Below are 88840 nucleotides of genomic sequence, written 5' to 3' on the forward strand. Positions count from 1 at the left end.
GAAACCATTCCAGATGTGCCTCGCCGAAAAGCTCGATATCTTCCCAACCTTGAGCTCCACCAATAGCAGCACAGACGGTGAGAAAAACCACATCGAAGAAGGGGTACGCGATTTTGGTTGTCTGACGAGGGTCTTCAAGTTCGGAGAAGAATTGGGTAAATGCCGCTTGATGGTTCATGACGAAACTCCCGTAAAAGAGAGTATAAGATCACACCCTGTTCGGTCGGTCAAATCCTCGTGCCCTGCTTAAAAAACGTTCGCGATCTTGCCCTGGGTCAACAGTAATGGCTGCACTGATCCCCAATATGCTCGAATTCTTCTATGTGCTGATCGGCGTCATCCTGTTCAGCAGCGCCTGGCGCGTCCTGCGTGATGCCAACCACCCGGCTCGAGTCGGCACCGCCCTGTTCTGGACCATCCTCGGGGTGCTGTTCGCCTTCGGCAGCTATATCCCCAACATGATCAACGGGATGCTGATCCTCGCCATGGGTGTCATCACCCTGCTCAAGCAGGTGAAGATCGGCAAGCTGGAGCAGGCGAGCGAGGAGGAGTCCCAGCGCCACGCCAACCGCATTGGCAACCGGATCTTCCTGCCCTGCGTGTTGCTGGCGCTGCTGGCGGTAGTGATCGCCCAGTTCACCCCTCTCGGCGGTCAAGTCGGTATCGGTCTGGCGGCGGTGATCGCCTTCGTCATCACGGTACTGCTGACCCGTGCCACCCCCTCCACCGTGGTGGGCGACTCGGACCGGATGATCCAGCAAGTGGGCATCACCGGCATCCTGCCCCAGTTGCTGGCCGCCCTCGGGGTGATCTTCAACACGTCCGGCGTCGGCGATGTCATCTCCCACGGGATCTCCACCGTGGTGCCGATGGGCAGCCCCTTCGTCGGGGTGGTGGCCTACTGCCTCGGCATGATGGTCTTCACCATGATCATGGGCAACGCCTACGCCGCCTTCACCGTCATCACTGCCGGGATCGGCATTCCCTTCGTGGTCACGCAAGGGGGTGATCCGGTGATCGCCGGTGCGCTGGCGATGACCGCCGGTTTCTGCGGCACCCTGATGACCCCTATGGCCGCCAACTTCAATGCCCTGCCCGCCGCCCTGCTGGAGATGAAGGATCTCAACAAGGTGATCAAGGTGCAGGTGCCGATGGCGCTGACGCTGGTGCTGATCCATATCGCCCTCATGTACTACTGGGCATTTTGAGAATTCGGGAGACCATGATGAAAGTTCTGATTACCGGTTTTGACCCCTTTGGCGGCGAGCCCATCAACCCGGCGTGGGAGGCGGTTAAACGCCTACCCGACACCATTCTGGATGCCACCGTGATCAAGGCGCAGATCCCCACCGTATTCGGCAAGTCGGCTACCCTGCTGGCGACGCTGATGCACCAGCACCAGCCGGATGTGGTGATCAACGTCGGTCAGGCGGGCGGTCGCTTCGCCATTACCCCGGAGCGGGTCGCCATCAACCTCGATGACGCCCGCATCCCCGACAACGAGCAGCAGCAGCCCATCGATGAAGTGATTCAGGCCGATGGCGCACCGGCCTACTTCTCCCGCCTGCCCATCAAGGGGATGGTGCAGCGCATCAAGGAGAACGGTATTCCGGCTGCGGTCTCCAACTCCGCGGGCACCTTCGTCTGCAACCACATCATGTATCAGCTGCACTACCTGATCGAAAAAGAGTTCCCGGCGGTGCGCGGCGGCTTTATCCACGTTCCCTACATCACCGAGCAGGTAGCGGACAAGGTGAACCAGCCCTGCCTCGCCATGAGCGACATCACCCGTGCGCTGGCGCTGGCCATCGAGGCAGTGGTACTGCAGCAGGATGGCGACCTCAAGGTCGTGGGCGGCGAGATCTCATGAGCCTCGGCCAGCCACGCCCGCTGTTCGTCTACGGCAGTCTGATGGACGGGTTGTTCAACTACCGCCGCTATCTGGCCGCTCATGTAAGCCAACCGCCACGGCGCGCCCGGGTGCGCGGCGCCCTCTATCACCTGCAGCACAAGGGCTATCCGGCCCTGCTACAGGGGGATGACTGGGTCTATGGCGAACTGTTTGTGCTGGACGACTTCCCCAACGCCATCGCGGCGCTGGACGAGATGGAGAATTTCCACGGCGAGGATGATCCCCAGAGCGAATATCTGCGCCAGCTGGTCGAGGTGGAGATCTTCGACCCGGCGCAGGGGTGCTATGTCGGCCAACAGCTGGCCTACCACTACCGCTACGTGGTGCAGCACGACCCCAGGTGGCAGCAGGGCAAGCACTACCTGCCCGACGGCAACTGGCGCGCCTTCCATCTGGCGCAGCTGGAGAGCGCCGCCTGACGGTCAGCGACAATAACAAAGGGCAGCCCGCGGGCTGCCCTTTCTGTTGCTGGAGTGGCGGGATGATCAGAGCCGGAAGCGGCCGATCTCCTGCTCCAGCCGCTCGGTCAGCGACTTGAGCTCGGCCGCCTGCGCCGCCTCGTTGCCCGCCTGCTCGGCCAGCTCTTGCGACACGTGACGGATATTCTCGGTATTACGGCTGATCTCGCCGGTCACCGAGGTCTGCTCCTCGGCCGCCGCCGCAATCTGGGTCGCCATGTCGCTGATAGAGCCGATCGCCTCGTTGATCCGGCCAAGGCTCAGGTTGGCGGCTTCCGCATCCTCCACGCTGGTGCCCGCCAGCTGACGGCTGGTCTCCATGCCACCCACCGCGCGACGGGTGGTCTGCTGCAGGGTTTCGATCATCTGCTGGATCTCGTCGGTGGAGTCGTGGGTACGGCGCGACAACACCCGCACCTCGTCCGCGACTACCGCAAAACCGCGGCCCTGCTCACCGGCCCGGGCCGCCTCGATGGCGGCGTTGAGCGCCAGCAGGTTGGTCTGCTCGGCGATACCGCTGATGGTGGCCAGGATGCCGCTGATCTTCTGGGCATGGCTGTCGAGCTCGTTGATGATCTGGCTGGCATCGGCCACTTCGTCCGCCAGACCGGTAATGCTGCGCTGACTCTGGCCAACCTGGGATTGACCGGCGACCGCCAGTGCAACCGCATCGGTGGCGGTGGTGGCAGCAAACTCGGCGTTGCCGGCGATCTCCTGGGTGGCGGAGGCCATCTCGGTCACCGCAGTCGCCACCATCACGATCTCGTCCTGCTGTTGACGCACCCGCTGACTGCGGGCCTGCGCCCCGGCCGCCTGGGTGCGGGACTGGGCCGCCAGCTCGACGGTCACATCCCGCAACCGGCTAACGATGCCATGCAGCCGCGCCACGAACTGGTTGAAGTTCTGGGCCAGCTGACCCACCTCATCCTTGCTGTGGGTGTTGATGTGAACGGTGAGATCCCCCTCACCGTGGGCGATGTCGTGCAGGGCGTGAGCCACCCGACCGAGATCGGCGAACAGGTATTTGAAGGTGGCAGTGAGCAGGGCGCTGAACACCAGCATCAGCACCAGCGTCAGCCCCACCAGCTCCCACAGCAGGCTGCTGAGCGGCGCTTCCAGCACATCGCGATACATCACCATGGCCAGCAGCCAGTCGGTGCCCGCTACCGGTTGTACCGCCAGCAGCACGTCGCGCCCGTCGAGGGTGGCGGCGTGCAGCTCGCTGTTTTCGCGGCCCCACTGCTGGAAGGTGGCGGCAGAGAGTCCCGGCGCCAGCTCGGCGATGGGCTTGAGCGCCAGATCCTTCTGCGGATGGCCGACGATGAGGCCACTGCTGTCGAGCAGCATGGCGTAACCCTCACCCTGCACCTTCATCGCCAGCACTTCGTCGATCAGCTTGTCGAGCGCCAGGTTGGCCCCCACTGCACCGACCAGCTCGCCCTGATGGCGCACCGGCTCGGAGAGGGTGACCACCAGCTTCTGCATGGTGACGCTGACATAGGGAGCAGTGACGATCAGCTGCCCCGCCTTCACCGCATCCTGATACCAGGGGCGCTCGCGCGGGTCATAGTTGCCGGTGTTGAGGGAAGGGTCCTGCCGGGTCATGACCCCCTGCGCGGAACCAAAATAGGTGAGGCCGAACCCACCGGAGGTGTAGGCCTGCTTCAGGTGCGGCACCAGCTCGGCCTGCGGGTTGTCGCTGATCAGGTTGACCAGCGCATGGACGGTATTCTTGCGATCCGCCATCCATTCGCCGATCGCGACCGAGTAGGCGTGACCATAGTTGACCGCCTCGCTCTGGATGGCGCTCATGGTGCGGGATTTGAGGGTGTGAAAGGCAACGATGCCGAGCAGTGATGCCATCAGCAGCACCACGCCAAGACTGGTGGCCAGCAGCTTGCCGCGCAGAGAGAGGGTCATGACGACGAATCCTTGTTGTTGTGTCAGGCAGGGAAAACCCTGATGTATCAAAGGCTATCGGCCGCAACATGAACAGACTTTAGTGAATCTGTATATTTTTACATCCATCAACAACAGGGATAGCTATCAGAAGTTGGTTGCTCGCTATTCCATGCTACCGAGCGGCAGAACAATCAGGAGGAGAAACAGAGGAGCGGGAGGAACAGAGGGCGAACGCCGGAAATGCGAAAGGCCAGCTCAATGAGCTGGCCTTTCTGAAAATGGCAGGGGCGGCAGGACTCGAACCCGCAACCATCGGTTTTGGAGACCGCTGTTCTACCAATTGGAACTACGCCCCTGCAACAAACGAGGCGTAGTATACAAAGTGGAGATCAAAGGTAAAGGCTTTTTTTACGCTTTTGATGCGATTGCACAAATCCCGAACAAGTCGCGGTCGTTTGTGCAGCAAAGCGGGATAACTTGCTGTATTTGCAGCCCTGCCGGGGTAGGAATGGGACATAAATGGGGGTAGGGTGAAATCAGGTACCGGGAGGCCACTTATGCTCAATTACCGATTGCTCCAACAACTGGCGCCCCTCAACTTCAGGGATGAACGCAAGACAGAGTCCCTGCCCGCCTATCTTGAACGGGTCGCGCCGCTGGTGCCCTTTATTCCTGAAAATGTGCTCTCCCAGTGGATTTACCGTCATTGGCGCGGTTTTGAGTCCAACTGGAGCTTTATCGATCTCGCCAGCCATCAGTTCACCTGTGAAAGCTGGCCCACCGCGCAACTGGTGGATCAGGTGGACTCCCGCCATATGGAGGTGATCGAGCGCTGGGGCGAGATGCTGCGCAGCAATCGCTATGTGCGTCGTTCCTGGCTCGGCGAGAAGATGCTGAGCGAAGGCACCTGGCCGGAACCTGTCATCGTGCTGGCGCCCGCCGAGGGGTGCAGTTACCCGAACGGGCAACCGTTGCCGCAACCCTACTGCCTGCTGGAAGGGCACCACAGACTCGGTTATTTGCGTGCCATGGCCCACGATGGGGAATCGCTGCAAGAGACGCACAGGGTGTGGATTTGTCGTCCTGTTCCCGCCACTTAAACGTTTTTCATGCTGAAATTGGCATCGGAAATAAAATTTTGACAATTAAAAAAGCGGCCCTATAATCTGTCCGGTTTTGAAAAAGGTCGGGACGAAACGATGCAGTTTTTGATTCAGAAAACAGCCTTGCAGACGGGTGGTGCGCACCAGAGCGGCCCCGTTGTTTTCGGTTCCCACCCCAATGATCCCCAGTTATTTTTAAAAAAAGCCCCTGTTTCAGGGGCTTTTTTTTGTGCCCGAAAAACCTCCAATGATGTCAAAGGGAATGCAGACGATGACCAATCCACTCTATAAGAAACATGTCATCTCCATTTCGGACCTGACCCGGTCAGAAATGGAACTGGTAGTCTCAACCGCACAACGGTTGAAGGCTGAACCTGACACCAGCCTGTTGAAAGACAAGCTGGTTGCCAGCTGCTTCTTCGAAGCCTCCACCCGCACCCGCCTCTCGTTCGAGACCGCGGTACAGCGCCTCGGCGGCAACATCATCGGCTTCGCCGACGGTGGCAACACCAGCGCCAAGAAGGGCGAGACGCTGGCTGACTCCATCAAGATCATCGGCTCCTACTCGGATGCGGTGGTGATGCGCCACCCGAAAGAGGGCGCGGCCCGTCTGGCTGCCGAGTTCTCCCGCGTGCCGGTCATCAACGGCGGCGACGGCTCCAACCAGCATCCGAGCCAGACCCTGCTCGACCTGTTCACCATCCATGAGACCCAGGGTCGTCTGGACAACCTCAACGTCGCCTTCGTCGGTGACCTGAAATATGGCCGCACCGTGCATTCGCTGGCCCAAGCCCTCAGCCTGTTCAACTGCCGCTTCTTCTTCATCTCCCCGGAAGCGCTGGCGATGCCGGACTACATCTGCGAAGAGCTGGAAGAGAAAGGCATCCCGTTCAGCGTCCACCAGACCATGGAAGAGGTGATGCCTGAGCTGGACATCCTCTACATGACCCGTGTCCAGAAAGAGCGCTTCGACGAGACCGAATACAAGCACATGGCTGCCAAGTTCGTGCTGGAGCTGGCGACCCTGGAAGGGGCCAAGCCCACCATGAAGATCCTGCATCCCCTGCCCCGCGTCGACGAAATCGATGTCGCGGTCGACAAGACCCCCCACGCTTGCTACTTCCAGCAGGCGGAGAACGGGGTCTATGCACGCCAGGCGCTGCTGGCACTGGTACTGAACGAAACTGTCTGAGCTTAGGGGAATATCATGTCTGACAAGAACCAACTGCAAGTCGAAGCCATCCGTCACGGCTCCGTCATCGATCACATCCCCGCTGGCCAGGGCATCAAGATCCTCAAGCTGTTCCAGCTGGTTGAAACCCAGGAGCGGATCACCGTCGGCTTCAACCTGAAATCCGGCGCGCTGGGCAAAAAGGATCTCATCAAGATTGAGAACACCCGCCTGACCGAACAGCAGGCCAACCAGCTGGCGCTGTTCGCCCCGAAAGCGACCGTCAACATCATCGAAGACTTCAATGTGGTGAAGAAGCACCAGCTGGAGCTGCCGGAGTTCATCGCCGGGGTGTTCCACTGCCCCAACTCCAACTGCATCTCCCACAACGAGCCGGTGGACAGCTACTTCCGGGTGCGCGAAGTGAAAGGCGTGGTACGGATGAAGTGCAAATATTGCGAGAAGTCCTTCACTCAGGACATCGTCAGCGAGCGTGACTAATATCTGATTGGGCCCTGCGGGGCCCATTTTTGAACCCTGTCACATCACCGAATTTCCAGTCAGCTATAATTTGCCATCCCAAGATGGTAATGCCCGTTCATTTCCTGCATATAGATGGATTATCAGTGTTTTTGCCTGATAACTGACAGCTATGGCAGATATCGCGCGTTTACCTCCGGTCATCGTCAAAGGAATTCGCCGTGGTCAAAACCCTCAGTCGTCCCGTTGCCCAAGAGCCCGATCTGGCCCAGCTGGATGCCTGTCGCCAGATCATCGGTCAGCACTGCTACAGCACCCAGGAAGAGATCCGCCGCGAGCTGTCAGAGCGCGGCTTTGCCGATATCAGCCAGTCCACCATTTCCCGCCTGCTGCGCCGCCTCGGCGTAGCCAAGGCGCAGAATGCCAACGGCAAGAAGGTCTACACCCTGGTAGACGATCAGCTGGAACCCGCTGGCAGCACCCGCTCGATCCACGACATGGTACGCGAAGTGGTACACAACCAGCAGATGGTGCTGATCCACACCACCCCGGGGGCCGCTACCGTGGTGGCCCGCCTGCTGGATCGCAACGCCAATCCGGAGATCATGGGCGCCGTCGCGGGCAATGACGTGGTGCTGGTCGCGCCGCGCCATATCAGCCGCACCCGTCAGGCCCACGCTGCCGTGGTGCGCACGCTGGCGCAGGCCCGCTAAGCTCTCTCCCCCAAATGCATTGAGGCGACCTGCGGGTCGCCTTTTTGTTGCCTGCTATTTTGTGCCCATCACTTCTTGTGCCCATAAAAAACGGGAGCCTGCAGGCTCCCGTTTCATCTTGCTTGTCATCCCTCAGGAGAGCACGGCGCCCAGGCTCAGGCAGACCACGATCAGCACGGTCAGGATACCGAGCAGCGGGGCCACCCACTTCAGCCAGCGCACATAAGGCACCTTGGCGATGGCCAGACCACCCATGACTACGGCGGAGGTCGGGGTCACCAGGTTCACCAGACCGGAGGCAGACTGGTAAGCAGTCACCACCAGATCGCGACCCACGTTGGCGAAGTCAGCCAGCGGCGCCATGATCGGCATGGTCAGTACGGCCAGACCGGAGGAGGACGGCACCAGGAAGGAGAGCACCACTTCCAGCACGAACATCACGTTGATAAAGACGATGGTGGAGAGGCCGGTCACGATCCCTTCTGCACTGTGCAAAATGGTGTGAGTGATCATGCCGTTATCCATCACTACCACGATACCGCGGGCGATACCGATGATCAGCGCCACACCCAGCAGGTCGCGGGCACCGTCGATAAAGTTGGAGGTCAGCTCCTCCTCGCTCATGCGGGAGATGATACCAACGATGATGGCGGCAGCCAGAAACACGCCGGAGATCTGCGCCATCCACCAGCCCAGCACGGCCACACCGTAGATCATCACGGCAAAGGCGGCGACGAAGATACCCAGCACGATTTTACGGGTCAGGGTGAACTCCAGCATCTGGTCGCTCTTGTTGCCAAGGAAGTGGGCACGGTTCTCTTCCCACTTGTCAGCCACCAGAGATTTGCTCGGATCGCTGCGCACCATCTTGGCGTAACGCATGACGTAGGCAACGCAGAGCAGCCAACCGGCGACCAGCATGGCGACGCGCAGCCAGATACCGTCGGTGAAGGAGATACCGGCGGCGTTGGCCGCGATAACGGTCGCAAACGGGTTGATGGTGGAACCGAGAGTACCGATACCGGCGCCCAGCAATACAGTTGCCGCCGCTACCACAGGGTCAAAGCGGGCAGCCATCATCACCGGCACCAGCAGGGTGTAGAACGGCAGCGACTCTTCGGCCATGCCGTAGATGGTGCCGCCTGCGGCGAACAGCGCCATCAGGATCGGGATCATCCACTCTTCCCGGCCGCGCAGGCGGTCGGTCACACGTTCAATACCGGCATCAATGGCACCGGTCTTGGTCACAATGCCAAGAAAACCACCGATGATCAGGATAAAGAGGGAGACGTCGATGGCGCCTGCCTGATAGGTGTCGTGGTTGTAGAGGCCATCGATAGGTGCCAGCAGCACATCGACGATCCCCTGAGGATTCCCCTCCACCAGTTTGTAGGTACCCGCCACCGGCACTTCTTTGCCGAGGGCTTCGTTCATGGTCATTTCATATTTGCCGGCCGGCACTATCCAGCTCAGGGCGGCCACCAGGGCGATCAGCACAAACAGTATCGTGTAGGCTGACGGGAACTTGAATTTGGTCATGGTCCAGCTTCCTTCTGTGGGTGTGGTATCCATGCAGGCTGCGGGTCGTAGGGTTAGAGGTATTATGCCGCTGTCACATGGTCGAAAAGCCGGGGGTCGCCCCCCGGCACCACTACTGCGACCTTAGTCGCCCAGCGTAGCAACCATCACTGCCTTGATGGTGTGCATCCGGTTTTCGGCCTCGTCGAACACGATGCTGTGCTCGGATTCGAACACGTCCTCGGTCACTTCCAGGCCTTTCATGCCATATTTGTCAGCCACTTCCTTGCCCATGGTGGTCTCGTCGTTGTGGAACGCTGGCAGGCAGTGCATGAACTTCACATCAGGATTCTTGGTGGCGTTGATGACATCCATGTTGACCTGATACGGGGTCATCAGTTTGACGCGCTGATCCCAGGCTTCTTTCGCTTCACCCATGGATACCCAGACGTCGGTGTAGAGGAAGTCGGTGCCCAGCACACCCTCTTTCACATCTTCGGTCAGGGTGATGCGCGCGCCGGTCTCTTCGGCGATCAGGCGGCACTTGGCAACCAGCTCCTCTTCCGGCCAGAACGCTTTCGGTGCAACCAGACGAATGTCCATGCCCATTTTGGCGGCGCCGACCATCAGGGAGTTACCCATGTTGTTGCGGGCATCACCCAGGTAGGCGAACTTGATTTGATCCAGACGCTTGCCCTTGCCGTGCTCCAGCATGGTCATGAAGTCGGCCAGGATCTGGGTCGGGTGGAATTCGTTGGTCAGGCCGTTCCAGACCGGAACACCGGCATAGGCGCCAAGCTCTTCCACGATCTCCTGACCGTAGCCACGGTATTCGATACCGTCATACATGCGGCCCAGTACACGGGCGGTGTCCTTCATGGACTCCTTGTGACCGATTTGGGAACCGCTCGGGCCAAGGTAGGAGACTTGCGCACCCTGGTCGAAGGCCGCGACTTCAAACGCACAGCGGGTACGGGTAGAGGTCTTCTCGAAGATCAGGGCAATGTTTTTGCCGGTCAGGTGTTTGCGCTCGTAGCCACCGTATTTGGCTTTTTTCAGGTCGATGGCCAGGTCAATCATGTATTGGATTTCGCGCGGGGTGAAGTCCAGCAGTTTCAGGAAGTTACGGTTACGCAGATTAAAAGCCATGATGAGTTCTCTCTATATTTGTTTCAGACCAATTCGGGCAGTAGTGTTGACTACGCATTCTCAGTACAAATTTCGGTAATTACGCATTCACGGTGCGGGTGGCGACGATATTGGTGCCGGCTTCACCCTTGAGGATGGCAAGACCATCTTCCAGCGAGCCGATCCCGACCATGCCGCCGGTCGCTTTGACAAATTCACAAGAGGCTTCGACTTTCGGTCCCATGGAGCCTGCATCGAACTTGACTCCGGCCAGCTCGTCCGGGCTGGTGACCCGCAGCGGGTGCTGGGTCGGCTTGCCCCAATCCAGATAGACGGCATCGGCGTCGGTCAGGATCAGCAGGGCGTCGGCCTTGATCTGCTTGGCCAGATAGGCGGCAGACATGTCTTTGTCGATCACCGCTTCGATACCGGTCAGGCTCTGGCCATCCCAGGTCACCGGAATGCCGCCACCACCGGTACAGATGATGAGGTGGCCCTGGGCAATCAGGGTTTCGATGGCGTCGCCTTCGACGATGCGCTGGGGCAGCGGGGACGGCACTACACGGCGGAAGAACTTGCCGTCAGCCTTGACCACCCAGTGCTTCTCTTCTGCCAGGGTGCGGGCTTCCGCTTCTTCATAGACGGGGCCGATAAATTTGGTCGGATTGGCAAACGCCGGATCCTTGGGATCAACCTGCACCTGAGTCAGCAGCGCAGTGACGTTGCGGCTCGGCATCAGGTTTTTCAGCTCCTGGATCAGCATATAGCCGATCATGCCTTGGGACTCGGCACCCAACACATCCAGCGGATAGGGGGATACCTTGGTGTAGGCGCTGTTTTGCAGAGCCAGCAGGCCGACTTGCGGGCCGTTGCCATGTACCAGCACCACGTTGTACTCCTGAGCGATCAGGGCGATGGTTTTGGCGGCAGTGGCGATGTTCTTGCGCTGGATATCCGCTTCCAGTGGCTCACCACGACGGAGCAGTGCATTGCCACCCAGAGCGACGACGACAGTTGGTTTTTTCATAGTGGTTAATCTCGATTTTGGGTCTGTGTGGCGCCAGCCTCTGCCGGCGCCACGCCGTCTCATCAGATGCTGTCGCGTTCCATCGGGCAGCTCATGCAGCGGGCGCCGCCGCGGCCACGGCCCAGTTCATCACCCGGAATGGAGAGAACTGTGATACCGGCCTTGTCATATTTCTCGTTGGTGTAGGTATTGCGCTCGTAACCCACCACCACGCCGGGACGTACGGTCAGCACGTTGTTGGCGTCGTTCCACTGCTCGCGTTCGGCTTCGAAGCTGTCACCGCCAGTGGTGATGATCTTCAGCTGATCCACGCCCAGCGCTTTCTCGATAGCGGTGACGAAGTAACCCTCTTCCTTGATGTTCATGCCGGTGGCGCCGCCCGGAGTCAGACTCCAGCACTGCACGTCCTTGCGGATCACTTCCGGATAAACGGAGAAGGTATCGACATCCATATGGGTCATGACGGTATCCAGGTGCATGCAGCTGCGGTGTTTCGGCAGTTCCATGGCGATGACCTGTTTGGCCTGACCGTGTTTGAACAGGCTGCGAGCCAGGTGCTCGACACCTTGCGGTGTGGTGCGCTCGGACATGCCGATCAGCACGGCGCCGCGGCCGATAACCAGTACGTCACCACCCTCGATGGTGGAGTTGTCGTAGTCACGCTCCTCGTCACCGAAGTACTTGATGAAGTCCTGACCGGCAAACATCGGGTGCCAGCGGTAGATAGCCTTCACGTGGTTGGTTTCGCGGCGACGAGCCTGTTTGGCCATCGGGTTGATGGAGACACCACCGTAAACCCAGCAGGAAGTGTCACGGGTGAAGAGGTGGTTGGGCAGCGGCTCGATGATGAAGTCGGTCGGTGCATGCATACCCACTACCATGTTGACGCCGTGATAAGGCATCTCGGAGTAGGTCAGGCCACCGGAAAGAATGCGGGCCAGTTCGCGGTGCGGCATGTCTGCCAGGAAGCAGCGCACGTCGTTGGCAAAAGAAGAACCGAGGCGGTAGTCGGAGACCTGATGTTGCAGCAGCCAGGTTTTGGCTTCCGGCACATCCAGAGTCTCGGCCAGCAGATTGGTCAGCAGGAAAACTTCGACATTCTGATCGCGCAGTACCTGAGCGAATTTGTCGTGCTCCTGACCGGCGCGTTCAACAGACAGGACGTCATCGAACAGCAGATCCTGGCAGTTGGAAGGAGTCAGACGCTTCAGACTGAGGTTGGGGCGGTGCAACATGACACGGCGCAATTGGCCAACTTCAGAACCTACATAAAATTTGCTCATGATTATATTCCGTCTAGCAGTGGTCCCTGCGAGTGATTGAATAGATTCCTTCTATTCATGCTCGTGGCTAAGGCGGGATATTCTTTATGTAGGGTACTCGGCTTATGTTCTATCCTGCCCTTGCCTTTCGATGCCGAGGTTAGACCTGCGAACCAATGCAAACTTAGACATTGATCACATTCACTCAGAACTGAATATATTCACCGCTCAATCTATGACCCCGGTAGCAAATTGCGTATTTCCCACACAGAGCGAACTGAATAGCCATGCACAACCACCCCACTATATTTCAGATTGATTCAGTTTTTATTCATGCAGGCTCACTAGCAAGATTAAATTCAAAAAACAAAACTCGTTAAAAATCATAATAATAAATGGTTTTAAAAATAAGTTTTGAATATTACTTCCTGTGTATTGAATACATCGGTGTGACAAGAGGAACTCGGGGGAAATAAATACTCAGATCGAGCACACTCACTGCATAAATCTTTTCTTGTCCCAGATCATGGCATTGATGCCAACCCCATCAGGCAAGGCCTCATCAGCCATCACCTCTTTATGCGGTTCAACTTAATATGCACAAAGTTCGCATCGAGGCTGGCAACCATCCTCGTCAGTCACCACAACGCCTTTTGATACTTTTTTCATTAATTGAATTTATTCGTCCCACCTTGCGCTGGCGCCAACCTCGACTTAACTCAGAAAGTGATCCAGATCACACTAAAATGGTACTACCAAGGAGTTGTTATGAAGATGAAACCCATGCTGTTGCTCGCGACTTTGCTGCTCTCTGCGCTCCCGACCTTCATTCAAGCTGAAGGAGCCCCTGCCATGCCCATGGTGGTATGCCATGTCGACCAGGCCCCCCAGATGCTGGTGCCTGACTATGTCTGCCGCTGGCATGGAGGCAGCGTTCATTACTAATCGACACAACGAGAGGAGCATCACTCCTCTCGCCTTGTGATGAGGCAGGCCCCTCCTATACTGAAATCAGCGGTTTTCTTATGGATAGGGGAACGTCATGATCTTGTTGGTCGGTGGAGAGAAGGGGGGGAGTGGCAAGAGCTGCCTGGCACAAAATCTGGCGGTCTACCTCAGATCCCAATTTCAGGGGGAGGTGTTACTGGTCGACTGCGACCCGCAGCGCACCACCTCTGACTGGATTCAGGAGCGCAATGACAACCCGGAGCTGCCACAAATCAACTGCGTTCAGCTCTATGGCAATATTCGCAACGACTTGCTCAGCCTGAAAAACCGCTACGACTACGTCATCGTCGATTGCGGCGGACAGGACAACCGGGCTCTGCGCTCCACCATGGCTGTCGCTACCCACGCCCTGATCCCCTTGCGCCCGAAACGCCGCGACCTCAAGACCCTGCCCCATATGGAAGATCTCATCACCACTTGCAAGATGGTCAATCCGACGCTCAATGCCGCTGTAGTGCTGACCCAGTGCCCCGCCCTGCCCAATCAGGTAAAACGCATTCTGGAGGCGAAAGAGGTCTGCGCCTCATTCGGTGTCGATGTGCTGAACGCCATCACCTATGGCCGTAACGTCTACGACGACAGCGAAGAGAAGGGGCTGTCGGTGATGGAGATCGAGCCGGATGGCAAATCCGCCGAAGAGATCCGGGCCATCGCCAAAGAGTTCCTGCAAGTGGGGGTGTGAGATGGGTCTGGCCGATCTGAAGAAAAAGCACCAGCTGCATCACCAGAAGAAGTTCACCGTCGACGAATTTATCGAAGATGCGGAGTTCTACGCCAAGGGCAAACCCAAGGTGGTCAGCCTTGAACTGAGCCTACATCGTGATGAAGCCCTGTCGGCGCTGGCCTTTATCGAGAGTGGCGAGCACCTGAGGCCCAGTTACAAGAAGGCCACCTTCTCCATGAGCACGGTGGCCATCGACGAACTTGGCAATCTGACCCAGCAAGATGGCATGAACAAATCCCTGTTGCTGCGCCTCTTTACCCACTACTTCTCTTCGCTCACCCCGGAAGAACGCCAGACCATCTATGAGCGACTCAACCAGCGCTCATAATTTCTCCATTCAGTCGCTCTTTTGGTGCCTCGCCAACCCATCCCGAATGACCATCATCAGACTGCAGAATCTGTTTCCAAAGTAACCAAAAAGCCGCGTAAGAGATCTGCCATTCCATATGTAAGCCAACAGCCGAAAAGATCCTCGAGATAATCGGAAGATAGGATCTTAAAATATGAAGGCAACACACTTAACATCATGTTTATAAATGAATAAGTCGAAACACACCGCTTTCGGAACAGCTTATGAAAAAAACGTTTTCCAATCTGACGTTGTAGCCGGTAAAAAAATCCTTATAGTTACTCATGCACGGACGCAATGAAGTCGGTCAGGAAGACTGGCTGCCAGGGTTGGGCAAATGGACTCACCACAGGATGTGGTAAAGGACACCTCCCAGGACGGAGAAAGTGCGACGGGACAGGATGACTCGTCAGGCCAAGATGGCTAAAGGACACCCCAAAGGATTGGGAAGGGGAAACCTAAAGGAAGAGGTAAACAGTCAGGGATTGCAGGGAGCAACTTCGTTCAAGGATATGAGCGATACGACTACCGGGGGCGACGCAAGTCGCCCCCATCTTTTTGTCTGCGTTTTACCGCCCGATTGCTTGCCCTATCGCGAGCCTTATTGCCAGAACCGTCCAGACCCGCGGCTTAAGCAAAAATAGATATGAAAGGGGCGCCACGATGGCGCCCCTTTCTGTTTTCTGATCGGCATACAAGCTTATATCACGCGAGAGAACTGCTGCTGACGCGCCTTGTTGCGTAGGTACACGTCGAAGCACATGCAGATATTGCGGATCAGCAGCTGCCCCGTGGAGGAGACCTCCAGGCCATCCTCAGTCATTCGCACCAGCCCATCGTTGATGAAGGTCTGCAGCAGCTTGATATCGTCGGCAAAATACTCTCTGAAATTGAGCCTGTGCGCCTGCTCGACAGCGGCAAAGTTCAGGCGAAAATCACAGATCAGCCGCTTGATCACCTCACGACGGATCAGATCATCCTGATTGAGCGAGCAGCCTTTCCACTGGGCATGACCCAGCTCTGCAACCTGTGCGTAATAGGCCTTGAGCTCTTTCTGATTCTGGGAATAGGCATCACCGATCATGCTGATGGAGGAGACCCCCAACCCCAGCAGATCGCAATCTCCCTGGGTGGTATAGCCCTGGAAGTTGCGGTGCAGTTTACCCTCGCGCTGCGCAACCGCCAGCTCGTCATCGGGTTTGGCAAAATGGTCCATGCCGATGAACTGGTAACCGCGACCGGTCAGGAAGGCTATAGTGTCCTGCAGCATGGCCAGTTTCTCCTGCGGAGCAGGCATATCCACCTCTTTCAACTTGCGCTGGGCGGCAAAGCGACTCGGCAGATGGGCATAGTTGAAGATGGAGAGGCGCGCCGGATCGGTCTTGAGCACCTCTTCCAGCGTATGGTGGAAGCTGGCACGATCCTGATGCGGCAGGCCATAGATAAGGTCGAGGTTAGTCGAGCGGAAGCCGAGTTCACGGGCCCGTTCCAACATGGCTTTAATAAAGTCGTTGTCCTGCTCGCGGTTGACCGCGACCTGCACATCCTTGTTGAAATCCTGCACCCCAAGGCTGATGCGGTTGAAGCCGACATCTCGCAGCACATCCAGCATGGTAATGGCAATCTCGCGCGGATCGACCTCGATGCTGAACTCTCCCTCCTCGGCAAAATGGAAGTGCTCACGCAGCATGGCCATCAGGCGGCGCGTTTGCGCTTCATCCAGATAGGTGGGTGTACCGCCACCCCAGTGAAGTTGGGTGACCAGACGATGTTTGAAGAGCGGGGCCTGCGCCTTGATCTCCTGCTCCAAATAGTCGAGGTACTCGTCAGCCTTGTGCTGATGGCGGGTAATGACCTTGTTGCAGCCGCAGTAATAGCAGAGCTTGTGACAGAAAGGGATATGCACGTAGAGCGACAGATTGCGCTCGGGATACTGGCCGGCAGCGCGGACAAAATCCGGATAACCGAAGCTCTCGTTGAACTCCAGCGCAGTGGGATAAGAGGTGTATCGCGGGCCACTGTAGTTATATTTTTCGATCAGGGCCTGATCCCACACAATCTGTTCTGCTTGCACGTTCGCTTCCTCTCTTGTTGTTATTGTTGGCTCACCGACCTAACTGAAAATCCTTCAGTTGGGCCACATCCTTGAGGATCTGAGCCTCCAGCTCGGCCTCGTAGCCGCTGCGTTCGAGATCCATCTTCATCACTTCATTGCGTTTAAGTGCGCGTCTGGCCTCATGAGTCGGCATATCTTTCACCTTCTCATACAGCCCGTACAGACCCGGGAACTCGGCAGCGAACGCCCGCCCACCCTTGATCTGCAATGCATCCAGCAGATTGGTCAGCCGAATGGCACCTTCGGAGTAATCGCACTGCCCCTCCTGCACTGCATGGGCAATGACCCGCACGCTCTCCAGAATTCGCTCATTGCGAGCAGTTATCGCCTGCCACTGCATCGCTTGCTGCCGTCTCAGTCTGGCCAGCAGCATGCCTGCATAGATTGCCAACCCTGACAAAATCAGGCCGCCCAACAGGGCGGCCAGCATCCATCCACTCATCACTTTTTCTTCGGCTCAGGCTTGGGTTCCGGCTTGAAATCGACCTGGTTGAAACGATCCCACAACTCCTCTTCGGAGGCCGGTTTTTGCTCGTCGAACTCGGCGTCATCGCCATCATCAAACGGCAGCTCGTCATCTTCATCATCGTCGTTATCGATGATGCCCAGCTCATCCATCAGCTCCTGATAACGGTCGACGCGCTGATCAACCCAAGCCTGCTCAGCAGCTTCCAGGGTTTCACCTGCATCAAGACGATCCAGCAGATCATTCAAGCGATCATCGTTTTCGATGGAGGCCAGCTCCTGCTCGGGCGTCATCACCAGCTGCTTCTCTTTCACTGCCTTGGGTGCTGCCGGCTTCTTCTGTTTGTCATCCACCACCAGTACCACCGGCTTGCGGGAACCGATACGCGGATCTTTGGACTGACTGTTGCCAGACTTGTTGTTCGATTGTTCAACTTGCTGACGAGAACCAGCCTTCAGGCCCTTGCGCTTGGCAGCCCGTTTACGCTCACGACCTTCCTGAGCACTGACATCAGATTCTTTGCGCTTGCCAGTAGGCTTGCGAGTGGGTTGTTTGGCAGACATGAATGGCTAACTCCGAAAAATAACTGGTTTGACCCGTACCCGGGATGATCTCACCCGGTGGGATACGATGCGAGGAACAGTAAGGCTGGAACAAGAGCAGGATCCGGCACCAATCCGGCCCAATCAGGCCACTGAACACCGCAGGATCGGTATCCTCTGGGCATGTTGCTGGTATTTTGACACAGAATGGCTAATCGGGTTAATGACCCAAAAGAAAAAAGGCAGCCGAAGCTGCCTTGATATGTTCATGCGGGCGCCATCCTGAATGGCAAAACAGTCTGTTTCGTCCTCTCCGTGACAACTTGTCGCCGCAGCATATCGTTGTGTGGTCATCCTGACCTTGTATTGGTCGTTCCTGAATGTGCGTGTGCCTGTTTGACCCGTCGCGACCGCATCCTGCCATCGTGCCGGGGAGTCTTGCATCCCGCAACCCCATCCCGCTCCGGAGATGGTCACCATCCTGATCCTTCAAATCCCTTGCCAGCTCATGCGAGCCCATGGCATCCCGCCACGCCAGCCATCCTCTGCTCACAACATCCTGCTGTGAAACCGCCACCCAATCCGTGGGTGAATCCATTGAGCCTACTGTATCAACTCTATAAAACGGCTCAATCCACCCAAAAGATTCTCAACATCTCGAAAAATATCAATATGCACATAATTAATTGATAAATAATGGATATTTAATATTTTATGCAATTTTATGAGCCTTGGCCTGCCTTGAGAATGGGAGATCTCTTACAGAACGGGGGGATTAAACCGAGAATTATCTGAAAACCATAAAAACAACGGGGAGCAAAGGCTCCCCGTTTCAACTCGAATCGACCGTATCTGACTATATCAGTGCAGACCCGCCACATATTTGGAGAGGGCTTCGATATCCTGATCAGTCAGTTTCTTGGCAACGTCCCGCATCATGCCATTCGGATCGTTGTCACGTGTCCCGGCACGGAATGCGGTGAGCTGAGCCTTGATATAGGCAGGATGCTGGCCGGACAGGCTTGGATACTTCGCCTGTTCGACACCCGAGCCACGGGGACCATGGCAAGCCGTACAGGCTGCCAGACCGCGACTCATGTCACCACCCATATAGAGTGCCTTGCCCGCTTCGACCACGTCGTCAGGGACAGCGATCGGGGTAACCTTCAGGCCGGAGAAGTAAGCCGCCAGGTCATCCATGTCCTGTTCCGACAAAGGTAACGCCATCGGCCCCATCACTGGCGCAACCCGGCCAATTTGACCAGAAGCGGCAGCCTTCAGTTCAACTAACTGCTTTTTGATATATGATGCGTGCTGACCAGCAATTTTGGGGTACATATCAACCAGGCTGTTTCCGTCCGGTCCATGACAAGCCGCACAAACGGCAGCCTTGGTCTGTCCCGCAGCGGCATCGCCCTTGGCTTGTGCCATCCCCGTTACGCCAACCATCAGAGCAAGAGTAATGACTAGGTTCTTCATGGCGTTCCAACTTTTCGTTATTAGGCTTCCAGATCCCATGCCGCTGAAGGCATGTTAAAATAAACGCGTTTAAGCGACGCTATTTTACACCATTTTACAAAAAAGTAACTCTATAACCCTCTATCTCCATGGGGAATTTACGTTGGATACACAAACTCTGAATTTCAATAAGGTGCATTTTGTGACCAGCGCACCCGACATCCGTCACCTGCCAAATGATGGGGGTGTCGAGATCGCGTTTGCCGGCCGTTCCAACGCCGGTAAGTCATCTGCATTGAACACCTTAACCAAACACAAGAACCTGGCGCGTACCAGTAAGACACCCGGTCGTACCCAGCTGATCAACCTGTTTGAGCTGGAACCGGGCAAGCGTCTGGTCGACTTGCCGGGTTATGGTTATGCGCAAGTTCCGCTGGAAATGAAGCTCAAGTGGCAAAAGTCACTGGCAGAGTATCTGCAGCGCCGTGAGTCATTGAAAGGTCTGGTGATCCTGATGGACATCCGCCACCCGCTCAAAGATACCGACATGAACATGCTGGAGTGGAGCTCACACCGTCAGTTGCCCGTCATGCTGCTGCTGACCAAGGCCGACAAACTGAGCCCGGGTCCGCGCAACAACCAGGTGATCAAGGTGCGCCAGGCCGTTGCCAACCTTGGTTCCCAGATCCAGGTTGAAGCCTTCTCCTCCCTCACCCATATCGGTGTGGAGAAGCTGGCGCAAACCCTGACCGAATGGTATGTCAGTGGTGACGATACCGACCTGCTGGACGCTGACGAACAGCAACCTGTCGAGGAGTAATCCACTCCTCGCTTTCCTTGCAATTGGCGGAGCACTCCTCCGCTGATTGAAAGGGTTTCAGATTGCCGCTTTCACCTGCCTCACGACTAATACCCCGCATTCGGCCCCCCAGTTATATCCATTATTGCTTACAGTTCATATAGATAGATCGTTAATTCATAGTGGGAATTAACTTAAGGATGCGTTGATAGCGTTTTCAAATCTGTTCTTTCAAAACGAACCAAAATTACAAAAAGAGACCAAAATGAAATTTAATTACAAGATCTAACCGAGAGGGATAAAAATGAGGCCGGACGACAGTGATGCCATCCAGCCTGAAATAATAAGTTCAAAAAATTGGGAAGAAGCTGAATCTTGAGTACCAGACGACAGGTATTCCTCAAGAAGCAGCCTCATTCTATCAAATACATCGCCAATTTAAAGCATTTACTCTAAATGCCGCGCATAAAAAAACACCCCGACGAGAACCTCATCGGGGCAGCTATTCAGCCACATTCAATTACGTGAAATAAAAGGTCTGAAAGATAGAACATCTTACCTCTGTACCCTACGCAGACAACTGTACAGCAAAGCAGCAGAAAGTGAAAGTAATTTATGTAATTTAGTTTCACGGCTTATTGCTTAAGAAAAAATCTTTTATTTTCATGCAGATAAAAAAATCCCCAGTACGAATACCGGGGAGTTATAAAGGTGACTAGCTAGCACTTCCTCAACTATCTAGTTAGTCAGCGCCATTTCAAAGTAGTTCCGCTACAAAACAAAAAAACTTTGAAAAATCAGAGATAGATAGCGCCATCCTCAGCAAACTCTTGTTCTTCAATGAGTTTTTCAGCCAGATCTTCAATATCAAAACGCACGCTTTCGAAGGCTCTGACGATGTCATCCTCCCTCGTCAGCACCAGACCGGTTATTTTCTCCAGTCGCCGCTGGCTGATGTAACAATCTATCAGTGCCCCCATCTGCTGGGCGGGAAAGCGAACCCGCTGTTCGCCAGCCTGCCACTCCATCAGATCGGGAAACAGAATACTCTGGTTCATATCACCCCCAAGTTACGCTTCAATTCTCTCAATACCTGTTTAGTCCCGGGACGAATTCCGCGCCACACGGTAAACGCTTCGGCGGCCTGTTCCACCAGCATGCCGAGTCCATCCATGGTTTGGCGGGCTCCCTGCTGTTTGGCCCAACTAATAAACGCCGTATCCGATGAGCCATACATCATGTCGTAGATGGCAATATCAGCGTGGATAAGGGCGGGTGCCAACGGCGGCAGCTCCCCTTGCAAACTAGCAGACGTAGAGTTGATGATGAGATCGAACGGCCCTGCCAACTGCTCATAGGTCTGGGCGGTCACGGGCCCCAGATCGTGGAATTCGGTAGCCAGCTGCTGCGCTTTTGTGTGCGTACGGTTGGCAATCACCAGATCGCTCGGCAGCTCTGCTAGCAGCGGCGCCAATGCACCGCGAGCCGCACCGCCAGCCCCCAGCAGCAAGATCCGGCTATCCGCCAGTGTCACACCATGGGACTTGAGATCGGCAACCAATCCGGCGCCATCGGTGTTATCCCCCAGCAACACGCCATCATCGGTCAGCTTGATGGTATTGACCGCGCCCGCCCGCTTGGCCCTCGGGCTCAACCGATCGACCAGAGTGAATGCCTGCTCCTTGAAGGGAACGGTGACATTGCACCCCTTGCCCCCTTGGGCAAAAAAGGCCCGCAGGGTTTGGGCAAACTCGTCGACGGCGGGTTCAGCCAGCCCATACTCCAGCTCTTGCTGGGTTTGTCTGGCAAACAGGGTATGAATGAAGGGGGACTTGCTGTGGCGCACCGGGTGGCCAAAAACCAGATAACGATCCATCAAAGAGTTCCATCAGAGGGCAATATTCCGATTTAACGGGTTTTCGCACTCGGGAACAAGCCGAATATCGGCCAGTAAAAAGGGGCCATCATGGCCCCTCGAGTCACAACCACTCTCGCGGCGTGAGGTAATCGGTGTAGAGCAAGGCTTCAGGAGTGCCCGCCTCCGGCAGCCAGTCATACTCCCAACGTGCCAGCGGTGGCATCGACATCAGGATCGACTCGGTACGTCCACCGGTCTGCAGCCCGAACAGGGTGCCTCGGTCATACACCAGATTGAACTCCACATAACGACCGCGACGATAGAGCTGGAACTCCCGCTCCCGCTCTCCATAGGGCAGTGCCTTGCGTCGTTCGATGATCGGCAGGTAGGCATCGAGATAACCCCGACCGACCGCCTGCATAAAGGCAAAGCAGTCAGCAAAAGGCCAGCGATTCAGATCGTCGAAGAAGAGACCGCCCACCCCCCTTGTCTCATTGCGATGCTTGAGGAAGAAGTAGCGATCGCACCAGGATTTGAACTCGGGGTAGATCTCATCACCAAAGGGCAGGCAGAGATCATGGGAGACCTGATGCCAGTGCTGCACATCCTCGGCAAACGGGTAGAAGGGCGTCAAATCGAAGCCACCACCAAACCACCAGATCGGCTCTTCACCTTCCTTCTCGGCGATGAAGAAACGGACATTGGCGTGACTGGTCGGCACATAGGGGTTGTGCGGATGGATCACCAACGACACGCCCATCGCCTCGAACTTGCGACCGGCCAACTCGGGCCGATGGGCTGTAGCAGAGGCAGGCATGGCATCGCCATAGACATGGGAGAAGTTGACGCCCCCCTGCTCGATCACCGCACCGTGGCGCAGCACGCGGGTGCGACCACCACCACCGCCTTCACGGCTCCAGGCATCTTCCACAAAGTGTCCGGCACCGTCGGCCTGCTCCAGACCACGGCAGATCTCATCCTGCAACTGCAACAGGAAGGCCTTGACCTGGGCCACATCCGGTTTGCTCATCTTGTCTCCAGTCAGGCAGGATCGTAAACGCCCTGTCCATTTTTATAGTTGAATCAATCCGGTGAGCTCACCGCCCAGCGGATTGATGGCAAATCATGATGCATCCGCCCACTCAGGAGGGGCGAATAATGGCGCCGGTACGGGCGTCCTTGATCTCGGATGGGTTGGCTTGCCCCCCCACCTCACCGGGCAGGATATAGGCCAACTTGCTGGCCAGCAGCTCACCGATATCGGCCACCCGACGGGCTGGCTCCTCACCGGTCAGGTTGGCACTGGTCGAGACCAGCGGCTTGCCAAAGGCGCGGCACAACGCCTGCACCTGAGGATGAGCCGTCACGCGTACCGCCAGGGTCTCGAACTGCCCGGTCAGCCAGGCCGGCGTCGTCTCACGGGCAGGCATGATCCAGGTAAAGGGGCCGGGCCAGCTGGCTTCAACCCGAGCCAACTGCTCATCGCTAAGCTGACTCAGATCGATGTAATCCTGCAATTGCGCCACGTCGGCGGCAATCAGGATCAGCCCCTTCTCTACCGGACGCTGTTTGATGGCCAGCAGTCGCTGCACCGCAACTTCGGAGTCGGGATCACAACCCAGACCAAACACGGCCTCGGTCGCATAAGCAATCACCCCTTCCTGTTGGAGGGCTGCAACCGCCTGTTCAAATTCATTTGGCATAGGAAAAATGCGGCAGCCTGGCTGCCGCCTCGTCACTTAGTAGCAAGTTGAATCAGTATGGCGGCGACCATGGCAACGTGACGTGTTGCTGTAGACAGAAAATACGACACATCCGGATCGCCACCCGTTCACTTACTTGAGTTGAGCCTGCAGGGCAGCATCCTTGGCCATCACCTCTTCAGCATTCTTCTGGCGTTCGGCCCGAACCTTGGCCGCCAGTTCATCATCGGCTACTGCCAGCATCTGGGCCGCCAGATAACCTGCGTTCTTGGCACCGGCCTTGCCGATCGCCACGGTCGCCACCGGTACACCACCCGGCATCTGCACGGTGGAGAGCAGTGCATCCAGCCCCTTGAGCGGGCCACCATCGATGGGCACCCCGATCACAGGACGAGTCGTGATGCCGGCTACGGCACCCGCCAGATGCGCCGCCAGACCGGCTGCACAGATAAAGACCTTGCAGCCACGGGCCTCGGCATCGGTCACATACTGATGGGTCGCAGCCGGCGTGCGGTGCGCGGAGGTGACTTTGACTTCCACTGCGATATCAAATGACTTGAGCACCTCAAGGGTGGTCTGCATCACGGGGAAATCAGAATCAGAGCCCATCAATACGGCAACAAAGGGTTTATTCATGGTGGGAATTTCCTTACTCCAAGTGGGGGGTTGAAGTTCGCCGAAAACGTTTCAATCCGGTTGCGGCGGCGGGATTATACCTGCTCACTTTGGTGGCCGCATTTCTTTTGCGGACAGACCCAGCGCAGCGTTCCCCTCACTTTTTTCTCGATCATGATGCCCCAGCCACACGCGGGACAAGGCATGGGGATCGGCTTGTCGTTCACCACATATTTACAATGGGGATAGCCATCACAGGAGTAAAACTGCTTGCCGTAGCGGGAGGTGCGGCCCACCAGATGGCCCTTGCCGCACTCGGGGCAGAGGATCTGGGTATCGTCGCTCTCCTGCAGGGATTCGATATGCTGACATGCCGGATAGTGGGTACAGCCGACAAACAGACCGTAACGCCCCTTCTTGATCGCCAGCGGCTGTCCGCAATCGGGACAGGCAGAGCCTTCGAGCACCTTTTCGATGTCGCGGCCAGATGGCGTCAAGGAACGAATGTAATCACAGGCAGGGTAAGCAGAGCAGCCGAGAAAGGGACCATGTTTGCCCTGGCGGATCACCAGCTCGGCCCCGCACTGCGGGCACAGCTCGCGCTCGAAGGCATGTTCGTGGGCTGAAAAGAGGTGATGATCGATTTTTGACATGGGCCGCGCCTTGAAATCCAGATGGTCTGAATTCTACCAGCGCGGCACCGGACTGTCAGTGGATGACGCCGTCTGACTCATCAAACACCAGCTCTTCCATCTGCTGGTAGGCATTTTCACTGCCCGGTACGTTAAACAGCACCATCATGACGACCCACTTCAGGTCATCCAGCTCGATATCCGGCTTGTCCAGCTCGAGCAGGCGCTCGATACAGATCTCGCGGGTTTCGGCATTCAGCACCTGGGCCTGTTCCAGAAAGAGCAGGAAGCCGCGGCACTCGGTGCTGAGGCGTGCCAGCTCTTGCGGGGCATAGATACGCATCGAGCCTTGCGCGCTGGCGGTGACATAGACCTCCCGCTCGCTATCGTGCAGATTGGCCAGTCGCTCCAGCCAGTCGAGCGCCTTGTCGATTTCGGCTTTATCGAAACCGGCCCGGCTCAGCTCGTCGGTGAGCTCATCCTGCTCGACCATCACATCTGCATCGCTGTGGATGTAGGTCTCGAAAAGGTACATCAATACATCAAACATGATTCGCCCTCCTCGCTCTGACGTATCCACCGGCTACCGCTATCACTGCACCGGCCAGCTCCAGCTCTACCAACCTGCCCAATACCACTTCGACAGGAAGCTGGGCCCGCTCGGCGACGGTATCCACGCTCGTGGTCTCATAATCTACGTTATCCAACAAATCGGCATAAGGCAATTCGCTATTATGCGGTTGCTCAGATGATGTAACCGACGGATGTGGCCGTGCGACCCACTCTGGCAGCTCTTCCACTATATCGGCCGCACTCAGCACAAGTTTGGCTCCCTGCTGAATTAATCTGTTGCACCCTATCGCCTGGGCATTTTGTGGAGCGCCAGGAACCGCAAACACGTCGCGCCCCTGCTCCAGCGCATAGCGGGCGGTGATCAGCGAACCGCTCTGCTCGGTCGCCTCCACCACCAGGGTTCCCAGCGACAGACCACTGATAATACGGTTGCGACGCGGAAAATGTTCAGCTAACGGCCCTTTGTCAGGCGCCAGCTCGGAGATAAGCAAACCACCATTCTCCAGAATCTGGCCAGCCAGCCCCTGATGACGTTTGGGATAGAGGCTATCAAGACCCGAGCCCAGCACTGCGAGGGTGATACCGCCAGCAGCCAGTGCCTGCTGATGGCAAATACCATCGATACCTAGCGCAAGGCCCGAGGTAATGGCCAACCCGCACCCAACCAACTCGCTACAGAGGCGGGACGCATTATCCTTGCCTGCGTAGGTGGGATGGCGCGTCCCCACCATCGCCAGCTGAGGCAAGGACAAGGCGGCGAGATCGCCGCGACAGTAGAGCAACAAGGGGGCTGCGGGGATCTCCCGCAGCAAAGAGGGGTAAACCGGGTGATCTTGCGGAATAAGGACGTTGCCAGGCAAAGCGGCCCAAGCCAGGCTCTGCTCAACAATCGGCGAGGGCCAACGCAGTTGCTTGATCTGCTCTGACGATAGCCCCATGCCATGCAGTTGCGCTTCATCGCACTGGAACAGGGCATCAATGCTTCCCCCAACCAGCTCCAGCAGGCGGGTTGCGGTCACCGGACCGATACCGGTAACCGCATCAAGGGTTAACCAGAGCGCCAGACGCTCGTCGGGGTAGCTCACGTCAGAAGTGAGTGACCTGATAACCCGAACTCACCATGTCGTTACTCTGCATGATGAGGCCGTAACTCACCTTGTCATACACCTTGAACAACATGACGCGGGCAATCGCTTCGGAAGGCAGTGGTGTCTTCTTGTTGCTGCTGTAAAACACCTTGTTGTAGACCGATGAGAGTTCCTTGTACTGCACATCGCCATTTTTGGTCACCAAGGCAGCACCGGGCCGCCTGACATCCAGCACATCCCCGGCGACCAGTTGATCACGACCACCCCGATTGATCAGCACCACATCAAACTTGCCACCGCCCCGGGTCTTGTTCGGCAAGTCGATGATATAACCCGGCGTGATAGCGGGTGCAGCCTTCGGCGTGAAGACGGCGGGCATGTTCTCCTGAGCGGGCAGCGGCATCACCTTGTCGCCCTGCAGCACCTCCCGCTGATTATGAGTCAGCGTCACTTCGGTCCGGTCACCATCAAGACGCGCCACAGCCCGTACCACACCGGCAAAGATGGCCTCCTGGCCAAGTTGTTCACCGGTTTCACGATCTTTGTAGACCACCCCCGGGTGATAGATGCCATACATCTGGCCAGGCGTCAGGGAGCCCTGAACATAGAGGGTGTCCCCCTCCAGCATGCCGATATGTTTCTGGTCCGAGCCCAGCAGATAAGGCAGGGTTTTCTGCTGCTGGCTGTCTGCCAGAATATGGTCGGTTTGCAAGAAGGGGCCGATCTCGCTGATGGGCAGGGTCGGAATGGGGTTGGCCTTGTTCTCGTAACGGGTTTTCGGACCGAGACGGATAACTTGCTTGCCCCCCTGCATCGCCTTGCCGAGCCGGGGTTCACCATTGACCCAGCTCAGGTGCAGCACATCACCGGGGTAGATCCAGTGAGGATTGGCAATCTGCGGATTGATGTTCCAGAGCCGGGGCCACAGCCAGGGCTCGGAGAGATACTTGCCGGAGATATCCCACAGGGTGTCGCCTTTTTGCACCACATAGCTTTCGGGATAGCCCGCTTTTAGCCTCAGCTGGTCGGCCAGAGCGGAGTGGCTCACGGTCACCAGCAGGCAGGCGAGGATGGTTTGCTTCAGATACATAACACTCCCTGTTACTTCTGCACGCAAAGTGTTGCTGTTTTTTGTCGGCGTAAATGACTAGAATTACGCCAATATTGACTGCATTTATACGAAACTAAAGAAAAAACTATGGCCATTCTAGATGTATTGCGTTTTCCCGATGAACGCCTGCGCACTGTCGCAGCCCCTGTCGAGACCTTTACACCCGAGTTACAACAGATTGTAGATGATATGTTCGAAACTATGTATGCGGAGGAAGGCATTGGCCTGGCCGCAACTCAGGTCGACGTTCATCAACGCATCATAGTGATCGATGTCTCTGAAAACCGTGAAGATCCTCTGGTATTGATCAATCCGGAGATCATCGAGCAGTGCGGCAGCACCGGCATCGAAGAGGGTTGCCTCTCCGTGCCCGGCAGTCGTGCTCTGGTGCCGCGCGCCGAACAGGTCAAAATCCGCGCGCTGGATCGCAACGGCAAGCCGTTCGAGCTGGAAGCCGACGATCTGCTCGCCATCTGCATCCAGCATGAGATGGATCATCTGGTCGGCAAGTTGTTCGTGGATTACCTGTCCCCGCTCAAGCGCCAGCGCATTCGCCAGAAGCTGGAAAAGATGGCCCGTGAAGATCGCAAAGTCCTCTGAGGATCTGCCCCATTGAATAAGCTGAAACTGATTTTTGCCGGTACTCCCGACTTCGCCGCCCGTCACCTGGCGGCGTTGTTGTCTTCCGACCACGAGGTCGTTGCCGTTTATACCCAGCCGGACAAGCCCGCCGGTCGTGGTCAGAAGCTCACTGCCAGCCCGGTCAAAGAGCTGGCCCTGACCCACAATCTGCCGGTTTACCAGCCCGCATCCCTGCGCAAAGAAGAGGCGCAAGCCGAACTGGCTGCTCTGGGTGCCGACCTGATGGTCGTCGTGGCCTATGGCCTGATCCTGCCCAAGGTGGTGCTCGATACCCCGCGTCTGGGCTGTATCAACGTCCATGGCTCCCTGCTGCCCCGCTGGCGCGGCGCGGCACCGATCCAGCGTGCCATCTGGGCGGGCGATAACGAAACCGGCGTCACCATCATGCAGATGGATGTGGGGCTGGATACCGGCGCCATGATCCGCAAGGTGAGCTGCCCCATAGCCGCCGATGACACCTCCGCCAGCCTCTATGACAAGCTGGCCGAGCTGGGCCCGCAGGCGCTGGTCGACACCATCAATGCCATGGCCGCCGGTGAAACCGCTGCCGAGGCGCAAGATGATGCGCAGGCAAACTACGCCGAAAAGCTCTCCAAGGAAGAGGCCCGCATCGACTGGTCGATGGAGGCTGTTGCCATCGAACGCTGCATCCGTTCGTTCAACCCCTGGCCAATCAGCTGGTTTGAAGTCGCCGGCCAAACGATCAAGGTGTGGCAAGCAGCAGTGCTGGACAGTGACCACGGCCAACCCGCCGGCACCCTGCTCAAGGCCGACAAACAGGGGATCGACATCGCCACCGGCAAAGGGGTACTGCGCCTGCTGACCCTGCAACCGCCCGGCAAGAAGGCCATGTCCGTTTCGGATCTGCTCAACTCTCGCCGCGACTGGTTTGAACCCGGCACGCAATTGAATTGAACTGGATTGAATTGACACAAGCGGGGCCCAGGCCCCGACTTGCGCATCTAAGGTAACTCTATGAAAACACGTGCACAGGCCGCTCTCGTTATTCAACAGGTGCTGGATCAGGGTCAATCCCTCTCTGCTGTTCTGCCTGCTGCCCAGGAGAAGGTCGCGCCTCGCGATCGCGCTCTCCTGCAAGAACTCTGCTACGGCACCCTGCGCTGGCTGCCCCGCCTCGATGCGGCAGTCAACGAGATGATGGACAAGCCGCTCAAGAACAAGAGCCGCATTTTCCACTACCTCATCCTGGTCGGTCTCTATCAGCTCATCTACACCCGCATTCCGGCTCACGCCGCGGTGGCGGAGACCGTCAACGCCGTCAAACTGCTCAAGGGCACCTCCCTGCGTGGCCTCATCAACGGCGTACTGCGCAACTTCCAGCGCAGCGCCGAAGTCATTCTGCTGCGCATCGACCGAGTCCCCAGCATTCGCCTCGGTCATCCGGAGTGGCTCACCAAACGGCTGCGTCAGGCCTATCACGATGAGTGGGAATTCATCATGGAGGCGAACAACCAGCGCCCCCCCATGTGGATCCGCAACAATAGCCAGCGCCAGAGCCGCGATGCCATGCTGGCCCGCATGGCCGACGTCGGCATCAATGCCGTGGCCGGTGAAGAGGGCGAGGATTGCATCCTGCTGGAGCGCCCTTGCGACGTGACCAAGCTGCCCGGCTTCGAGGTCGGTGACTGCTCGGTACAGGATGGTGCAGCACAACAGGCTGCGGCACTGCTCGACCCGCAACCGGGTGAGTGGGTGCTGGATGCCTGCGCAGCCCCTGGCGGTAAGACCGCCCATCTGCTGGAGCGTCAACCCAAGCTGGCTGGCGTGGTTGCCGTCGATGCCGACGAAAACCGCCTCAAGCGGGTGCAGGAGAACCTGGACCGCATCGGCCTGACCGCCAAGGTGATCCACGGCGATGCCGCGGCACCGGAACAGTGGTGGCCGGAGGGTCAGTTCGATCGCATTCTGCTGGATGCCCCCTGCTCCGCCACCGGCGTGATCCGCCGCCACCCCGACATCAAGTGGCTGCGCCGTGATCAGGACATTCGCGAGCTGGCCGAGCTGCAGCGCCGCATTCTCAATGCCCTCTGGGGCAAGCTGAAGAGCGGCGGCACCCTGCTCTACGCCACCTGCTCCGTATTGCCGGAAGAGAACCGCGAACAGATCCGCGCCTTCCTTGCGGCGACCAAAGATGCCAAATTGGTGCCGTTGCACGAACAGGACACCCCGGACTGCCCGGGTCGCCAGTTCCTGCCGGGTGAAGCCGAGATGGATGGCTTCTACTACGCCAAACTGTTCAAGCTGTGAGTCTGGCCAGCTTCTTCCGGGGTGGCCGCCATGCTGACGGCACGCCCCTTTACTGCATCAACGTGAGTAGACGTTCCCTATGAAAATCATCATTTTGGGAGCCGGCCAGGTCGGCGGCACCCTGGCTGAGAACCTGGCCGGGGAGAACAACGACATCACCATCGTCGATACCGACAGCGAACGGCTGCGCGAGCTTCAGGACAAGTTTGACCTGCGGGTGGTCAACGGTCACGGCGCCCACCCCAGAGTGCTGCGCGAAGCGGGGGCCCAGGATGCTGACATGCTGGTTGCCGTCACCAACAGTGACGAGACCAACATGATCGCCTGTCAGGTCGCCTACTCCCTGTTCAACACCCCGAACAAGGTGGCGCGGATCCGCTCGCCCGCCTATCTGACCGAGCGGGATCGTCTGTTCCTGCCGGAATCGGTGCCGGTGGATCACCTGATCGCGCCGGAACAGCTGGTGACCGATTATGTGCGTCGCCTGATCGAGTATCCGGGCGCCCTGCAGGTAGTTGATTTTGCAGGTGGTCGCGTCGGTCTGGTGGCGGTAAAGGCCTACTACGGTGGCCCGCTGGTGGGCAATGCCCTCTCCACCCTGCGCGAGCACATGCCCAACATCGAAACTCGGGTAGCGGCCATCTTCCGTCAGGGCCGCCCGATCCGTCCGCAAGGCACCACCATCATCGAAGCGGATGACGAGGTCTTCTTCGTTGCCGCCGCGGGCCATATCCGCGCCGTGATGTCTGAGCTGCAGCGCCTCGAGAGCCCCTACCGCCGCATCATGATCGTCGGGGGCGGCAACATCGGCGCTGGCCTCGCCCGCCAGCTGGAGAAGCGTTACAGCGTCAAGCTTATCGAGCGCAACCAGAAGCGGGCGGAGCAGCTCTCCGAACTGCTGGAGAACACCATCGTCTTCTGCGGCGATGCGGCGGATCAGGAGCTGCTGGCCGAGGAGCACATCGATCAGATCGACGTCTTCATCGCCGTGACCAACGAGGACGAGGCCAACATCATGTCGGCGCTGCTCGCCAAGAAGATGGGCGCCAAGAAGACCATGGTGCTGATCCAGCGCGGCGCCTACGTGGATCTGGTGCAGGGTGGCTCCATCGATATCGCCATCTCGCCGCAGCAGGCCACCATCTCGGCCCTGTTGACCCACGTGCGCCGGGCCGATATCGCCAACGTCTACAGCCTGCGCCGCGGTGCGGCCGAGGCGATCGAGGCGATCGCCCACGGCGACGAGAACACCTCCAAGGTGGTCGGCAAGACGGTGGGCGAACTCAAGCTGCCGCCGGGCACCACCATCGGTGCCGTGGTACGCGGGGATGAGGTGCTTATCGCCCACGATCGCACCAAGATCCAGCAGGATGACCACGTGGTCATGTTCCTGGTGGACAAGAAGTACATCCCGGAAGTGGAGCGGCTGTTCCAGCCAAGCCCCTTCTTCCTGTAACGTCTTCATGCGCACAGGCTGTCAAACCAGACCCGGCTCAGCTCCTCCAAGGGGATGGTCCGGGTCTTTTGTTAATCAACGACCAGGTTATCGAACATGATCAAGCTGCGTCCCATTATCTTCACCCTGGGGCTGGTGCTCTCCAAGCTGGCGCTCTTCATGTGGCTGCCCACCTTGCTGGCACTGCTCACCGGGTCAGAGGGATTTGTCGAGTTTCTCAAGTCCGTGCTGATCACCCACGGCGCCGCCCTGCTCTGCCTCCACTACGGCCGCAAGGCGGAGTTTCATCTGGGGGTGCGGGAGATGTTCCTGCTCACCACCTCGGTCTGGGTGGTGGCCTGTGCCTTCGGCGCGCTGCCCTTTGTCTTCATCACCCACATCAACTTTACCGACGCCTACTTCGAGACCATGTCGGGAGTGACCACCACGGGCTCCACCGTGCTCTCCGGCCTCGACAACATGGCTCACAGCATCCTGTTGTGGCGATCCATCCTGCAGTGGCTGGGCGGGGTCGGCTTTATCGTGATGGCGGTTGCCGTACTGCCCTACCTCAACGTCGGCGGTATGAAGCTGTTCCAGACCGAGAGCTCGGACTGGTCAGACAAAAGCGCGCCGCGGGCCAAGACGGTGGCCAACAACATCGTTGTGGTCTATCTGGTGCTCTCCATGCTCTGCTTCATGGCCTACTGGGCCAGCGGCATGAACATGTTCGAGGCGATCAACCACGCCATGACCACCCTCAGTACCGGCGGCTACTCCACCTCCGATCAATCCATGTCCCACTTCTCCAACTCGGCACACTGGATTGGCACCCTGTTCATGTTCCTCGGCGGCCTGCCCTTCCTGCTCTATGTGCAGAGCCTCAACCACAGGGACTACAGCCTGTTCAAGGATGCCCAGGTGCGCGGCTTCTTCTGGCTGGTGGTGTGGGTCACCGCCATCATGACCCTCTATCTGTGGCAGCGGGATCTGTTCAGCTTTATGGATGCCCTGCGCATCAGCTGCTTCAACATCGTCTCGGTACTCACCACCACCGGCTTCGGTCTCGGTGACTTCGGCACCTGGGGCCCGCTCGCCAGCATCGTCTTCATCGTGCTGCTGGCACTCGGTGCCTGCTCAGGCTCCACTGCGGGTGGTCTGAAGATCTTCCGGGTGCAGGTGGCGTTTGCCCTGTTCAGAAAGCAGATGCGCCAGCTGATGCACCCCTCCGCCGTATTCCCGCAGAAATACAACGGCCGGACGGTCAATGACGCCATCATCCGCTCGATGATCTCCTTCGTGCTGGCCTACTTTGCTATCATTCTGGTGATCGCCGCGCTGCTGGCCGCCATCGGACTCGACCCCCTCACCTCCATCTCCAGCTCCATCACCGCCGTCGCCAACGTCGGCCCTGGCATGGGCCCTGTGGTTGGCCCCAGCACCAACTTTGCCAGCCTGCCGGAATCAGCCAAGTGGCTGTTGTCGTTTGGCATGCTGCTGGGACGGCTGGAGATCCTGACGGTCGCCGTGCTCTTCTTCCCCTCCTTCTGGCGCCAGTAACCCCTTACGGCATGTCAGCAAAAAGCCGCAGCGTTCACCCGCTGCGGCTTTTTTATCTCAAACATCCCCACGACTTAGCTCACCGCTTATCAGCCCGCTCATCATCCATTGCTGATGACCTGAACGACCTCACCAGGATGACCAGAGCGGATCACACGCATAAAAAAACGGACCCAAACCAGAGGTTTGGGTCCGTTTATCAGTGAACCGTCAGCAGCCGCGAGGGCTGCCGAGACTCAGCTCATGGCATTAACCACGGCCGGAGCGCTTGCGGTCCATCTCGGTCAGCAATTTCTTGCGGATACGGATGTTCTTCGGAGTCACTTCTACCAGTTCGTCGTTGTCGATGAACTCGAGAGCCTGTTCCAGAGTCATGCGGATCGGCGGAGTCAGCACTTGGGCTTCGTCGGTACCGGAGGCACGCATGTTGGTCAGCTGTTTGCCCTTCAGGCAGTTAACAGTCAGGTCGTTGGAACGGGAGTGAATACCGATCACCTGGCCTTCGTACACTTCGGTCGCGTGACCGATGAACAGACGACCGCGGTCTTGCAGACCGAACAGGGCGTAAGTCAGAGCCTTACCGGTTGCGTTGGAGATCAGCACGCCGTTCTGACGCTCGCCGATGCTGCCACCCTTGTGCGGACCGTAATGGTCGAAGGTGTGGTACAGCAGACCGGTACCGGAGGTCATGGTCATGAACTCGGTCTGGAAGCCGATCAGACCACGGCTCGGGATCATGAAGTCAAGACGGACACGACCCTTGCCATCCGGCGTCATGTTGGTCATTTCGCCTTTACGCAGACCCAGTTGCTCCATCACGGAACCCTGGTGCGCTTCTTCAACGTCCACAGTTACCGTTTCGAACGGTTCTTGCAGAACGCCGTCAACGGTACGCAGGATTACTTCCGGACGAGACACAGCCAGTTCGTAACCTTCGCGACGCATGTTTTCGATCAGGATGGAGAGGTGCAGCTCACCACGACCGGATACGCGGAATTTGTCCGGATCATCAGTCTCTTCCACGCGCAGGGCCACGTTGTGGACCAGCTCCTGGTTCAGACGCTCCAGAATGTTACGGGAGGTCACGAACTTGCCTTCTTTACCGGCGAACGGTGAGGTGTTGACCTGGAAGGTCATGTTCACGGTCGGCTCGTCAACGGAGAGCGGCGGCAGGGCTTCAACAGCACCGTTGTCACAGATGGTGTCGGAGATTTTCAGCTCGCCCAGACCGGTGATGGCGATGATGTCACCCGCTTGCGCGTCGGTAACTTCAGTACGGGACAGGCCCAGGTAACCCAGCACCTGGCCGACTTTACCGTTACGGGTTTTGCCGTCAGCACCAACGATGGTGACTTGCTGGTTGGTCTTGACGCGACCACGGGTGATACGGCCGATACCGATAACGCCGACGTAGGAGTTGTAATCCAGCTGGGAAATCTGCATCTGGAAACCACCGTCGGCATCCGCCGCCGGGGCTTCTACGTTGTCAACGATAGCCTGGAACAGCGGCTCCATGTTCTCGGACTCGACGTCCTGATCCATGGTGGCCCAACCGTTCAGTGCAGAGGCGTAAACAACTTTGAAATCCAGCTGTTCGTCAGTCGCGCCCAGGTTGTCGAACAGGTCGAATACCTGATCCATTACCCAGTCAGGACGAGCACCCGGACGGTCAATCTTGTTGATGACCACGATCGGCTTCAGACCCTGAGCGAACGCTTTCTGGGTCACGAAACGGGTTTGCGGCATCGGGCCATCTACGGCGTCAACCAGCAGCAGCACGGAGTCAACCATGGACAGTACGCGCTCAACTTCACCACCGAAGTCGGCGTGACCCGGGGTATCAACGATGTTGATGCGGTAGTCGTTCCAGCGGATCGCAGTGTTCTTGGCGAGAATGGTGATGCCACGTTCCCGTTCCAGATCATTGGAGTCCATGATCCGTTCCTGACCTTCGCTGGTGCGATCCAGAGTACCGGATTGCTGCAGCAGCTTATCAACCAGAGTCGTTTTGCCGTGGTCAACGTGCGCAATAATCGCAATATTGCGTAAATTCTCTAACATTCTCGCCTCAAATCACCGGGTAAAATTGGGCGCTAATTGTACTCTCGCCTTTGTGATCTGCCTAGCAGAATTGCAGTTCATTCGCGCACAACAACGGATCTGGATCATAGACCTCCCTGACAAACCCTGCTTAGATGGGCGGTGGCCGTATTTTGCGCACCATTACAGCGCACCAAAACGATCCACCACTGCACTAAATTGATGCAACACGAGTCGAGAACGCCTGATTTTGGGGAGCCTCATCAGCGGGATTGCCCTGAAATCAAGCTATCACAAACTTGGCACGATACTGGCTTATGTGAATGTGACGACGCATTCACCCAGAGAGTTTTAACACCGGAGGTTACTTAGCATGTCAGCCCAGAACGTATTGGCCCTGATCCAGGAACACGAAGTCAAGTTTGTTGATCTGCGCTTTACCGACACCAAGGGTAAAGAGCAGCATGTATCCATCCCTGCTCACCAGGTTGATGAAGATTTCTTCGAAGACGGCAAGATGTTCGATGGCTCCTCCATCGGCGGCTGGAAAGGCATCAACGAATCCGACATGGTACTGATGCCGGACGCAGCCTCCGCCAAGCTGGACCCGTTCACCGAAGAGACCACGCTGAACATCGTTTGTGACGTGCTGGAACCGGCCACCATGCAGGGCTACGACCGCGATCCGCGCTCCATTGCCAAGCGTGCAGAAGATTTCCTGAAGTCCAGCGGCATCGCTGACACCGTGCTGTTCGGGCCGGAGCCGGAATTCTTCATGTTCGACAACATCACTTTCTCCAACACCATGGGCCACAGCTTCGTGAAAATCGAATCTGAAGAAGCCGCATGGAACTCCGGTACGGCCTATGAGCATGGCAACAAGGGTCACCGTCCGTTCGTGAAAGGCGGTTACTTCCCGGTTGCACCGGTCGACTCCTCCCAGGATATCCGCGCCGCCATGTGTCTGGTGCTGGAAGAGATGGGCCAGGTCGTTGAAGCTCACCACCACGAAGTAGCCACTGCCGGTCAGAACGAGATCGCCACCCGCTTTAACACGCTTACGCTGAAAGCTGACGAAGTGCAGGTACTGAAGTACGTGATCCACAACGTGGCCCACGCCTACAACAAGACCGTCACCTTCATGCCGAAACCCATGTTCGGTGACAACGGCTCCGGCATGCACTGCCACCAGTCTCTGGCCAAGAACGGCGTCAACCTGTTCGCTGGCGACCTGTACGGCGGCCTGTCCGAGATGGCTCTGCACTACATCGGCGGTATCATCAAGCACGCCAAGGCCATCAACGCCTTCGCCAACCCGACCACCAACTCCTACAAGCGTCTGGTTCCGGGTTATGAAGCACCGGTCATGCTGGCCTACTCTGCCCGCAACCGCTCTGCTTCCATCCGTATCCCGGTAGTACCGAGCCCGAAAGCCCGTCGTATCGAAGTGCGCTTCCCGGATCCGGCTGCCAACCCGTACCTGGCCTTTGCAGCTCAGCTGATGGCCGGTCTGGACGGTATCATCAACAAGATCCATCCGGGCGATGCCATGGATAAGAACTTGTATGACCTGCCGCCGGAAGAAGCCGCAGAAGTGCCGACCGTTGCCGGTTCTCTGGACGAAGCGCTGGCTGCTCTGGATAGCGATCGCGAGTTCCTGACCCGTGGTGGCGTGTTCAGCGATGACTTCATCAACTCCTACCTGGAACTGAAACAGCAGGATGTTGACCGTGTGCGCATGACCCCGCACCCGCTGGAGTTCGAACTGTACTACTCCGTCTAAGCCAGAACAGGCTGCCCATTTAAATCCGGCCAGCTTGCTTAATCGTGACAAAACCCGCCATCTGGCGGGTTTTTTCTCTGATAGGATTAAGAAAATGACCGTCAAGGAGAGATGGATGAACAACAAGCATGTTTTAGGGGTGCTCGCCCTGCTGTTACTGACCTCGTTCGGGGTGGATGCGGCCAAGGTCTACTCCTGGGTCGATGGCAATGGCATCACCCACTACACGGATGCACCACCGCCAAACAAGAGTGCCAAAGAGGTCGATCTGCGGGTTGCCCCGCTGCTGGGCAGCAGCACGCCCAAATCGGTGCAGGTGGACAACTTCAACAGCCTGACCGGCGCCGATGCCAAGAAGGAAAAAGAAGCAGCCAAGCTGGCCATCGAACTGCTCTCCCCGGAACAGGGCAGCACCCTGCGCGACAACACCGGCAACATCGTCTTTCAGGGCAATATCAGTCCGAAACCACCGACCCAGTATGATGTGCGCCTGATCCTGGATGGCAAGGCTGCCCCCATCGTCAACAACAGCCTGTCGATCCGCGTCGAGAACGTCGATCGCGGCGCCCACGAGGCTCAGCTCGAGCTGCTCGCCAAAGACGGTACGATCCTTGCTAAATCCAGTGCAGTCACCTTTTACCTGCATAGAGCGAGCGTGACGCCGGCTCCCAAACCCACCCCCAAAGCCGACTAGGGGTGATATAGCGCACCGATGCGGGTAAACTCTATGCACCATATCGGTGCATAACAGGTGTGTAGCACCGTTTTAGGGAGAAACCTGTGCCAACCCGCTCGGACAACGCCAAAACACTCTTGGATAATTTGCTGACCGCCGTGATCCTGATGGATGAGCGGCTCTGCATCCAGTTCGTCAACCCGGCGGCTGAACAGCTGCTCTCCCTCAGTGAACGACGGCTGATCGGCATTGAACTTCCCCATCTGCTGGAACATATCTCCCTCGATTTGCAGCGGCTCAAGCAGTGCCTCGTGTCAGGGCAAGGCTTTACCGACAGCGAAGTGACTCTGGTGGTAGAGGGAGAACCGCGACTGGTGGAGCTGAGCGCCACCCCGATGGCCGACCACGAACAGCGTCTGCTGGTGGTGGAGCTGCGCAAGATCGACCAGCAGAAGAAAATCAGTCAGGAGCAGCAGCAACATGCCCAGCAGCTGGCGGCCAAGGAGCTGGTGCGCGGGCTGGCCCACGAAATCAAGAATCCCCTCGGCGGCCTGCGCGGCGCGGCCCAGCTGCTGCAAAAAGAGCTGCCGGACCCGGCCCTGCGCGAATATACCGGCATCATCATCGAACAGGCCGATCGGCTGCGGGTACTGGTCGATCGGCTGCTCGGCCCCCAGCGCCCCGGCCGTCACCAGATGCACAATGTCCATTCGGTGCTGGAGCAGGTACGCCGACTGGTGGAGCTCGAACTCCCTCCCTCTGTTCGCATCGAACGGGATTACGATCCCAGCATCCCCGAATTCGAGATGGAGCCGGATCAGCTGCAGCAGGCGTTTCTCAACATAGTGCGCAATGCCGCCGAAGCACTGGGCGACCAGACCGGGCTTATCCGCATCAAGACCCGCACCGCGTTCCAGATCACCATCCACGGCCAGCGTTACCGGCTGGCAGCGGAGATCAAGATCATCGACAACGGCCCCGGCATTCCCGATGCAATTCGCGACACTCTGTTCTACCCGATGATCACCGGCAAGGAGGGGGGAACCGGGCTCGGCCTCTCCATCGCCCAGAACCTGATCGACCAGCACAAGGGACGGATTGACTGCATCAGCTGGCCAGGTCACACCGAATTCACCATTTTTCTACCGCTTCGCAAGTAAGGGAACCCCATGACCGCCAAAGTGTGGATCGTCGATGACGACAGTTCTATCCGCTGGGTGCTGGAGCGCACTCTCGGCAGCGAAGGCTTCAACTGCGAGAGCTTTGCCGATGGCGAAGCGCTGCTGCACGCCCTTGAGCTGCGCTCGCCCGATGTGATCCTCTCCGATATCCGGATGCCCGGCATCGACGGTCTGAGCCTGCTGGAACAGATCCACCGCCGTCAGGCCGATCTGCCCATCATCATCATGACCGCCCACTCGGATCTCGACAGCGCGGTCAACGCCTACCAGCGCGGCGCCTTCGAGTACCTGCCCAAGCCGTTCGACATCGATGAGGCGGTGACCCTGGTGCGCCGCGCCGAGAACCACCTCAAGGAGCAGCGCACCAAGCGCAAGTCTCGCCAGCAAGAGGCCACCGCCACTCCCGAAATCATCGGTGAGGCACCGGCAATGCAGGAGGTGTTCCGCGCCATCGGCCGCCTGTCGCGCTCCAGCATCTCGGTGCTGATCAACGGTCAGAGCGGTACCGGCAAGGAGCTGGTCGCCCATGCGCTGCACAAGCACAGCCCGCGCGCCCACAAGAACTTCATCGCCCTCAACATGGCGGCCATCCCGAAAGATCTCATCGAATCCGAGCTGTTCGGTCACGAGAAGGGGGCCTTCACCGGCGCCAACAACATCCGCCACGGCCGCTTCGAACAGGCCGACGGCGGCACCCTGTTTCTCGACGAGATCGGCGACATGCCGCTGGATGTGCAGACCCGGCTGCTGCGGGTGCTGGCCGACGGCCAGTTCTACCGGGTCGGCGGCCACCAGCCGGTGCAGGTGGATGTGCGGATCATCGCCGCGACCCACCAGAATCTGGAGAAAAGAGTGGCCGATGGCGAGTTTCGCGAGGATCTGTTCCACCGCCTCAACGTCATCCGCATCCACATCCCCGCCCTCAAGGAGCGCCGTGAGGATATCCCCCAGCTGGCCCGCCACTTCCTGCTGCGCGCCGCCAAGGAGCTGAACGTCGAGGCCAAAAGCCTGCACCCCGATACCCAGACCTATATCAGCCGCCTGCCCTGGCCGGGCAACGTGCGCCAGCTGGAGAACGTCTGCCGCTGGCTCACCGTGATGGCCTCGGGGCAGGAGGTGCTGGTCGGCGATCTACCTGCCGAGCTGCTCACCCCCATCACCAACAGTGCCGAACCCGGTCAACCGGCGATGCCCGGCTGCTGGCAGCAGCAGTTGCAGGAGTGGGTGGCCAGCAAGTTGGCGCTGGGCGAGATCGATATCCTGGCCGATGCCATGCCCCAGTTCGAGCGGATCATGCTGGAGACGGCGCTGGAGCACACCCACGGCCACAAACAGGAAGCGGCGCGCCTGCTTGGCTGGGGCCGCAACACCCTGACCCGAAAGCTGAAGGAACTCGATCTCTCCTGAGTCCCGGGGAAAAACGATTCCCATCACGCCCTGACAAATCACCGCCCGCCAGAACCCCGTTTAACCATAAACGGGGTATCTTTTTTGAAAGCCCCGCCTAGAATGGCAGGCTTTCAAACCTGACTCGACGAGGGCGCCAACCATGATTGACAGATCTCTCCCCCTGACCGACCTGCACCGCCATCTGGACGGCAACATCCGCCCGCAAACCATCCTCGAGCTGGGTCGCCAACACAATATCCAGCTGCCCGCCTTCGAGCTGGAAGCGCTGCGCCCCCACGTGCAGATCGTCGAGAACGAACCGAGTCTGGTCGCCTTCCTGAAGAAGCTGGATTGGGGGGTGGCCGTGCTGGCCGACTATGACGCCTGCCGCCGAGTTGCTTATGAAAACGTGGAAGATCTGCTGCGCGCCGGTATCGACTATGCCGAGCTGCGTTTCAGCCCGGCCTACATGGCGATGGCCCACAAGCTGCACCCGCAGGGCGTAGTGGAAGCCATCATCGACGGCGTGGCCGCTGGCAGCCGCGACTTCGGCATCAAGACCAATCTGATCGGCATCATGAGCCGCACCTTCGGCACCGAGCAGTGCAATCAGGAGCTGGCCGCCTGTCTGGCCCACCGCGACAAGCTGGTCGCCATCGATCTGGCCGGTGACGAGCTGGGCTTCCCGGGTACCCTCTTTACCGACCACTTCCGCAAGGTGCGCGATGCAGGCCTGCGCGTCACGGTGCACGCCGGTGAAGCCGCCGGCCCCGAGAGCATGTGGCAGGCCATTCGCGAACTGGGCGCCGAGCGTATCGGCCACGGCGTCAAAGCGATTCAGGATCCGGCTCTGATGGCCTATCTGGCCGAACACCGCATCGGCATCGAATCCTGCCTCACCTCCAACGTTCAGACCACCACGGTAGCGAGCCTGACCGAACACCCGATCCGCCAGTTCCTGGCCGCCGGCGTGCTGGCCTGCCTCAACACCGACGATCCGGCGGTGGAAGGGATCGACCTGCCCCACGAATATGAAGTGGCCGCTCCGGCCGCTGGCATGACCGCCAGCGAAATCCGCACCGCCCAGCAGAACGGCCTGATCCTGGCCTTCCTGAGCGATAGCGAGAAAGCCGAGCTGAGCGCCCGCGCTGCCAGCCGCTGATTAACACCGGCACTGCAAAAAAACAGCGGCCCACTACGGTGGGCCGTTTGCTTTGCGGATTTCTGATGATGGGTAAGCACTGGGCCAACTGACAGATAGCAAAAGGCCCAAACCGTGTTTGGGCCTTTTGCTGATGGCAGAGCAGGGGAAACTACTCCCGCTCCTTGTCGCGCTCCAGCGCGCGCTCCACCAGCGGTTCGGGCAGACTCTTGGTCACCTCCACCCCCAGCTCGCGGAAACGCTCGACCTGCGCAATCAGGTTGCCACGACCGTTGACCAGTCGCCCCATCGCCTTGTCGTAACTCTCCTGCGCCTTGTGCAGGCTGCCGCCCATCTGCTGCATCTCCTCCACAAACAGCCGCAACTTCTCGTAGAGACGACCGGCCCGCTCGGCAATCTGGCGGGCATTCTGGTTCTGCCGCTCGTAACGCCACAGGTTCTCGATGGTGCGCAGCGCCACCATCAGGTTGGTGGGGCTCACCAGCAGAATGTTGTTGTCGAGACCGTAACGCACCAGCGAGGGATCGGCCTCCATGGCGGTGAGGAAGGCAGGCTCTACCGCCACGAACATCAGCACATAATCGAGGGTGCGCACCCCGGGCAACTGCTGGTAATCCTTGCGACCCAGCTCGCGGATATGGTTGCGCACCGAGGCGACGTGCTCCTTCAGCGCCACCGCCTTCTCCAGCTCGTCATCGGCGTTGTACCAGCGCTCGTAGGCGGTCAGCGACACCTTGGCGTCGATGATGATGTCTTTCTCTTGTGGCAGATGGACGATCACGTCGGGCTGGTAGCGCTTGCCCTTCTCCACCTCGATATTGACCTGGGTGTGGTACTCGTGCCCCTCGCGCAGGCCACATTCGCTGAGGATCCGAGCCAGCACCACTTCACCCCAGTTGCCCTGCTGCTTGCTGTCACCCTTGAGGGCGCGGGTCAGGGCGGCCGCCTCTTCGGTCATGCGGGCGTTGAGCTCGGCGAGGCGCTCCAGCTCGAACTTGAGGCTGTGGCGCTGGGCCGTCTCCTGCGCGTGGGTCTCCCCCACCTGACGGCGGAAGCCCTCCAGCTGCTCCTTGAGCGGTGTGAGCAACAGATCGAGGCTGTTCTGGTTCAATTCGCGGAAGTTGCCGGAGTTTTGCTCGAAAATCCGGTTGGCGAGGTTCTCGAACTGCTGACTGAGGCGCTGCTCTGCCTCCTGTTGCAGTTGTAGCTTCTCGGCGGCGGCCAGCCGTTCGCTGCGCAGGGTCGCTTCCGCATCCTTGAGGCGGGCGGTGAGCTTGATCAGCAGGGTCTGCTGCTGATCCAGCTTCTGCTGGCCCTGCATCCGCTCATCCTGCAACTCGTCGAAGCGATCCTGCAACGCTTGATGGCGCTCCTGCGCCAGCATCAGCTCCTGAGCCTGCGCCGTGGCGGCCCGCCGCCCGATCAGCCAGCCAAGCCCGAGGGCCAGCACAGCGGCGGGCAGCAAGATCCCCCAGAGCCCGGGGTCGATCATTTACGGCTCCGCTGACGCAGGAACAGTTCGAGATAACGGTTAACCAGAATCCAGATCACCACGTAGATAAGATAGGCGGCCAGCACCACCCACTTGTGGGTGTTGACGCCAGTATCGAGCTCGGCGAACTCGATATCCTTGATGCGGCAGTAGGCCCACATCAGCAGGGGAAAGACATAGAGCAGGGACGCACGCCAGAGAAATAGCCACATATGTTTTCATTCAACCACGTAAAAAGACCCGCCTAGCTTACACAAGGGCAACTGCGCTTGCGATCCTGACGGCCGCTATTCTCTGGCCTGCTTGCCGAAACTTCGATAAAATTAACCCCTAATAGGTATCAGGGGCGAGCATGACTCACTATTTCCTCCGTTGGCTGACACAAGGTTGGCAAGCTTCCCGCAAGCCCGCCGTGGTTTGCCATGAAGCGCGCCCGCCGTGGGCCATCGAGGAGTCCCAGTACCTCTCCCTCTGCACCCGCTGTGGCGAGTGCTTCAAAGCCTGCCCGCGCGGTCTGCTCAAACCGGCCACGCAGGAGGAGTACGAGGGGAGCCCCATCGCCGGTACGCCGGTGCTCGATCTCGCCTGCGGCCAGTGCAGCTACTGCGGCAGCTGCGCAAGAGCCTGTCCCACCGGCGCCCTCGACCTGCAACTGGGTCGACAGGTGCAGACCCGGGTGCAGATTGAGGAGAGTTGTCAGGCACGACAGGGCTTCTACTGCCTGCTCTGTGAAGATGCCTGCCCACAACAGGCGATCAAGGCCACCGCCGACGGCATCAACGTCAATATGGATGCCTGCAATGGCTGCGGTGCCTGCGGCCTCGCCTGCCTGCACGGCGCCATCACCCTGATCCGCCAGCCGGGCAGTCGCTAAAAAAACCACCTGTGTACAAAAGCAAAAGGGGCCATCAGGCCCCTTTCACATCTTGTTCGTTATCCCGCGCCCCGTCAGGCCATGGTCACAATCGTCTCTTGCTCGATACCCAGCAGGTGGCAGAGACGGTTGGGATCGCGCACCGCATCGGCCAGGGTGTACTCGCCCAGCACTTCGAGGAAGGCGTTCATGGCGCGGCGCAGGATGCCCTGAATGCGGCAGCCACCGGAGAGACGGCAGTTCTCCCGCTTGCAATCGACCGGACAGAGCACATGCTCCATGTCCATCACCACATCCCGCAAATTGATGGAGACCGCCGAGCGACCGAGGCGGATGCCACCGTGCTTGCCACGTACCGTCTCGATGTACCCCTTGATACCAAGCTGGTGCACAATTTTGACCACGTGGTTGCGAGAGATGCCGAAGGTATCGGCCACTTCGGTAATGGTCGACAGACGATCCCCCGGCTGAACCGCCAGGAAGGTCAGGGTACGCAGGGCGTAGTCGGTAAATCGTGTCAGTTGCATGGTCGCACTTGCCTCTTACTACAAGCCAGGAATCAGGACGACAACATTGAGCTAAGAGGCAGGAGACAACCGGTTTGCCTCTGTTTGCCCATTGGTGCGCCAGAGGGGGGGCCTGTCTCTTAATCTGAGTTGCGGAGTGACAGGTTAAGAGCAGCACAACCGGGTGTCGATGAAGATGCACATAAATCGACACTTTCTTTGATTGATCGCAAACTTGCCGGGTTAGCCCGGCGTTTACCCGCTTTATGGCGGGTAAATCTCCCAAATAGTCCCCCTCACCAAGCCCCTTCGACCAGCAGTCATATGGCCCGCGCTCCGTCCCTTAATCGGCCAGCAGAGAGGTGGTTCAGTGAGGCTGTTTCAGCCAGTTTTTCAGCGCAACCGAGGGGATGGAGCTCTCGGAGGCGACGGCAAACGCGCCCCAGTCCACCGCGCATTGCAACGCATCCTTGATCGCCATGCCTCGTGCCAGACCGTGGATCAGGCCACCGGCGAAGGCATCCCCCGCCCCCGTGGTATCGACCACCGAGACAGGCCGGGCGGCGACCCGGATCTGCTCGTCGCCATGGATAGCGACCGCCCCCGCCTTGCCCTCGGTCAGCACCAGCCATTCGAGCTGCTCCCCCGCCAGCTGGCGGGCATGCTGCCAAGGGTCGCTCACCTCGCCGAGATCGGAGCGGGAGGCCACCAGCACATGGCAGGGGCGGCGCGCCTGCCCTCCTTTGGGATACTGGGCTACCACGAAGCTCTTGCCGATCATCTGGCGCATGTAGCTGATGATGGCAGTGCCGGGATAGTTCACATAGAGGCAATCCACCCCCTCCAGCGGCAGATCGCCGGGCAGATCGGGACGCCGCGGGCGGCGCAGTATGGTGCGCTCGCCGGTGGAGTCCACCAGGATCAGCAGCTCGCCGGTCTCGCCGCCGAAGCGCTCCACATGGCTGCAATCCAGCCCGTAACCTGCCGCCTGCTCCAGCAGCCAGTCGCCGGTCTCATCCAGCCCGATGCGGGAGGCGATGGTCACCTCGTGGCCCGCCCATACCAGCCCGATGCCGGTGTTGGCCGCGCCACCGCCCAGCCTGCGCCCCTGATCCACATATTGCAGCCGGGCCCCCGCCACCAGCGGTTCAGAGAGGGAGAGCACATGATCACAGTTGAGATTGGCAAGCAGCAGAATGCGGGACATAGAGACCTCGAACGATGGAGATAGCCCAAAAGAGACAGGCTGAACCCCGAGTAGAGCCCAGCCTGACAGAAGAGACAACCGGCAGCGATCGGGAATCCGATCGGGATCAATAGATGGGCAGTTCCACCCCGGCCAGCAGTTCGTCGATACGCGCCTGACTCGGCTGCTGCATCACGCTCTGGATCACCTCCTTGGTGAGGTGGGGCGAGAAGGAGCTGATGAAGTCATACATGTAGTTCTGCAGCAGGATGCTCTTGCTGAAACAGATCTGCGCCGGACAGGGCTTGAACAGGTGCTCCAGATTGATGGAGACCAGCCCGGGGGCATCGGTGTCGTTGGCGACCAGCGAAGAGATGATGCCGATGCCAAAGCCCAGCTCCACGTAGCGCTTGATCACCCCGGCATCCATCACCGTCATGTAGTAACTCGGAGTAAGGCCCGCCGCCTGAAACACCTCGTCCTGCACCTGACGACCGGTGGCACCGCTCTCGTAGCTGAGGATCGGGTAGTGGCAGAGCTGCTCCAGGGTCGGCTTCTTCACCTTGGCCAGCGGGTGATCCTGTGGCACCACCAGCGAGAGAGTCCAGAGGTAGGCGGGCAGCGCGATCAGCTCCTTGTCGAAGCCAATCTCGTGGGCAACGATGGAGAAATCGGAGTAACCCTTGCTGATCTGCTCCTTGCTCGCCGACATCACCGGATGGAGGTGGAACGAGATCTTGGGATACTTCTTGGTGAAGTAGGTGACCGACTTGGGCAGCAGGTAGCGGGCGATGGTGTGGGTGGTGTGAATATTGAGGGTGCCCACGGTCGGGTCCAGATACTCGCGGGAGATCGCCTTGATCTTGCTCTCGATGTTGAGCATTGCCTCGGCACACTTGATGATCTCTTCCCCCACCGGCGTGATGCGGTGCAGGTGCTTGCCACGGCGCTCGAAGATCCGCACCCCCAGCTCGCTCTCCAGCAGGCCAATCTGTTTGCTGACCCCCGGCTGACTGGTGAAAAGCGCATCGGAAGCCACGGACACATTGAGGTTGTGGTCCCGGATCGCGATCAAATACTTCAATTGCTGTAGTTTCAAGGCGTCACACTCTCACACTGGTTTGGCTCAGACAGGTTTGGCTCAGGCCGGGACGGCAATCAAGCCAGACAAACAGGCCGCCACATGGGCGGCCAGTGTACCATCCGATCCCGACATCTCAGCGCTTGATCCTTCATTTTGCTACAAAATCTAGCATCCGAAGGGGTGGCTGACAAACCGGGCTCAGGCCGCGCCAGCCCGCAGCGGCAGGATCCCCAGAAACTGCAGCAGCCACTGCATCATGGTCGCCGAATCCACCTCTCCCTCCAGCGAGGAGAGGCTGCTCTGGTAGCGCTCGTCGGGCAACAGGCCACGGCGCCGCTCGATCAGCGCCCGGTTGTACTCCACCGAGAACTCCGGATGCCCCTGAATGGCGACAATGTGATCCCCCTGCAAAAACATGAAGTTGGGGCAAAAATCATTGCCCGCCAGCCGGGTCGCCCCCGGTGGCAGCAGGGCCACCTGATCCTGATGGCTGGCCAGAATGCGGATTTGATCCCGCGCCGGCGCCATCCAGGGCGCATCCGCCAGCATAGGGTGAACCGCCACCCCCAGCCCCCACCCCTTGGTGGACTTCACCACCTCGCCACCCAGCGCCTGGGCGATCACCTGATGACCAAAGCAGATGCCAGCCAGCTTGACGTCAGCATCGTGCGCCTGGCGGATCCACGCCCGCAACGCCTGAATCCAGGGGATATCGCTGTAAGCATCGTGGCGCGAGCCGGTGATAAGCCAGGCATCGCACTCGTGCAGATCCTCCGGCAGTTCTCCATCGAGAGCCGACCAGACCCGAAATTCCAGTTCGGGGGCCAGGGCCGCAAAGCCCCTGATAAACATCTCGGAGTAAACGGGGCCAAAACGATCCGCCAGATCGGGATCGAGCCGGTCACAATCGAGAATTCCCAATCGCATCTGTTGTTCCTTTACAGAGTTCGCCCCCGCCAATCAACGACCGGCGGGGGCAAGAGGTTAGGCCATGAGCAGGCGCCTGCGCGTCACTTCATGGTCGGCATGGAGAACTCGGCACCACTGCGCAGGCTCTGGGGCCAGCGCGCCGTCACCGTCTTCATCCGGGTATAGAAGCGAACCCCGTCCGGCCCGTGCATATTGAGCGGCCCGAAGATGGAGCGCTTCCAGCCGCCAAAGCTGTGAAACGCCATCGGCACCGGAATGGGAACGTTCACCCCTACCATACCGACCTGCACCCGCGCCGTGAAGTCCCGTGCGGTGTCGCCGTCACAGGTAAAGATGGCGGTGCCGTTGCCGTACTCGTGTTCGTTGATGAGCCGCAGCGCCGTCTCGTAGTCGGGCGCCCGCACGATGGAGAGCACAGGGCCGAAGATCTCCTCGCGGTAGATGCGCATCTCGGGGGTCACCTCGTCAAACAGGCAACCACCGATAAAGTAACCCTCCTCGTGACTCAGCGTGCGACCATCGACCCGCAACGCGGCCCCTTCGGCCACCCCCTGATCCACGTAACCGCGCACCTTGGCCAGATGCTCCCGGCTGATGAGCGGCCCCATCTCGTTCTCCGGGCTCTGGCCCAGCCCCGGGCCGACTCGCAGCTGCTCCACCAGCGGCGTCAGCTTGGCCACCAGCGCATCGGCGGTCTCGTCACCTACCACCACCGCCACCGAAATGGCCATGCAGCGCTCACCCGCTGCCCCATAAGCGGCCCCCATCAGGGCGGAGACCGCCTGATCGAGATCCGCATCCGGCATCACCACCATGTGGTTCTTGGCGCCGCCCAGCGCCTGCACCCGCTTGCCGTGGGCCGAGGCGGTGGCATAGATGTACTGGGCGATGGGGGTCGAACCGACAAACGACACGGCACCCACTCGCGGATCGGTCAGCAACACGTCCACCACCTCTTTATCACCGTTCACCACGTTGAGCACGCCGTCCGGCAGACCGGCCTCCTTGAGCAACTCGGCCATCCGCAGCGAGAGAGAGGGATCCTTCTCGGAGGGTTTGAGAATGAAGGTGTTGCCACAAGCGATAGCGACCGGGAACATCCAGAGCGGCACCATGGCCGGGAAGTTGAACGGGGTGATACCGGCGCAGACCCCCACCGGCTGCATCATGGAGTAGCTGTCTACCCCGCGGCCGACGTTGAGGGAGTGCTCCCCCTTGAGCAGATGGGGAATGCCGCAGGCAAACTCCACCACCTCCAGCCCGCGGGTCAACTCACCCTGCGCATCGGAGAAAACCTTGCCGTGCTCGCGGCTGATGAGCTGGGCCAGCTCATCCCTGTGCTGCTCCATCAACTCCTTGAAGCGGAAAAAGACCCGGGCCCGCACCAGCGGCGGGGTTTGCGACCAGTCGGCAAAGGCGCGCTCGGCGATGGCGATCGCCTCCTGACACTCGGCGGCGCTCGAGAGCCCGACGCTTCCCTGCGGCTTGCCGCAGGCGGGATTGAAGATGGCCCCCTGGCGCTCGCTGCGACTCTCCTGCAGCTGGCCGTTGATGAAGTTGCTGACCCTGTGTGTCATGTATCCTCCGTGATAACTGATGTGGTAATTGCGCTGAGCAAGACAACGCAAGGCCCCGCCAGTGCGGGGCCATCAAATGGGTTAGGGTTGTGCCTGCAACACATCCTGCAGCAGGGTGAAGAGATCGTCGATCTGACTGCGCTCGATGATGAGGGGTGGCGACAGGGCGATGATGTCGCCGGTCACCCGGATCAGTGCCCCCTTCTCGAAGCAGCGAACAAACACCTCGTAGGCGCGCTTGCCCGGCGCATCCGGCATGGATTCCAGCTCGATGCCCGCCACCAGCCCGTAGTTGCGCACATCCTTCACATGCTTGCAGCCCTTCAGCGAATGCGCCGCCTCCTCCCAGTAGCCCGCCAGATCGGCGGCGCGGCTGAGCAGGTTCTCGTTGCGATAGATCTCGAGGGTCGCGAGACCTGCGGCCGCCGCCACCGGATGGCCGGAGTAGGTGTAGCCGTGGAACAGCTCGATGGCCCCCTTGCCTGCCGCCATCATGTCGTCATAGATGTGCTTCTGCACCAGCACCGCCCCCATGGGGATGGCGCCGTTGGTGAGCCCCTTGGCGCAGGTGATCATGTCGGGGATGACATCGAACTCCTGTGCGGCAAAGGGGGAGCCGAGGCGACCGAAACCGGTGATCACCTCGTCAAAAATCAGCAGGATGCCGTGCTTGGTGCAGATCTCCCGCAGCCGCTTGAGGTAGCCTTTCGGCGGCATCAGTACGCCGGTACTGCCAGCGATGGGCTCGACGATCACCGCAGCGATATTGCTGGCATCGTGCAGGAAGACGATCTTCTCCAGCTCGTCGGCCAGCGCCACATCCTCCTCGGGCAGTCCTTTGGTGAAGGCATTTTTGGCGATATTGAGGGTATGGGGCAGATGATCCACCCCGGTCAGCAGGGAACCAAACCACTTGCGGTTGCCGGGAATCCCCCCCACCGAGATACCGCCAAAGCCGACCCCGTGATAGCCACGCTCGCGGCCAATCAGCCGGGTACGGGTGCCCTGACCGCGAGCCCGCTGCCAGGCCAACGCGATTTTCAGCGCGGTATCGACCGACTCGGAACCGGAGTTGGTATAGAAGACGTGGCCAAACCCCTTGGGGGCGATCTCCACCAGCCGGTTGGCCAGCTCGAACGGCAGGGGGTGGCCCATCTGGAATGTAGGGGCGAAATCGAGGTGGGAAATCTGCTGGGAAACCGCCTCGGCAATCTCGCGCCGACCATGGCCCGCGTTGCAACACCAGAGTCCGGCTGTGCCATCCAGTATCTTGCGGCCATCCTCTGAGTGATAATACATCCCCTCTGCCGACTTCAGGATGCGCGGCGCCGCCTTGAACTGCTGGTTGGCGGTGAACGGCATCCAGAACGCGGACATGTCGGAGGGCGTATTGATGTCGCTGATCGGTTTCATGGTCACCTCATCCTTAAGGTGTTTAGCAACTGTCGGCTAATGCCTATTAAATTAAACACCTGAATCCATAAAAAAGGGCTCGATATTGCCCTGTCTGGTGCCACCCCTAGCTAGATGCATCAACAGGGTGGTATAAGATATTTAACACAATTTTAATAATAGTAAACAGTCAAGGAGTGTCTATAGATGGATATCGGTCACCGCCTCAAGGCGGTTCGCACCAAGGCAGCCCTCTCCCAGCGCGAGCTGGCCAAGCGCTCCGGTGTGACCAACGGATTTATCTCCCAGATCGAGAAAAATCAGGTGAGCCCCTCTGTCGCCTCCCTCCGCAAGGTGCTGGAAGGCATCCCCATGTCGCTGGCCAGCTTCTTCACCGAAGAGACCGAAATGGGCACCGAAGTGATCTTCCGCGCCGCGGATATGCCGGATCTCGGCACTCACCCGATCAGCTACCGGCTGGTCGGGCATAGCCGTGCCAACCGCGCCATCGGCATGTTGCAGGAGGTGCTGCCACCGGGCGCCGACACCGGCGACGACATGCTGAGCCACGAAGGTGAAGAGTGCGGCATCGTCATCAAGGGCGAAGTTGAAGTGACCGTGGGCGAGCAGATCTACCTGCTGGGCGCCGGGGATGGCTACTACTTTGACAGCCGCACCCCCCACCGTTTTCGCAATAGCGGCGAGCAGGAGTGCGTGCTGATTTCGGCCAACACCCCCGCCAGTTTCTGACATTCAGACGCGCGTCGGCAGGGGGGCAATGTTTAATGAATTGTTACAAGATGGATTTACAAGCGGCAGGATGTTTAGCATATTGATACGCGGAAACTGACTTTTGCCGGTTCAAGGAGTGAACATGAGTGACCTGACCCTGGCCCAGTGGCAACACAAGGCCTCCCATCTGACCCTGCCCTCGCAAGCCTTTATCAACGGCAGCTATCGTGATGCCGTCAATGGCGCCACCTTCGATTGCATCAACCCGGCCAACGGCAAGCTGCTGACCAAGGTGGCGGCCTGCGATGCCGCCGATGCCGAACTGGCGGTGCAGGCCGCCCGTGCCGCTTTCGAGGACAAACGCTGGTGCGGCCTGCCGCCGAAACAGCGCAAGCAGATCATGCAGCGTTTCGCCGAGCTGATGCGCCTCAACAAGGTGGAGCTGGCGCTGCTGGAGTCGCTGGACATGGGCAAACCCATCGGCGATGCCATGGGCTATGACGCCCCCGCCGCCGCCAACTGCATCGCGTGGAACGCCGAAGCGATCGACAAGATTTACGATCAGGTCGCCCCGGTGGAGGAGTCAGCACTGGCGCTGGTGACCCGCGAAGCGCTCGGGGTGGTTGCCGCCATCGTGCCGTGGAACTTCCCGCTGGTGATGGCCTGCTGGAAGCTGGGCCCGGCGCTCGCTACCGGCAACTCGGTAATACTCAAGCCTTCCGAAAAATCCCCCCTGACGGCCCTGCGCATCGCGGGTCTGGCCAAAGAGGCGGGCATTCCGGACGGCGTGTTCAACGTGCTGCCGGGCTTTGGCCACACCGTGGGCGAGGCGCTGGCCATGCATATGGATGTGGACTGCATCACCTTCACCGGCTCCACCAAGATCGGCAAGCATCTGGTGCAGTGCTCCGGCAAGTCCAACCTCAAGCGCGCCTTTATGGAGTGCGGCGGCAAGAGCCCCAACATCATACTGGCGGATGCGCCGGATCTGGACGCCGCCGCCAAGAGCGCCGCTGGCGCCATCTTCTACAACCAGGGCGAGGTGTGTACCGCCGCCTCTCGCCTGCTGGTGCAAAACAGCATCAAACCGCAATTTATGGAGCGGCTGCTGGCCCATGCCCGCGAGTGGATCTCGGCCAACCCGCTCGACCCAGCCACCCGCATCGGCGCCATGGTGGATCACATCCAGATGGAGCAGGTGCTGCGCTATGTCGAGATTGGCAAGCAGGAGGGGGCCAAGCTGCTGCTTGGCGGCAACCGCACCAATATGGAGAGCGGCGGCTTCTATATCGAACCCACCATCTTTGACGACGTGACCCCCGAGATGCGCATCTTCCGCGAGGAGATCTTCGGCCCTGTGCTGGCGGTGACCGGTTTCGATACGCTGGAAGAGGCCATTGCCCTTGGCAACGACACCGACTATGGACTGGCGGCGGCAATCTGGACGGCGGATCTCAACAAGGCGGTGAAGGGTTCCCGCGCCCTGCGTGCCGGCACCGTGTTCGTCAACAACTGGGATGGTGGCGACATGACCATGCCGTTTGGCGGATTCAAGCAGTCCGGCAACGGCCGCGACAAGTCACTGCATGCGCTGGAGAAGTACACCGAGCTGAAAAGCACCTGGATCCAGCTGGCGTAACGCCATAAAGCAGCACTACCGGATCAAAAAGGGGGAGAAATCCCCCTTTTGCATTTTTGGCCTTCCATCACCGGCCCCAATCCTTATAATGACAAAAAAGCCAACATGTTAAATATAAAGACAAAAATGCTATTTTTTATGGGAAGCGTACTTTTTCTGGTGATCGGTTTGCCCCTGCTGTTCTTCGTGCTGGGGCACGGCGAGGCCTACGTGACCTGGGGCCCCTGGATCTCCGCCATCGCCCTGATGTTGTGGCTGTTGATGGATGTCGACAAGATCCGCCGCGGTAAAGGCTGACCGGCCAGCCACTCGCTTCCTTCCCCTCAAACTTCGTTTATTCGCTTCTTTCCCCGCAAAAGGATCGCTACACTGATTTTTTGCGATGTTTTCCCGCATCCAACGCTTCAGTAAAGGTCATCCGCATGCCGCAACAGATCCAGCGTCAGGGCGTCATCTACGCCCTGTGCGCCTATACCCTTTGGGGCATAGCCCCCATCTATTTCAAGACCATCTCTGCCGTCCCGGCCGCCGAGATCCTGACCCACCGGATGATATGGTCCTGCGTACTGCTGATGGTGCTGACGCTGGCAGGCCGTCAGTGGCACAAGGTACAGGCGGTGCTGCGCCAGCCAAAAGTGCTGCTCACCCTGGCGTTTACCTCGGTCACCGTCGGCGGCAACTGGCTGCTGTTCATCTGGGCCATCAACAATGGCCACATGCTGGATGCCAGCCTCGGCTACTACATCAACCCGCTGTTCAACGTGCTGCTGGGGATGGTGTTTCTGAGCGAGAAGCTGCGCCGCCTGCAGTGGTGGGCAGTGGCGCTGGCCTTTACCGGGGTGGCGATCCAGCTCATCGCCTTTGGCTCCTTGCCCTGGATTGCGCTGGTGCTGGCATCGAGCTTCGCCATCTATGGTCTGGTGCGCAAAAAGCTGGCCCTCGATGCCCTCACCGGTCTGCTGATCGAAACCATGATCATGCTGCCGCCAGCGGCCATCTATCTGTGGGGCTTTGCCGACAGCCCGACCAGCCACATGACGGAGAACAGCTGGCACCTCAACCTGCTGCTGATCGCCGCTGGCGCCGTCACCACGGCCCCCCTGCTCTGCTTCACCGCCGCCGCGACCCGGCTCAAGCTCTCCACCCTGGGCTTCTTCCAGTACATTGGCCCCAGCATGATGTTCATCCTCGCCGTCACCCTCTATGGGGAAGAGCTGGCGATGGACAAGCTGCTCACCTTCGCCTGCATCTGGAGCGCGCTGGTACTGTTCAGCCTCGATGGCTTGCGCAGCGGCAGAGCCGCGCCAAGCCGGACCTGACACCTCCCCGCCCCCCTCGACCCCGGCTCATCAGCCGGGGTTCTTTTTTGTGCCACCCGCCCTTTCCTGACAGCGACCACCCATGCCCCAGAGCCGACTCATCATCAACTGGTCACAACCGAGTCGCATCATCCCGACAGAGAGCTATGCTATCCATGAACGGAGCCGAATGGAGGCAGCATGCTCAAGCACATTCACGACAGATCCCTGCTTTTTAGCCAAATTCTGGGGGTCATAGTTATTATCACGCTGATCTCCATCAGCTTTTTCGGACTTTACTCGGTCCGGAGCGCAGCCGACCAGATGGGACAGGGGAAGGACGTAGTGGCCGATATTCTGCCGCCGCCCCTCTACCTCATCGAATCCCAGTTGCAGGTCTACACCCTGCTCCATGCCAAACCGGAGGAGCGGGAGGCCCTGCTGCAAACCCTCACCCGGCTGCAGCAAGAGTTCGAGAGCCGCAACCGCTTCTGGCAAGAGAGCAATCTGAACGAGCCCCTCAGGGAGCGGCTACTGGGGGAGCAAAAAGTACAGGGAGAGCTGTTCTGGCAACTGCTCAACGCCAAGTTTGTCCCCGCGATCAAGGCGGGCGATTTGACACAGGCGGGAGCGATTGCCGCGCGTCTGCACACCCTCTATAACGCCCACCGGCGCGGGGTGGACGCCACCGTCATCAGCGGCAACCAGTATGCCGTCGAACAGATGGCCCATCTCGCCAACACCACTCGACTCTGTTACGGCCTGTTGCTGTGTGCCGCACTGATGGGGGCGGGACTCATCTTCTGGCTGGGACGCCCCACCCAACAACGACTGCTGGCCGCCGGTAAGGCCACCGCCGCCATCGCCGAAGGGGAGTTGAACCGCCCCATGCCGGAGCCGGGCCTCGACGCCATTGGCGAGCTGATCCGCCAGATTGGGGCCATGCGTGACCAGCTTGCCACCCTGGTGGAGTCGCTGCAGCGCAGCGCCAGTACGCTGGATGAGCGCGCCACCAACCTGACGTCGATGGCGCAACGGCACGCCGATGACAGTCAGGCGCAGGTCGGGGCGGCCCACCATATCGAGCAGGCCATCGAACAGCTCACCCACTCCATCGAGCAGGCGGGTAGCCAGCTGCATCAGGTTGGGGAGCAAACCCTGCAGTCCGCCACCCGCGCACAAGAAGCCACTCACGCTATTCACACCGTTGAACAGGTGATCGAGGAGCAAGCAGCGGGGGTGAAGCGGGTCTCGCGCACCATTTCGGATCTGGCCGGTCTCTCGCAGCAGATTGCCGGGCTGGCGGGCGCTATCCATGGCATTGCGGAACAGACCAATCTACTGGCGCTCAATGCCGCCATCGAAGCCGCCCGAGCGGGCGAACAGGGGCGCGGTTTTGCCGTGGTGGCCGATGAAGTGCGCTTGCTGGCGACCCGCACCGGCAGTGCCACCACCGAGATCAACACCATCATCGGCAAGATCCAGGATGTCAGCCTGCGCGCCACCAGCGAAATGGATACCGAGCTGACCCGGGTCGAACAGGCGGTCGCCCACGCGATGACAGCACGCCAGAGCGTCGCCCGGATCGCGCAGAGCTGCGAGGAGATCAACCAGCGCATCGCTCAGGTCGATCAGCTGATGACCGATGAAACCCGGCTGGTGCAGGGGATCCACCATCAGGTCGGCGAGATGTCGCGGCTGGCGGCCGAGGTCAACCAGAGCGCCAGTCACGCCGCCGAAGAGGCGACCATGGTCACCCAGCACGCCCGCATCCTGACCAGGCAGACTCGCCACTTCCATCTCGCCCCCGCCACTGATCCGGGGCGCTGACAGGCGTCAGCGCCGCCATTTTCCTCTGCGTTGACAAAATGGGTAGCATTGGACTCCATGAGGGAATAGGATCCGCCCCTCTAAAAAACCAACTGCAAGGATCAACTGACATGACTCGAAAATGGTCGCTCCCCATCGTGGCACTCGCGGGGGGAGCGTTACTATGGCTTGGCAACACCTTTGGTATGAAATGGGCTCTAATGGCCCTGATCGGATTCGGCTTCGGCTTCACCCTCTCCTTCAGCCGCTTCGGTATCGTATTCGGTTGGCGCGAAATGCTGACCAAGCGCAACAGCTACTACGTGCGGGTTCACCTGCTCACCATCGCCATCGAAATTCTGCTGTTCACCTGCTTCCTCTCCTTTAGCCACGCCCTGTTTGGCGATGCCATGGTGGGCAACGTGATGGCTATCGGCATTCCCTTTATTGTCGGCGCCTTCCTGTTCGGCATCGGCATGCAGCTGGCAGGCGTCTGCGCCACCGGCACGCTCTACTGCTGTGGCGAGGGGCAACCCCGCTTCTGGCTGGTGCTGATCTGCTACGGCATCGGCACCCTCATCAGCAACCAGTTCCGCCCCGAGCTGACCGCCACCTTCTCCAGCCAGGTAGTGCTGGCCAAGGATCTGACCGGCAACATCTGGAGCGGCATGCTGCTCAACCTGGCGCTGGTTGCCGTGCTGTTCATGTTGTTTCGCAACAGCGAACTCAAGCGCACTGGCGAGCTCAAGCCCCTCTTCAGCGGCGGCAACCTGTTCTGGCGCGATGGCCGCTTCACCGTGCTGACCGGCGGCATCATCATCGCCCTGCTCAACTCTGCCGTGGTCGCCCTGCACGGCTCGGCCTGGACCATCACCGGCGCCGTCTATGACATGGCGCTGCGCGGGGCCTCCCTGTTCGGTCTGTTCGAGGGGAACCCGAAACTGGCCCAGCCGCTCTTTATCAACCCCATGGTCGGCATGTTCTGGCTCGGCATTCTGGGGGCCATGCTGGCGCGCTGCCTGAGCGGTGGCGGTAACTTCGCCCCGATGCGGATCGGCAACAGTCTGGCATCCATCATTGGCGGCCTGCTGATGGGGATGGGGGCCATGTACGCCGCCTGCAACCTCGGCGGCTTCTTCGATGGCACGGCGTCCGGCAGCCTGCACGGCTGGGTCTGGATGCTGATGGCCCTGGCTGGCAGCCTGATTGGCATTCGCCTGCGCCCGCTGTTCGGGCTCTAACACCCGGCATCGCAGTGCACACCATAGAAAACGGGAGGCCTGGCCTCCCGTTTTTCGTTTATCGATCCCGTCGCTCGGCTTATTGAGCGGGCTGGGACACCCCTTCCAGATTGATCTCCACCCGGCGATCCGGTGCCAGACAGGCGATCAGTTCCTGTTTGGAACGGCTGGCACAGCTGTCGCCAGTGACCGGGTTGGCTTTGCCACGACCCTCGACCCGCACCTTGTCGGCATACAAGCCTTTGGAAACCAGATAGCTGGCCACGCTCTGGGCCCGTTTCTCTGAGAGGGCCAGGTTGTAGTTGTCTGAACCGATGCGGTCGGTATAACCCACCACGGTCGCGACGCCATCCTTCGGATTGGCCGCCACAATCTGGCTGAACAGGGCATCGAGCGCCTGATTGGCAGCCGGTTTCAGGGTCGCCTTGTTGAACTCGAACAGCACATCGGAACTCAGGCTGAAGGTCTTGGGCGCCACCACGACCGCAGGGGCCGGTTCGGCAGCCGGAGCAGGCACCGGTGCGGCAACCTCGCCCCCTTGCTGGCCGAAGCGATAGAGCATGCCGAACGAGATCAGACCGTTATCCAGCTCGATGCCGGAGCGATCGAGCGAAGTATCGCCCAGCGGCGTGGTGTACTGGTACTCCAGACGAGCAGCCCAGTCACGATCGATGGTGTATTCGGCACCCAGCGCCCCGACGAAAGCGGCACCATGCTTCTTGCCAGTCTCGCTGACATTGGCGAAGCTGATTTCATTTTCAGTCCAGGCATAAGCACCACCCAGTCGACCATAAAGATCGAGCACATTGGTGGCCGGGAAGCTGATCTTCATGGTGGCCTGAATCATCTGGCCTTTGGCTTCGGTATTGAGGGTATTGCTACCAGTCCCCGCCTTGCCCTCATATTTACCGAGCCAGTCATAGCCCAGCTCGAAGCCCAGATTGGGGTTGAGCTGGTAACCGGCGAACAGGCCCAGTCCCAGATCATCCGTGTTCTCGCTGGTATTGCCCAGGGATTGGGAAATCGCCTCGGCATACTCGTTGTGATCAACACCGTAATAGTTCGACCAACCGGCCTTGCCACCGACATACCAGGTATTGTCCTGAGCGGCGGCCTGCACGGCCCCGGCCGCCAGCAAACCACTGACCAATACCGCAAGCATGGATTTATTCATATGTTCGCCTCTGCAATAAGTCGTTATGGGCGCCTGAGTGCGCACTATCCCTGTGTGAAGCCGTCAGGCGGCCTCTCCGTCAATCAGGGTATCCCATCCGAACGCAGCCTCAAATGACCAAGCCACCAGGAGTGTGAGCTTGGCTACATTCTCCGCTGCAAAAACCATCTGTCATGGGGCAGCCATCTTGAAAAGAGGAGGGAGGCCTTGGCCCCCCTCCTCCGTCATTGACCCGTCAACTGGCCAGAAAAAGCCGGTAGGCGGGGTCGTCGCTCACCTCTTTCCAGCCGTAGCCAATCTCGTGCAGGTAGTCGTGGAAGGCGGCCACATCCTCGTCCGGCAGCTCGAAGGCGCAGAGCACCCGGCCGTAGTCGGCACCGTGGTTGCGGTAGTGGAACAGGCTGATGTTCCAGCGGCAACCCAGGGTCTCGAGGAAACGCATCAGGGCGCCCGGCTGCTCCGGAAACTTGAAGCTGTAAAGGCGTTCACCAAGGGGCCGAGCTGGGCGGCCGCCAATCATGTAGCGCACGTGGTTCTTGGCCAGCTCGCTCTCGGTCATGTTGACCACCGGATAGCCGTTGCCACCGAGCTGATCGATGATCTGGTCAAGCTCTTCGTCACCGCCGGTGAGGCGCACCGAGACGAACAGCGACGCCTGCTCGGCATCCGCATAGCGATAGTTGAACTCGGTCACCATACGCGGGCCAAGCTGACGGCAGAAGTCGAGGAAAGCGCCCTTGCGCTCGGGGATGGTCACCGCCAGCATACCCTCGCGCTTCTCGCCGATCTCGCAGCGCTCCGAGACGTAGCGCAGGCTGTGGAAGTTGACGTTGGCGCCGGACAGAATGGCCGCCATCCGCGCCCCCTTGACCTGCTCCCGCTCGCTGTAGGCCTTGAGGCCCGCCAGCGACAGGGCGCCCGACGGCTCGGCGATGGCGCGGCAGTCATCGAAGATGTCTTTCAGTGCGGCGCAGATCTGGTCATTGGAGACGGTCACCACCTCGTCCAGATACTGGTTGCAGAGGCGGAAGGTCTCCTCGCCGATGCGCTTGACCGCCACCCCGTCCGCAAACAGCGAGACCCGCTCCAGATTGACCGGCTCACCGGCCGCCAGCGCCGCCTTGAGGCAGGCGGAGCCCTCCGCCTCCACCCCGATCACCTTCACATCCGGCAGCAGTTGCTTGATATAGACCGCCACCCCGGCGGCCAGTCCGCCGCCACCCACCGGCACAAAGACGTGGGTGAGGTGGGTATCCTGCTCCAGCAGCTCCTTGCCGATGGTACCCTGCCCGGCAATCACCTCGACGTCGTCAAACGGCGGGATCAGGGTGTAGCCTTCCAATTCAGCGAGGCGGCGACTCTCGCCGTAGGCCTCATCGAAGCTGTTACCAAACAGCATGACGTTGCCGCCCTGACGGCGCACCGCGTCGATCTTGATGTCCGGCGTGGTCTTGGGCATCACGATGATCGCCTTGATGCCGAGCTTGGCGGCCGACAGGGCGACCCCCTGGGCGTGGTTGCCGGCGGAGGCGGCGATGACGCCGCGCGCCTTCTGCTCCTCGGTCAGAGTGGCGATCTTGTGGTAAGCACCGCGCAGCTTGAAGGAGTGGACCGGTTGCAAATCCTCCCGCTTGAGGCTGACATGGTTGCCGAGCCGCTCGGAGAGTTTCTTCAGGGTTTGCAAGGGGGTGACCCGCGCCGCCTCATAGACAGGAGAGAGCAGCACCTTGCGTAGATAATCAGCCGCAGAGACCATGACTTACTCCCCCAGCATCGAGCGATCACGCACCGCGCCTTTGTCGGCGCTGGTGGCGAACATGGCGTAGGCGCGCAGGGCAAAGGAGACCTGACGCTGACGATCGAGCGGCTTCCAGCCACGAGCTTCCACGGCAACGCGGCGGGCAGCCAGCACGCTGTCGGCCACCTCCAGCACCATGCTGCGAGCCGGAATGTTGATGCTGATGATGTCGCAATCCTCCACCAGACCGATGGTGCCGCCGGAAGCCGCCTCCGGCGAGACATGGCCGATGGAGAGGCCCGAGGTGCCGCCGGAGAAGCGGCCATCGGTGATCAGGGCGCACGCCTTGCCGAGTCCCATGGATTTCAGATAGGTGGTGGGGTAGAGCATCTCCTGCATGCCGGGGCCCCCTTTCGGCCCTTCGTAGCGGATCACTACCACCTCGCCCGCTTTCACGGTGCCATCGAGGATGCCGCTCACCGCGCTCTCCTGACTCTCGAACACCCGGGCCGGGCCACGGAAGGTGAGGTTCTCCTCATCCACCCCGGCAGTCTTGACGATGGCGCCGTTGACCGCGAGGTTGCCTGAGAGCACGGCGAGGCCACCCTCCTGGCTGTAGGCGTTGTCCAGCGAGCGGATGCACCCTTCGGCTCTGTCCAGATCCAGCTCCGGCCAGCGGCAATCCTGACTGAACGCCTTGGTGGTGCGGATGCCGGCCGGGCCGGCGCGGTAGAAGTCCACCACCTCCTGACTGGGCTGACGGCTGACGTCATATTCATTGAGCTGTTCGACGAGGGAGCAACCCAGCACAGTACGGGTATCCCCGTGCACCAGACCCGCTTTTTCCAGCTGGCCCAGAATGGCGACCACGCCACCGGCGCGGTGCACATCTTCCATATGGTATTTCTGGGTGGAGGGCGCCACCTTGCAGAGCTGCGGCACTTTGCGCGACATGCGGTCGATATCGGCCATGGTGAAGTCGACACCGGCCTCCTGCGCCGCCGCCAACAGGTGCAGCACGGTATTGGTGGAGCCACCCATGGCGATATCGAGCGCCATGGCGTTCTCGAACGCTGCCTTGGTAGCGATATTGCGTGGCAGGGCTGTCTCGTCATCCTGCTCATACCAGCGCTTGGCCAGCGTCACGATGCGCTGGCCCGCCAGCTTGAACAATTGCTCACGATCGCTGTGGGTCGCCAGCATGGAACCGTTGCCCGGCTGGGAGAGGCCGAGCGCTTCGGTCAGACAGTTCATGGAGTTGGCGGTAAACATGCCGGAGCAGGAGCCGCAAGTGGGGCAGGCACTGCGCTCCACCTGTTCGCTCTGGGCATCGGAGACTTTGGGGTCGGCACCCTGGATCATGGCATCCACCAGATCCAGCTTGATGATCTGGTCGGAGAGCTTGGTCTTGCCCGCTTCCATCGGGCCGCCGGAGACGAAAATGACCGGGATGTTGATGCGCAGGGCGGCCATCAGCATCCCCGGGGTGATCTTGTCGCAGTTGGAGATACAGACCATGGCATCGGCGCAGTGGGCGTTGACCATATACTCCACCGAGTCGGCAATCAGTTCGCGGGACGGCAGGGAGTAGAGCATGCCACCGTGGCCCATGGCGATGCCGTCATCCACGGCGATGGTGTTGAACTCCTTGGCGACCCCGCCGGCGGCTTCGATCTCGCGCGCCACCAGCTGGCCCAGATCCTTGAGGTGGACGTGGCCCGGCACAAACTGGGTAAAGGAGTTGACCACGGCGATGATGGGTTTGCCGAAATCCTGATCGGTCATTCCGGTGGCACGCCACAGGGCGCGGGCCCCGGCCATGTTACGTCCGTGGGTGGTGGTGGCGGATCTCAACTTCGGCATTGTCTCTACTCCCTGAATGCCCATATGGGCTCGATGCGTTATGCGGTGATGATAAAAGTGGATCGGGAATCGACCCTGGTGAGTACTCCTCTGGGAAGGGCTCACCGGAAGCGACTCGGGGAGGCATGGCGCCTCCCCTCTGCAATCAGTCGTTAACTGGCGTCAACCAGCCCCACTTGTCCTCGGTCTGGCCGTTGAACAGGCCAAAGAAGGCGTTCTGCAGCTGTTCGGTCACCGGACCACGGCTGCCCGCGCCCACCTTCATCCGGTCAACGGAGCGCACCGGGGTCACCTCGGCGGCCGTGCCGGTCATGAAAATTTCGTCTGCGACATAGAGCGCCTCGCGGGGCAGCGCCTGCTCGCGCACCTCGTAACCGAGGTCGCGGGCCAGCGTCATGATGGTGTCACGGGTGATGCCGGGCAGGATGGCGGCAGTAGCGGGCGGGGTGAACAGCACGCCATTCTTCACCAGAAACAGGTTCTCCCCCGCCCCTTCGCTCAGGTAGCCGTTCACGTCCAGCGCCAGCCCCTCGGCAAAGCCGTTGCGCTTGGCCTCGCGGCTAATCAGCTGGGAAGAGAGGTAGTTACCACCCGCCTTGGCACCGGTGGGAATGCTGTTGGGTGCGAGCCGGTTCCAGGAGGTGACGCAGACATCCACCCCGTTTTTCAGACCCTCTTCCCCCAGATAGGCGCCCCATGGCAGGGCTGCGACAATGAGATCGGCCTTGGCATCCAGCGGCGGATGCAGCCCCAGCCCCACGTTGCCGACAAAGGCCAGCGGGCGCAAATAGCCGCTCTTCAGGCCGTTCTCGCGCACCACGGTGCGGCAGGCTTCGTTCACTTCGGCCTCGCTGTAGGGGACGTCCATCCAGTAGATCTTGGCGGAGTCGAACAGGCGGCGGGTGTGCTCCTGCAGACGGAAGATGCAGGTGCCCTTGGGAGTATCGTAGGCGCGCACACCCTCGAACACCGAGGAGCCGTAGTGCAGGGCGTGACTCATGACGTGCACCTGGGCATCCTGCCAGGGTACCAGTGTGTCGTTAAACCAGATGTACTTGGGTTGAGAGGCGGATTGGGAAGGCTGTGACATTGGCTTTGCTCCTTAAGCTCTGATCCGGGGTTGCTGTTCCAGTGCATCGACCCGGGAAACGTCCACCAGCTTTACCAGCTGGCTCCACAACTGCTGGATGGGACGCACCGACTCGACAGTAACCGTGATCCGCAGCTGTTGGCAATCCTGCTCCATATTAAGGGCGCAGAGAGCGAAGCCGCGGTGACGCACCACCCGCAACACCCGCTCCATCACTTCGGGTCTGGGCTGGGCGTGGATATGCAGGGTGTGTTGTGCAAATGCTGGCTGGGCAAGGGTGTGCGGGTTCATGGGCGTTGCTCCATCATCTGGTGGTTGGCGACTCCCGGCGGAACCAGGGGCCAGACGTTTTCTTCCTCTGAAATGGCCACATGCAGCAGGTAGGCACTCTCGCTTGCCAGCAGGCGATCGAGGGCTCCGGCTATCTGCTCCTTGCATGTGATGGTCTCGCCAGGAATGCCGAAAGCGGCAGCCAGGGCGACGAAATCGGGGTTATCGGAGAGGATGGTCTCGCTGTAGCGGCCGTCGAAAAACAGCTCCTGCCACTGGCGCACCATGCCGAGGCGCTGGTTGTCCAGCAGCACCATCTTCACCTTGAGCTGGGCCCGGCGGATGGTGCCAAGCTCCTGCACGTTCATCATGAAAGAGCCGTCACCGCTTACCAGCACCACTTCATCCTCCGGGCGCGACATCTTGGCCCCGATGGCGGCCGGCAGACCGAAGCCCATGGTGCCGAGACCGGCGCTGGAGAGGTGGTTGCGCGGACTGGTGAAGCGCATGTGCTGGGCCACCCACATCTGGTGCTGACCCACGTCGCAGGCCACCACGCTGCTCTCCGGCAACTTGGCAGAGAGCTGCTTGAGCAGGGCTGGAGCGTAGATGGCCTGACCCGGGTGGTCGTAGCGAAACGCATACTCGCAGGCCATGGCGGCACAGTGTTCACGCCAGGGGTCGATCGCAAGGGACATGGCGAGGCGCGGCAGCACCTGTTTGAGATCCGTGGTGATACCCACATCGGCGGCGCGGCGCTTGCCGAACTCGGCGGCATCTACATCGAGATGGATCACCTTGGCTTCGGGGGCGAACTCCTCCAGCTTGCCGGTCACCCGATCATCGAAACGGGCACCCACCACCAGCAGCAGATCGCACTGCTGCACCGCATAGTTGGCCGCCTTGGTGCCGTGCATGCCGAGCATGCCGAGATAAACGGGGCTGTCGGGGTCGAGCGCACCAATCCCCTTGAGGGTGGTGACCGCAGGCATGCCGGTAACGGCGGCAAGGTCGCGCAGCTGCTGCTCGGCGTTGGCCATGCCCACCCCGCCGCCGACGTAGAGCACCGGACGCTCGGCAGATGCCAACAGGGTACGGGCTGCGGCCAGCTCCGAGGGGTTGAGCGCTTCCGGCTCTTCCACCGCAAACAGCGGGCTCTGGGTAGGCACGGCGGCCAACTGCACATCCTTAGGAAAATCGATCAGCACCGGGCCCGGGCGTCCTTCGGTGGCGATGGCGAAGGCCTCTGCCAGCACGCGTCCCAGATCAGCGGCATCGGTCACCATGAAAGAGTGCTTGGTGCAGGAGAGGGACATGCCGAGCACGTCGACCTCCTGAAACGCATCGGTGCCGATGGAGGAACAGGGCACCTGACCGCTGATGGCCACCAGCGGCACCGAGTCGAGCAGCGCCTCCGCCAGACCGGTCACCAGATTGGTGGCGCCGGGGCCGGAGGTGGCGATACAGACCCCCACCTGACCGGAGGCACGGGCATAACCGACCGCCGCCATGGCGGCGCCCTGCTCGTGGCGGCAGAGCTGATGGGCCAGACCACCGTCATACAGGGCATCGTAGACCGGCATGATGGCCCCGCCCGGGTAACCAAACACCTGGGTCACACCCTGTTTCTTGAGAGTCTGTACCAAAAACTGCGCGCCGTTCATGTGGAAAATCCTGTCCTTTGGTCGAAAAAAAACCCCCGAGCTGTGAGGCTCGGGGGTCGCTTGTTTCGTTCTGTCCGGTGGTGGGTCTATCCCTTGTTCCGTGCAGCTAAACGAGCCCCGAGCGGTGAGATAATAATCACCACTAGGACCACAATAATGCTGACGAAACGGGAGGCCATGTTCATAGTTACAACCGGAAATCCTGTGAAATTGGGGCGATTTGCACCGCGAATGGCTATTAGAACTAGCACGGTGATTTTTATTGGGCAAGCCTTTTTTCTGTGACAACCCACTGATTTTGGCTATTCCCCAGCCGGAACTCTGGAATAAAAAACCAACAACAAGCAGTTAGTCAGAACATATATCAACTCAAGGACGGGATTTATGTCATTAGCTGTGGTTTATAGCCGTGCCAGCCTCGGGATCGCGGCTCCGCAAGTTACGGTGGAAGTCCACCTCTCCAACGGCCTGCCCGCCTTCAACATGGTCGGCCTGCCGGAAACCTCGGTGAAAGAGTCGCGGGATCGGGTGCGCAGCGCCCTGCTCAACGGCAATTTCGAGTTCCCGAGCAAACACATCACCGTCAATCTGGCCCCCGCCGATCTGCCCAAGGAGGGCGGCCGTTTCGATCTGGCGATCGCCATCGGCATTCTCGCCGCTTCCAAGCAGATACCGGCAAAATACCTGCTCAATCACGAATTTTTAGGGGAGTTGGCTCTGACTGGCGAGATCCGTCCCGTGCTCGGCGTGCTGCCCGCCGTACTGGCCTGCCGCGATGCAGGACGCACCCTGCTGGTGCCGCGAGAGAACGGCCCCGAGGCCTCCCTCATTCAGGATGCCGAGGTGCGCACCGCCCACCAGTTGCTGGCCGTCACCGCCTGGCTGGCGGGTCAATACGAGCTGCCACTGCCGGAGCCCCAAACCACTGATACCCTGCCCGATGTGCCGGATCTGCAGGATGTGATCGGCCAGTCCCAGGCCAAGCGGGCATTGGAGATCGCCGCCGCCGGCAGCCACAACCTGCTGTTCATCGGCCCGCCTGGCACCGGCAAGAGCATGCTGGCCAGCCGCCTGCCCGGCATTCTGCCGCCGCTCAGCGAGCAGGAGGCGCAGCAGACCGCCGCCATCCACTCCATCGGTGGCCTCACCCCTCGCGCCGGTCACTGGCACCACAGGCCCTATCGCACGCCGCACCACAGTGCCTCGGCGGTAGCGCTGGTGGGAGGTGGCAGCCACCCGCGGCCCGGCGAAATATCGTTGGCCCATAACGGCGTATTGTTTCTCGATGAGCTGCCCGAATTTGAGCGCAAGGTGCTCGACTCCCTGCGTGAGCCGCTGGAGACGGGCCACATCACCATTAGCCGGGCCGCCCGTCAGGTGGATTTTCCCGCCCGCTTCCAGCTGATCGGCGCCATGAACCCCAGCCCTTGCGGCCATTATGGCGACGGCCAGACCCGTTCCAGCCCGGATCAGATCCTGCGCTACCTCGGCAAACTTTCCGGTCCCTTTCTCGACCGCTTCGACCTGACGGTGGAGGTGCCGCTGCTGCCCAAGGGGAGCCTGACCGGCAAGGCGGAACGAGGGGAGTCGAGCCAGCAGATCCGCGATCGGGTGCTGGCGGCGCGGGAGCGGATGCTCAGCCGTAACGGCAAACTTAACAACCTACTGGATAGCCGCGAAATAGAGGATATTTGCCGATTATCAGCGCAAGATGCCGAATTTTTGGAGAATGCCATCCAGAAGCTGGGGCTCAGCATCCGGGCCTGGCACCGCATTTTGCGGGTGTCGCGCACCATCGCCGATCTGGCGGGGCAACCGACCATCGGCAAGGAGCATCTCATCGAGGCGCTCGGTTATCGCGCCATGGATCGGCTGCTGTCGCGGCTGCGCAGCAGCTGATAGAGGGGAAAGGGTGAGTCCGGCCCTGTGACGGCTCTTAATGGTCTCACGGGCCAGCGGCTGATATTATGGCCACAGATCTGACCACTTGATGGCCCTTTATCGACAGCAAGACGGACCCGAACTCATGCCCAACAAGCTGACAGAGCGACTGCGCGGCAGCCTCTCCACCCTGCTCTATTTTTTCAACACCCTCTTCTGGTTTATCCCCATCTTCTTGCTGGGTCTGCTCAAGCTGCCGTTACCGCTCAAAGGGTGGCGAACCCTCTGCAATGCCCTGCTGGATGGCTGTGCCAGCTGCTGGATCGGTTTCAACAATCTGATCCAGAAAACCATCATCAAAACCCCTTTCGAGGTGGTCGGAGTGGACAAAGGGCGCCGGAATGAGTGGTATATGGTGATTGCCAACCATCAATCCTGGGTCGACATACTGGTATTGCAGCGGGTTTTTAACCAAAAAATCCCCTTCCTGAAGTTTTTTCTCAAGAAAGAGCTGATTTGGGTGCCTTTTCTCGGTCTGGCCTGGTGGGCGCTCGATTTCCCCTTCATGCGGCGATATTCCAGAAAATTTCTGGAAAAACATCCCCATCTGAAGGGAAAAGACATTGAAACGACCCGTAAGGCCTGCGCAAGGTTCCGCCACATTCCGGTGAGTGTGATGAACTTCGTCGAAGGCACCCGCTTCACCGGAAGCAAGCATCAGAAGCAGGGCTCGCCCTATCGTCATCTGCTGCTCCCGAAAGCGGGGGGCATCGCCTTTACTCTGGCCGCCATGGGTGACCAGTTGCATCAACTGGTGGATGTCACCATCGCCTATCCAGACGGTATTCCCAGTTACTGGGATTTCATGTGCGGCCGGGTCGGGCAAATCAAGGTTCAGGTCCGCTATTTGCCGATCGACCGCAAGCTGGTGGGGGATTACTTCAATGACCCCGACTTCCAACAAGAGTTTCAACAGTGGTTGAACGGGATCTGGCACGAGAAGGACCAGACCCTGAGCCAACTGCTGGCAACCAAGGCGCAGTAAACATCCATGCTATCCCTGCTTCCCGGCCCGCTGGTGCTGATCATCAGCGCGGGCCTGACCATCCTGTTCACCGCCTTGTGCGCCAGCCTGATCCTGCTGGTGTCGCTGGCCAAACTGCTGCTGCCTGTGCCGGCTTTTGGCCGTGCCTGCAGCCGCCTCAACAACCGCTTCATGCGTCTGTGGCTGGTCTGCAATGCACTGGTTATCCGTCTCACGATGCGCATCGACTGGCAGATCGAAGATAAGACCCGACTGCGCAAGGATGGTTGGTATCTCATCATCAGCAACCATATGAGCTGGACCGATATCGTGGTGCTGGGTCATCTGTTCCGGGATCGACTGCCGGTGCCCAAGTTCTTTATGAAACACGAGCTCATCTACATCCCGCTGCTGGGGCTCGCCTGCTGGGGGCTCGATATGCCCTTTATGCGCCGCTATTCGAGAGAGTTTCTTTTAAGAAATCCGCACCTGCGCGGCAAGGATATCGAAACCACCCGCAATGCCTGCGAGAAGTTTCGCCACATCCCTACCACCGTCATCAACTTCGTGGAAGGGACCCGCTTCACCGAGCAAAAACGGGATGCAGCCCGCTCCCGCTACCGCCATCTGATGCCGCCCAAGGCGGCGGGGCTGGCCTTTACGCTGGCGGCCATGGGGGAGCAGTTTGACAGCCTGATCAACGTCACCATCCGCTATCCGGACAACGCCGAGACCCCGTTCAAGGACTTCCTGATGGGGCGGGTAAAACGCATTCAGGTGCGGATCGAGGAGCTGCCGGTGGATGAGGCGCTGGTGGGTGACTACTTCAATGACAAGCAGTTCAAGCGCGGTTTTCAGGAGTGGCTAAACCAGCGCTGGCAGGAGAAAGACGAGGTGCTGGAGGGGTGGCAGAGCGGTCAGACGCCGCTGCCGGTTGCTGCCGAAGAGATATCCAGCAAAGAGGCATCCAAAGAGAGCGCAGAGGCCAGCTCGGCCAGCTGATCTTCGGAAAAGACCGCAATCCCGTGGCGGCGCAGCAGGGCGGAGGTCTTGCCCTCGCCCGCCACTGAGACACCCTCGAAGCGGCCGTTATAGATACGGCCACTGCCACATGAGGGGCTCCCCTCTTTCAACAGCGCGAAGCGAATGCCCTGCGCCTGACAGATCGCCAGCGCCAGCTCGGCGCCGCGATCAAACTCTTCAGTCACATCGAGCCCGCTCGCCGTCACCACCCGCTCGCCCTGTCGTTCTGCAGGAGGGCGCGGGGTCGGCAAGCCGCCCGCCACTTCGGGGCAGAAGGCCAGCGCCCGCCCTTCGGCTCCGAGCTCACTCAGCCAATCGCTGACAATCCCCTTACTCTGGCCGTCGTAACGCACCGGCTGGCCCAGCAAGCACGCGCTGACCAGCACCTTGTGCACGCTGGTCTTACTCATGCTTTGCTCCCCCACAGGCTAAAACCCGGGCCATCGTAGCGCAACGAACATGGACCCAACAGGCAGGCGCTGACCAGCACACGAACGGGGTTGGTACTCACGCTTCCGCTCCGTGCATCACCTGATCGAACATCACGCAGCAGGGGCTCTCCAGCCGGTAGAGGATGGCGGGGCGCTGTTTACCGGTACGCTTGCGGCCGGTATCCACCAGAATGTCGGCGCGATGGATCCGCTTGCGAAACGCCGCCGTATTCATGGGGGTTTGCAGGATGATTTCGAAGGCGCGCTGCACCTCGGAGAGGGTGAACTCGGGCCCAAGCAGATGCAACGGCAGGGTGCTGTAGCGACTCTTGATGCGCAGCCGCTCCAGCCCCTTGGCGATAAGCTGGACATGGTCAAAGGCGAGGCTCAGCCCCGGTAGATTGGAGAGCGGATGCCAGCAGCCGTGGGTCACTTCCACTTCCGGATCGACCAGGCAGAGATAGACCAGAGTGGTGGACCAGCCGCGGGGATCCCGTTCCAGATTGCCGAGGGTGCAGACCTGCTCGCTGTAGCAGTGGCCGAGCCCCCACTCCGCCAGCAGGCGGCGCTGGGCAGCGTCCAGATCCCGATCCAGTGCCTCGTCGATACGCAAACCGGGTAGCTGCCAACAGTGGGCAAAGGGGGGGCGATCGCGGGTTTCGAGCAGCAGCTCGAGCCGCTCGTCATGCAACCGCAGCACCACCATATCCAGACTCATTCTCAGCATGCCGATCGCCCTGCTCGCCTTCCATTAATGTTTGGTAGATAATATCACACGAATAGTATGTGCAGGAGCCAATCATGGGAACCGTCGCCAGCCTGGATATTGATGCGCAGAAGGGCTTTACCCCCCTCTGCCCGAACGAACTGCCCGTCGCGGGCGGTGATGATATTGTGGCTGCGCTCAACGCTCAGGCCACCCTTGCCACGCTGCGGATCGGCAGCAAGGACGCTCACCCCGCCAATGCCGACTGGGCCGTCTCTGACCCCGCCGGCATGCTGTTGCCGCTGGATCTGCCCAATGCCGACCTCACCTGGCCGGTACACTGCGTGCCGGGCAGCAAGGGCTTCGAGCTGCTCGACGGCCTGCCCGCCCCCATCGACTATGACTTCTTCGTCTGGAAGGGGGTCGAGCCGGATCTGCACCCTTACGGCGCCTGTTATCACGATCTGGCCGAACGGCGCAGCACCGGACTCATCGAATTCCTGCAAGCCCGCAAGGTCGACACCGTACTGGTCGGCGGCCTCGCCACCGACTACTGTGTCAAAACCAGCGTGCTGCAACTGCGCCGCGCCGGTTTCCGGGTGATCGTCCATCTCGATGCCTGCCGCGGCATCGCCCCTGCGACGGTTGCCAGCGCCCACACCCAGATGATCGAGGCTGGCGCCGAACTGGCCCAGACCCTGATCGATGTACAACGCCTGCTGGACGCCTGATATGCCCCCAATCCTCACCAGCCTGTCCGATAGCGGCGCCTGCAATCTACATATGCGACAGGGGAGTGCCATCGCGCTCGCCAGCCTGCAGGGAGCCTGATATGCCACCCATACTCACCAGCCTGCTCGACACCGATGCCTGCACGTTACATATGCGGCAGGGGAGTACCATCGTGCTCACCAGTCTGCGAGGAGCCTGATATGCCCCCAATCCTCACCAGCCTGCTCGACACCGATGCCTACAAGCTACATATGCAGCAGGCGGTGTTCCATCGCTATCCGGATGCCGAGGTGGTGGCCGAGTTTCACAGCCGCAATGAAGAGGATCTGCTGCCCATGATGGGGCAGATCGAGGAGCAGCTGCGCCTCGCCGGATCCCTGCGACTGACCAAGCCCGAGCTCGATTTTCTGGCCGAGCGCCCCTTCTTCACCCCTGACTACCTTGACCACCTGCGCCGCAAGCCGCTCGATGCCTCTCTGCTCAAGGTGTTCGAGCAGGATGGCCGCATCAATGTGCGGGTCGAGGGCCCCTGGCAGGATGTGATCCTGTGGGAGATCCCGGTGCTCGCCATCATCAGCGAGATGCGCAACCGCTTCCGCTACCCCCAGTTCGGCGTCAGCCATGCGCTGGAACGGCTCGATCAGAAGATCGACAAGCTGGAGCAGGAGCTGAGCCCGGAGGAGATGAGCGAGTTCAACCTCATCGACTTCGGCACCCGCCGTCGCTTCTCCCACGCGGTGCAGGATGCGGTAGTGGGTCGTCTCAAGGAGCGGCTGCCAGCGTTTCGCGGCACCAGCAACTACATGCTGGCCCAGAAGTACAAGCTGCCCGCGGTCGGCACCCAGGCCCACGAGTGGTTCCAGGCGCACCAGCAGCTCGGCTTCCCGCTGGAGCACAGCCAGCGCGCCGCCCTCACCAGCTGGCTGGACGAGTTCACCGACCATCTCGGCATCGCCCTGACCGACTGCATCACCATGGATGCCTTCCTGCGGGACTTCGACTTCGAGCTGGCCAGCAGCTATCAGGGCTTGCGCCACGACTCCGGCGATCCCGTGGTGTGGGGCGAGAAGGCGATCAGCCACTATCAGCGCCTCGGCATCGACCCCACCGACAAGACCCTGGTCTTCTCCGACGGGCTCAACCTCGACAAGGCGGTACAGCTGTTCCGCCACTTCCGTGGCCGGATCAACACCAGCTTCGGTATCGGCACCAAGCTCACCTGCGATCTGCCCGGTGTCAGCCCGATGAACATCGTCTTCAAGCTGATGGAGTGCAATGGCGGCCCGGTCGCCAAGATCTCCGACAGCCCGGGCAAGACCCTGTGTCGGGATGCGGAGTTTATCCGCAACCTCAAGCAGGCGTTCCACGTCGGGGTCTGATCTTCGAGATCGCCAGAAAACAAAAAGCCCGCCGGTTCGCACCGGCGGGCTTTTATCGACTCAAGGGTATCAGTCTTTCTTGGCCAGCAGGAACTGCACCAGCTGGTTGAACTGCTCTTGAGAGGTGATGGATTCAATCTTCACCATGTACTTGCCGTTCACCAGGAAGGCCGGCACACCGCGAATGTTGTAGCTCTCGGTGTTGCGATCGAACTGGGAGACCATGCCGGAGACGGCGAAGCTGTCGACGGCACCGTCGAACTCTTCAGCCGGTACGCCATTGTCCACGAAGATCTGTTTCACCTCGTCACGGCTCATCGGCGGCTGACGCTGGGTGTGGATCTTGGTGAAGATGGCCGGGGTCAGCTTGGCTTCGGCGTTGAGCAGGCTGGCAACGGCATAGGCACGCTGCATCTCGGGGCCCATTTCGCGGCCGAGGAAGGCAACCGGGTTCTTCTTCAGGGTGACGCCTTTCGGCAGACCGGCTTGCAGTTGCTCAACGATCGGTTCGAAGGTGGCGCAGTGCGGGCAGTAGTAGGAGAAGAACTCCATCACTTCCGGCTGGGCACTGCCAGTCTGTTTGACCACATCGTAGTTGACGCCTTCCTTGAACTCGGGGGCGGCGTGAACCATGGGGATCATCAGCATGGCAGCAAGGAAAAATAGAACTTTTTTCATGATGTTTCCTGTTAAGGGATCACTGTGAGGCACGCCCGGCGAACCGAAGCAGTGCCAAGCCTATTGTTTCGCCATGCTGACGTCAATGGTCAGGGCCGGAGATCGAGCCCCGCTTGCCACGCAAGATCCCTTCTATTTCACCAGTTTGGCATCAGGCTCAACGGTGGCGCCTTCAGCGCTTTCAGCTGATCGTGCCGCAGTAGGGCGATCTGCTGGCCACCGGATAAGTTAGCACCCCGGCATCAGGCCCAGCGGCGGCGCCTTCAGTGCTTCCAGCTGATCGTGCCGCTGGTGGGGCGATCTGCTGGCCACCGGATAAGTTACCACCCTGGCATCAGGGTCAGCGGCGGTGCCTTCAATGCTTCCAGCTGATCGTGCAGGGTCGCTATCTGCTGACGCCAGTAGTGATCGGTATTGAACCAGGGGAAGTGACGGGGGAAGGCGGGATCTTCCCAGCGCCGCGCCAGCCAGGCCATGTAGTGGACGATGCGCATCGCCCGCAGCGGCTCGATCAGCGCCAGCTCCCGCGAGTCGAATTCCATAAACTCCTCGTAGCCCGCCAGCAGGGTGTCGAGCTGGATCTGCTGCTCGTGGCGCTCGCCGCTCAGCATCATCCAGAGATCCTGAATCGCAGGGCCGGTGCGGCAATCATCGAGGTCGACAAACATGGGGCCGTCGCGCCACAGGATGTTGCCCGGGTGGCAGTCGCCATGCAGGGAGATCTGCGCCACATCCAGGGTCATGGCGTCGCTGACATGTTTGATCAGCTCGTCGAGCACCCCGAAGAATTGCTTCGCCAGCCCGCTTGGCAGCCACTCGCCAGACGCCAGCAGCTGACGCGGTTCGTGCAGCATGCTCTCCACATCGAGCCGTACCCGATGGTGAAACGGCTTGCTGGCGCCGATCTGATGAATGCGACCGAGGAAACGCCCCACCCACTCCAGCTGATCGAGATTATCCACCTCGAACTGGCGGCCACCGACGCTCTGCCAGATGGCAAAGGGGTAACCCTCGTGCTCCAGCAGGGTCTCGCCCGCGAAGGCGAGCGGTGCAGCGACCGGGATCTCCGCCTCGGCGAGACGGGTGGCAAACTCGTGCTCCTCGAGGATCTGGGCCCGGCTCCAGCGGCCGGGACGATAGAACTTCACCACATAGCGGCGACGCTCCTCATCCTGAAACTGATAGACCCGGTTTTCGTAGCTGTTGAGCTCGATCAGGCCGGAGTCGAGCCGCAGGCCGCTGAGATCGAGCGCATCCATGATGAGGTCGGGATTGAGGTCGGAATAGTTGAAACGCATGTCATCCACCATAAGAAAGGGGCGCCGTTGCGCCCCATTCTATCACTACTGCCCGGCATTGCCGTGCTCGCTGGTGACCTGACGTGTGTCACGTCCGGCCCGCCGCCGCAAGCGGTTACAACCGGCTGATAAACTTGCTGCCCTGACGCAGGTTGCCCTTGCTGTCATCGGGCGCCGCCCCCTCCCGCTTCAGCACGAACTGGATATCCAGCGTCGGCCGTTTCAGGTTATAGGGGTCGACCGCCAGACTGACCGGCAAGGTATAGATCTCGCCTGCCTTCAGGGTCACTTCACGGGGACCAAACCACTGATACTCTGGCAAGCCCTCCACATCCAGCTGGTAGGTCTGGGGCTGCAGGGTCTTGTTGAGGATCTTGAGGGTATAGGTGTTCTCGATAAGCCCCTCGCTGTTTTCACGGAACAGCTGGTTGCGGTCCCGCAGGATATCGAGCCCCATCGGCATGATGGACATGGCGTTGTAGACAAATACCCCCAGCATCACCGCCATCACCAGCCCGTAGCCAATCAGCTTGGGCCGCGCCACATGGGTGGAGTCGTTAGCCAGCTTGTGCTCGGTGGTGTAGCTGATGAGCCCTTTCGGATACCCCATCCGCTCCATGGTCTGGTCGCAGGCATCGACGCAGGCGCCGCAGTTGATGCACTCGTACTGCAGGCCATCGCGGATATCGATGCCGGTCGGACAGACCTGCACGCAGAGATCGCAGTCGATACAGTCACCCAGCCCCAGCGCCTTGGGGTCCGCCTTGCGGGAACGGGCACCACGGGTTTCGCCGCGCTTGGTGTCATAACCGACGATGAAGGTGTCCTTGTCGAACATGGCGGACTGGAAGCGGGCATAGGGGCACATGTGGATACACATAATGGCGCGCATCCAGCCTGCGTTGCCGTAGGTGATGATGGTAAAGAAGCTCACCCAGAACAGCACCCAGCCTCCCGCCTGCAGGGTGAAGAAGTCCGGCACCAGCTCAGTCACATCCTGGAAGTAGGCGACGAAGGTCAGACCGGTCACCAGCGAGATCGCCAGCCAGGCCAGATGCTTGGCTCCCTTGCGGGCCAGCTTCTCGCCGCTCCAGGGTGCCTCGTCCAGCTTGCGCCGCTTGTTGGCGGGCCCTTCCAGCTTCTCTTCAAACCAGATGAACATGAAGGTCCAGACCGTCTGCGGGCAGAGATAGCCGCACCAGACCCGGCCGAGGAAGGTGGTCACAAAGAAGAGGGCGAAGGCGGCAATCATGAAGAGCCAGGCGAGCAGGGTCAGATCCTGCGGCCAGATGGTGGCGCCAAAGATATGGAACTGCTGATGACCGAGGTCGAACAGCACCGCCTGTCGCCCCTCGTAACGCAGCCAGGGCAGCAGCACGAAGAGGGCGACGAAGAACCAGCCCATCCCCTTGCGCACCCGCTGCCAATACCCTTTCTGGGCCCGCACATAGATGCGGTTGCCCGGGTTGAATCTGTCGTCACTGGCTTTGAACGTATGGGGGTTGAAGGTCCCGGTTACGTCCTTGTCGGTGACGTCCTTGATATCGATTTTATCGTGGTCGGCCATTGCAAGACATCGCTCCCTTATTTGTTATGGAGCGGATTATATCTTAAACAGCATGCTAATTGTGTGGATTAGATGTATCTAATATTGGCGTTTGATCGCAATTTTCGGCAACAAAAAAGCGCATCACCCCAAGGTGATGCGCTTCCGCTAAAGATTCACTTGATTCCGCGGGCCTTGAGCAGTGCCTCTTTGAAATCGGGCACATGATCCTTGGCCAGACCGGGGATCATCGCCTGCTTGTCGGATTCCCGCATTTTGAGGTGATAGATCAGCATGTCGTCGGTCAACTCGGACAGAGAACCTTCAAATCCCGCTTCGTTGGCCAGTTTGGCAACAAACTGCACCAGGCTGAGATCCTGTTCCTTGATCCAGGCAGGCTGCAACAACTCCAGCAGCTCTTCGATACGATGACATTGCATAGACAACCTCTTTAATCTGTCACGTTAAACTCAGGCAACCTTACCCATCAAGGCTACTTCGATTCGATCCCGCCCATTATGCTTGGCCTGATAGAGTGCCGCATCCGCTTTCTGGATCAAATCGGCGATTTTCATGCTGTTATCCGGTATCAGTGTCGCAACACCAAAACTACATGTGACCCGACCGGAGACCAGTGACTTCTGGTGCGGGATGGCCAGCTCCTTGAGCGCCTGCCGCACATTGTCCGCCACCTGCAACGCTCCCTGCATGCCGGTGCAGGGCAACAGCAGGGCGAACTCCTCGCCCCCGTAACGGGCCGCCAGATCGTCCTCGCGCCGCTCCACCTCGGCCAGCAACCCAGCCACCTGTTGCAAACAGTCATCCCCCAGCTGATGGCCGTAGAGATCGTTGAACTGCTTGAAGTAATCCACATCCACCAGCACCAGCGACAACGGTGCGCGGGCGCGGTGACAGCGACGCCAGGCCCGTTCCAGAGAGTCGTCGAGGTGGGCGCGGTTGGCGATGCCGGTCAGGCCGTCGAGGCGGGAGGTGAGGCGCAGATGCTCGGAGACCGCCTTCAGCTCGGCCACCAGTTCGGCGTTGGAGAAACGGTGGTGGAGCGAGGCGATCTGATCCCGCCGCATCCGGCGCAGCAGGGTTGGCAGAAAGACAAACAGATAGCCCGCCAGCATGCAGGATACGATCCGCTCCTGTTCGTTGCCATTGCCCAGCTCGAACAGCATCGCCATGCCCAGCGGCAGGGCGGAACCATAGAGCGTGCGGCGGCTGCCAAACAGCATGATGGCACTGCCGGTGAGAATGAGGCTGGAGAGCATCATCATGGCGGCCCGGTAGGTATCGGGCAGCTTGTCCATGTAGAGCAGCACACCCAGCGCCCAGATGATGGAGGTGATGGTCACGCCGATGAAAAGTTCGCGCTCCAGCACCGGCAGCGGTGTCTGGTGCAGGCGGGATCGGCGCCAGCGCAGGTGCCAGCCCCGGCCAAGCAGCCACAGGAAAGTCCCTGCCAGCCAGCCAAGCGCTTCGGTGGCGGGCAGATAGTCGTGAAACAGCAGACTCCAGCCAAATGCCAACACGCCCAAACAGGGGAGACTGAACGATGCGTGCGTATAGAGCTGGGCCATGATGGCCTGCTTAACCTGGCGTGTCACACTCTGGGTCAACTGAGTACTCCTGTACAAGAGCCGAGCAGTCTACCACTCCCCCCTGACCAGCAACAATAAAGCACCGTTTATTAAGAAGTTAGTCAATCATCTGGGGTTTACCCTGCGCTGGACGGTGAGCCCTTGCTCACCCCTTCTCCAGCTCGTCGAGGATCGGGCACTCGGGATTCTCATCCCCGTGGCAGCAGCAGACCAGCCCTTCCAGCGAGCTGAGCATGGCCTGCAGCCCGGCGATGCGCGTGCGCAGATCGACGATCTTCTCCTGCGCCAGCTTCTTCACCTGGGCGCTGGTTCTGTGCTCGTTGCGATAGAGCGCCAGCAGCTCCTGACACTCCTCCAGATTGAAGCCGGTCTCCCGCGCCCGCTTGACGAAACGCAGCTCGCGCAGCGCCCCCTCGGTGTAGCTGCGGTAGCCGTTGTCACTGCGTACCGGGGCGGTGATGAGGCCGATGCTCTCGTAGTAACGGATGGTCTTGGCGGTCAGCCCCGTGGCCTTGGCAACCTTGCTGATGTTCATTTATGCCTCCTTACTGATCGGGTTGGATGCTGGCCCGTGCGCCGCTCTGGGCTGCCAGCGTTTCAATAACAGGGAATTGCTCAAGACGGTGATGCTGCTCAGGGCCATGGCCGCCCCCGCCAGCTCGGGGCTGAGGTAGCCCAGCGCCGCCAGCGGAATGCCGATGATATTGAATACAAAGGCCCAGAACAGATTTTGCTGAATGGTGCGCCAGGTGGCCGCCGAAATGTCGATGGCATCGGCCACCAACCGCGGATCAGATCGCATCAGAGTAATGGCGGCGGTCTCCATCGCCACGTCGGAGCCGGAGCCCATGGCGATGCCGACATCCGCCGCCGCCAGTGCCGGGGCGTCGTTCACCCCGTCCCCCACCATGGCCACCAGCCCGCGGGTTTGCGCCCGCAGCGCCTCCACTTTTTCCACCTTGCCAGCTGGCAGCACGGAGTCGAATGCTCCGTCCAGCCCCAGCTTGGCGGCGATATGGGCCACCGGCGCTGGCGCATCGCCGCTCACCAGCCAGCTGGCGATGCCGCGCTGGCGCAGGGTGGCGATGGCTGCCGCACTCTCGGGGCGCAGGGTATCGGCCAACGCCGCGATGCCGGCGACCGTGCCATCGATGGCCACCCAAACCCGGGTCGCCCCATCGGCAGCTTGTTCATTCTGTTGCGGCTGATCAATGCCGAGCTGAGCCAGCAGAGATGAATTGCCGATGGCGACCGAGTGACCCGCCACCTGACCGACTATGCCGGCACCGACCCGCACCTCGACCGCCTCCGGCTGAGGCAATGTCGCACCGTTGCCGACCGCCTCGCGCATCGCCAGCGCCAGCGGGTGTTCGCTCGCCTGTTGCAGGGCGGCGGCGAGGCGCAGCTGCTCGGCTGTACCGCTCCAGCTCGCCAGCACCGGCTTGCCCTGAGTGAGGGTGCCGGTCTTGTCGAAGATCAGCGCCTTGATGGCGTGGGCCTTTTGCAGGGTATCGACATCCTTGATCAGGATGCCGTGGCGCGCCGCCACCCCGGTGCCGGTGACAATGGCCGCCGGTGTCGCCAGCCCCAGCGCGCAGGGACAAGCGATCACCAGCACCGCCACCGCCGCCAGCAGCGCCTGCGCGAAGTCATTGCTGATGGCGTACCACACCAGCAGAGTAAACAGGGCGATGGCCATCACCACCGGCACAAACACGGCGGAGACCTTGTCCACCAGTTGCTGCAGCGGGGCCTTGCCCATCTGGGCGCTCTCCACCAGTGCGATGATCTTGCTGAGGCTGGAGTCCTCCCCCACGGTAGTGGCTTCGATCTCCAGCACGCCAGAGCGGTTGATGGCACCGCCCAACACCTTGTCGCCCTCGCTGCGCGGCACCGGCAGGCTCTCGCCGGTGAGGATCGACTCATCCAGCTCGCTGGCGCCACTCACTATCTTGCCATCTACCGGCACCCGCTCACCCACCAGCACCCGCAGCCGATCACCGCGCAGCACCTCGTCGATGGCGACGCTCTGCCAACTCTCGCCGCGCCAGACGGAGGCGGTTTCCGGCCGCAGCGCCATCAGTTCGCGAATGGCGGACTGGGTGCTGCGTCTGGCCCGTGCCTCCAGCAACTTCCCGAGGGAAATCAGGGTAATGATGATGGCACTCGCCTCGAAATAGAGCTGGCCGCTGGCAGCCATGCCCAGAGTCAGCAACAGATAGAGGCTGTAGAAGTAGGCGGCGCTGGTGCCGGTCGCCACCAGCACATCCATGTTGGCCGCGCGGTTCTTGAAGGCGAGCCAGGCGCCACGATAGAAGCGGGCTCCAATCCAGAACTGCACCGGGGTGGCGAGCAGCAGCTCCAGCCAGGCGGGCAGATGCCAGGGGAACAGTCCGGCCATGGCCAGCATCCCCACCAGCAGCGGCATAGTGAGCAAAGCCGAGACGATGACCCGGGTCTGCGCCTGACGGGCAGTGGCGGCCTCCTGCGCTTCCCGCTCCAGCAACTGCTGGCGGCGGCCGCTGGCGGAACCCTGCGCCAGTTTGGCGCCAAAGCCGAGCGCCTCGATCTGCTCGCGCAGAGCGGCGGGGCTCTGTGCCCCCGGCACCAGCACGATACGGGCCTGTTCGATGGAGAAGTTGACCTCGGCGGAGATGACGCCAGGCAGCGCCGCCAGCATCTTGTTCAGCCGAGCCGAACAACCTGCGCAACTCATGCCGGTAATTTGAAACAAAAAGGTCTCGCTGCCGTAGTCGTAACCCTGACTCTTGATAGTGTCGAGCACCACAGGCAGGCGATCGGGGCTGGCCAGCTCGATGGCCGCCTGCTCCAGCGCGAAGTTGACGGTGGCCGATACCCCGTCGAGTTTGTTGAGGCTGGCCGCGATGCGGCTGGCACAGTTGGCGCAGCTCATGCCACTGAGTGGCAATTGCAGATGAATGGGGTGTTGCTGTTGGGTCGTCATGCTGCTCCTCCCGGGAACCCGTCGGCACCACATAACGCCGACTGGCAAACCCTAACCTTTACTGTAAGGGCAAGCTCAAGCCACATGATCCACTTTTTGCAAATGAAAAAAAACGGCGCCCGTTTGCTGCCAGAGAGCAAACGGGCGCCACATTCAGCTATTGCGCGGCGTGAGAGGCAACTCAGATGCCGTACTGGGCGCGATAAGCCTTCATGGCCGTCAGTTGGGCTGCCAGCTCCGGCTGCTCGGCCTGCTTCTCTTCCAGATAGGCAATCAGGTCACTCATCTGGATGATGGCGATAATGTGGGCGCCATAGTCACGCTCCACTTCCTGAATGGCAGAGAGCTCGCCCTTGCCCTTCTCCTGACGGTCCAGCGCGATCAGCACGCCCGCCAGCGAGGCGCCGTTGGCCTGGATCAGATCCATGGATTCACGGATGGCGGTGCCAGCGGTGATAACGTCGTCCACCAGCATGATGCGCCCCTTGAGCGGGCTGCCCACCAGATTGCCGCCCTCGCCGTGATCCTTGGCCTCCTTGCGGTTGAAGCACCAGGGCACATCCACGTCGTGCTGCTCCACCAGCTGCACTGCAGTGGCAGAGGCGATGGGGATCCCCTTGTAGGCCGGGCCAAACAGCACATCGAACTCGATGCCGGCATCCATCAGGGCGGCGGCATAGAAGCGGCCGAGGCGGGCCAGATCGCGGCCGCTGTTGAACAGACCGGCGTTGAAGAAGTAGGGGCTTTTACGACCGGATTTCAGGGTAAATTCACCGAATTTGAGGACCTGTTTTTCCAGGGCGAACTCGATAAATTGACGCTGGTAGGCTTTCATTCTGGCTCCTTGCTTGGCTTGTCGTTGTCTTGTGTGGGGGTATAAAAAAACGCGGCCAATGCCGCGTTTGTAAAATCAGGAGAGTGACTGCTTCTGCAGCGCAATAATCTCTTCAATGCCGCCCTTGGCGAGCCCCAGCATCGCCAGCAGCTCCTCATGGGTGAAGGGCTCGGCCTCCGCGGTGCCCTGCACCTCGATGATGCGGCCATCTTCGGTCATCACCACGTTCATGTCGGTCTCGGCGGCGGAATCCTCGATGTACTCCAGATCGCAGATGGCTTCGCCCTGATACATGCCGACGGAGACGGCGGCGATCATCTGCTTGAGCGGGCTCTGCTTGATCATGCCCTTCTCGACCATCCAGTTCAGCGCATCCACCAGCGCCACACAGGCACCGGTGATGGAGGCGGTGCGAGTGCCGCCATCGGCTTGCAGCACATCACAGTCAACGGTGATGGAGTGCTCGCCCAGCGCAGTCAGGTCTACCGCCGCGCGCAGGGAGCGGGCGATCAGACGGGAGATCTCCAGGGTACGACCACTCTGCTTGCCGGAGGCCGCTTCGCGGTTCATGCGGGAGTGGGTGGAGCGCGGCAGCATGCCGTACTCGGCAGTGACCCAACCCTGCCCCTTCCCTTTCAGGAAGCGCGGAACGCTGGTGTCGACGCTGGCGGTGCAGAGCACGCGAGTGTTACCGAACTCCACCAGCACTGAGCCTTCTGCATGTTTGGTGAAATTGCGGGTAATGGTAACCGGGCGAAGTTGCGCGGCACTGCGATCGCTGGGACGTGACATGGAACGGACCTCTGGGCTGGCTCAAATTGGCGGGGGATTATAAGTGATCCCGCCCCAAATATCAGCCGCTAAAACCACGGCATCGGCTGACGAGCAGGGCCGGGCTGAGTATACTGGCCGCACACTTCATCAAGCCCGGAACAATCAATGATTCACAGCATGACCGCCTACGCCCGCAAGGAATTCAAGGGCGACTGGGGCACAGCCGTTTGGGAAATTCGTTCGGTAAACCAGCGCTATCTGGAAACCTACATTCGCCTGCCGGAGCAACTGCGCAGCCTGGAGCCGGTACTGCGTGAGCGTTTCCGCGCCAAGCTGCAGCGCGGCAAGGTGGAGTGCAACCTGCGTTTTGAAGCCGCTCAAGCCGATGCAAAGCAGCTGCATATCAATGAAGAGCTGGCCAAGCTGATCATCGACAGCGCCAACTGGGTAATGAAAGAAGCAGGCCAGGGCCAGCTCAATCCGGTCGACGTGCTGCGCTGGCCGGGTGTCATGGCTGCCGCCGAGCAGGACATGGACGCGGTCGCCACCGAGCTGCTCGGCGGTTTTGACCAGACCATGGAAGACTTCCTCGCTTCCCGCGCCAGCGAAGGGGCCAACCTCAAGGCGCTGATCGAACAGCGTCTGGCCGGTATTCAGGTGGAAGTGAAGAAGGTGCGCGTCCATCTGCCGCAGATCATCGAGTGGCAGCGCCAGAAGCTCACCGACCGCCTGGCCGAAGCCAAAGTCGAGCTGGATCCGGCCCGCATCGAGCAGGAGATCGTGCTGCTGGCCCAGAAGATCGACGTGGCCGAAGAGCTGGATCGTCTGGAGATGCACATCAGCGAAACCAACAAGATCATGAAGAAGGGTGGCGCCTGTGGCCGTCGCCTCGACTTCATGATGCAGGAGTTCAACCGCGAGTCGAACACCCTCGGCTCCAAGTCCATCAACGCCGAAGTGACCCAGTCCGCCGTCGAGCTGAAAGTCCTCATCGAGCAGATGCGCGAGCAGATCCAAAATATTGAATGATGGTTTTCTTTATCCGAACAGGATAGTAACCCCATTAAAATCAAGCGCTTTTCTTGTTTTGAAAATCACAGCATTCATCCAAACGCATTTTAGTTTGGGTAGTGGTGGGTAGTAGATTGGGGAGTTCAATCTCGCTATAGTTTTGCTAGCGAAATTGTACTCCCCAATTTTTTAAGGCAGGAAAATGGGTAAGCTGTACGACAAAACAGTCAAAAAACTGATCAAGGAAAAATCCGCCGTCCGGCATGCCGATGGTAACGGACTATACCTGATGACCCCTGCTCGCGGTGAAGCTTATTGGATGCTGCGCTACACCACGCCCACGACAAAACTTCGGCGAGAGTACACCATAGGTCAGGTATCCGACTGGTCTCTGGCTGATGCCCGTGACGAAGCGGCCAAGCTGCGGCTGGCCATCAAGCGCGATGGTGTTGACCCGGTTCAGGTTCGCCTCAAGATCAACAGGAACCCGTTCAAGACACTGAACGACCTCTTTGAGGATTATCACCAGTTACGCAAACGCGAAATAACCTCATATGAAAAAGAGCGCAGCCTCTATGAGCGTGAGATCGCCGGGCGCATCGGTCATCTTGAACTAGATAAAATCAGGCCGCTGGATATCAGTGAAATCCTGCGCGATATCACCAACGGATATGGCGGAAAACCACCAAGACCGACCATTTCGAATGATGTGATGCGTATGCTCAAACGTACCTTTGATCATGGTATGAAGCTGGATGTCACTCGCTTTAATCCTGCCAGTCCATTCCGCCCCAGAGATGCAGGTGGGCCAGAGCGGGCCGCCAACTATCCAATGACAGAACCGGAGGTGATCGAGTTTTTCACCAAGCTTCGTGCGATCCCGGCCCAGTTCAGTCGTGAAAACTACTTGGCCTGTGCCCTACTGATCGCTACCTGCACAAGAAAAATGGAGCTGCTGGCTGCGCCATGGAGCGAGTTTGATCTGGAGCAGAAGGTTTGGCATCTCCCCAAAGAGCGCACCAAAAAGCGCAAGTCTATCGACATTCCACTCGGTGAACCTGCCATGTCCTGGCTGAAAGAGCTGAAAATTCGTAGCTGTGGCAGTGAGTGGGTTTTCCCGGCCAGGAGGATCAGCAAGCAGGCTCGAACACCCCATGTCTGCGAAAACACTCTGAATCATGCAATCAAAAAGTTGTTCGAACAGAACTTCTTCTCGTTTGATAAACGACGCGTTCATGACCTGCGCGGTACCGCGAGGACAATGCTCGGCAAAATGGGATTTGATGATGCCCTCGCCAAGCGCTGCTTGAACCAGCAAGCGGGGAGTCGTGTTGATGAAATCTACAACCGCCATGCCTACTTTGCAGAGCGCACAGAGGCACACATAAAACTCGGTGAATGGTTGGCCCCCATCGTCAATGGCCCGGTCAACTACACTGGTGCCAAGCTTGATGAAGTCAGTTAGTTAATACAAGAGCCCCATAACAGGGGCTCAACTCTACCTCTAGGCAGCCTTGCGTTGCTCAATCCACCAAAGCAGATCAGACAGTCGCCAGGCAACACAATGGATGCTCAGTCTCACCCGCTTTGGCGCCAGCCCCTCCCTCTCCATCTTCCACCACAGCGTTCGAGTAACGCCAGTAATGGCTCGGCGATCCGCTTCTCGGACCAACCGCTCACATTGGCCAGAGCAGTGAAGCACTTGAGCTCTCATTTCATCATTCGGAGCCGCAAATAGAGATTTATCCATGGTATGACACCTCAAAACAGCGCTGGGAAAAATGGGAAAGTGGGAAACATTCATTCATCGCCAGCCAACTCCTGTATTCCCGCATAAATGCGATCCGGCCACAGGGCAAAGAAACGATAAAATTTCCCCTGAATCATGATCTTCAGTGTTGCTCGCTCCGGCTCATTGGTGGCAAACCACTCTCGCTGCAGCAGCGGCATCACCTCCCGCATGTACTGGCCAGGCAAGCCCAATTGCTGCAGAAACTGATTTTTATCGATCAGCCACTGCCGCTCGCCACTGACCTCTCGGGTGTATCCCAGCGACGAAACGGTGCGATGTTGATCTAATGCCTGCAATCCCCTCTCCCATTTCGGCAACAGCGCTTTCAAACGTGCCAACACCTGATGTTCTTCCAGGTTCATCACATGGCCTCTGGCAGCCAGCCATTGCAGCCACACGGCTCGTACAGATGCGATGGATTCATCCTCCTCCCAGGGCACTAGAAAATTGCGCGATGCCAACGCCAGGGCCGTAGCAACCAGCGCAAACCGCCTTAGCACCCTGACAACCTGGGAGGACATTTGATTTGTACGCCAGAGGTCGGTGAGCCGCTGAGTCTCCCCTGTGACATAGCGAGATAACTCATCGGTGGATGTCAGCAAATGCAGCCACTCCTTAAACAAGCTACCGTGATATTGGCCTGTCTGAATCTTTATGTGATCGGCAAACTGCTGTGAGCTCTGAAAGCTGTGCAATTCATCAAATGCCCCATACCTGCCAAAGATCGGAACCTCGATCAGTCGGGTCTGCTGACCGGCCAGTGGCCTTTTGCCCAACGATGCAAAAATCTCAGACAGGTATATCTCCCCAGAGCTCAATGCCTGTGTGCGCCAATGGGTTGATCTAGCGAGACTACCGCTCTCCGTGGCGCGCAACTTACTGGCCCCGGATACAAGGTGGTAGATGATCACATCCACGTCCTCAGGCTTAGCCATACCGATTTCATCCAGTGGCAGCAGCATGTCATGCTGTTCGGCGGCCACTGCCGCTAGGCCGTTGGCGGTAGCAATCCACCCTCTCACAAACAGATGTCCTGCATAGACGGATGCGGCGACCGCCAACAGGGTCGTTTTCCCTGTGGATGAATGGCCCACCAGGTGAAATAACCCGCTTTCCAAGGTAGCGGGATATAGGAGAGGTGCCATCAGCGCCACGCCTACAGCAAACATCATCATCGGATTACCGATACAGAGTTCACCGACATTTGCCTGCCATTGAGCCAATGAGCCTGAGCACTGCGGCCTCACGTCACCCAGCTGGCCAGCATAAAAATGGGGTTCCCCAGCCGAACCCACAGACCAATCCGGTGTGACAAATGCCCGTTCATGCCACCCTGTGCGTTCCACACAGATACCGGTAGGCGCCTTTGCCATTTCCCGGATCAGATAGAGCTGCAGGCGAGGCCAGCTTTGTGGATATGGTTCCAGCCAATAACCAGAGTCGAGCAGTTTTTCGCGGATCTGTCGCGACTGCTCCCCAAAGAGCACACGGTTGAAAATCACCTCCTGCTGCACTACACCATCCAGGTTTCGCCACTGGACCAGGGCACCAAATCCCCTTTTATATGAAGCGTCCCGTGTTCTGGCCGACACCCGGATCCAACTGCCAACCCGCAACCATCGGTCCCGGTCCAGGCACTCCAATCCATCATCCGTCAATCGAAATTCCATCCCACCTCCCTATCACAGCTCAGCCATCCAGCGACGCACGTCGGCGGCCCGGAATCGAACGGCTTTTCCAGCTGGATTGGGTTTGATCGGTTGGGGAAAGCGCCCGGCTTTTACATACCGACGCAATGTCGGCTGAGACAGTCGAGTGACCGCGCAAACCTCCTCATAGGTAAGAAGGTTGTCGGTCGTGAACTGAAAATGAGCATTCATATGTCCTCCCATAACATCGTGATGTGTCATGAGCGATCATAAGATGCAGACTCGTTCAGCCTCGCCTCTGTAACTGCCCGTTTTGGGCACCTACAGCGTTTTCTGAAAAATATTTCGCATGTGAAATTTAAGATGGAAACAGGCAGGGGGATTAGTAGAGCCAAATGAAATAGAAAAAAATTTCACATGTGAAATTTTGGCGAGAAACCGCCAGTAAAGTCATCAGGCTCCACCAGGTTAGGTTGGCTATCCCAAGCCAACCACAGGATCAACGATGGCTCATCTCTTCGATCCAACGGGCAACGCTATCAGGGTCGGCAAGCAACTGGGCGAGCGGCACATGATTGGAGCACAAGGCGAGCTGGCCACACTCCTCGCTTTGTTTCCAATCCGGTTGATGAAGGGGCCAAGGCACCGTGCGCCACAGCTCATCGAAATGCTTGTCGCTATCCTCCAGACAACGGAACAAACTCACTTCCACGACGGCTTGACCATCAAGTTGCAGAGGGTCTGGCTGGCCTTTTATTCCTGCACGCAGCGCTGAGGTATGGCGAAAATCGCTATCCATATAGAGGCGGAAAGCCAGAGAGAAATCTCCCTTTTCAGCCGTATCGCCACCCCAATCACGGTAACAATGGGTAGAAGCGAACAGCGGCAGATAGTCCCATGCCCAACTGCTGGATGGGCGGGTTCCCGAGCGGCAGGGGCGGCTATTTTCGCTGGGCTCCCAATACCAGAACTCGGCGTCCAGCGCCTGGCTGGCGATCTGATCGAATAGCGGGAGGATTCGCTGGTAGAAACCGGCGGCGAGTCGGTGGGCTTGTTGCAGTTGGGTAACCAGCTGGTTGGTCTGTTCAAGATCGTGTTGCATGACGGCATCCTTAGCCAAAGTCAGTGATTCAAAAAGGAGAAATCGGGGCGAGATAGGTGCAATGTCCCGGCATAGTCGAGCAGAGCTGCCCAACCCGTCTGCTCAGCCGGTGGGGGAGTTTCCCGCTCTGACATCACCCCGCAATCCAGATCCAGCCGCCTTGCGTAGGCAAACAACGGCGCCCATTCAGGTACCACCGGGGCCATCCCAAACAGCTCAAACGCCTGCAGCCACTCATCGCGAATAGCGCGGTCCTGACGGCAGGATTCAAACTCGTTGGAGGCTTGCAGGTAGCGGCGCAGTGGGTCCCATTCACGCAAGGTCATCTGGACAAAGCGTTCGGGCAGCTCTGGGCAAATCAGCGGGGCGATAGGGATATTGCCAAGCGCCACGTAATAGAGCCGGTTTTCATAGTCATCAAACTCGGCTTCACTGACCACAGCCTTGACCTGGGCCAGCCACTGCTCCCGATACTGGACCCCACCGAACGGGGGCTTCACCTCGATAACCACCAGCGCGTCGTCAAAGTGGAGCAGCACATCGGGCTCGACATAACGGCGATCCTGCAGCGATGCCAGTTTTGGCCACAGCTCCAACCGTTGAAAGGTGGCCGGGTCTAGCGGATTGTCACCGAGTAGAAAGCGCAGCACAGCCCCCAGAGCACCGTCCGAGAGGTGGGACAGACGGCCAAAGAAAGTGGCGGTCAGCAGATCTTCGCTGCCTTTAAACAGGTCGCGCCAGCGCAGGGATTCCCCTTCCCGCTCGATGCGCCCAGCCTTGCCATGCAGGATTGCATGTAGCATCGCAACTCCTTGTAATGTTGATATTTCAAGCAGGCTCTCACGTAACTAAAGAGCCTTCGAGATCCTGCTTTAATACCCACTCGACTACCACTCTATCCGTCACAAAATGGGGTAAGAATGTTTGACTGAAAGAGGGCGTCTCTTTAAGGTTGCCCGCAACATGACCCCGGCCTCTTGGTTGCTTTGCAACTTA

86 protein-coding genes and 1 tRNA gene are annotated in these 88840 nt (G+C 59.6%); 36 read left to right on the forward strand and 51 right to left on the reverse strand.

The genetic code is table 11. From position 1 onward, the window contains the following. A partial coding sequence (locus PG888_RS07930; RefSeq protein WP_270693236.1) for a transposase family protein occupies positions 1-178 on the reverse strand: 178 nt, incomplete at its 3' end. Between the two features lie 106 nt (positions 179-284). Between PG888_RS07930 and PG888_RS07935 the strand changes: the two genes are divergently transcribed. The 3 genes from PG888_RS07935 to PG888_RS07945 are packed head-to-tail and all read left to right on the forward strand — an operon-like array spanning position 285 to position 2331. After that, the gene (locus PG888_RS07935) at positions 285-1208 is read left to right on the forward strand and encodes a DUF979 domain-containing protein (protein ID WP_182938683.1); all 924 of its coding nucleotides are present in this window, start codon (positions 285-287) and stop codon (positions 1206-1208) included. A gap of 17 nt (positions 1209-1225) precedes the next feature. Continuing rightward, positions 1226-1870 (forward strand): pyroglutamyl-peptidase I, encoded by a 645-nt coding sequence (pcp, locus tag PG888_RS07940; protein ID WP_182939692.1) that lies wholly within the window; start codon positions 1226-1228, stop codon positions 1868-1870. Continuing rightward, entirely contained in the window at positions 1867-2331 is a 465-nt protein-coding gene (locus PG888_RS07945; RefSeq protein ID WP_182938682.1) for a gamma-glutamylcyclotransferase family protein, read from the forward strand. Before pcp ends, PG888_RS07945 begins: the two co-directional genes overlap by 4 nt. 66 nt (positions 2332-2397) lie before the next feature. Here the strand turns inward: PG888_RS07945 and PG888_RS07950 are convergent, their stop codons facing one another. After that, positions 2398-4290: a methyl-accepting chemotaxis protein gene (locus tag PG888_RS07950; protein ID WP_042063770.1), complete on the reverse strand. Its 1893-nt coding sequence runs from the start codon at positions 4288-4290 to the stop codon at positions 2398-2400. Between the two features lie 261 nt (positions 4291-4551). Then, positions 4552-4628, reverse strand: a tRNA-Trp gene (locus PG888_RS07955). 201 nt (positions 4629-4829) lie between these two features. Here PG888_RS07955 and PG888_RS07960 point away from each other — a divergent pair. The 5 genes from PG888_RS07960 to PG888_RS07980 all read left to right on the forward strand — a co-directional run bounded on the left by PG888_RS07960 (position 4830) and on the right by PG888_RS07980 (position 7739). Continuing rightward, positions 4830-5372 (forward strand): hypothetical protein, encoded by a 543-nt coding sequence (locus PG888_RS07960; protein WP_058052021.1) that lies wholly within the window; start codon positions 4830-4832, stop codon positions 5370-5372. Between the two features lie 99 nt (positions 5373-5471). Next, a complete protein-coding gene (locus PG888_RS07965) occupies positions 5472-5666 on the forward strand; it encodes a hypothetical protein (RefSeq protein ID WP_152986295.1) in 195 nt (64 codons plus the stop codon). Then, positions 5647-6567 (forward strand): aspartate carbamoyltransferase, encoded by a 921-nt coding sequence (gene pyrB, locus PG888_RS07970; protein ID WP_042063824.1) that lies wholly within the window; start codon positions 5647-5649, stop codon positions 6565-6567. The genes PG888_RS07965 and pyrB overlap by 20 nt, the downstream gene beginning before the upstream one ends. Before the next feature lie 15 nt (positions 6568-6582). Next, positions 6583-7047: an aspartate carbamoyltransferase regulatory subunit gene (gene pyrI, locus PG888_RS07975; protein WP_042063767.1), complete on the forward strand. Its 465-nt coding sequence runs from the start codon at positions 6583-6585 to the stop codon at positions 7045-7047. Between the two features lie 200 nt (positions 7048-7247). Next, positions 7248-7739, forward strand: coding sequence for an arginine repressor (locus PG888_RS07980; protein WP_042063766.1), 492 nt, complete (start codon positions 7248-7250; stop codon positions 7737-7739). Positions 7740-7871: 132 nt separating this feature from the next. On the opposite strand, the gene PG888_RS07985 is transcribed toward PG888_RS07980, so the two are convergent. The 4 genes from PG888_RS07985 to arcA form a co-directional block, all read right to left on the reverse strand. Then, a complete protein-coding gene (locus PG888_RS07985; RefSeq protein ID WP_111807290.1) occupies positions 7872-9278 on the reverse strand; it encodes a YfcC family protein in 1407 nt (468 codons plus the stop codon). A gap of 123 nt (positions 9279-9401) precedes the next feature. Then, positions 9402-10406, reverse strand: a complete 1005-nt coding sequence (gene argF / locus PG888_RS07990) for an ornithine carbamoyltransferase (protein WP_017409770.1) — start codon at positions 10404-10406, stop codon at positions 9402-9404. A 79-nt stretch (positions 10407-10485) separates the two neighbouring features. Next, positions 10486-11412, reverse strand: a complete 927-nt coding sequence (arcC, locus tag PG888_RS07995) for a carbamate kinase (protein WP_139710607.1) — start codon at positions 11410-11412, stop codon at positions 10486-10488. Between the two features lie 62 nt (positions 11413-11474). Then, positions 11475-12695, reverse strand: a complete 1221-nt coding sequence (gene arcA, locus PG888_RS08000) for an arginine deiminase (protein WP_042063762.1) — start codon at positions 12693-12695, stop codon at positions 11475-11477. Positions 12696-13442: 747 nt separating this feature from the next. On the opposite strand from arcA, the gene PG888_RS08005 reads away from it, so the two are divergent. The 3 genes from PG888_RS08005 (at position 13443) to PG888_RS08015 (ending at position 14734) form a co-directional block, all read left to right on the forward strand. Next, the gene (locus PG888_RS08005) at positions 13443-13619 is read left to right on the forward strand and encodes a hypothetical protein (protein ID WP_167335554.1); all 177 of its coding nucleotides are present in this window, start codon (positions 13443-13445) and stop codon (positions 13617-13619) included. 97 nt (positions 13620-13716) lie between these two features. Further along, positions 13717-14364 (forward strand): AAA family ATPase, encoded by a 648-nt coding sequence (locus tag PG888_RS08010; RefSeq protein WP_042063761.1) that lies wholly within the window; start codon positions 13717-13719, stop codon positions 14362-14364. 1 nt (position 14365) lies between these two features. Continuing rightward, on the forward strand, positions 14366-14734 hold the full coding sequence (locus PG888_RS08015; protein WP_075111914.1) for a CopG family transcriptional regulator: 369 nt from the start codon (positions 14366-14368) through the stop codon (positions 14732-14734). A gap of 721 nt (positions 14735-15455) precedes the next feature. On the opposite strand, the gene hemN is transcribed toward PG888_RS08015, so the two are convergent. From hemN to PG888_RS08035, 4 genes are all read right to left on the reverse strand, one after another. Continuing rightward, on the reverse strand, positions 15456-16829 hold the full coding sequence (gene hemN / locus PG888_RS08020; RefSeq protein ID WP_182938681.1) for an oxygen-independent coproporphyrinogen III oxidase: 1374 nt from the start codon (positions 16827-16829) through the stop codon (positions 15456-15458). Between the two features lie 31 nt (positions 16830-16860). After that, positions 16861-17301: a DUF2489 domain-containing protein gene (locus PG888_RS08025; protein WP_182934325.1), complete on the reverse strand. Its 441-nt coding sequence runs from the start codon at positions 17299-17301 to the stop codon at positions 16861-16863. 11 nt (positions 17302-17312) lie between these two features. After that, a complete protein-coding gene (yihI, locus tag PG888_RS08030) occupies positions 17313-17900 on the reverse strand; it encodes a Der GTPase-activating protein YihI (RefSeq protein WP_182938680.1) in 588 nt (195 codons plus the stop codon). Positions 17901-18740: 840 nt separating this feature from the next. Then, on the reverse strand, positions 18741-19358 hold the full coding sequence (locus tag PG888_RS08035) for a c-type cytochrome (protein WP_005341942.1): 618 nt from the start codon (positions 19356-19358) through the stop codon (positions 18741-18743). A gap of 142 nt (positions 19359-19500) precedes the next feature. Here PG888_RS08035 and yihA point away from each other — a divergent pair, with 142 nt between their 5' ends. Further along, a complete protein-coding gene (yihA, locus tag PG888_RS08040) occupies positions 19501-20157 on the forward strand; it encodes a ribosome biogenesis GTP-binding protein YihA/YsxC (protein ID WP_005341943.1) in 657 nt (218 codons plus the stop codon). A 776-nt stretch (positions 20158-20933) separates the two neighbouring features. Here yihA and PG888_RS08045 read toward each other — a convergent pair. From PG888_RS08045 to PG888_RS08085, 9 genes are all read right to left on the reverse strand, one after another. Further along, the gene (locus PG888_RS08045) at positions 20934-21194 is read right to left on the reverse strand and encodes a DUF1488 domain-containing protein (RefSeq protein ID WP_182938679.1); all 261 of its coding nucleotides are present in this window, start codon (positions 21192-21194) and stop codon (positions 20934-20936) included. Further along, entirely contained in the window at positions 21191-22012 is an 822-nt protein-coding gene (gene aroE / locus PG888_RS08050; protein ID WP_182938678.1) for a shikimate dehydrogenase, read from the reverse strand. Before aroE ends, PG888_RS08045 begins: the two co-directional genes overlap by 4 nt. 103 nt (positions 22013-22115) lie before the next feature. Further along, complete coding sequence (gene hemF / locus PG888_RS08055) at positions 22116-23024, reverse strand: oxygen-dependent coproporphyrinogen oxidase (RefSeq protein WP_182938677.1); 909 nt, start codon at positions 23022-23024, stop codon at positions 22116-22118. 112 nt (positions 23025-23136) lie between these two features. Further along, the gene (locus PG888_RS08060; RefSeq protein ID WP_182938676.1) at positions 23137-23697 is read right to left on the reverse strand and encodes a Sua5/YciO/YrdC/YwlC family protein; all 561 of its coding nucleotides are present in this window, start codon (positions 23695-23697) and stop codon (positions 23137-23139) included. A gap of 132 nt (positions 23698-23829) precedes the next feature. Beyond that, the gene (purE, locus tag PG888_RS08065; protein WP_005339704.1) at positions 23830-24333 is read right to left on the reverse strand and encodes a 5-(carboxyamino)imidazole ribonucleotide mutase; all 504 of its coding nucleotides are present in this window, start codon (positions 24331-24333) and stop codon (positions 23830-23832) included. 74 nt (positions 24334-24407) lie between these two features. After that, positions 24408-24965, reverse strand: coding sequence for a DNA topoisomerase family protein (locus PG888_RS08070; protein WP_058052030.1), 558 nt, complete (start codon positions 24963-24965; stop codon positions 24408-24410). A gap of 55 nt (positions 24966-25020) precedes the next feature. Next, the gene (locus PG888_RS08075; RefSeq protein WP_042062407.1) at positions 25021-25494 is read right to left on the reverse strand and encodes a DUF494 family protein; all 474 of its coding nucleotides are present in this window, start codon (positions 25492-25494) and stop codon (positions 25021-25023) included. Next, positions 25487-26602, reverse strand: a complete 1116-nt coding sequence (gene dprA / locus PG888_RS08080; protein WP_182938675.1) for a DNA-processing protein DprA — start codon at positions 26600-26602, stop codon at positions 25487-25489. The genes PG888_RS08075 and dprA overlap by 8 nt, the downstream gene beginning before the upstream one ends. Position 26603: 1 nt before the next feature. Further along, the gene (locus PG888_RS08085; RefSeq protein WP_182938674.1) at positions 26604-27695 is read right to left on the reverse strand and encodes a LysM peptidoglycan-binding domain-containing protein; all 1092 of its coding nucleotides are present in this window, start codon (positions 27693-27695) and stop codon (positions 26604-26606) included. Positions 27696-27803: 108 nt separating this feature from the next. Here PG888_RS08085 and def point away from each other — a divergent pair, with 108 nt between their 5' ends. The 5 genes from def (at position 27804) to PG888_RS08110 (ending at position 33621) form a co-directional block, all read left to right on the forward strand. After that, positions 27804-28316 (forward strand): peptide deformylase, encoded by a 513-nt coding sequence (gene def, locus PG888_RS08090; protein ID WP_042062412.1) that lies wholly within the window; start codon positions 27804-27806, stop codon positions 28314-28316. A 12-nt stretch (positions 28317-28328) separates the two neighbouring features. Then, positions 28329-29273, forward strand: coding sequence for a methionyl-tRNA formyltransferase (gene fmt, locus PG888_RS08095; protein ID WP_182938673.1), 945 nt, complete (start codon positions 28329-28331; stop codon positions 29271-29273). A 60-nt stretch (positions 29274-29333) separates the two neighbouring features. Beyond that, positions 29334-30626, forward strand: coding sequence for a 16S rRNA (cytosine(967)-C(5))-methyltransferase RsmB (rsmB, locus tag PG888_RS08100; RefSeq protein ID WP_111807273.1), 1293 nt, complete (start codon positions 29334-29336; stop codon positions 30624-30626). Positions 30627-30705: 79 nt separating this feature from the next. Continuing rightward, the gene (gene trkA / locus PG888_RS08105; RefSeq protein ID WP_042062417.1) at positions 30706-32082 is read left to right on the forward strand and encodes a Trk system potassium transporter TrkA; all 1377 of its coding nucleotides are present in this window, start codon (positions 30706-30708) and stop codon (positions 32080-32082) included. 96 nt (positions 32083-32178) lie between these two features. Next, positions 32179-33621 carry a TrkH family potassium uptake protein gene (locus PG888_RS08110; protein ID WP_042657333.1) on the forward strand — a complete coding sequence of 481 codons (1443 nt, stop codon included), beginning with the start codon at positions 32179-32181 and terminating at the stop codon, positions 33619-33621. 249 nt (positions 33622-33870) lie between these two features. On the opposite strand, the gene typA is transcribed toward PG888_RS08110, so the two are convergent. Then, on the reverse strand, positions 33871-35682 hold the full coding sequence (gene typA / locus PG888_RS08115) for a translational GTPase TypA (RefSeq protein ID WP_042062420.1): 1812 nt from the start codon (positions 35680-35682) through the stop codon (positions 33871-33873). A 352-nt stretch (positions 35683-36034) separates the two neighbouring features. Between typA and glnA the strand changes: the two genes are divergently transcribed. The 5 genes from glnA (at position 36035) to add (ending at position 41852) form a co-directional block, all read left to right on the forward strand. Next, positions 36035-37444, forward strand: coding sequence for a glutamate--ammonia ligase (gene glnA / locus PG888_RS08120; RefSeq protein ID WP_042062421.1), 1410 nt, complete (start codon positions 36035-36037; stop codon positions 37442-37444). 115 nt (positions 37445-37559) lie between these two features. Continuing rightward, positions 37560-38138 carry a DUF4124 domain-containing protein gene (locus tag PG888_RS08125; protein WP_182938672.1) on the forward strand — a complete coding sequence of 193 codons (579 nt, stop codon included), beginning with the start codon at positions 37560-37562 and terminating at the stop codon, positions 38136-38138. 86 nt (positions 38139-38224) lie between these two features. Next, on the forward strand, positions 38225-39280 hold the full coding sequence (glnL, locus tag PG888_RS08130) for a nitrogen regulation protein NR(II) (RefSeq protein WP_005356202.1): 1056 nt from the start codon (positions 38225-38227) through the stop codon (positions 39278-39280). Between the two features lie 9 nt (positions 39281-39289). Next, positions 39290-40708 (forward strand): nitrogen regulation protein NR(I), encoded by a 1419-nt coding sequence (gene glnG, locus PG888_RS08135; protein WP_182938671.1) that lies wholly within the window; start codon positions 39290-39292, stop codon positions 40706-40708. Between the two features lie 142 nt (positions 40709-40850). Beyond that, complete coding sequence (gene add / locus PG888_RS08140) at positions 40851-41852, forward strand: adenosine deaminase (protein ID WP_182938670.1); 1002 nt, start codon at positions 40851-40853, stop codon at positions 41850-41852. A gap of 151 nt (positions 41853-42003) precedes the next feature. Here add and rmuC read toward each other — a convergent pair whose 3' ends face one another. After that, a complete protein-coding gene (rmuC, locus tag PG888_RS08145; RefSeq protein WP_182938669.1) occupies positions 42004-43344 on the reverse strand; it encodes a DNA recombination protein RmuC in 1341 nt (446 codons plus the stop codon). Then, positions 43341-43556 (reverse strand): hypothetical protein, encoded by a 216-nt coding sequence (locus PG888_RS08150; RefSeq protein WP_021231493.1) that lies wholly within the window; start codon positions 43554-43556, stop codon positions 43341-43343. Before PG888_RS08150 ends, rmuC begins: the two co-directional genes overlap by 4 nt. 140 nt (positions 43557-43696) lie before the next feature. Between PG888_RS08150 and PG888_RS08155 the strand changes: the two genes are divergently transcribed. After that, complete coding sequence (locus tag PG888_RS08155) at positions 43697-44218, forward strand: ferredoxin-type protein NapF (protein ID WP_005339657.1); 522 nt, start codon at positions 43697-43699, stop codon at positions 44216-44218. Between the two features lie 74 nt (positions 44219-44292). On the opposite strand, the gene PG888_RS08160 is transcribed toward PG888_RS08155, so the two are convergent. The 6 genes from PG888_RS08160 to PG888_RS08185 all read right to left on the reverse strand — a co-directional run bounded on the left by PG888_RS08160 (position 44293) and on the right by PG888_RS08185 (position 50914). Then, positions 44293-44745: an Rrf2 family transcriptional regulator gene (locus PG888_RS08160; RefSeq protein WP_005339654.1), complete on the reverse strand. Its 453-nt coding sequence runs from the start codon at positions 44743-44745 to the stop codon at positions 44293-44295. A gap of 346 nt (positions 44746-45091) precedes the next feature. Then, positions 45092-45931 (reverse strand): PfkB family carbohydrate kinase, encoded by an 840-nt coding sequence (locus tag PG888_RS08165; RefSeq protein WP_182938668.1) that lies wholly within the window; start codon positions 45929-45931, stop codon positions 45092-45094. Positions 45932-46037: 106 nt separating this feature from the next. Then, positions 46038-47009, reverse strand: coding sequence for a LysR substrate-binding domain-containing protein (locus tag PG888_RS08170; RefSeq protein WP_042062431.1), 972 nt, complete (start codon positions 47007-47009; stop codon positions 46038-46040). A gap of 183 nt (positions 47010-47192) precedes the next feature. Continuing rightward, the gene (locus PG888_RS08175) at positions 47193-47921 is read right to left on the reverse strand and encodes a glutamine amidotransferase-related protein (RefSeq protein WP_182938667.1); all 729 of its coding nucleotides are present in this window, start codon (positions 47919-47921) and stop codon (positions 47193-47195) included. A gap of 83 nt (positions 47922-48004) precedes the next feature. Next, the gene (locus PG888_RS08180; RefSeq protein ID WP_182938666.1) at positions 48005-49501 is read right to left on the reverse strand and encodes a CoA-acylating methylmalonate-semialdehyde dehydrogenase; all 1497 of its coding nucleotides are present in this window, start codon (positions 49499-49501) and stop codon (positions 48005-48007) included. 81 nt (positions 49502-49582) lie between these two features. Beyond that, a complete protein-coding gene (locus PG888_RS08185) occupies positions 49583-50914 on the reverse strand; it encodes an aspartate aminotransferase family protein (protein WP_042062437.1) in 1332 nt (443 codons plus the stop codon). Positions 50915-51100: 186 nt separating this feature from the next. On the opposite strand from PG888_RS08185, the gene PG888_RS08190 reads away from it, so the two are divergent. The 6 genes from PG888_RS08190 (at position 51101) to PG888_RS08215 (ending at position 57612) form a co-directional block, all read left to right on the forward strand. Next, positions 51101-51643: a cupin domain-containing protein gene (locus PG888_RS08190; RefSeq protein WP_005339643.1), complete on the forward strand. Its 543-nt coding sequence runs from the start codon at positions 51101-51103 to the stop codon at positions 51641-51643. 124 nt (positions 51644-51767) lie between these two features. Continuing rightward, complete coding sequence (locus PG888_RS08195) at positions 51768-53264, forward strand: aldehyde dehydrogenase (RefSeq protein ID WP_182938665.1); 1497 nt, start codon at positions 51768-51770, stop codon at positions 53262-53264. A 138-nt stretch (positions 53265-53402) separates the two neighbouring features. Next, positions 53403-53561: a hypothetical protein gene (locus tag PG888_RS08200; RefSeq protein WP_182939823.1), complete on the forward strand. Its 159-nt coding sequence runs from the start codon at positions 53403-53405 to the stop codon at positions 53559-53561. A gap of 125 nt (positions 53562-53686) precedes the next feature. Continuing rightward, positions 53687-54583: an EamA family transporter RarD gene (gene rarD, locus PG888_RS08205; protein ID WP_182938664.1), complete on the forward strand. Its 897-nt coding sequence runs from the start codon at positions 53687-53689 to the stop codon at positions 54581-54583. A gap of 180 nt (positions 54584-54763) precedes the next feature. Beyond that, positions 54764-56392, forward strand: coding sequence for a methyl-accepting chemotaxis protein (locus PG888_RS08210; protein WP_270693217.1), 1629 nt, complete (start codon positions 54764-54766; stop codon positions 56390-56392). A gap of 185 nt (positions 56393-56577) precedes the next feature. After that, positions 56578-57612 carry a YeeE/YedE thiosulfate transporter family protein gene (locus PG888_RS08215; protein ID WP_042062508.1) on the forward strand — a complete coding sequence of 345 codons (1035 nt, stop codon included), beginning with the start codon at positions 56578-56580 and terminating at the stop codon, positions 57610-57612. A 79-nt stretch (positions 57613-57691) separates the two neighbouring features. Here PG888_RS08215 and ompA read toward each other — a convergent pair whose 3' ends face one another. From ompA to ilvG, 6 genes are all read right to left on the reverse strand, one after another. Next, positions 57692-58786 (reverse strand): porin OmpA, encoded by a 1095-nt coding sequence (gene ompA / locus PG888_RS08220; protein WP_270693219.1) that lies wholly within the window; start codon positions 58784-58786, stop codon positions 57692-57694. Between the two features lie 235 nt (positions 58787-59021). Beyond that, the gene (gene ilvA / locus PG888_RS08225; protein ID WP_270693221.1) at positions 59022-60542 is read right to left on the reverse strand and encodes a threonine ammonia-lyase, biosynthetic; all 1521 of its coding nucleotides are present in this window, start codon (positions 60540-60542) and stop codon (positions 59022-59024) included. 3 nt (positions 60543-60545) lie between these two features. After that, complete coding sequence (gene ilvD / locus PG888_RS08230; RefSeq protein ID WP_270693223.1) at positions 60546-62387, reverse strand: dihydroxy-acid dehydratase; 1842 nt, start codon at positions 62385-62387, stop codon at positions 60546-60548. A gap of 145 nt (positions 62388-62532) precedes the next feature. Continuing rightward, the gene (locus PG888_RS08235) at positions 62533-63477 is read right to left on the reverse strand and encodes a branched-chain amino acid transaminase (protein ID WP_270693225.1); all 945 of its coding nucleotides are present in this window, start codon (positions 63475-63477) and stop codon (positions 62533-62535) included. 12 nt (positions 63478-63489) lie between these two features. Beyond that, positions 63490-63768 (reverse strand): acetolactate synthase 2 small subunit, encoded by a 279-nt coding sequence (ilvM, locus tag PG888_RS08240; RefSeq protein WP_005339613.1) that lies wholly within the window; start codon positions 63766-63768, stop codon positions 63490-63492. After that, positions 63765-65411 carry an acetolactate synthase 2 catalytic subunit gene (gene ilvG / locus PG888_RS08245; protein WP_270693227.1) on the reverse strand — a complete coding sequence of 549 codons (1647 nt, stop codon included), beginning with the start codon at positions 65409-65411 and terminating at the stop codon, positions 63765-63767. Before ilvG ends, ilvM begins: the two co-directional genes overlap by 4 nt. Positions 65412-65795: 384 nt before the next feature. Between ilvG and PG888_RS08250 the strand changes: the two genes are divergently transcribed. From PG888_RS08250 to PG888_RS08260, 3 genes are all read left to right on the forward strand, one after another. Next, a complete protein-coding gene (locus PG888_RS08250) occupies positions 65796-67310 on the forward strand; it encodes a YifB family Mg chelatase-like AAA ATPase (protein ID WP_270693228.1) in 1515 nt (504 codons plus the stop codon). 127 nt (positions 67311-67437) lie between these two features. Further along, a complete protein-coding gene (locus PG888_RS08255; protein ID WP_139409837.1) occupies positions 67438-68337 on the forward strand; it encodes an acyltransferase in 900 nt (299 codons plus the stop codon). 6 nt (positions 68338-68343) lie between these two features. Beyond that, the gene (locus PG888_RS08260; RefSeq protein WP_270693229.1) at positions 68344-69318 is read left to right on the forward strand and encodes an acyltransferase; all 975 of its coding nucleotides are present in this window, start codon (positions 68344-68346) and stop codon (positions 69316-69318) included. Here PG888_RS08260 and PG888_RS08265 read toward each other — a convergent pair. Together PG888_RS08265 and PG888_RS08270 are read right to left on the reverse strand one after the other, a co-directional pair. After that, the gene (locus tag PG888_RS08265) at positions 69234-69749 is read right to left on the reverse strand and encodes a DUF523 domain-containing protein (protein ID WP_213392471.1); all 516 of its coding nucleotides are present in this window, start codon (positions 69747-69749) and stop codon (positions 69234-69236) included. The genes PG888_RS08260 and PG888_RS08265 overlap by 85 nt on opposite strands. A 97-nt stretch (positions 69750-69846) precedes the next feature. After that, positions 69847-70497 (reverse strand): NUDIX hydrolase, encoded by a 651-nt coding sequence (locus PG888_RS08270; RefSeq protein WP_042655886.1) that lies wholly within the window; start codon positions 70495-70497, stop codon positions 69847-69849. 74 nt (positions 70498-70571) lie between these two features. Here PG888_RS08270 and PG888_RS08275 point away from each other — a divergent pair, with 74 nt between their 5' ends. Next, a complete protein-coding gene (locus PG888_RS08275; protein WP_270693230.1) occupies positions 70572-71207 on the forward strand; it encodes a nicotinamidase in 636 nt (211 codons plus the stop codon). Between the two features lie 201 nt (positions 71208-71408). Further along, entirely contained in the window at positions 71409-72587 is a 1179-nt protein-coding gene (gene pncB / locus PG888_RS08280; protein ID WP_111807238.1) for a nicotinate phosphoribosyltransferase, read from the forward strand. Between the two features lie 69 nt (positions 72588-72656). Here the strand turns inward: pncB and PG888_RS08285 are convergent, their stop codons facing one another. The 9 genes from PG888_RS08285 to rph form a co-directional block, all read right to left on the reverse strand. Further along, positions 72657-73265: a thiol:disulfide interchange protein DsbA/DsbL gene (locus PG888_RS08285; protein WP_042655883.1), complete on the reverse strand. Its 609-nt coding sequence runs from the start codon at positions 73263-73265 to the stop codon at positions 72657-72659. A 320-nt stretch (positions 73266-73585) separates the two neighbouring features. Next, positions 73586-74575: a serine/threonine protein kinase gene (locus PG888_RS08290; RefSeq protein ID WP_270693231.1), complete on the reverse strand. Its 990-nt coding sequence runs from the start codon at positions 74573-74575 to the stop codon at positions 73586-73588. Between the two features lie 103 nt (positions 74576-74678). Beyond that, positions 74679-76130, reverse strand: coding sequence for a cytochrome c oxidase accessory protein CcoG (ccoG, locus tag PG888_RS08295; RefSeq protein WP_042655882.1), 1452 nt, complete (start codon positions 76128-76130; stop codon positions 74679-74681). 155 nt (positions 76131-76285) lie between these two features. After that, the gene (locus PG888_RS08300) at positions 76286-76549 is read right to left on the reverse strand and encodes a YihD family protein (protein WP_042062469.1); all 264 of its coding nucleotides are present in this window, start codon (positions 76547-76549) and stop codon (positions 76286-76288) included. 30 nt (positions 76550-76579) lie between these two features. After that, on the reverse strand, positions 76580-77734 hold the full coding sequence (locus PG888_RS08305; RefSeq protein ID WP_270693232.1) for a GGDEF domain-containing protein: 1155 nt from the start codon (positions 77732-77734) through the stop codon (positions 76580-76582). A 127-nt stretch (positions 77735-77861) separates the two neighbouring features. Further along, a complete protein-coding gene (gene cueR / locus PG888_RS08310; protein WP_042062472.1) occupies positions 77862-78251 on the reverse strand; it encodes a Cu(I)-responsive transcriptional regulator in 390 nt (129 codons plus the stop codon). Then, the gene (locus PG888_RS08315) at positions 78252-80681 is read right to left on the reverse strand and encodes a heavy metal translocating P-type ATPase (protein ID WP_270693233.1); all 2430 of its coding nucleotides are present in this window, start codon (positions 80679-80681) and stop codon (positions 78252-78254) included. Positions 80682-80862: 181 nt separating this feature from the next. Further along, positions 80863-81516: an orotate phosphoribosyltransferase gene (gene pyrE / locus PG888_RS08320; RefSeq protein ID WP_203120137.1), complete on the reverse strand. Its 654-nt coding sequence runs from the start codon at positions 81514-81516 to the stop codon at positions 80863-80865. Between the two features lie 75 nt (positions 81517-81591). Then, positions 81592-82308, reverse strand: a complete 717-nt coding sequence (gene rph, locus PG888_RS08325; RefSeq protein WP_042655878.1) for a ribonuclease PH — start codon at positions 82306-82308, stop codon at positions 81592-81594. A gap of 147 nt (positions 82309-82455) precedes the next feature. Between rph and PG888_RS08330 the strand changes: the two genes are divergently transcribed. Both PG888_RS08330 and PG888_RS08335 read left to right on the forward strand, forming a co-directional pair. Then, the gene (locus PG888_RS08330; RefSeq protein ID WP_042655877.1) at positions 82456-83319 is read left to right on the forward strand and encodes a YicC/YloC family endoribonuclease; all 864 of its coding nucleotides are present in this window, start codon (positions 82456-82458) and stop codon (positions 83317-83319) included. Positions 83320-83503: 184 nt separating this feature from the next. Continuing rightward, on the forward strand, positions 83504-84766 hold the full coding sequence (locus tag PG888_RS08335; protein ID WP_270693234.1) for a tyrosine-type recombinase/integrase: 1263 nt from the start codon (positions 83504-83506) through the stop codon (positions 84764-84766). Between the two features lie 39 nt (positions 84767-84805). Here the strand turns inward: PG888_RS08335 and PG888_RS08340 are convergent, their stop codons facing one another. The 5 genes from PG888_RS08340 to PG888_RS08360 all read right to left on the reverse strand — a co-directional run bounded on the left by PG888_RS08340 (position 84806) and on the right by PG888_RS08360 (position 88647). Beyond that, positions 84806-85105 (reverse strand): helix-turn-helix transcriptional regulator, encoded by a 300-nt coding sequence (locus PG888_RS08340; protein ID WP_001103055.1) that lies wholly within the window; start codon positions 85103-85105, stop codon positions 84806-84808. Continuing rightward, complete coding sequence (locus tag PG888_RS08345; protein ID WP_257711486.1) at positions 85102-86763, reverse strand: DUF927 domain-containing protein; 1662 nt, start codon at positions 86761-86763, stop codon at positions 85102-85104. Before PG888_RS08345 ends, PG888_RS08340 begins: the two co-directional genes overlap by 4 nt. 12 nt (positions 86764-86775) lie before the next feature. Then, positions 86776-86973 carry a helix-turn-helix transcriptional regulator gene (locus tag PG888_RS08350; RefSeq protein WP_270693235.1) on the reverse strand — a complete coding sequence of 66 codons (198 nt, stop codon included), beginning with the start codon at positions 86971-86973 and terminating at the stop codon, positions 86776-86778. A 268-nt stretch (positions 86974-87241) separates the two neighbouring features. Further along, the gene (locus tag PG888_RS08355; RefSeq protein WP_257711484.1) at positions 87242-87844 is read right to left on the reverse strand and encodes a hypothetical protein; all 603 of its coding nucleotides are present in this window, start codon (positions 87842-87844) and stop codon (positions 87242-87244) included. Positions 87845-87864: 20 nt separating this feature from the next. After that, positions 87865-88647, reverse strand: coding sequence for a hypothetical protein (locus tag PG888_RS08360; protein ID WP_257711483.1), 783 nt, complete (start codon positions 88645-88647; stop codon positions 87865-87867). Between the last annotated feature and the right edge of the window lie 193 nt (positions 88648-88840).

The organism is Aeromonas sp. QDB23 (genome assembly GCF_027707745.1).
Taxonomy (GTDB): domain Bacteria; phylum Pseudomonadota; class Gammaproteobacteria; order Enterobacterales; family Aeromonadaceae; genus Aeromonas; species Aeromonas allosaccharophila.

Excerpts from the sequence above, each read along its gene's own strand:
- def (WP_042062412.1), top strand. The coding sequence starts at position 27,804 with ATGGCCATTCTAGATGTATTGCGTTTTCCCGATGAACGCCTGCGCACT.
- PG888_RS08160 (WP_005339654.1), bottom strand. The coding sequence starts at position 44,745 with ATGCAACTGACACGATTTACCGACTACGCCCTGCGTACCCTGACCTTC.
- PG888_RS08200 (WP_182939823.1), top strand. The coding sequence starts at position 53,403 with ATGGGAAGCGTACTTTTTCTGGTGATCGGTTTGCCCCTGCTGTTCTTC.
- purE (WP_005339704.1), bottom strand. The coding sequence starts at position 24,333 with ATGAATAAACCCTTTGTTGCCGTATTGATGGGCTCTGATTCTGATTTC.
- PG888_RS08235 (WP_270693225.1), bottom strand. The coding sequence starts at position 63,477 with ATGTCACAGCCTTCCCAATCCGCCTCTCAACCCAAGTACATCTGGTTT.
- hemF (WP_182938677.1), bottom strand. The coding sequence starts at position 23,024 with ATGAGCAAACCGGATGTGGCCCAGGTCAAGGCCTTCCTGTTGCAGTTG.
- PG888_RS08195 (WP_182938665.1), top strand. The coding sequence starts at position 51,768 with ATGAGTGACCTGACCCTGGCCCAGTGGCAACACAAGGCCTCCCATCTG.
- PG888_RS07935 (WP_182938683.1), top strand. The coding sequence starts at position 285 with ATGGCTGCACTGATCCCCAATATGCTCGAATTCTTCTATGTGCTGATC.
- rph (WP_042655878.1), bottom strand. The coding sequence starts at position 82,308 with ATGTCACGTCCCAGCGATCGCAGTGCCGCGCAACTTCGCCCGGTTACC.
- PG888_RS08255 (WP_139409837.1), top strand. The coding sequence starts at position 67,438 with ATGCCCAACAAGCTGACAGAGCGACTGCGCGGCAGCCTCTCCACCCTG.
- arcA (WP_042063762.1), bottom strand. The coding sequence starts at position 12,695 with ATGAGCAAATTTTATGTAGGTTCTGAAGTTGGCCAATTGCGCCGTGTC.
- PG888_RS07985 (WP_111807290.1), bottom strand. The coding sequence starts at position 9,278 with ATGACCAAATTCAAGTTCCCGTCAGCCTACACGATACTGTTTGTGCTG.
- PG888_RS08275 (WP_270693230.1), top strand. The coding sequence starts at position 70,572 with ATGGGAACCGTCGCCAGCCTGGATATTGATGCGCAGAAGGGCTTTACC.
- ccoG (WP_042655882.1), bottom strand. The coding sequence starts at position 76,130 with ATGGCCGACCACGATAAAATCGATATCAAGGACGTCACCGACAAGGAC.
- PG888_RS08360 (WP_257711483.1), bottom strand. The coding sequence starts at position 88,647 with ATGCTACATGCAATCCTGCATGGCAAGGCTGGGCGCATCGAGCGGGAA.
- PG888_RS07945 (WP_182938682.1), top strand. The coding sequence starts at position 1,867 with ATGAGCCTCGGCCAGCCACGCCCGCTGTTCGTCTACGGCAGTCTGATG.
- glnA (WP_042062421.1), top strand. The coding sequence starts at position 36,035 with ATGTCAGCCCAGAACGTATTGGCCCTGATCCAGGAACACGAAGTCAAG.
- PG888_RS08010 (WP_042063761.1), top strand. The coding sequence starts at position 13,717 with ATGATCTTGTTGGTCGGTGGAGAGAAGGGGGGGAGTGGCAAGAGCTGC.
- ilvG (WP_270693227.1), bottom strand. The coding sequence starts at position 65,411 with ATGAACGGCGCGCAGTTTTTGGTACAGACTCTCAAGAAACAGGGTGTG.
- PG888_RS08015 (WP_075111914.1), top strand. The coding sequence starts at position 14,366 with ATGGGTCTGGCCGATCTGAAGAAAAAGCACCAGCTGCATCACCAGAAG.
- PG888_RS08005 (WP_167335554.1), top strand. The coding sequence starts at position 13,443 with ATGAAGATGAAACCCATGCTGTTGCTCGCGACTTTGCTGCTCTCTGCG.
- typA (WP_042062420.1), bottom strand. The coding sequence starts at position 35,682 with ATGTTAGAGAATTTACGCAATATTGCGATTATTGCGCACGTTGACCAC.
- PG888_RS08330 (WP_042655877.1), top strand. The coding sequence starts at position 82,456 with ATGATTCACAGCATGACCGCCTACGCCCGCAAGGAATTCAAGGGCGAC.
- argF (WP_017409770.1), bottom strand. The coding sequence starts at position 10,406 with ATGGCTTTTAATCTGCGTAACCGTAACTTCCTGAAACTGCTGGACTTC.
- PG888_RS08190 (WP_005339643.1), top strand. The coding sequence starts at position 51,101 with ATGGATATCGGTCACCGCCTCAAGGCGGTTCGCACCAAGGCAGCCCTC.
- pyrE (WP_203120137.1), bottom strand. The coding sequence starts at position 81,516 with ATGAAAGCCTACCAGCGTCAATTTATCGAGTTCGCCCTGGAAAAACAG.
- rmuC (WP_182938669.1), bottom strand. The coding sequence starts at position 43,344 with ATGATCGACCCCGGGCTCTGGGGGATCTTGCTGCCCGCCGCTGTGCTG.
- glnG (WP_182938671.1), top strand. The coding sequence starts at position 39,290 with ATGACCGCCAAAGTGTGGATCGTCGATGACGACAGTTCTATCCGCTGG.
- PG888_RS08025 (WP_182934325.1), bottom strand. The coding sequence starts at position 17,301 with ATGCTGGCCGCCCTGTTGGGCGGCCTGATTTTGTCAGGGTTGGCAATC.
- add (WP_182938670.1), top strand. The coding sequence starts at position 40,851 with ATGATTGACAGATCTCTCCCCCTGACCGACCTGCACCGCCATCTGGAC.
- pyrB (WP_042063824.1), top strand. The coding sequence starts at position 5,647 with ATGACCAATCCACTCTATAAGAAACATGTCATCTCCATTTCGGACCTG.
- yihI (WP_182938680.1), bottom strand. The coding sequence starts at position 17,900 with ATGTCTGCCAAACAACCCACTCGCAAGCCTACTGGCAAGCGCAAAGAA.
- PG888_RS08070 (WP_058052030.1), bottom strand. The coding sequence starts at position 24,965 with ATGTCAAAAATCGATCATCACCTCTTTTCAGCCCACGAACATGCCTTC.
- PG888_RS08350 (WP_270693235.1), bottom strand. The coding sequence starts at position 86,973 with ATGAATGCTCATTTTCAGTTCACGACCGACAACCTTCTTACCTATGAG.
- PG888_RS08210 (WP_270693217.1), top strand. The coding sequence starts at position 54,764 with ATGCTCAAGCACATTCACGACAGATCCCTGCTTTTTAGCCAAATTCTG.
- PG888_RS08150 (WP_021231493.1), bottom strand. The coding sequence starts at position 43,556 with ATGTGGCTATTTCTCTGGCGTGCGTCCCTGCTCTATGTCTTTCCCCTG.
- ilvM (WP_005339613.1), bottom strand. The coding sequence starts at position 63,768 with ATGAACCCGCACACCCTTGCCCAGCCAGCATTTGCACAACACACCCTG.
- rsmB (WP_111807273.1), top strand. The coding sequence starts at position 29,334 with ATGAAAACACGTGCACAGGCCGCTCTCGTTATTCAACAGGTGCTGGAT.
- PG888_RS08045 (WP_182938679.1), bottom strand. The coding sequence starts at position 21,194 with ATGAACCAGAGTATTCTGTTTCCCGATCTGATGGAGTGGCAGGCTGGC.
- PG888_RS08165 (WP_182938668.1), bottom strand. The coding sequence starts at position 45,931 with ATGTCCCGCATTCTGCTGCTTGCCAATCTCAACTGTGATCATGTGCTC.
- PG888_RS07960 (WP_058052021.1), top strand. The coding sequence starts at position 4,830 with ATGCTCAATTACCGATTGCTCCAACAACTGGCGCCCCTCAACTTCAGG.
- PG888_RS08185 (WP_042062437.1), bottom strand. The coding sequence starts at position 50,914 with ATGAAACCGATCAGCGACATCAATACGCCCTCCGACATGTCCGCGTTC.
- PG888_RS08260 (WP_270693229.1), top strand. The coding sequence starts at position 68,344 with ATGCTATCCCTGCTTCCCGGCCCGCTGGTGCTGATCATCAGCGCGGGC.
- pcp (WP_182939692.1), top strand. The coding sequence starts at position 1,226 with ATGAAAGTTCTGATTACCGGTTTTGACCCCTTTGGCGGCGAGCCCATC.
- PG888_RS08355 (WP_257711484.1), bottom strand. The coding sequence starts at position 87,844 with ATGCAACACGATCTTGAACAGACCAACCAGCTGGTTACCCAACTGCAA.
- ilvA (WP_270693221.1), bottom strand. The coding sequence starts at position 60,542 with ATGGTCTCTGCGGCTGATTATCTACGCAAGGTGCTGCTCTCTCCTGTC.
- PG888_RS08345 (WP_257711486.1), bottom strand. The coding sequence starts at position 86,763 with ATGGAATTTCGATTGACGGATGATGGATTGGAGTGCCTGGACCGGGAC.
- arcC (WP_139710607.1), bottom strand. The coding sequence starts at position 11,412 with ATGAAAAAACCAACTGTCGTCGTCGCTCTGGGTGGCAATGCACTGCTC.
- PG888_RS08175 (WP_182938667.1), bottom strand. The coding sequence starts at position 47,921 with ATGCGATTGGGAATTCTCGATTGTGACCGGCTCGATCCCGATCTGGCG.
- PG888_RS08300 (WP_042062469.1), bottom strand. The coding sequence starts at position 76,549 with ATGCAATGTCATCGTATCGAAGAGCTGCTGGAGTTGTTGCAGCCTGCC.
- PG888_RS08085 (WP_182938674.1), bottom strand. The coding sequence starts at position 27,695 with ATGTATCTGAAGCAAACCATCCTCGCCTGCCTGCTGGTGACCGTGAGC.
- PG888_RS08340 (WP_001103055.1), bottom strand. The coding sequence starts at position 85,105 with ATGAATGTTTCCCACTTTCCCATTTTTCCCAGCGCTGTTTTGAGGTGT.
- PG888_RS07965 (WP_152986295.1), top strand. The coding sequence starts at position 5,472 with ATGCAGTTTTTGATTCAGAAAACAGCCTTGCAGACGGGTGGTGCGCAC.
- PG888_RS08075 (WP_042062407.1), bottom strand. The coding sequence starts at position 25,494 with ATGTTTGATGTATTGATGTACCTTTTCGAGACCTACATCCACAGCGAT.
- PG888_RS08265 (WP_213392471.1), bottom strand. The coding sequence starts at position 69,749 with ATGAGTAAGACCAGCGTGCACAAGGTGCTGGTCAGCGCGTGCTTGCTG.
- PG888_RS08315 (WP_270693233.1), bottom strand. The coding sequence starts at position 80,681 with ATGACGACCCAACAGCAACACCCCATTCATCTGCAATTGCCACTCAGT.
- pyrI (WP_042063767.1), top strand. The coding sequence starts at position 6,583 with ATGTCTGACAAGAACCAACTGCAAGTCGAAGCCATCCGTCACGGCTCC.
- PG888_RS08155 (WP_005339657.1), top strand. The coding sequence starts at position 43,697 with ATGACTCACTATTTCCTCCGTTGGCTGACACAAGGTTGGCAAGCTTCC.
- cueR (WP_042062472.1), bottom strand. The coding sequence starts at position 78,251 with ATGAACATCAGCAAGGTTGCCAAGGCCACGGGGCTGACCGCCAAGACC.
- trkA (WP_042062417.1), top strand. The coding sequence starts at position 30,706 with ATGAAAATCATCATTTTGGGAGCCGGCCAGGTCGGCGGCACCCTGGCT.
- PG888_RS07950 (WP_042063770.1), bottom strand. The coding sequence starts at position 4,290 with ATGACCCTCTCTCTGCGCGGCAAGCTGCTGGCCACCAGTCTTGGCGTG.
- PG888_RS08270 (WP_042655886.1), bottom strand. The coding sequence starts at position 70,497 with ATGCTGAGAATGAGTCTGGATATGGTGGTGCTGCGGTTGCATGACGAG.
- ilvD (WP_270693223.1), bottom strand. The coding sequence starts at position 62,387 with ATGCCGAAGTTGAGATCCGCCACCACCACCCACGGACGTAACATGGCC.
- rarD (WP_182938664.1), top strand. The coding sequence starts at position 53,687 with ATGCCGCAACAGATCCAGCGTCAGGGCGTCATCTACGCCCTGTGCGCC.
- PG888_RS08060 (WP_182938676.1), bottom strand. The coding sequence starts at position 23,697 with ATGCCAAATGAATTTGAACAGGCGGTTGCAGCCCTCCAACAGGAAGGG.
- PG888_RS08250 (WP_270693228.1), top strand. The coding sequence starts at position 65,796 with ATGTCATTAGCTGTGGTTTATAGCCGTGCCAGCCTCGGGATCGCGGCT.
- PG888_RS08125 (WP_182938672.1), top strand. The coding sequence starts at position 37,560 with ATGAACAACAAGCATGTTTTAGGGGTGCTCGCCCTGCTGTTACTGACC.
- PG888_RS08285 (WP_042655883.1), bottom strand. The coding sequence starts at position 73,265 with ATGAAAAAAGTTCTATTTTTCCTTGCTGCCATGCTGATGATCCCCATG.
- PG888_RS08035 (WP_005341942.1), bottom strand. The coding sequence starts at position 19,358 with ATGAAGAACCTAGTCATTACTCTTGCTCTGATGGTTGGCGTAACGGGG.
- aroE (WP_182938678.1), bottom strand. The coding sequence starts at position 22,012 with ATGGATCGTTATCTGGTTTTTGGCCACCCGGTGCGCCACAGCAAGTCC.
- PG888_RS08335 (WP_270693234.1), top strand. The coding sequence starts at position 83,504 with ATGGGTAAGCTGTACGACAAAACAGTCAAAAAACTGATCAAGGAAAAA.
- PG888_RS08290 (WP_270693231.1), bottom strand. The coding sequence starts at position 74,575 with ATGGTGGATGACATGCGTTTCAACTATTCCGACCTCAATCCCGACCTC.
- PG888_RS08180 (WP_182938666.1), bottom strand. The coding sequence starts at position 49,501 with ATGACACACAGGGTCAGCAACTTCATCAACGGCCAGCTGCAGGAGAGT.
- PG888_RS08215 (WP_042062508.1), top strand. The coding sequence starts at position 56,578 with ATGAAATGGGCTCTAATGGCCCTGATCGGATTCGGCTTCGGCTTCACC.
- PG888_RS08110 (WP_042657333.1), top strand. The coding sequence starts at position 32,179 with ATGATCAAGCTGCGTCCCATTATCTTCACCCTGGGGCTGGTGCTCTCC.
- pncB (WP_111807238.1), top strand. The coding sequence starts at position 71,409 with ATGCCCCCAATCCTCACCAGCCTGCTCGACACCGATGCCTACAAGCTA.
- ompA (WP_270693219.1), bottom strand. The coding sequence starts at position 58,786 with ATGAATAAATCCATGCTTGCGGTATTGGTCAGTGGTTTGCTGGCGGCC.